Here is a 115343-nt window from a genome sequence, read left to right on the forward strand (position 1 = left end):
CAGAGTAAGAGGAACCGGTGTACATCATACAGTAATCATTCAGGAAGAAAAAGAACGCTGTACCTGTGAGTGGTTCAGTAAATATCAGGGGGAAAGAGGTCCCTGTAAACATGTATTGGCAGTGAAAAAACTGGTTAATGTTTAAATACTGCTGATGCTCATCTTATCATTTTGTTGAGCAGCACAAAGGCGCAACATCTTGCGCCACTGTGTTGTAGTAGTGTCTTATTAATTACCAGTCTGCTTCATCCATTCCTCATAGCTCAGTACTCCCAGTTCCGGTCTGCCTTCACCCTCCAGAATAGAAATAAATTCAAGCTGATTTCCATCTGGATCATTAAAATAAATAGCCAATGCAGGCATCCATGCAAATACCATAGGCTCTACAGTTCCGTTTTTTAGAAAATTGTAAGGTTTTAAATCCTTTTTTTCAAGAAATTCTACAGAATAATTCAAAATATCTTCTTTACTGCTGGAAAAAGCAAAATGTCTGGTCTGAAGATTCTCCTTTTGCTCCCAAAGCCCCAACATAAATTGTTTTCCTTCTCCCGCCCATAGAAAAGCAATAGGTCTGGTTTCATCTTTGTGAGCCAGTTTTAATCCTAATACTTCCGTGTAAAACTGTATTGCATTTTCCAGATTGCTCACCTGAATATGAGTCTCGTATATTCCTTTAATCATAGCTTAATTTTAATAAAACAAAGCTAGAAAACTCTTATCTGAAAATTCCGCATAGACGATTTCTTTAATTAAAATGAATGATAGAAGGATTTTATAATGATGAATTATAAATGATGAATGAAGAATTCAATTTTATTCCTACAGCATCTGTGTATTCTGTGTTATAATAATTTCAATATAGTACACAATAGAGTTGGTCTTAGCCCGCCTTTCAAATATAGCACCTTTCAGTCGGCTTTAACCAAAACTTAAAATCTGCGAGAATCAGATTAAAAATAAAAAAATCAAAGAAAAATTTTCTGCGCAAAAAGATTGCGTAATACTGTTTTTACTTTGCATCAGAAATCAGAAAGGAAGTATCAATCCTTCCCATGTTTAACAATAAAAACAGTAACCATGAAATTTAATTTTTTAAAAAAAGAAAATAAAGTAGTACAGAACTACGAAGGTACAAAAGCATATGCCATGACACCTGCAGAAGAACTGTATAGTGCTGTTGTTACAACAGGACTGTCAGATGCCAACTACGAAAAAGGAAATGACAGATTAGGAAGAATCCAGTCTCTGATCAAAAAAAATGATCCCGAATTTGTGGCGAAGCTGGCCGTATATGCAAGAAAAGATATGTATCTGAGATCTATCCCATTGGTTTTGACAACTGAATTGGCAAAGCAGACTTCAGGTACAGACCTTGTAAGCAAAACAGTAGACGGAGTCATTCAGAGAGCAGATGAAATTACAGAATTGCTGGCTTACTATCAGTTTGCCAATAAAAGAACAGATACCAAGAAACTGAATAAACTGTCCAAACAGATTCAGAAAGGTCTGGTAAAATCATTCAATAAGTTTGATGAATACCAGTTCGCAAAATATAACAGAAAAGCAGAAGTAACCCTGAAAGATGCATTATTTCTGGTTCACCCGAAAGCTAAAGATGAAAATCAGCAGGCAGTTTTCAATAAAATTGCTAACAATACACTGCAAACTCCTTATACGTGGGAAGTGGAGCTTTCAGTTTTGGGTCAGACAAAATTTGCAAATGATGCAGAAAGAAAACTGACTTTCAAAAATAAATGGGAAGAATTAATTTTCAGCAACAAACTGGGCTATATGGCAACCATGAGAAACCTGAGGAATATTCTGGAAGCTAATGTATCGTCTGATGCGATGAACAAAGTGTGCAGATACCTTTCCGATGAAAGAGCCGTAACCAATTCAAAACAGCTCCCATTCCGATTCCTGGCGGCTTACAGAGAATTAAAAAACTTTGATTCTCCTTATCTGTCCTCCGTACTGGAAGCTCTGGAAAATGCTGTTTTGGTAAGTGCCAGAAACATCAAAGGTTTTGGTTTTGAGACATCAGTGGTGATCGCTGCCGACGTGTCAGGTTCTATGCAGAAAGCAGTTTCCAGCAAAAGTAAAATTTTGCTGTATGATATCGGTTTGCTGATGTCTATGATCCTCCAGTCACAGTGTAAAAACGTGGTAACGGGTATCTTCGGTGACCGTTGGCTAAGAGTTCCAATGCCGAAAAATGGTATTTTAAGGAATGTAGATGCCTTCTACAAACGTGAAGGTGAAGTAGGATATTCCACCAACGGTTATCTGGTGATGGAAGACCTAATCAAAAGAAAAGAGCAGGTGGATAAAGTAATGCTTTTCACTGATACCCAGATGTGGGATAGCACAGGAAACAGAAACTCTTTCGAAGACGTGTGGAAAAAGTACAAAGCCATCGCGCCTCATGCAAAGCTGTATATTTTTGACCTTGCAGGTTATGGTACACAGCCGCTTGATATCAGGAAGGATGATGTACATCTTATTGCAGGTTGGTCAGACAAAATTTTCGATGTACTGAACGCGTTGGAAGACAAAAAGTCTGCAGTAAAAATGATTCAGAAAGTAGTGCTGTAACAGGCACTGCTTTTAAAAATAAAACCTATGGAAATGCGACATAGGAAACGGAGGCGTTAAGAAAATAAGCTATGCGAACGTTAAGAAAATTCTATTGTTTGAAGCGCGACACAGAAATTGAAACGAAGAAGTTACATTACATTCGCGCAAGTTTTAGAATTTTTAGAGAGTGTTGGTTATTTTTAGCCAAAGTTTCCAGGTATTGAACTTTTGGTTCTTTTGCTTCAAGGCAAAACGAACAAATATTTACATGAAAAATAAAAGTATGGGAAATTTAATGCATAAAATTAAGCAGGATCTTAAAGATGGCAGAAAGAAAAAAGCATGCGACAGATTAAGAAATATGATTAATCAGTTTCCTAATGACCTTTCCCTAAGAAGAAGATTAGGACAGATTTATTTTGAAGCAGGATTTCTTGATGAAGCAGGTAAATTTTGGATTCTTTCTAAACCAGAGAATAATAAAATGGAAAATGCAGTAGAGATTTACAGAAAGTCTTTAAGCAATTCAGGAAATGCCATTTTAAAAGATATTGTTTTCAGAGGAGATAAAAAACTGCTTGATGAATATGCATTGAAAGTAATCACTGAACTTGAACAACATAGTCTTAAAATCACAAAACAGATTCCTGTTTTCAAAGTCAAAACAAGAGAGAAAGGGAGTTATTCAGAAAACAAAACAGATTTTTTAAGTAAAATAGGAATCTTTTTATTGATCGGATTCATTATTTTACTTCCGATTTTAGGGGTTTTTAAACTTTTTGAAATTATTTCATCATTATTTTCTCAATAAAAATCAACTACGTAAATAGATTGCGTACTCACAATATAATTTTGCAGTGTTAATAATACTGGTGCCGTTAGAAAGACCTCCTTCGATTCCAAACTGACAGAGTCTTTCACCAGATTGCCCGGTAGCTAACCAATGCCGTTAATAAGAGTTTCATCGTCAACTTCCAATTGAACATCAACTACTCTTATCATTCATTGCTTGGTTTTTAATAAAAAAACTGCGTAAGTAGAATTCGCAGTAAGAATATAATTTTGTAGAAAGAAAACTAATAACTATGAATAATTATAAACTAGATCTAAAAGAAGCAGTGTATTGAGGTTAATACTCAATACTTATGAAAAAAGCTAAAACGTTAAGACAGAAATTCGGATTTAATGAATATGGATTAATTGACTTTCCAAAGAAAGTTTCAGGCGTACAGATCTCAAGATTGATGTACGGAAATGATATGGGTTGTTCATATTGTTTTCCACATGGTTTTGAAGTGGTGAATGCAAGGTATACAAAGTTCCAGCGAAACTGGAAGAAATACAGAAAAACCCAATGGAAAAATTAAAATCAGGTGTCGTTTTGGAATCATACTTCGAGTCCCCCGTCAGATGCAGGTTCAATTCCTGCCATTCCTGTTGTAAACGGAATGTAGCTCAAATGGCAGAGTAGATGGTATAGAAAAGATTCAGCCGCTTTTACCCTGATGCTATAAAAGAGTGCCGTAGAGAAGGCTTACTTCGGTATAATATTGGTTCGACTCCATAACAGATCATGAAAATGATCTTGTAAAAGTCTTTTCGAATCTTGCCTCTTTTATTTAAATCACATCAATGAAAAAATAATAATAAAAGGTTGAAATTTCCACCAATGATAACTATGGAAATGTGACATAGGAAACGGAGGCGTTAAGAAAATAAGCAACAAGAACGTTAAGAAAATCCTACTGTTTGAAGCGCAAGACAGAAAGTGAAACTAAAAAGTAACATTAGATTCGCGCAAGTTTTAGAATTTTTAGAGAGTGTAGGTTATTTTTAGCCAAAGTTTCCAGGTCTTGAATTTTTGGTTCTTTTGCTTCAAGGCAAAACGAACAAATAGGTAAATAAAAATTATACTACCTAAATAGAATGCGCAATAAGAATATAATTTTGTAGAAAGAAAACTAATAACTATAAATAATTAAAATCAAGTGTCGTCTTAGAATCATACTTCGAGATTGAGTAAACATTGGGTCGCAGGTTCGAATCCTGCCTTCTCCCTCGAAAAGGAGAGGTAGCTCAGCTGGTAGAGCAAATGCACGGAAGATTCTGAAAAATATTACCTTGATTTGTAAAAGAGTGCCGTAGAAAAGACCTACTTCGGTTTAATTTGGTTCGACTCCAGAAGATCATGAAAGTGATCTTGTACAAGTCTTTTCGAATCTTGCCTCTTTTTTATTTTAAAAACAAACAAGTGCCGTAGAAAAATGTTACTTCGCTCATCACGACGGGGTCACGGGTTCGAATCCCGTCTCTTCCACAATAAAAAACACAGTCTAAATATGAAGAGTAGCTCAGCTGGTTAGAGCACGACTGCATTATTCACCTGTTGCCTTGTTTTTTAAATATATAAGAAGCCGGAAGTGGGACGTTGAAAGATATCTTTGTATATAATTTTCTATAAAGTCAGATGATTTTTTCAGACTTTACCCCTTTCTTCTGCCCACTTCCAGCTTCTTTATATTACTATTTTGAAGTGTCGTTAGGAAAAAATTCATCGTAACACAACTATGGGAGGAATAGCGAAGCCGATCACTCCGGCAAGGTTATCCGGTTCGACTCCGGCAAACGTTTAGCCCGGTTTTTTCCTTATTATTACCTTAAAAAAATGCCGGTAGATTACTTACCGGCATTTTTCATTGTATTTTCAAGCTCTTCTTCAAACATTCCTTTCCATTTTGAAAGCGTCGTTCGGCTTATTTTATATTTTCGTGACATATAACTTGTAGAATGACCATGTTTTTTTTGATACTGAAGCAGTTTTAGCATAGTCTGTTTGTCATAGGTTTTGAGTTTTTGATTTTCTCTGGATTGCTTGAACAGTTTTTCGTTGAATTTAAGAACATCTTCGCTCGTATGAAGCTTTTCAAGAAGGTCTTTAACTTTTGGATCTTTAAGCTTTTCGGGATATTCCATCCTCAGCATATCCTGGTAAATTTTTTTGTAATTAGGGCGCATTTTTATCTGTTTATCCGTTTGCATTATCACTCTTCTGAAGCCATCTGTGGAGAGTGCTTTTCGGAATAGAATATTCTTTAATGACTTCACTTTGCGTCATTTCACCGGAAAGAATTCTTTTCATTATAAAATCTTTAATTTCTTGTGTATAAATATTTTTCCTGAAATAAGGTGTTTTTTCGGACTTCTGCTGGTTTTTGTTAACTGCCGACGGAGGTGCGTATAAAATCAAATGCGAGCTGTAAAGTCTGAAAAAATCATATTCCAGCAATTTGCTCCATCTTAAAAGAAGATCCGTATCCATTGATCTGCTGTCATACATCATTTCGACAGCCTCTTCATCTTTGCTTAAAAATTTACATATCCTCTCTACTGTAATTTCATTTTCATCAACTCTTTCCTTAATAAATTTCCCAATATGGATTTCTTTATATAACATTTTTACTAAATATTGTTCTTTTGTTTAAACTTATATATAAAAAAACGAGAATAGGTGATATATATTATCTTACTTGGCAGGGAATAATTCACAAAAATTTGAAATTGATAAAGAATAGAAATTATGATTAAGAATATTAAAATAGCTTTCATAAGACGATGAATCTTATAAAATAGATTTGAATTTTGCCAAATATCTTAAAAACAGGTGGGTAGGGATCACCTTAATGTACTTGGATTATATTCTTTATTTTCAATGGTCTTCTCTTCTTCTCTTTCAAACTTCTTTTCCTGCCATTTGTGTGAAATAATATATAACCTATTAAGGTTTTATACAATTCTATGAGTTAAAGCTGCGATAGATTGATAAACAGCTTTTTACTCGTTGAATTTTTAATTAGTACCAAATAATTGCTTATTCGCTTTCAAATGTAGACAAAAATAAGAAGTAAAAACAATCATAAATATAAAAATTATACCTTATGTGTTTATTTTAATTAAAATTAACATATTATAAGAACTGATGTGTGAATTATTCAAATTAACAGATGGGTTCATGAAAAAATGATAAAAAGAAAAAATTGTATACCATCCTGACAGTCCATACCTTTGTCAATGAATGAAAAATACTATAAGATTATTCGATTTTTCGAAAAAAATCAATTATAAAAATGAACTGCTGGCTGGCTTTACGGTAGCGATGACAATGATTCCCGAATCTCTTTCATTTGCTATTCTGGCCGGTCTTTCTCCGCTTATCGGTCTTTATGCAGCTTTTATGATGGGACTTGTAACAGCTGTTTTGGGAGGTCGTCCGGGAATGGTTTCTGGTGGAGCAGGAGCAACGATTGTTGTGTTGATTGCTCTTATTCAATCCCATGGGATTGAATATCTTTTTGCCACTGTAGCACTTGCCGGAATCCTTCAGATGATGGTAGGTATTTTTAAACTGGGCAAATTTGTAAGACTGATTCCGCAACCCGTTATGTACGGATTCCTGAACGGGTTGGCTATTATTATATTCATGGCCCAGGTAGAGCAGTTTAAAATAACAGATAGTAGTGGTGCGGTAAATTGGCTGCAGGGAATGCCTTTATACATTATGGCTGGCTTAACAGCTCTTACAATTGCCATTGTTTATTTTTTTCCAAAAATCACAAAAGTTGTTCCTGCCTCTCTTGTGGCTATTATCATTGTCTTTGCTGTGGTTCTCGGATTTAATATTCCAACAAAAACGGTAGCAGATATCGCCCATATCAGTGGAAATCTTCCGAGTTTCCATATCCCACAGATTCCTTTTTCTCTGGAAACGTTACAGATTATTTTTCCTTATGCCTTAATTATGGCTGGAGTAGGTCTTATAGAATCTCTTCTGACATTATCTATGGTGGATGAAATTACAAATACAAAAGGAAGTGCCAATAAAGAATCCGTAGCTCAGGGATTGGCTAATATTACCAATGGCTTCTTTGGCGGAATGGGAGGTTGTGCAATGGTAGCACAAACGCTGGTGAATCTCAACGCTGGTTCCAGAGCCAGATTATCCGGGATTATTGCATCATTGTTAATTTTAATTATTATTCTGTGTGGAGCACCTGTAATAGAGAAAATTCCCATGGCGGCTCTGGTGGGAGTTATGATGATGGTTGCGATCAGTACCTTCCAGTGGGTATCCATCAGGATTGTGAATAAAATGCCGAAATCTGATATTTTTGTTGGAATAACTGTAGCTCTGATCACTGTGGTTTTACACAATCTGGCTTTGGCGGTTTTGATTGGTGTGATCATTTCAGCATTGGTTTTTGCCTGGGATAATGCTAAACGAATCAGAGCAAGAAAATATGTAGATGAAAATGGGGTGAAGTACTATGAAATATATGGACCTTTGTTTTTTGGTTCAGTAATAGCGTTTACGGATAAATTTGATCCTGTGAATGATCCGGATCAGGTGGTTATTGATTTTAAAGAAAGCCGTATTGTAGATATGAGTGCTATTGATGCGCTGGACAAATTATCCAAACGTTATAAACAATATCACAAAACCTTGCATCTGCGCCATCTCAGCGAAGACTGCAGAAAAATACTTAAAAATGCAGAGGCTGTAGTGGAAGTTAATATTCAGGATGATCCTACATATAAGGTGATGCCGGAAAAATAGGAGAGGAGTCAATGAGTGAATTTTGCTTCGCAAGTGAAAAGTGAATTTTTTCAGAATAGAAAAATTGAAAGCACATCGAATTAACAATTGATCATTCACAATTTCATAGTCAATAAGTGAATTTTGCTTCGCAAGTGAATGGTGAATTTTTATAGTAAAAAAAAATTGAAAGCACATCGAATTGACAATTGATCATTCACAATTTCATAGTCAATAAGTGAATTTTGCTTCGCAAGTGAATGGTGAATTTTTATAGTAAAAAAAATTGACAAGCGCAGCGGATTGACGATTGACTATTCACAATTTCATAGTCAATGAGTGAATTTTGCTTCGCAAGTGAATGGTGAATTTTTATAGTAAAAAAAATTGACAAGCGCATCGAATTGACAATTGACCATTCACAAACAAGACAAGGACTGTAAGAAAAAATCTACAGTCCTTGCTTGTTTAGGTTATTAATGTGTTTGCAATAAAATCAGGCACTAAAGCATAGTGTGATAATTTCATGCTGATAGAAGCTCTTCCGCTTGTCAGCGTTCTCAGGTCAGAAATATATCCGAAAGTTGAAGCTAACGGAACTTCCGCTGCAAAAATCTTTCTTCCTGATTTTTCGTCAATAGAAGTGATAATCCCTCTTCTTCTGTTGATATCCGCAGTGACAGCTCCCGTGTACTCCTCAATACTTTGGATTTCTACCTGCATAACAGGTTCCATCAATTTAGGATGACATCCTTTTGCCGCTGCTTTGAATCCTTCTCTTGCTGCAATTTCGAAATCAAATGCTGCAGAATCCTGAGCGTGGAAAGAACCATCCAGAAGAGTCACCTTCATGTTTTCCAGAGGATATCCTTTTAATGGGCCATGTTCCATAGCTTCTCTGAAACCTTTTTCAACAGAAGGAATAAATTCAGTCGGAATAACTCCACCTTTGATCATATTGATAAATTCCAATCTATTGTCATTTCCCGGGCCAATCTCAAACGTGATATCAGCGAACTGGCCGCTTCCGCCGTTTTGTTTGGAAAGCTTTTCTCGGTGAACTTTGGTTTCCGTTAAGATCTCACGATAAGAAACTTTAGGTTTCCCCTGATTGATTTCAATACCATGATTCAGACGGATTTTTTCCAATGTAACCTCCAAATGAAGTTCTCCCAAGCCGCTTAATAAAGTCTCTCCGGTCTGCGGATCTCTTTCAACCACCAAAGAAGGATCTTCTTCCTGTATTTTGGCCAATACCAAACCGAAAGATTTCTCATCACCATTCGTTTTCGGCTCGATAGCAACTCTGATCACAGGAGTCGGAATTGTAATGGCTTCCAGTAATATCGGCTTTTCTAGAGAAGATAGAGAATCACCGGTCTTGGCATCTTTTATTCCTGTTAAAGCAACAATATCTCCTGCTTTAGCTTCGTTCATTGATAATGTTTTATCAGACTGCATCTGTAAAACTCTCGAAATCCTGAAGCTTTCACCCGTTCTTACATTCACTATCGTATCTCCGGATTTGATTTTTCCGGAATACACACGAAGCATAGCCAGTCTTCCCATATGTTTATCAATCACCACTTTGAAAACGAGTCCTGAAAAAACTGCTTTCTCATTTCTTTCCAATATTACCGTTTCATCTGTATGTGGATCTCTTCCCTGCAGGTCAGCAAGCTGATCTGGAGCAGGCAGATAAGTAACCACAGCATCAAGAAGAGGCTGGATTCCCTTATTTTTAAAGGCTGAGCCACAAAGAACAGGAACAGCTGATCCGGAGCTGCAGACCCTTTTTATCGCTTCTGAGAGTATTTCAACAGTTACTGTTTGTTCGGTATCCATAAAAATTTCAAAGAACATCTCATCATTCTCTGCAAGAGTTTCCATTAATTTAACTCTGTATTCATGGGCTTCTGTCATAGAAGCAGCAGGAATTTCCTTTTCCATAATGGTTTCTCCATTTTCATCTGTCCAGTATAAGGCTTTCATTTTAATAAGATCAATAACGCCTTCAAAATCGTTTTCAGCTCCAATCGGAATCTGAATGGCCAATGGAACAGAATTCAGCTTGGTTTTTATTTCATTAAGAACAGCAAAGAAGTCTGCACCCATTCTGTCCATTTTATTGATGAAACAGATTTTGGATGTTCCATGTTTTTCAGCCTGGAACCAAACGTTTTCAGTCTGTGGCTGAACTCCTGAAGAAGCACAGAAAACTGCGACAACGCTGTCAAGAACTCTTAGAGAACGTTCCACTTCCACTGCGAAATCAATGTGTCCAGGCGTATCAATAATGTTGATGTTATAAACTTTATCGTCTTTTTTCCATTGGGTAGAAACTGCAGCGGATGAAATGGTAATTCCTCTGTTTCTTTCCTGTATGTCTTTATCCATGGTGGTATTTCCGTCATCTACATTGCCGATTTTGTGAATAAGTCCTGTGTAATACAGAAGTCTTTCGGATAAAGTAGTTTTTCCTGCATCTACGTGTGCTATAATCCCTATATTTCGTGTGTTGTATTTCATTTTTTTTAATTTAAATTGTTGATTTTTAGATCTGTGTTCGGAAAAGGTTCTGAAAAAAATAAGCACAAAATACACTCCGGTCTTATAAAGCCGGTAAAACATTTTCGTATTTCGTATCAAAGGAAAATTTTCAGAGATCTTAACAAACAGCAGAAGTTGTTTGAATTGTTAAAGTCTGAAATCAGGGCAGCAAAAAAGACCTATCCGAATAGACAGGTCTTCAATATATTTTTGGGTATAAAAGATCTATAGAACTATTCAGATAAATATTCAGTGCTGCCAAAGAACACAGCTCTGACAGGATTGCTTAACGTTATAATATTTATCATTTTTGTTGACATTGTTGATTTTTAATCGGTTGCGAAATTATAATTTTTTTTTGATTTCCAAAGAATTTTTGAAAATATTTTTTTTAAACGCTTCATCAATCATCTTCTGTGAACCTTTCAAAACCTTGGATTTTCATAAAAATATCTTAAAACAGAACTTGAACGTAATGCTTTTATGATAAATATTTTATCTTTGGGAAGAATAGTATTGTAAACACTTTTTGATGATTAAAAAATTTTAAATCTTTTTCAAGAAGCTAAATAAAAACTTTTAACTTAAAACCTATTGAAAACAGATATCGACATCCATAACCACTGTCATTTTTCCTTTGATCTGTGGCTCACTTTAATCAAATCTCATCCTGAATTTAAAGCAAAAAGAGTTGAGCTGTTCTCCTTATTTTTTAACGTAGATAAGCCGATAGATGAGGTTGCGAAAACCGTAAAATATTACGATGATCTTTGTAATACCATCAATGAGGTGACAGGGGGGAATATTGATACTTTTGAAATTTATCTGATGATTTTGGGGGCTTTGGATGTAGACGTAAAACTTATTAATAAGGAAAAACTTAATGAGTTTTATAACAAAAGTGAAGAATTGTTTCTGGAATATAAGCCAGTTGTAATTTTTGAAAATATTCATGATTTTTTTGAGGATATTAAAAATCAGGGAAAGACCATAAATATTCTAAGCAACACTGGATTTATCAAAGGGAAAACAATGCGGAAATTCCTGATTCATGAAAACCTGGATCAGTACATAGATTTCCATATCTATTCTGATGAAATCAACTGTTCCAAACCTAACCCGCTTATTTTTCAGGAAGTGAAGAATAAGATCAAAGATCAGGATTTGCCCATGCACCAGATTCTGCATATCGGAGACAATCCGGTGGCAGATTATCAGGGAGCAAAGAACTTTGGTTTCAGTGCCCATTTACTTAAACACTAAAAATAAACATGAACAAAAGATACAGCTTACACCACATTCATTCGGCAGATGAGTTTACGTTCTCACCTGCAGAATACAGCTTTTTCAAGTATGGCGATAAGTCGTATGCTGAAAAATTCGCAAGAGAATTATTCGACGGATTTATTTCCGAAAATGAAGAACTTTTAAGTACAGATAAAGAGATTGTAGTGCTTCCAAGCCCCTATATGGCGATTCCTACTGCATCCAACTTTTTATGTTTTTACTTTAAAAAACACCTGGATTTTTATCTGTTTCAAAAAGGAAAAAAGTCAAGTATTTTGTCTAAAATCAACAGAAACCATACATACATCACAGATTACGGGAATCTCAATTTTGAAGACCGCAAAAATCTGATCGCCAATGACACTTATTATATCGATAAGGACTTTTTGAGAGGAAAACTTTGTATTTTTATAGACGATATAAAAATCACGGGAAGTCATGAATATACTGTCAACAGAATCCTGAATGAATATAACGTGGAGGCTGACTTTATGTTCCTGTATTATGCAGAACTGGTGAATTTTGACCTTGACCCGAAAATTGAAAACTTTTTCAACTACTATGCTGTAAAAAATGTAAATCATGTTGCAGAAGTGATGAATAAAGAAAGTTTTCAGTTCAATACAAGGATTGTCAAATATATTTTAGGCCTAGATTCAAGTAATTTTGATTATCTTACGTCTCAAGTAAAAAAGGAACAGATGGACCTGCTTTTGGAGCTGGCGATCAGTAACAATTATCATTTAATAAAAGAATACGAAAATAACATCAATACTTTAACACAAACGGAATTATATTATGGCTATTAACTTACAAAAAGGACAAAGAGAAAACATTAACGCACCTAAATTTACTGTAGGTTTAGGATGGGATATCAATAATACTTCTACAGGAACCGCTTTCGACCTTGATGCGTCTTTGTTCTTGCTTGGGGACGACAAAAAATTAGTTTCAGATAATCACTTTATTTTCTATAACAATCTTGAGTCTCCGGACAAATCTGTAATCCACACGGGTGATAACCTTACAGGAGAAGGATCGGGTGACGATGAGCAGATCAAAATTGATCTTACTAAAATTGACAGCGCTATCAAAGAAATTACAGTAGTAGTAACAATTCACGAAGCAGATTCAAGAAAACAAAACTTTGGACAGGTAAGAAATTCTTTCATCAGAATTTTTAATTCAGATACGAATGAAGAGATCTTAAAATACGAATTAGACGAAGATTTCTCAATCGAAACCGCTGTAGAATTCGGAAGAATCTACAACAGAAACGGAGAATGGAAATTTGAGGCTGTAGGTGCAGGACAGAGAGACGGCCTTGAGAAATTTGTATCAATTTATCAGAAGTAATCATGGACAATCAGGAAAATCAACCCATAGATCCGCTGGGATCAATAGAACCCCTTAAAACTTTTGAGCCGACTCCAATGGCTCCTCCTACTCCAGCTCAGCCCGCTCAGAATGCGACGCCGGCTGTTCTTGTGGATAGAGAGGGAAATGTAAATCTGACACAGCTGCAGTCAGAAGAACGTCAGAAATATGAAGTTCTTGCGAACTCTATTGACGAGACCAATCCTGGTTCAATCGTTAATTTCGGGGCAGAGCTTCAGAAAACATTAACCAACCAGAGTGACAGCTTCTTAGGAAATGTAAGAAGATCAAACTCAGGAGAAGTTGGCGGGCTTATCAATGACCTTTTGGTAGAGCTTAACTATGTAGATGTTGAAGAACTTAACGGAAATAAAGTGAAAAGTTTCCTGAGCAAATTGCCATTTATGAAAAAGGTAATGACTCAGGTGGAAAATCTTTTTGCAAAATACGATAAGATCATCAATAATATCGAGCAGATTTCTTATAAAGTAAATGCAGGAATTATCACCTCTACAAAAGATAACGCTGTACTTCAGACTATTTTTGAAAGCAATGTGAATTCTATCAAGCAGATTGAAGAGCTTGTCATTGCAGGTAATATAAGAATGGAAAGAGCGGCAGGCGAGCTTGCTCAGATGGAAGCGAATCCGCAGATTTATCAGGATTATCAGATTGCAGATAAAAGAGATTTCATTGCAAGGCTAGACAGGAGAATGGCTGATCTTAAAGTGGTGCGTGTGATTATGATGCAGTCACTTCCTCAGATCAGACTGGTACAGAACAACAATGTTTCTATTGCTGAAAAAGCACAGACGATTCTTACCACTACACTTCCGGTTTGGAAAAACCAGCTTTCCCTTGCGGTAGCGATGTACAGACAGCAGCAGAATATTGAAATACAGCAAAAAGTATCTTCTACTACAGAAGAGATTTTAAGAAAGAATGCGGAACGTCTTGGCCAGAATTCTGTGAATGTTGCCAGAGCCAACGAGCAGACTATCGTATCAGTGGAAACATTGAGAGAAACAACGTCAATGCTGATCAATACATTGAATGAAGTGAAACAAATCCAGAAACAGGGAGCTGACAACAGAAGAAAACTGGATCAGGATCTTCAGACATTGGAGCATGAACTTAAAGCAAATGTCAGAGGTTAATTTATAGGATACTAAGGTGGGGGATGATGCAGCAACCATATTGTCGCAGAGCAAAAGAAGATTAACAAAGCTTAAGCTTCTCGCTAATTTTTTTGAACATATTGACATCATATCAATTTACATCAAAACGGATATTATTCACAATCTGTTCCAGGAAAATACTGCTTTAGATTATAATAAACTGGAACTTTTCCACCTGCAGTATACCGACAGCCTTATAGAACTTCTCACTAAAATTAAAAAGCAGAAGGAAAATGACATGCTGGCGGTCATCAATGAAATTAACATCAACAGTAAATATATTTCAGGTTTTGAAGAAAGAAGGGTAGACAGTTTTGAAACCGACAGGAAAATGTACAGCGGTGTCTTTTCCCAGCACTTGAAAACAGTGTATAAAGACTTAACGGAAGATCGTTTTACAGCCAATTGGGAAAATGTACTGTACTTTCATAAAAAATATGCCCAGGAATTTTACAGATCGGAGGCAGATGAAACACTGCTGAAAACTGATTCTTTTCCTTCCTATCAGTATAAAGAATATTCCATTGAAAGGAAACTGTTGGGAAGGCTTAATATACAGGGGTTTAAAGTCCGTTTCGTATGTGGTTACCTTATCGGAACCCACGATTATGAACTTTTTAAAATCTTTCAGTCTGATGATTATTTTATTTTCAGTGTAGACGAAAAGAAATTGTATCTTTTCGACAAAGAACTGGATAAGCTGGATATTTCCGAGAATCAGTCTAATCAGAGCTCCATTATTGATCAGCTGAGAAGTAAAAATGAGCAGCTGGAACATAGTATGAACGAAAGAAAGCGTACTTTGCCAGCTGAAGTGGAAGGCGTTCTGAAAGATTATATTAAAAACCTGGAAAATATGGATATTATGAGTAAAATCTTTGACTTCGACGAAGAAACGAATATTCTGCGGGCAATGCTTAATTTGAATTTGAATAATAACTAGAACGAAATTTGAAAAGCAAAGAAGATTACCTTTTTTGCAAAAAAGTAAATAACAACTAAACATAGAAAGATGGCTATCAACTTACAAAAAGGTCAGAGAATTAACCTTAAAAAAGAAAATGGAGCTGAGCTTTCCCAGGCTTGTGTAGGAATCAACTGGGGAGCAATCGAAAAGAAAGGATTTTTCGGAACAAAGAAAGAAGCAGTAGACTTGGACGGAAGCTGTATTTTATATGATTCAAACAAAAACGTTACAGAAGTAATCTATTTCGGAAATCTTAAATCAAGAAACGGATCTGTAAGACACAGTGGAGACGACCTTACCGGTGACGTGAATGGAGATGACGGATTGGATAACGAAGTAATCACGGTAGACTTCAGCCAATTGGAACCAAATGTGGAGCATGTGGCAATGGTTTTGAACAGCTACAGAGGCCAGGATTTCGGCACTATTCCTTTTGCTTCTATCCGTATTTATGAAGGATCACCTACCAATGTAAGAGAGGTTTTTGCAAAATATGATATTGCGAATGACGCATCTTTCAGCGGACATGTTGCCATGGTAATGGGTGTTTTCTATAAGAGAAACGGAGAATGGAAATTCAATGCTATCGGAGATCCTACAGCGGATAAAAAGTTGGAGCAGACAATCCAGACGGTACAGATGAATTATCTATAATCAATTGACAATCAAAATATAAATAAAATAGCAATATTTGTACTCTGTGCATCTATTGCTTTTATCATATAATAACATAACTCAAGTGGAACATCAAAGTATTTTAGAACTGCACCCTGGTCTGGTGTGGGGATTTGCAGTAACAGTCGTTATCATGCTGCTCCTGGACTTAGGGGTATTTAATAAAAAAAGTCATGAAGTCTCTTCCAAAGAAGCTACCATCTGGTCTATTGTATGGATCTCGCTTTCTATGGTTTTTTCGGGAGTGGTCTATTGGGTATTCAATACCGACGGAAGCCCTGAAAGCCATGCTTTGGCAGTAGAGAAATTTACACAGTATCAGGCTGCCTATTGGATTGAAAAAGCCTTGTCTGTAGATAACTTATTTGTATTTATTCTGGTTTTCGGGTTCTTTAAAGTTCCGAAATTTCTTCACCATAAAGTTCTTTTCTGGGGAATTATCGGAGCGCTGATCTTCAGAGCTATATTCATCTTTGCAGGAGTAGGATTAATCAATCTGACGTATCTTCCTGAAATGAATATCTTCGGTGAAGCAGTGAAAATCAACGTTGTCATGACCTTATTCGGATTATTCCTTGTGTATGCAGGGATCAAATCATGGGGTGACGGTGATGATGACGATGATGAAGATTACAGCAATACGGCAGGAGCAAAACTGATCAAGAGTTTCTGGAAAGTTTCAGACAATTACGATGGAGATAAGTTCTTCACCATCCAGAACGGAATCAAAATGGCAACTCCTCTTTTAGTAGTAGTGGGTGTTATCGAGTTTACGGACGTTCTTTTTGCAGTAGATTCCATTCCGGCAATCTTTGCGATTTCAAATGACCCTTTTATCCTTTATACATCAAATATCTTTGCAATTTTAGGATTAAGATCATTATACTTCCTGTTAGCGAACTTTATTCATATGTTCAGCAAACTTCCATACGGATTGGCTATTATCCTGTCCTTCATTGGAGTTAAAATGCTTATTGCCCCATGGATTCATATTCCGTCTCCGGTTTCATTGGGAATCGTAGGAGGAGTATTGGTAATCTCTGTTCTTTTATCCATCATCTTCCCTGAAAAAGAAGAAGAGAAGAAGGAAGAATTGGACGAAAAATAATCGCACTTAAAATAATATAAAAGCCTCCGGAATGTATTTCTGGAGGCTGTTTTGTTTATCAAGCTTTTGTTTATCAAACATCTCAAGCCAACCTTCAAAGAAATATTTTCAAAAATAAAACAGACAGACCGGTCTGTATATTGTTTTTTTTCATACCTTTGTTCCAGAAAAGAAAAGCATATGAAATCTCCAAGAGAAAGAATTGTAGAAAAGACCTTTGAATTGTTTGCAAAACAAGGGTATAATTCTACCGGAATTAATCAGATTATTTCCGAAGCTGAAGTTGCCAAGGCAAGCTTTTATCAGCATTTTAAATCCAAAGAAGATCTGTGTGTAGAATTTCTGAAGGTGAGACATGAGTATTGGTTCAATGAACTCAATCAATTTATAGCAAAAGGAAATGGCTTACAGTCTAAAATCATCAGTGCTTTTGATTTTCTGGTGTATATGAATGAAAAGGAAAACTTCAGAGGTTGCAGCTTTCTGAATATTCTGTCGGAAATCCCCATGGATAATACTAAAATACTGAGCGTTATTCAGTCTCATAAAGTAGATCTTAGAAACTTTTTTTTAGAATTGCTGAATGATGATGAACTTTCCGATCATATCTACATGCTTTTTGAAAGCAGTATCATAGAAAGCCAGCTTTTCAAATCCAATGAATTAATTGAAAAATCAAAAAAGATAGTCAGCAATTTAATACAATGAGTTATGGAACAGAAACATCCGCTTCCGCCTTTCACTCTTGAAACGGCACTGGAAAAAATTCAATTGGCAGAAGATGCCTGGAACAGTCAGGATCCTGAAAAGGTTTCCAAAGCATATACCATCGATAGCGAATGGAGAAACAGAGATACCTTTGTGAATGGGAGAGAAGAGATTGTACTATTTCTTCAGAATAAGTGGGAAAGAGAACTTCATTATAAACTTAAAAAGGAATACTGGGCGCATACCGACAATCGTATTGCCGTTCGTTTTGAATATGAATATCAGACCAAAGAGGGAAACTGGTTCAGGGCATACGGAAACGAAAACTGGGAATTCGATGAAAACGGGCTTATGGCAAAAAGATATGCCAGTATCAATGATCTGGCGATCAAAGAAGAAGAACGAAAGTTTAAATAAGATGTAAAGACTGTTGTCACAACAGTCTTTTATTTTTTAGTTGGATCAATCTTTTTCACATCACATGCAAAAATTCATCATTCATAACTCATCAGTCATCATTATTTTAACTGTTTTTCCCATGCAGTAACTTATTAATTTTCCTTCTGGTCTGCAAAGAAACTTTATAAGCTTCATCACGCAGTTTCTGTATTTTTCCTACAGGCTGAAAAAATATTTTACTCTCAAAAGGATTGAATGATAACAGCTCATTTGTACAGTTCCGATCATCCAGCAAAGAGCCTTTATTTATTACAACCTCACCGATTTTGATAAAAGGAGAGTTTTTCCACTCCACATTCAGTTTGTTGACAGGCTGGTCTTTCAGGTCATAACATATCTGTATCAGGACATCTGCAGTAAAGTTGTGTGTCTGCAGATAGTTTTTTAAAGAATCCTTGACCTTTTGTTTTTTTCCAATGTTCTTATCCACAGATTGAGGAGACAGTTTTATTTTGATGATATGATCTCCAAGCCGGTAAGCTCCTATAGAATGATAGTCGAAGGAAAGAATAAAATCATTTCTTTTACGAAGAAGTTGAATCATATTACGAACCATATCAGCTGTTAGCAGGGAAGGAGTCATTTTAATCATCTGAAGCAGCAGGGTAAACAAACTGCTCCATTTTTTGGTGTAAAATCTGTTGACCGCCGTAAACAGTTTCAAAAAAATTGAAACAGAATTTATAGGAAACAGGGGAAAATTCACCAATGGATAATTGGCAAGAAGCCCACCGTTTTCATTCTTGATCTGCACTGCAAAGCCGTAGGCAGGAATATCCTTTCTTGTATTCTTAATTTTCAGCTGAGCATTGGAAAACCGTATAGTAAGATCAAATTTTTCCTTATCAAAAAAAGGCTGCAGTGATTCCGGAATATCAGATTCTATCCTGAATGTACCTTTTGCTGCCGCATACGTTTTGGCATGGGCATTTCTGGTAGCATAATTGACATCGCTGATGGAAGAGGATTGTTCAACAAAATCTGCTATTGTTTTTTTATTGATTTCCAGAAGCTTTTTTTCCTCTTCATTCAGTTCATCAAACTTCTTATTATATTTTAGTGGATTTGGCATTTAGTTTTTAAAATCCAATTATAACGCCAAGTTTCGAAATCTGTGTTAAATAAGTATTACAATTATTTGAATTTTGTGGAAAAGATCTTTGAAAATCAAAAATGTAAGACTATATGATTAATGATTATTGAAAAATAATCTTTTTAACTTGTTGATTATTAGTGTTTATTTATTTTTAATGAGAATGAATTAAAGTCACTTTGTTTGAGAGGAAAATTCTTCAGGCTTTTAAACTTCGCTTATCGTGCTCCCATCTTCCAAACCCAAAAAGCCTTATCTTTGTAAAAAATTATAATATGGGAGTAGCAGATATGTTATTTAAACGTAAAAAAGAATTAGCAGAAAAGAACCTGAAAGATGGTAAAGAATATATGGAAGAGTATGGTAAAAGAGAAAGCGTTGTGCAGTTACCAAGCGGCTTGCAATATGAAATCATTACAGAAGGCGACGGCCCGAAACCAGGACCCAAATCTACTGTAAAATGCCACTATCACGGAACTACTATTTCCGGGAAAGTATTTGACAGTTCTGTAAAAAGAGGTACACCTGCATCTTTCCCTTTGAACAGAGTGATTTCAGGATGGACGGAAGCTCTTCAGTTGATGCCTGTCGGAAGTAAGTGGAGATTGATTATTCCTCCGCACTTAGCATACGGAGATCAGGAGATCAGCAAGGAAATAGGACCAAACAGTACTCTTGTTTTTGAGGTTGAATTACTGGATATTAAATAATCCTTCTTAAAAATAGATTAAAAATTTACCTGATTTCAGGTAAATTTTTTTATTTGTACTATATTCGTATAGGAGAATTGTGAAAATGGAGAAATTTATTTTGCAATATACCTGATAACACAAAAAATCACTGAATGAAAAAACTTTTTTACCTATTGATTGTTTTCGGGCTTCTTACTTCCTGTGTTTCCAGGAAGAATCAGGCTATTCAGCAGAATATTCTTACCCTGAAAGACAGCTACTGTAAAGCGCCGTTCAAATATAACTACAGCAATAAACTTCCGTCTTATAATTCAGATTCTATACTGGCAGCCAATAAAGAATTAAAAGAGGTCTTTTCTGACCAGAGTATCCTCATCTTAAACGCACTGGATAATTTAGATGAGGTTCATCAGATTATTGATCTTAAAAAAGATTCATCCCTTGCTTCCCAGATTAAAGTCTTACAGTTGAAGACAAAAATAAACAGCAAAATAACGATTGCTCTTACGGAACTGGATGCAGTAGCCGCAGAGTTCGACTGTGAAGGAGAAAGAGTAGCCCAGATTGGAAATTATGTGGATAACTTAAATTCATCAAGAAATAATAAGCTTATTTTATATTCAATTGTTGCAGGAGCAGCAGCTTCCATAGCAGGAGGAATTGTACATGATCAAGGCTGGAGTAATGCCATCGATATAGGCGGAGGGATTCTGGGAGCAGGTTTTGGACTGGCAACCCTTAATCCAAAAGGGAAAAAGGTAGAGTTTATCCACCAGAGAAACCTTTTGAGAGATATCTGGAAAGAAAAATTAGAGTCTCCGAATTTCCCCCCTTTTATCTGGTATATGTACACAGAGAAAAAGTTTTCCAACAGAGAAGAACACTCCATTATCGGAAATATGAAATTAAGATGGCTTCATTACCAGTTTGATGACAATAAAGAAACAGCAGATAAGTCTGTAATCTTCAGTGATGGAGGTTTTTACAGAGCAGACGATCTTCATAACCGCGCTGCCATGCTCAATCAGATGCAGTCGGCCACACGTACCATTAATCAAAATATCAATTATTTGTTGCTGGATCTGGATAAATTAATTCTTTAAGAAAAAATTAACTGTAATAAATTTTGTTACATTTAAAAAATGTGTATCTTTGCAAAGTAATTACAATGAACAATACAAGATTTGCTACGGCAGTACATATAATGACACTATTGGCGAAAAGCCCTCAGGAGTGGCTTACATCTGACTGGATGGCCGGTAGTATCAATGTGAATCCGGTGATTATCCGAAAGGAGATCAGCGTATTGAGAGAGGCAGGTCTGATTATCAGCAGACAAGGAAAAGAAGGAGGAAGTCAGCTTGCAAAAAATGCTGAAATGATCACAATTTCCGAGATCTATAAAGCAGTAAAAAATACAGAAGTATTAGGCAAAAAAAATCAGAATCCCAATCCCGCATGCAGTGTTGGAAAGGAGATCAACAATCATTTAAATACATTATTTGAAGAAACAGATCAATTGGTGGTAAACTTTTTAGGAGACAAGTCATTACAGGAATTCACTGACCAGTTCGAATAAAAAAATTTCATCTTAAATGTAACAAAATTTATTACAGTTTAATTAAAAAAATAAAACATTATGAAAAAAGTAGCAGTAATCGGTGCAACAGGATTTGTAGGAGCACACGTAGTATCAGAATTAGCAGAAAGAGGATATGCGGTGGAAGCATTGGTAAGAGATGCATCAAAAGTGAAAACACAGGAAAATGTAACTGCAAAAAGTGTTGATGTAAACAATGTAAGCGAACTGGCTGAAGCATTGAAAGGAAGTGATGCAGTAATCAGTACATTCAATGCAGGATGGACCAACCCTAACCTTTACAACGATTTTTTAAACGGTTCTGAGAACATTGAAAAAGCTGTAGAACAGTCGGGAGTAAAAAGACTGATTGTAGTAGGTGGAGCAGGAAGCCTTTACACACCCGATAACGTACAAATTGTAGATACTCCTGATTTCCCTGAAGCTTACAAACCTGGTGCTACGGCAGCAAGAGATTATCTAAACAAAATCAAGGAAAATAATACGTTGGATTGGACATTCTTCAGCCCTGCTATAGAAATGAACCAGGCGAATGTAGGAGAAAGAACAGGAAAATACAGGACTTCACTGGAAACTCCGGTATTTGATGAAAACGGAAGAAGCCGTCTGTCTGTAGAAGACGTAGCCGTAGTTTTAGTAGACGAATTAGAGCAGAACAATCACATCCGTGAACGTTTCACAGCAGCTTACTAATCGATAAAAGAACAGAAATGATACAAAAAAAATTATGGTCGTTATTAGCATTGTTGGGATTCATCAGCATATTTGCAGGGAATCTCAAAGTGAAAGTTTATAATCCGGGAATCAAAGCTATTTTTCCCATTACTTCTACCATTATTTACGGAGATAAAGATGCGATACTGGTAGATGCTCAGTTTCAGAAACAATATGCGGAACAGCTGGTAAAAGAAATAAAAGCAACAGGAAAGAACCTGAAAACCGTTTTTATTTCTCACAGCGATCCTGATTTCTATTTTGGATTGGATGTGATTAAAAAAGCTTTTCCTAATGCTAAAATTATCTCAACGGCACAGACTGCTTACCTTATATCAGCTTCAAAAGATGATAAAATGGGAGTGTGGAAACCACAGCTGAAGGCAGGTGCCCCATCAGAAATTATAATTCCTGAAGCAGTTACTTCAATTCCTGATCTTGAAGGAAACAAAATTGAAATCAGACAAAATCCTGAAGATCCTGCACATAGCTTTCTTTGGATTCCGTCCATCAAAACCATTGCAGGCGGAATTTCAGTTTCTGTTGGCTCACATCTCTGGATGGCAGATACACAGAATGTCAAAGCCGTTGATCAATGGATAGGGCAGATTGATGCTATGAAAGGTTTGAAACCGGAAAAAGTTATTCCTTCTCATTTTGCAGAGCTTTCCACATCACCACAATCTCTTGATTTTGTGAAAAACTATCTGGAAAATTATAAACAGGCAGTTACTGAAAACAAAACTACATCCGCAATTGTAGATTTCATGGTAAAAAAATACCCTGATCTGCCAGGAAAAGAAGAATTGGAAATGGGAGTAAAGGTTTATCTTAAAGAAATGGACTGGGATCTTAAATCACCCTATCCGGCAATAGGACAAAAAGTGGAAGTGAACTTTGGAGAAGTTAAATTCGTTCTTGATTTTAAAGATAATAAAACCATGACATTCACAGGAACAGCCGGAAGTTCAAAAAACAGTACAGATACTGTAGAATATACTGCCGTAGAAGTAGCAAAAAATGTTTTTATGGTCTACTGGCATGAGCCGCACCTTGGTTTCAATGTAACCCATATTCAGGATTATAATAAAAATATCATCTACTCGAATATTGCAGGTCCCGACGGTACATTTACCCACCCGAAAGGAACGCTTAAAATTTTAAAATAAAAAGACAGCAGCATTGGCAGCTGTCTTTTTTGTATCATAATAGTTAACAATAAAATATCATTAAAGCTCATCAAATCAGCTTGCTGATTCTAACTTTGCCTCCTTAGCCTCAAAAGAAAGCAAATTAAAAACTTTGAATTAAAATAATCTCTCGCAGATTTTATAGATTTTGAAGATCTATGATCATGAGAATTATATTAGTGATTCGTTCTATTCGTGGAACTATTCGTGTTCTTCGTGTTTAAAAAAGGTCTTTAAATGAATACTCTATTTTGTAAAACTAAAAAACTGCCTCATGAGGGACAGTTTTCTTTTATAGATTCATAAACAATTTCGGGTTAATCGGAGTATTGTTTTTGTGTACTTCATAATGAAGATGAGGTCCTGTAGAACGCCCGGAATTTCCGGATTTTGCAATGACCTGACCAACTTTTACTTTATCATTTACTTTTGCAATAAGCTGAGATAAATGTCCATATAAAGTAGCCAGCCCGTTTCCGTGAGAAACAATTACACAGTTTCCATAGCCTCCTTTTTGTCCGGAAAAAATGATTGTTCCGGCAGCAGCAGCTCTTACATCAGAACCATAGGCAACAGCAATGTCCAGTCCTTTATGGAACTGCATCTGATCAGCTTCAGCAGGTGGATTGTTTTTTTCAGCGACAGCAGTTTTAGTTGCAGGCGTTCCGGAAGCAGCTTTTGTTGTGGTTGCAGGAGCAGAAGTTGCAGCTACAGGAGCCGTTTTTGGGGTTACCATTACTTTTACTTCTCTCTTATTTCCATAGCTGTCTGTAAGTTCTATAATTTTCTCAACAGGTTCAGCTTTTACTTCAGGCTTAGCTGCTGCCACTACTGTTGGTTTTGTCTCTGTTGCTGCACTTGATCTTACCGAAGCAAAAACAGTTTTGAAAGGAATAGGATTTTTTCTTATCCCGAAATTAGAGGAAATATAGCCATCTGTAGGCATTCCTAAGGGAACCTGCATCAGTTTTTTCTGAAGATCCATCAGATATTGGCTGTATCGGTTAGCCTGTTTGGAAAGATAAATAGAGTTTGAAATACTGTCCTGGTTGAGCATCATTAGTTTTTCATTAGTGATGTCTTTGGACTTCAGGAAGGAGTTGAGCTGAGCAACGGTTTGATCTACAAGAGTAAGATCACTTTTCATTTTTAAATAATCTACACTGTCTTTTTCAGTGTTTATTTTTACAAGGTTTACTTCGTAGGTTTTGTCATCTCTTTCAGAAAAGAGTTTGGCAATGAATACACCTTGTGCAAAAACTACTAGTAAAAGTCCTCCCAGGAGAATGTTTACGTTCTTCTTGCTGTTTAGAAATTTTTTCATATTTCTTCTCTTAGTAAGTTAAAACGGTTTTGAAGTTGCAAATTTAATTAAAAATAAGCTTTGTGAGTTATTTTTAATTAAAATTCAGTTTTTTCTGTATTTAACGGCTAATTAGCTATTTAATTGTGTTGTAGTGTTAATTTTTTCAGAAAATGGTTTTTATCATAGTTTCAAAGCCTGCGTTACGTCTTTGTTTTAATATCTTTGCAGTTCACATTCCAATTATGGCTAAAAAGAAAATTATTTCAGAATCTTCGAATCCAAAAAAGAATAAAAAGGATATTTCTGTAGGAGTTGTAGGAAGCGGAAGTTTTGCAACCGCTATTGTAAAAATGCTTGTTGAAAACTGCAAAGTAGTACACTGGTGTGTAAGAAATGAATTTGTAAAAGGAGCTATTGAGCTTCGTGGACATAACCCAACTTATCTTACGGCTGCCCATTTTAATCTTAAAAGTTTAAAACTGACAACAGATATTAACGAACTGGTTACTGCCTGTGATGTTATTGTTCTGGCAACACCGTCTATCTATCTGTCTGATACGTTGGATAAAATGACCTGTGAATATTCAGATAAGATCTTTATTTCAGCAATTAAAGGAATTATTCCTAAAGTAAATGACGTGGTAGCACACTATCTGCGTGATGAATTTAAAATTGGTTTCAGAAATCAGGCCGTTATTGCAGGGCCATGTCATGCTGAAGAGGTGGCTATGGAAAGACTTTCTTATCTTACTATTGCGGCCGTAGAAGATGAGACTGCTGAAAAACTTGAAGGAATCTTCAGTTCAGATTTTATTAAAGTTCATACAAGCAAAGATATTTTAGGAAATGAATACAGCGCCATTCTTAAAAATATTTTTGCCATCGGAGCGGGAATAGCAAGTGGATTGGGTTATGGTGATAACTTTACAGCAGTCTTTGTTTCCAATGCTATCCGTGAAATGGAAACATTTCTGGAAGCGATTTATGAGGCACCAAGAGACGTGAATGAAAGTGCATATCTGGGTGACCTTTTGGTAACGGCATATTCACTTTTCTCAAGAAACAGAAACCTTGGAAACCTTATTGGGAAAGGATATACCGTAAAATCTGCCATTCAGTCTATGAACATGGTAGCAGAAGGATATTACGCTGCAGATTCCATTTATAAAACGGCAAAACAGAAAAATCTTAAACTTCCGATTATTGATACCGTATATGCTATTTTGTATGAAGGTAAAAATGCTGAAAAGCAGTTTAAAAAATTGACCGCAAAATTGAATTAAAAAAACAGGACTTTAAAAATTAAAGTCCTGTTAAACATAAATAATGAAACTTAAGCATTTTTCATGCTTAAGTTTTTTTATAGACTCATCTTGGTAATGACAAGTGATAATGATGATCTTACATTAAGATTACTGGCGGTAAAACCGTTTCCTGTATCAAATTCGAACTTCTGACGGATCGTTGTTGGAGAAGCCAGTGTTAAAAAATAACTTCCCTGGAAAAATGTAAATGAGCTTGATAACTGGCACATTCTGTTGGTTTCCGTAATGGTTGCACTGGTAGCGGAATTAATCAGATAAGAACGGGTACAGGTAAAATTTTGAGAAAGATACTGGGTGTTAGCCGTTCCGTTATTATTATTCGCATTGCTGGAATCCACAGAATACCGTACAATATATGTTCCGGCAGGCAGGGTAATCGTGGAATTATCCGCGCCTAGTGAAGCTCCTGTAATTTTATTCGAAGTAACCGCAAAGTTCCCTAATGTATTATTCGTGCTTCCGGTAGGAATAAGTACTCCCGGACTGATAAGCAAAGACATGATCTGAGGTTCTGAACCGGAAACTATAATACGTTGCCATTGATTTCTTACCCAAACATAATATCCTTTCGGAAAAGTAGATGCTCCTCCGCTATTGTAAATAATAAGCCCGTCTGCAGGATTCGCAATGGGAGTGGAGGTACTGTTCAGAACAAGCAGATCATATTGTGGAAGAAGAACTCCTTTATTAGAAGAACTAATGTCCAGAACACTGCTCGCATTAGGTACGTTTGTGTTAATACCAACTTGTGCATTTGAGAAAATGCTTAACAGTATCATACCGATTATGTAAATAGATGTTTTCATTGTGCTATAAATTATTGATTAAGTGCTGATCTTTGAATATCAACTTTAGCATTCGTGATGATGATTTCTCCGTTATTAGGCGTTGTTCCTCCGGATCCGTTCTGGTAAGTTCCTCCCGTATCATGAGCAATGGCTGGAACTAAAAGAATAGGAGCTGCTGAAGTAGTCACAAAAGAGAAACTCATATTCAGAGTATGGGTCTTATTACTGGCAATTGATTGTGCATTGATACTAATTGTTTTACCATATTGATTTCCTGTGGACGGATCAATAAGTTTTACAAGATACTGATGCAGATGAACAGAAGTTCCTCCTATTCCGGCAGTCGTACTTTCAAGAGCTGTTCTGATGTTAAGACATACATTCACCAGATAACCGCTGTTTCCGGGAAGTGTGATAATTCCTGTAGAAGTATTGTATAAAGCTCCGATATCATTAGATACAACAGTAAATGCGGCATCATTGAAATTTTTGTATGTACCGTTGGCAAGACCTCCAAGTATTGAATAATCAGAGGTGCGTTGAAGCATCATATAACTTACCAGGTTATACGTATCAGAAAGCTGAGTCCACATATTGCTTTTCCAGATATAAAGACCGGGGCTAATGGAGTTCCCTTTATTATAAACAACCAGTCCTTCTGCCGGATTATTTACCGGAGAGGTATTATTCAAAACATCTATAATATCTACTCTTGGCAGAAGTACTCCTTTATTGGTGGTCTGTGAAACTTCCAGCACAGCTGAGCTGTTTACTGAGGTTTTCCCAATAGCAACCTGTGCATATATGGTATGAGCTATAATCAATAATAGCAGGATATAACTTTTTTTCATATGTTGATTGTTTTTTTATAGCTGAGATATTTTAATATAAGAGCCAGTAGGAATTACATTCACAAGATCGTAGAATGTACTGTTCTGCATTCTTCCAAGATTGAGTCTTAATCCTCCTATAATATTGGCGTTCACATTAGCCGGAACAGTGTAATAATAGGACCAGGTGGCAAGATGATTGGTGTTGACTTTAGAAACAATAGGAACTTCTTTCCTTGTAGCACCTCCTCCGGTAAAGGTATTCGTTGTATTATTATAGGTATCGTTGATGAAATCTATAAAATATCCCATCAGATAATAAGTACTCCCGGAAAGTGGAGCAGTTCCTCCCTGTCCGGATGGACTTTCCTGAGGTGAATTTAAATTCAGGTTAACCTCTACCAGATATTTTCCCTGTGGAAGAATCAGAGAATATCCTCCGGAAGTGTTCGGAAGAACTTTAAATCCACTGATATTTGATACCCCTGAAACGGCAGGATTATTAACTATAAGCTGAGTGCTGGCACCTGCTATCGCATTGTCAAGAGCCGATAGTGATCCGGTAAAATCAAGATAGGCAACCTTGGGAGTGTTTTGTGCATCAATTGTGCTTTGCCATGAATTGGTCGTGCTATTAAAAAAATGAAGAGCTTTGTTGTTACTATTAGTTCCTCCATTGAATCCAATAAGTCCATTGGCAGGCGAGACAACAGGACTTGTCGTACTGGTTAGGTTAGCAATATTCAGGTTGGGGAATAATACTCCTTTATTACCTCCGGAAACAGTTACTGTAGGAGCTGTAGTATAGCCACTACCTCCGTTGTTAATCGTTATACCTGTTAGCTGACCGTTGGAAATGACTGCTGTAGCACGGGCTTTTGAACCTCCATTCACCACAGATCCTCCTCCATAAAAATTAATTGTTGGTACCGAAGTATAGCCGCTTCCTCCGTTGCTGATGGTAATCCCGATAACAGCACCTCCCGAAATGGTGGCTGTAGCTGTAGCTGGGGTTCCACTGAAGTTCTCAATGTGCAGAATAGCACTGGGGTCCGGTGTGGACGTGTTGATTCCTACACTTCCGCTCTGGGCAAATCCCATTGTAGCGAACAATGTACTCGCGAAGTTAATAATTCTCATCTTTAGTATGTTTATGAAATAATTTTAATTAAATACTTGTTGGAATAGGTATTAAATCAATTGAAAGGTACGTAAAAAAAACAGTTATTCGATGTGGTATGTATATAATTGTATCTATAAAATTATATATTTATCAATAAAAAGTGATATTTTATAATTTTAGTATAATTATTTATCACTTGTTGTTGATAAAATAAAATAGTGTAAATAGTTATGATTGCGGTATTTAATATGATGAACTTAAATAAACTTAAATTTTTTAAAATTTTTACTCTTGAATTATTCATTAATTAGTTACCATTCAGTGAAATAAAAAAATAAAAAATTAATATTTTTATAAAGAAATATTTTACATTATCAATCATTTCAATGGTACTTTATTGAAATTTTCCATGGTTTTTTGTTGTGTACTCAATAAGTGTTTTGAACAAAAAAATAACGTGTTAAAATCGTTCCGGTTTTTAAAACTTTTCCCGAAATTTGAAGTAAAATTTTAAAATTATGTCACAATCGCTTACAAGCAGAACACCGAAACCTAAATACGACGTTGTACTGATAGGCGGCGGAATCATGAGCGCCACTTTAGCAACGCTGCTTCATGAATTTGATCCAAATCTTGAAATCGCTATCTTCGAAAGACTCGGAAGGTTTGCCAAAGAAAGTACAGCTGCATGGAACAACGCCGGAACAGGACATTCCGCTTTTTGTGAGCTAAATTATACTCCTGAAAAACCAGACGGATCTATTGATATTTCCAAGGCAGAAAGCATTGCAGAGCAGTTTGAAATTTCAAAACAATTCTGGTCTTATCTGATTACCAAAGGATATATCCGTGAGCCTAAAGAATTTATCAATTCCTGTGCACACATGAGTCTGGTATTCGGAGAAAAAGATGCTGAATACCTTAAAAAACGCCACGATAAAATGGCAGAATCTGTCCTTTTTTCAGGAATGGAATTTTCTACAGATCATGAAAAGCTTAAAGAATGGATTCCTTTGGTGATGAGCAAAAGAAATCAGTCTGAAGTAATGGCTGCAACGAAGATGGATATGGGAACAGATGTGAACTTCGGAACATTGACGAGAAAAATGGGAAGACATCTTCTGGAAGATTCCAATGTTGAGGTTTTCTTATACCACGAAGTAAAAGATATCAGCCCTAGAGAAAACGGGACATGGGAAATGAAAGTGAAAGACAGAATCCATAGCCATAAACAGGAAGTGGTAGCAGATTTTGTATTTATCGGTGCGGGAGGATACGCGCTTCCGTTACTGGACAGCTCAGATATTAAAGAAAGTGAAGGATACGGAGGTTTCCCGGTTTCCGGCCAATGGCTGGTCAGTCATAATCAGGAGCTGGTAGAAAAACACCATGCTAAAGTATATACTCAGGCTACGGTAGATGCTCCGCCAATGTCTGTTCCACACCTTGATCTTAGAATCATCGATGGGAAAAAAGCCCTTCTTTTTGGACCCTTTGCAGGATTTTCAACTAAATTCTTAAGAGAAGGAAGCTATCTGGACCTTCCTGAAAGTGTTAATACCAAAAACTTAAAATCACTTTTCGGAGCATGGTGGCACAACATTCCATTAACGAAATATCTGATCCAGCAGGTTGCCATGACGAAGTCTCAGAGAATGCAGCATTTGAGAGAATTTATAAAAGATGCCAAAGAAGAAGACTGGGAACTGAAAGTAGCAGGACAGAGAGTTCAGATCATCAAAAAAGATGAAAAAGAAGGAGGTAAGCTGGAGTTCGGAACCGAAGTTGTGGTGAACAAGTCTGGAACCATTGCTTCTTTATTGGGAGCTTCACCAGGTGCATCCACAGCAGTATATGCCATGCTGAACGTGCTGGAAAAATGCTTCCCTGAAAAACTGCATGGAGAATGGAAAGGAAAGCTGCTTGAAATGGTTCCTTCTTACGGACAAAAACTAGCTGAAAACCCTGAGCTGACCCATGAAGTACGAAATTACACCAAAGAAAAATTAGAATTAGAATATTAACATCAATAATGAGCAATAAGTAATAATCGCTATTACTCATTGCTCATTACTTATTACTCATAAAAAGGTGGAAGAAGTAATTGTAAAACCAGTCATTGCAAAGGAAATCCTGGAATCTCTTCAGGCAAAAACAGAAGAGGAGAGGCAGGTTATTGTACACTGTTGTTTTCCGGCGTCACCGTTTCTGGGAAACCTGATCAGGATCTGGCATTCGACCTATCTTTTTGACAACCAGTCTGAGCATAGAAGCAAAATGATTCATGCGGAAAATATTTCAATTTCGCCCTATTGGACACCAGTTCCCTTTATGAAAGACTTTTGGTTTACCCTTATATTTTCAGGTCTCCCGAAAGACTGCAAAAGTTTTGATCTGAAAGAAGTTATTCCTGAGGAAGGAGGATTCTTTGTAGAATCAATCAAGAGAAATTCTTCTGACGTATATCGTGTAAAAATATCAGAATCTTATTAATATGAAAGTAAGGGAAGAAAAGCTGGAACAGATTATTCACTGGGCTGAAAACAATCCTGATATCCGTGCTGTTCTCCTGACCAGTTCATTGGTAAATCCTTATGCTCCGGTAGATGATTTCAGTGATCTAGATGTAGAACTTGTTTTTGGTAACAGAGCATCTTATGAATCCGGAAATGAGTGGATCAGACTCTTTGGTGAACCTATTTCCATGATTGAAGAAGACGATCGTGTTTTTGACGGAAGGCATGCTATGAAAATGGTGTTGTACAAAGACCATGTGAAAGCTGATTTTAAGCTGTATCAGGTAGGAGAGTTTATTGAAGAAATTAAAGAAGAAAATCTTCCTGAAGACTGGGATGTAGGGTATAAAGTTTTAATAGATAAAGATGACCTGACTAAGAATCTGAAACCACCAACGTATCAGTCAATCATGATTCAGAAGCCAAAGGAAAAAGAATTTCAGCAGCTGATGAATGATTTTTGGTGGGATACAACCTATGTTGCAAAGTGCCTGAAGCGTGGAGATATATTTTATGCCAAATTTATGTCTGAAAACATTCTCCGCACAGATTATCTCGTCCCTTTGATTGAGTGGCATATTGCCGGAAATCATGAGTGGAATAATATCACAACCAATAAACACGGAAGGCTTTTCAAAAAATACCTGTCCGCTGATCTATGGAATAAAGTGGAAAAAACTTTCTCAGGAAGTAATATTGAAGAAAACTGGAATGCATTGTTTGCCTATGCAGATCTGGTTCATGAGTTGGGAACTTCACTGGCTGAAAAGCTTCATTTTATCTATCCGTCAAAGCTGGAAGATGATATTCGGAACTATCTTAAGAATGTGAAGACAATGTCTTAATTTCAGGCAAATTCATTCTGTTTAATAAGGTTTTCAATACAATATTCTGCAATAGCCGTAATAGTTACAAACGGATTCACACCAATGGTTCCCGGAATTAAAGATCCGTCCAGGACATAGAGATTTTCATGATCTTTGAGTTTTCCATATTCGTTGGTTGCTTCCCCTAAAACACACCCGCCAAGCGGATGATAGCAAATATCTGCTCCAAAACCATTATCGAAAAGAAGATGACTTCTGGTACCGCCATTGGCTTTATTCATTTTCCGGATAAAATATTGGGCATTTTCTTTCATTTTAACAGTATTGCTTTCGTTCCAATTCAATCTAAGAGACTGGCTGGCTTTATTGTATGTGACCTCACCTTTTTTCTCAACTCTGTTGATAAGCAGATACAAAGCGGTAGCGACATCCATTCCCATAGGCAAAGGAGCAATTTCTGTGAAAAACGGATGTTCAGGATCATCCCAGTTATCAATTCCTCCCACAGGGATAGTAGATTGCTTAGCTCCGGTGCCACCAGACAAAGGCTTCACCCAGTTTCGCCCCGTCATAAAATTTCCGTTATTTCCCCAGTTTTTACCAATCTTTTCATGGATGGGAAATCCGTTCTCTGCATGAGATTGTAACAGAAGTTGTAAAGTGCCCATTGTTCCTGCAGAAAGAATCAGTTTTTTACAGGTAAAGACTTTGTTAGTAAGCAAAGCACCTGAAGTATCAATCTGCTGGACATTCAATGTATAGCTTTTGTCATCATTCAAGTGAATGGTCTGGACACGATGAAGATCAAGGATTTCCAGATTTCCGGTTTCAAGGGCTTTTCTGAGATAGGTTTTATCTAAACTGTTTTTCCCGTGATTGTTTCCATAAATCACTTCAGTATTAAGAGCTGAACGGGGAACTTCATTCCGGAATTCTTTTTCCATGTATTTAAAGTCATACACATTGGGAACCCTTATTGTTTTAAAACCAGCTTTATGGGCTTCTTCTTCACCTACCCGGGTGAATTTATAATAAGGACAGTCTTTCAGAAACTGTTCGTCAATAACATTTACTTTTAGTTCTTCCTGTACCAGAGGAAAATAATGATTATAAAATTTTTCAGCATCAAGATCAGGAAAAACCTCTTTGAAATAGCTTTCTTTGGGAGTAACAGCCATTCCGCCGTTCACCAGAGAACCTCCGCCAACCCCTCTTCCTGCCCAGATTTTAATATGATCAAAATCCAGACGGTCCAATGTTCCGGTAAAAGGAGTTAGCGAAAAGATATTCATAAAAGGAGCAATGCTTTTGTTTTTCAGCCATGCAGAACTTTTTCCGGGTTTCAAAAGATTAGAAAATGGAATTCCTGCTTTTTCCCAGTTAAGACCCATCTCCAGCAGTACTACTTTTTTTCCGGCTTCACACAGGCGAAGGGCAGATACAGCACCTCCATATCCACTGCCAATAATAACAATCGGAACATCATGGTATTCCTGTATCTGATTGTTTCTTCTTTCCGAAGCATGAAATAATTCAGATTGAAGAAAATAAAATCCCGATATTGCCAGAGCACTGGTCTTAATGAAGCTTTTTCTGTCCATGAGCATTCTTTTTCAAAAAGTATGCTAGAGGTGAAGGTGCTTATTTTATTTATCACAGATTATATTTTTTATTACAATTTTAACTTTTGTTGGAATGAAAATTCATAGCTTTACTTATAATTTTTAAATTCATGAAAAAATATATCATACTCTTTCTACTGCTTCCACTATGGGGCTTTTCTCAAAAAAAGATGTCAAAGGAAGAGAAAGAGGTCCAGAAATTTCAGAAAGAACTGAATGCGGAATACCTTAACCCAAAAGAGACTCCGTTAAGAGGTGATAATTTTAAAAATTTTAAAAAACATCCTTTCTTTCCTTTTGATGCTAAATACAGAGTTACTGCACAATTTGTAAAATCAGAAGATACAAAACCCTTTGATCTTCCTACATCTTCAGGAAAAACCAAGTCTTATCAGGAATATGGAAAAGCAACATTTACGCTGGATGGGAAACCTTATACCGTTACTTTATACCAAAGTCTGGACTTGATCAAACAGGAAAAATATAAAGACTATCTTTTCCTTCCGTTCCGTGATGCTACCAATGAAAAGGAAACCTACGGAGGAGGGAAATATATGGATCTTAAAATCCCGAAAGGAAATACCATTGTACTTGATTTTAATCAATCCTATCATCCTTTCTGTGCTTACAACGCTTATGATTACAATTGTCCTATTGTTCCGGAGGAAAATAAACTTCCAATAGAAATCCGTGCAGGGGTAATGTATGAAGATATTTACCATCACTAATACTATGATACATTTAGATTTCTTTAAACCGGAAGACCTTTCCGGAGTCAGTTATACTTTGGATGAAAATCAGATGAGGTTTACAGCGACTGCTCAGCAGGCCTTACAAAGCATCAGCGAACGGAATGATGATAACGCATTTCCAGTGACGATATTTCAAAATGATCTGCCTGTAGGTTTTTTTGTCCTTGATTTTGGAAAAGATAAATTAGATCTTACGGATAATGAGAATTCAGTTTTACTGCGTTCACTATCTGTGAATCCTCAACTGCAGGGAAAGGGAATTGGAAAAGTTGCTATGCAGGAAGTAGGTACTTTTGTCCAAAATCATTTCAAGACCTGCGATGAGATTGTACTGGCTGTCAACCAGAAAAATGAATCTGCTTACCATATTTATCTTCAGGCAGGATATATTTACGACGGTAAGACCAGAATTGGAAGAAGCGGACCTCAATACCTGATGTACAAAAAACTTTAATAAAATTTTAAAATCATAATTTTTTATCTGCTGATATCTTTCCATAACTTTGAGTAACATCAAATTACAAAACATGGAAATATCACTTCAAAATCAGGTGGCTGTAGTCACAGGAGCTTCCAGTGGAATCGGTTCAGGAATTGCAAAATCATTGGCGGCAGCAGGAGCAACAGTCATTGTTAATCATTCTTCGGAAAGATCTACAGAAGAAGCTAAAGCTGTTTTAAAAGAAATAACGGATGCCGGCGGTAAAGGAATAACCTACCAGTGTGATGTTTCCAAAGAGGATCAGGTTATCAGGATGTTTCAGGATGTTGTTTCTGAATTCCAAACGGTAGATATTCTGGTCAATAATGCAGGCATTCAAAAGGATTCAAAATTCACTGAAATGACTTTGGATCAATGGAATGCGGTCATAGGAGTCAACCTGACCGGACAATTTCTTTGTGCCAGAGAAGCTATTAAAGAATTTCTAAGAAGAGGAATCGATACTTCCCGCTCTGTTGCCTGTGGGAAAATTATTCATATCAGTTCAGTCCATGAGATTATTCCGTGGGCTGGTCATGCTAATTATGCTTCCAGTAAAGGGGCTGTAAGAATGCTGATGCAAACCCTTGCTCAAGAATATGGTGCCAACAAGATCCGTGTCAATTCCATTTGTCCCGGGGCTATTCAGACCCCTATTAATAAGAATGCGTGGGATACTCCGGAAGCCCTTAATTCTCTTCTGAACCTTATTCCTTATAACAGAATCGGACAACCGCAGGATATCGGAAACTTAGCTGCGTTCCTTGTCAGTGACCTTGCAGATTATATCACAGGAACAAGCATTTTCGTGGATGGTGGAATGACTACGTTTGAGAGTTTTTCTACCGGAGGATAAAGGAATTCGAAGTTCAAAGTTTAATGTTCAAGGTTTAAAGTTTTTGAGGTTGTTTTTAGAACTTGAAACGGAATTAAATATTACTCACTACTCATAATTATCGTTTATGTCGGAAAAACAGAGAATTTCAGATATTTCATGGAAAAAATGGGGGCCTTATGTCAGTAACCGTGAATGGGGACTTGTTCGTGAGGACTACAGTGAAAACGGAGATGCATGGAATTATACCAATCATGAAACTGCAGAAGCCAAAACTTACCGTTGGGGTGAGGAAGGAATATGTGGCATCTGTGATGATCTCCAGAAGCTTGTATTTTCTTTAGGATTCTGGAATAAGAAAGATAAAATGGTCAAAGAACGATTCTTTGGTCTCACCAATGGTCAGGGAAATCACGGTGAAGATGTGAAAGAATATTTTTACTATCTGGATTCCACACCTACCCATTCTTACATGAAAATGCTGTATAAATATCCTCAAAATGCTTTTCCTTATGAACAGCTTGTAAAAATAAATGCGGAAAGGGGAAAGGAGGAAGCTGAATATGAGTTGATTGATACAGGGATTTTTGATCACAATGAATACTTTGACATTTTTATTGAATATGCAAAAGAAAGTCAGAATGATATTCTTGTAAAACTAACAATATTCAATAAATCTGAAAAAGAAGCGTCTCTCGTAATTCTTCCGACTATTTGGTTCAGAAATACCTGGAACTGGGGATATGATGATTATAAACCACAATTGTCTGCTGAAGATGCAGACCATATTAAAGTCAATCATCAGGATATCGAGGTTAAAAATGTATATGCAAAACAATCTTTAAAAACATTATTTTGTAATAACGAAACCAATAATGAAAGGCTTTACCAGTCTTCTAATGAGTCAAAATACTGTAAAGACGGGATCAATAATTTTGTGATGACGGGAAATTCCCAGTCTGTGAATCCCAAAAATGCAGGAACCAAAGCTTCTTTCTTTATTGATGAAGATTTTAAAGCGGGAGAATCAAAAATATTTGAATTCAGGCTTTCAGATAAAGATATAAGAGAACCTTTTAAAGATTTCGATATTCTTTTTAAACAAAGAGAAAAAGAAGCCGACGAGTTTTATGCAGAAATTCAGAAAGGAATTGCTTCGGAAGATGAAAAACTGGTTCAGAGACAGGCTTTTGCAGGAATGCTTTGGAATAAAATGTTTTACCATTACAATGTAGAAAAATGGCTGAAAGGTGATCCTTCCGAAATGCCTCCACCAAAGTCCCGCGAAACGATAAGAAACTACGACTGGAAGCATCTGAACAATGAGCATATCATTTCAATGCCTGATAAATGGGAATATCCATGGTATGCAACATGGGATCTGGCATTTCATACTATCAGCTTCTCCCTGATAGATCCGGATTTTGCAAAACATCAGCTGAAACTTTTCCTGTTTGAATGGTATATGCATCCCAACGGACAGCTGCCTGCATACGAATGGAACTTAAGTGATGTGAATCCACCTGTACATGCCTGGGCGGTTTTCAGAGTATTTAAAATTGATGAATATTTAAAAGATAAACCCGATCTGGAATTTCTGGAAAGCGCTTTCCAGAAGTTATTGATGAATTTTACCTGGTGGGTTAATAAAAAAGACCTTAATGGCAATAATATCTTTGAAGGAGGATTTCTGGGACTTGATAATATTGGGGTTTTTGACCGGAATTCTGTTTTGCCCAACGGAGAACAGCTGGAGCAGTCCGATGGAACGAGCTGGATGGCTATGTTTGCCCTCAATATGATGAGAATTGCGCTGGAACTGGCTCTTTACAATAAGGTGTATGAAGAGATGGCTATGAAATTCTTTGAACATTTCCTGTCGATTGCCCATTCACTGGATAATATGGGTGATGAGAAATTCAGTCTTTGGGATGAACAGGATGAATTTTTCTATGATGCAATTACTTCCAGCGACGGAACTCAGATGTATCTGAAGCTAAGGACTATTGTTGGATTAATTCCAATGTTTGCCGTTGAGGTTATCGATGATGAAATGATTGAAAACCTTCCCAATTTCAAGAAAAGAATGAAATGGGTACTGGATAATAAACCTGAACTGGCTTCTCTGGTTTCAAGATGGGAAGTGAAAGGACAGGATTCCAAACACCTTTTATCTCTGCTTCGGGGACATCGTTTGAAAAGACTGTTAAACCGAATGTTGAATCCTGAGGAATTTCTCAGTGATTACGGAGTAAGAGCTTTATCCAAAGAATATGAAAGCAATCCTTACACATTAACATTGAATGATACGAATTACAGCGTAAAGTATACCCCTGCTGAAAGTGATAGCGGCCTTTTTGGAGGAAACAGCAACTGGCGCGGTCCCGTATGGTTTCCTATCAATTTCCTTATTATTGACAGTCTTCAGCGTTTTTTCTTCTATTACAGCCCGGATTTTTTAGTAGAATATCCTACAGGAAGCGGTAATTATTCTAGCCTGGATCAGATTGCAGATGCCTTAAACAAGAGACTTGCCAAGATATTTTTAATGGATGAAAATGGGAAACGCCCGGTTCATGGACAGTATGAAAGGTTTCAAACCGATCCTGATTTTAAAGATTATATTTTGTTCTATGAATATTTTCACGGAGACAACGGCCGTGGAGTAGGAGCTTCCCATCAGACTGGCTGGACAGGACTTATTGCTAAGATCCTTCAACCTAGATTTTCCAAAAAAGAAATGGCAGAATCCGAAACAGAAATGCCGGAAGATATTGGAAAAACAACAGGGAAGGAATAATATTATTTATTCAAATATCTGCTGTATGATTTCCAAAGAGGCTGGAGTTTTGAAATCCGTGATGTGGTAATGATAGTATACTAAAAGACTGTCAAGGAAATCTTTTCTCAAGGAGGAATGGATTTTTGTGGCATAAAAATCTTCTGCACAAAGAGCTTCTTTCCATAGCATTGAAATTTCTTCATTGAAGAGCTGGTGACTTATTCCCAGTGAAAAAGTTCCGGTTTCCGGATCTAAAAACCTGCCTTCGCTCAATAAGGGTGCAACACCTTGAATTTTTAAAAAAGCCAGCAAAAACAGAAGATGCGCCTGATAATTTTTATTAGTCAGCTCGCGGATTAAATGATCAATACAGGAATAGATAGGAATATTTTTATTCTCATGTTTAAGAATATGACTCAGAAAATCTGAGATAAAGAAAATAACGGTATTGACTTTTATGTCTGTATAAATGTCATTGTTTTTTACCAGTTCAAACTTTGAAACAGACGGGATTCCGTTGCCACGTGATGGATTTACAGAAAAATTGAGCTGGCTCAACGGTTGAAGCAAGGCTTTCTTTTTATTCTTTTTGGAATAAATTCCCTTTATAAAATAGCTCTGAAAACCTTCTTCTTCTGTAAAACAATGCAATACAGCATCATTTTCTCCATATTTGATAAATGAAAGTAAAAAACCGTTTTGTGAATTCATTAATTAACCACTCCTATTTTAGCGGTAGCTTTATCAGATCCGTCTTCATTCGTCATCAGGACAAAATAAATCCCTGAAGCTACTCTTGTTCCTTTCTGATTATTGAGATCCCATTCATAATATCCACCTCTTGCGACTGCAGAGTGAACTACATTACCTGCAGCATCTACAATTCTTATATTGGTTTTTTCTGCAAGACCTTTAATGGTTACTTTTCCTTTGAAATTAGAATAAACAACAGGGTTTGGATATACTACCACATCACCGAAATTGGAAGTTACGTCTGCAACATCTCCCTGATACGTTACAATACCATTATATGTTACAAAATATACCTTACCTGTTTTTTTATCAACTTTTATATCGGTAACACTATTCGTAGGAAGAGGGGAATTTTCTTTTGTAAAATGCTTTATAGTTCTCTGACCGTCGGCGGAGAGGTAATAAACACCACCACCATCAACAGATACCCACTTATAGTCACCTGCATCTACTGCAATCTGAAGAATTGCGGATTCTCTGAAAAGCTCTTCCCCCAAACCATTCTGCTCTATAACTATAGGCTCTACTTTTGGCTGGGCGCTTTTTATTTCTGTTGCTGCGTTAGACATAATTCTTAGTCCTCCATCTGTACCGATCCAGGCATCTCCAGACTTATCAAATGCTACCGATAAAATACCTCCTGAACTGTTAAATCCATTAGCCGTTCCCAGAATATAATCATTGTCATCAGAAAGATTAGTGGCATTTTTATAGTCATATACCCAGAAATTGTTAGATCTTGGCAGCGGAGTCCAAAGCATGTTTTCATGGTAAATAGTCTTTTGTATTCCATCACTGGCAAGAACTATTTTCTTGATAAGAAAATCATCAGCTGCTTTATCATAGATTCCTATAGAAGGGTTTCCATCATTGAATCCAAAAGAAACAAAAAGATTGTTTTGTGGGTCTACAGCAAAACCTACCGGACGTCTGAGGTAAGGCTGTGCTCCCAGATTATAATATTTTACCAGTTCAAAATCTTTGCTTGTCGCATTATATTTCATCTTATACACCCCGTTATCCAGCATAGTATAATTGGTGAATAGTACTTCATTACTGTTATAAGGGCTTATAATAGCATCCAATACGTTGATGAAGATGGGGCGATTGGGATTACTTTTATTGAAAAATGAAGGATAAATCCACTCTGTACCATTGAAATAATAAAATCCTGGTTCTTGTGGCTGAATAAACGGATGGTTGTAGTTATTGGCTCTGGCACCAGAGGAAACCAGAAGCTGGTTGTTATCAAAAAGATTGATGTTATAAGCAAAATTGAAGTAAGGTCCGGAAGGTTTAAAAGTATTGTTACCTTCATCCTTAATTCCCGATAATACCGTTCCTCCTAAAATCTTTCCGCCAGCTGTTAATGCAGTATTACATTCTTCACCAAGACTTACCGCATTTTGCGATACTCCATTGATTCCGTAAGTATATACTCTGTTATCTGTAACGACAATACTATTGGAGGTAATAACAAGATCCCTGATTTTTTCAAAAGTAGTAGGAAGTTGTGTCGGGGTACCGTTGTTATAAATATAAGCTGTTGTAGCTGTTGAGTAAACCAATTCTGATTCTGAATCTATATGTTTGAATGCTCCTGGGGCTTCCGTTGTCCAGGTAGAATATACGGGAAACGTAGTATTCATTTGATGGCTTTTCAATCCTGTATCCGTTACAGAATATACTTTATTCCCGAATATAGTAGCTTCATTACTTGCCTGATAAACGCCACCTGAAAGGAAAAATGCAGAATCACCAAACTCTTTATTCTGAAGGTTGAATATGGAAACTCCATACCCAACAGAAATGACAGCTTGATTTCCGGTTATCGAAATGTGGTTAATCTTTTTATCTCCATTATATCCTGTAGCAATAGGAATATCAACAATATATTTGATCTCCTGTGGTGTGATAACATCCATAGATCCGTTTTCATAACCGATAAGCCCTGTTTTAGTCTGCGGATTGTAATCGAAAGCAGTAATTCCGATGTTGTGCAGGCCATTGGCTTTGGATAACTTCGTAATTTCTCCTGTTGATATTGTATAATAGAATATTCCGTTTTGAGTGGCTGCAATGATTTTTCCATTGTCTTCTTTCATGGCTAAGACATTATTGTAGGAAAACAGATCTGCCCACTTTTTGGATGAAATAACCTGAGCTTTTGTCAGCTGCAGGGATGCTAAAATACCAAGAGAAATTATAGAGAGTTTTTTCATATTATGCGGTTATGCTGCTATCTATCACCTGATTGTTCCAGGAAATATGCTGTACGTTTTTGTTTGTATCAAAATAAAAATCTATTCTACCTAAAAGAAGACCTGCCCATCCCACCTGATTAACAAGGACATTTTTGCCCTGTCTGTTGGTAAAGGTCTGAGGTTCCGGTAAGAATGTATGAGTATGGCCTCCTAAAATAATATCAATATTTTCTGTATTAGCCGCTAAAATTTTATCACTTATTTTATCAGGTTCATCTTTGTAATCATAGCCGATGTGCGAAAGACAAATCACAAGATCACATTTCTTCTCTTTCTTCAGGAAATTTGAATAATGCTGTGCTACATCAATGGGGTTGGAGTAAACGGTTTCTCCGTACTGTTTTTTGCCTACAAGGCCATCCAGCTGGATTCCCACTCCGAAAATTCCTACTTTGATGCCATTCTTATTGAATATCTGGTAGGGAGAAGTTTTCCCGTCAAGAACAGTGTTTGTAAAATCATAATTGGAACAAATAAAAGGAAACTTCGCATTAGGAAGTACTTTTAAAAATCCATCAAGTCCATTATCGAAATCATGATTTCCCATGGTAGAGGCGTCATATTTCATCATAGACATTAATTTGAACTCCAGTTCTCCTCCGAAGAAATTAAAATAAGGAGTTCCCTGGAAAATATCTCCGGAATCAAGAAGAAGAACATTACTTTCCTGACTTCTGATCTGTTGGATTAAGCTTGCCCTCCTTGCAAAACCTCCCTGATTGGGATTTTTTGTATAGCTTGCATCAAAAGGCTCTATTCTGCTATGTTGGTCATTGGTATGTAGAATAGTCAGTTTATTTGCAGATTTTAAATTAAGAATTTTTAATTCCTCCGCCATCATCATATTGGGAGCCAAAGCCATTGCTAAAGATCCGCCTCCTATTGCTTTTAAAAAACTTTTTCTATCCATTATTACTTCCCGATAAAATTTAAACGAACATCCGAATTGACCACCACTTCAGGTGATTTTTTAAAATAATCGATAAATAAATCTCTCATTTTAATTCCTGTTGCAATGGATTCTCCTTTAGCAAAGAATTTCATATTGTCTCCTCCCAATGCAAGATAGTCTGAAGTCGCAATATAATAATCTTTAGCAGGATCTACTGTATTACCATTGATTAAGGCTTTGGTTACCTGTCCGTTTTTTGTTTCAATGTATAAATGAGAAACAGGATTGTTGACCTGCGTTTTTGCATAATACTCAAAAAGCCCCTGTAAATCTGCTCCCTTCATTTTCACAATCACTACTTCATTTTCGAAAGGCATTACTTCAAATACATTTTTAAGTAAAATATCTCCTTTTCCGATAGTGGTTCGGATTCCTCCGATATTGATCAGTGCAGCATCTACATTTTGCTTAAGATGAGTTTTGATCCACTCATTACCTCCTTCAAACGTATAGTCAGCTAAAAGATTACCCAGATTGCTGTTATCGCCCTGTTTGGTAAGATCCACATTGGTGTGTGAGATCTTCTGGTTCATTTCTTTATCCAGTTTCTGCTTATACGGTTCGATAAATTTTACAAACTCCTCATCATTCTTTAGCTCATTATTAATAGAAATATTTTTCTGGGTCTTTACATTCACAAGCTGCGGCACAGAAGCCGTTTTGCATGCAGTAAGCGACACCAGAGCAATTCCTAATAACAAGAATTTATTTTTCATAATCTCTTTTAGTATATGCAAATATAACTATATGTATAATAAAACATTATTATTTATTACAAATTCTTACTGTAAATTATTAAATTTGGCAAAAATAATTCTAACAGATGAGCATTTTAAAAGGAGTAGGTGTTGCATTGGTAACGCCCTTTAATGAAGATTTATCCGTTGACTTCGACAGTTTAACAAAACTGGTGGAGTACAATATCGAAAACGGAACCAATTATTTAGTTGTATTGGGAACAACGGCAGAAGCCGCAACGCTTTCTGCAGAGGAAAAGAAACAGGTAATTGAGCACATCATTAAGGTGAATAATAAACGTCTTCCTTTAGTTTTGGGAATTGGCGGCAACGATACTCTTGAGGTCAAGAAACAGATTGAAGAAGCAGATCTTTCTGCGTTTGAAGCCGTACTTTCAGTATCTCCATATTATAATAAACCGAACCAGGAAGGTCTTTATCAACATTATAAAGCTTTAGCTTCCACAGGAAAAAATATTATTATTTATAACGTTCCGTCAAGAACAGGGCAAAATGTAGAAGCAGAGACTACGCTTCGTCTTGCAAAGGAATTTCCTAACTTATTCCTGATTAAGGAGGCTTCTCCTAACATTCTTCAGTATTTTGATATTCTGAGAAAGAAACCTGAAGGATTTTCTTTAGTTTCTGGAGATGATGAATATACATTACCTGTAACATTAGCTGGTGGAGATGGTGTAATTTCCGTAATCGGACAGGCGTATCCTAAAGAGTTTTCAACAATGGTACAGCTGGCTTTTGAGGGTAAAGTAAAAGAAGCTTATGAAATTCATAACAAACTGGTAGATATTACCCGTTTGATTTTTGCTGAAGGTAATCCTTGTGGTATTAAAGTAATCCTGACCGAAAAAGGAATCATCAAAAATTATCTGAGACTTCCTTTGGTAAAGGCTTCAGAAGGTCTTCATGCAAAAATTAAAGCTGAAATGGCTACAATTTAATAATGAACCGGCAAAATGAATTTTAATTATGTTAAAACTCATGAGTCATCATTGAACAATATAAAGGGTGAAAAGCTTAGGCTTTTCACTTTTTTTAATCATCATAATACAACCAATCATGAAATTACAACAGGCAACAGCTGCAGACATCCCGTTGATTCAGGATCTTGCAAGACGATCATGGGAAAATGCCTATGCAGACATTCTTTCTAAAGAACAAATGGAGTTTATGCTCGCAGAAATGTATTCTGAAAATGAAATTTTACACCATTTTCAAAATCCGTATTATCATTATTATCTTATTCAGGATGAAAATAATAATACTTTTGAAGGCTTTATCGGATATGAGCACAACTATGCAGAGAAAACCACCAAACTGCACAGAATTTATCTGGTTCCTGAGAGTAAAGGAAAAGGATTTGGGAAAGGAGCACTTCAGTTTCTGAATGAGAAAGTTTCTGAAAACGGAAACAACAGAATTATCCTGAATGTCAATAAATACAATTCAGCCAGAAACTTCTACGAATCTCAGGGATATAAAGTGTATGACGAAGGTGTTTTTGATATTGGTAACGGTTTTGTGATGGATGATTTTCTTATGGAATATCTAATTCACAAATAAATGACTTAAAATTTTGTAACTTTATCCTGTAATTCTATAACAAGTGATTTCTTTTTTTGATTCATCTTTGCTTCAGAACCAAATCACTTATACAATACATTCATATGCTTGGTTTTGAGCTGAAAAGCTTTTTATCAGTATATTTTTTTCATCCTTAGTGTTTAAATTCCTGTATTCTAAAATACAGGAGTTTTTTCGTATATATGGTAAAATATTAAAAATATACACCTATTTCACATTTACTTGAAATAAATTATTATATTTACTAAATAATATTGGCTTATATATACTAGGATGAAAATGTATGTTAAATTTGATTTCAATGCTCTTTGTAAAAAGGTATTGGACGAGAAACTTAAAGAACACGGGCTGAAGTACAGATTACTGAACTTCGGTGAAGTGGAATTCTATGAGCCCCTTACACAAGAACAGCACAATCTTTTTAAGAAAAATCTTGAAGATTATGGTATCGAGATCATAGAAAGCCAAAAAAGTGCACTGGTACAGAAAATAAAAGATGCTATTGTAGAACTCGTGTTTTCGGATGAAATTATACCGGTAAAAGCCTCCATCTATATTTCTGAGAAGCTGAATCACAGCTATGGTTATCTTTCCAATCTTTTTTCAGAAGTTGCTTTTACCTCTATTGAGAATTTTATTATTCTGCAAAAGATTGAGCATGCAAAAGCCCTGATCATAAGAAACAAACAAAGCCTTACAGAAATTGCCCATAAGCTGAACTATTCCAGTGTGGCGCATTTAAGCACCCAGTTCAAAAATACAACAGGAATCACTCCATCCCAGTTTCAAAAAATTATTGGCAAACGAAGAAGAGTACAAAGCACTGTAATAACCCATAAAATGCAGTATGAATAAAGAATTTCTGAACGTAATAGTAGCAGATAACGATGAAAACACTTTGATTTTTTTTAAAAATATTCTGAAGGAGTTGAAGATCTCTATAAAAGTTCAATGTTTCAGTAATGGGAACAGCCTGATGGAATACCTGAATAATGATGATGCTGTAGTTCCGGAACTTGTTTTTATAAATTATATGATTCCCGGAAAAGAGAGTATGGAATGCCTGGAAGATATTGGTTCGAATTCAAAATTCAACAATATGGTGACGGCCATTTTTTCTGACCCTATTCCGGAAAATGAAGTAGAAGATATTTTTGTGAAAGGTGCGCATATTTTTATGAAAAAACCTGACTGTTTTGAGAAGCTCAGAAAGGTACTTACGGAAGTTATTACCATCAACTGGCAGTATCACACTTCGGGTTTGAATAAAGATAATTTAATTCTGAAAGTATGATGAATAAAGGATTTATTAATTTAATATTAATAATTTAAAAATCGTATTTATTGCATACTATTCACAAATAGGTGAAAATTTTATAACTAATCATTAAAATAATATAAAAGGCATCTGAATTAATATACGGACATTTGTAAAAGTAAACTCAGACACAAATTTATTATATAGTACAAGATGCAGATGAATGAGAAGTAATTGTTTCTAAAAATAAAAAAATTATATAAATCACGATGTTAGTTAAACAAAATGGATTATACTAATTTTCCAATTATAAAGCACAGAAGATCTTTAAACAAAACGGTACAATCATGAAAACTCAATAAGTAGTTGGAGATATTTTTATTCGTTTCATTCCCTCATCTCCACCGAAACACAGTTAGTTTTTATAATAAGCAAGTTGGAAAAAATAATTCATTTTGTTTTTTATAATTTATTTTAATAGTTATGGTTTTAGCTCATTATTATATTGTTATATAAATATTTTCACACCACATCACAAAATATTAAGCCTGAACTATTAAAATAAATTTTTTTTGGACATACCAAAAGTAATTTCTTCTAAATAACAGTTTTATAAGGGGGCCGCAGGAAGTTTTTTTCTGCGGTTTTTTTATGATATTTTGCTCCACTTATTTTTTCCTTTGTAGTATCTGATATAATAATTTTTGATGATCAGATTGTCGGATCTTAATAGCATTGGATCAGCTTCCAGTATTCTTTCTACCGTATTTTTTGTTGTTTTGATGATCGCAGAATCATTAATGAGATCCAGTCTCTTAAAATCTACCACACCACTTTGCTGGGTTCCCAGTATATCTCCGGGACCGCGAAGCTGCATATCTACCTCAGAAATTTTAAAACCATCATTGGTTTCAGTCATTGTTTTAATACGTGTTCGGCTTTCTTTTGATAATTTATCGGAAGTCATCAGGATACAGTAACTTTGTTCAGCACCTCTTCCTACACGTCCTCTGAGCTGGTGAAGCTGTGATAGTCCGAACCTTTCAGAACTTTCAATCACCATTACCGAAGCATTCGGAACGTTTACCCCAACTTCAATTACTGTGGTTGCAACCATTATTTCAGCTTTTCCTGAAGCAAAATAAGCCATGGCAGCATCTTTTTCATCCGGTTTCATTTTCCCATGAAGCATTGTCACATTGTATTCGGAGAAAAAATCCATCACATGCTCCAAACCTTCCATAAGGTTTTTATAATCCAGTGTTTCTGATTCTTCGATGAGAGGATATACGAAATAAACCTGTCTTCCTTTTTTTATTTCATCTTTACAAAAGTTATAGACATACAATCTGTCTTTTTCCCGGCGGTGCGCTGTGATAATAGGTTTTCTCCCCACTGGCATCTCGTCAATCACGGAAACATCCAAATCAGAATAAAAACTCATGGCCAGAGTTCTTGGAATTGGTGTGGCGGTCATCACCAGAATGTGTGGCGGAATCTTGTTTTTAGCCCACAGTTTAGCCCTTTGAGCAACCCCGAATCTATGCTGCTCATCAATAATGGCTAATCCCAGATTTTTAAATTTAACCTTATCTTCTAAAACGGCATGAGTTCCTACCAAAATAGAAAGTGTACCACTTTCCAGTTCTTCATGGATAATTCTTCTTTCTGCTGCTTTGGTAGAGCCTGTGAGAAGGCGGATATTGATTCCTGTTTTTTCCAACAGTTCTTTAATACCATTGTAATGCTGTTGGGCCAGAATTTCAGTAGGAGCCATCAGGCAGCTTTGAAACCCATTGTCCATTGCGATAAGCATGGTAAGAAGGGCAACCATTGTTTTTCCTGATCCTACATCTCCCTGTAAAAGCCTGTTCATCTGAATCGGCCTTTTCATGTCCATTCTTATTTCCTTTAAAACCCTTTTCTGTGCATTGGTAAGCTCAAAAGGAAGATGGTTTTCATAAAAATCATTGAAGTGATCTCCAATAACCGGGAAAGGATTACCCTGGGATTGTGTTTTATGATGAAGTTTCTTTAAGCCATATCCTAACTGAAAGAAAAACGATTCTTCAAATTTCAGTCTGTAATCTGCTTTATCAAAATGCTCCTGATCTTTTGGAAAATGTACATTCAGAAAAGCATGCTGCCTGGACATGAATTTAAAGGTTTTCATCAGATATTCCGGAAAATTTTCTTCAATAAGACTGGGAATCTCTCTGCAGATATTTCTTAAAGCATTCTGGAAAAATCGTTGATTTAATCCTCTTTTGGTTAGTTTTTCAGAACTTGGATAAATAGGTTTAAGGCGGGTGTCACCCTCTTTTTTTTCTTCCGCTTCAATTTCCGGATGCGGCATAGAAAACTGGCGGTTGAAAACATTAATCTTTCCGAAGATATAAACTTCCCTGTTGATGGGAAGCTGTTCTTTCAACCACTTGGAATATTGAAACCAAACCAGATCTATACTACCTGTTTCATCATTGAACTTTGCAGATAATCGCTTGGTTTTACCGGTCTGAATTTCCTGTACCTGAGTAATTCTTCCCTTCAGCTGTATTTCCTGACTGGTCTCTTCTCTAAGCTGAGAAACAGTATAGATTTTACTTTTGTCCAGATAACGGATAGGGTAGAAATTCAACATATCTTCCACAGTAGATAAGCCCAACACACTTTTGATGAGTTTAGCTCTTTCCGCACCTATTCCTTTTACATATTCTATGGAGGTTTCGAGATTCATTTTCAGGTTTCAGGATACTGTTTTTCGAATTTTTTGATCCTTATTTCGGATGATAAAAAATAAAGGTTCGAATTTCGGTAAAATAAAAAAGACTTCCAAAAAATTGGAAGCCTCTATAGTGAATTTTTAGCATTGAAACACAAAATCCTGTTTCAAAGTTCTGAATTAATCTTTTATTTTAGATTTGAATTTTTTCTGGTAATCCTCCCATTGTTCTCTGGTTTTAATCTTTTTAAACAAATCTTTGGAGATCAGTTCCAGATAAGGTTCCAGTTCTTTGGCAGACAATTCTCCCTGAAGAATGGTGATGGGATCGCCATGCTCGTCCAGAAATACCGTACTTGGAACAGCCCCTACATTCATATACTGGGTAAACTCATGAAGAGAATTTTTTCCCTTTTTATGTTCAAAATTAGGATTTGAAAAGGTTCTTCCAAAGATTTCAATGCTCTTTTTTTCTTCTGCATTAAACTTTACAGGATAATAATTCTCATTTAATATCTGAGCCAGTACAGGGTGGCCGTATGTTTTTTTATCCATGATTTTACACGGACCACACCAGTCTGCGTAGAAATCAATTAATATTTTTTTGGGACTTTCCTTTTGGGCTTTTAAAGCTTCTTCAATGGTCATCCACTTTACTTGGGCAAAACTAAAATTTAATAAAAATAAGAGTGTTATGCTTAAAATTTTCTTCATATTGTGATATTTGGATAAAAATAAGCATAATTACTTATTTTTTATTTTACATCTTGCATTAATTTTTTCACGTACGGAGATATCAAAATTAATACCACTCCGGCAATTACCGCATATAATCCTAATTGTTTATATCCATCGGTATAAGTGATCAATTCATCATAGTTGGTAGAACCTTCTTTGGCTGTGGCAAGACTGGCCCCAATAATTCCTGCAACATACTGCCCATACGCTGATGCAAGAAACCACATTCCCATCATCATTCCCTGAAGATTCTTGGTAGAAAGCTTGGTCATGATGGATAAACCGATAGGAGAAAGGCATAATTCCCCAAGGGTAATGATAAGCAATGCCAGTGTGAAGAAGTTCAGTGAAGTGATTCCCTGAAGGTCTGCGAAGAGGCGCGTTGCAAATAAAACATAATATCCTAATCCTAAGAAAATAAATCCTAATCCGAATTTGATAATCGTGTTGGGTTCAATTTTTCTTTTGTTCAGCCAGATCCATAGAAGTCCGATCAATGGGGCAAGGAAAATAATGAAGAAAGCTCCTCCTGAGTTATTCACTCCATTTGGGTCTAATCCAAAAAGATCTTTATTCAAATTTTTAGCTGCGAAAATACTTAAAGAACCTCCGCTTTGCTCATAGATTCCCCAGAAGATAATGGAGAATATAATGAAAACCAAAGCTGCCCAAAGTTTTTTGCGTTCAGAAGCTGTTACTTTAGACATTTCATAGAACAGATAGATTAAAGTTAAAGGCCCGATGGTCCACATAAAATAATCTGTATACTCTGTCTTGGCTACCATGGTCATGATGATGGGTACAAAAACCAATGACAAAACATATACTCCGTATTCTTTCCATTTTGGAATTGGAGCTGTTTTTACCTCTGCTAAAGGATGTCCCGGCTGTAAACCGATAGTCCCTAATGTTCTTTGTGTAAATACAAAATTGATCAAGCTTACTACCATTACTATTGAAGCAAGACCAAAAGCAATATGCCACCTCATTTCTTCTGCAATAATGTTGCTTAAGAATTCTCCTTTACCAATGGCAATACATAAATAACCGCCTAGCAATGCTCCAAGGTTAATTCCTGCGTAGAAAAGTGAGAAACCTGCATCTGCTCTTGAATCATTAGGCTTGTAAAGTTGTCCCACCATAGATGAAATATTTGGTTTGAAGAAACCTGTTCCTACCACGGTGAATGCTATTCCTAAGAAAAAGAATTTGTGGGGATCGGTAGCAAGAATTAAACTTCCTACGATCATCAGCAAACCGCCCCAGAACAAGGATTTTCGGAATCCTAAAATTTTATCAGCAAAAAGACCTCCCACAAAGGTAAAGGCATAAACAAAAGCCTGGGTGGCACCATATTGAAGGTTGGCTTCTTTTTCATGGAAATTAAGCTGTGAGATCATAAAGAAAACCAGCATTCCACGCATTCCGTAGAAACAGAAACGTTCCCACATTTCAGAGAAAAACAGGCTCCAGATTTGTCTGGGATACTTTCCTTTGAAATTTTGTATTTCATCTAAAGTTAAGCTCATAATGATATATGATTAAGTTCTAATTAAGGGTTTTTATCTTTCTGATCCAGTTCAAAACGGATTCTGTCCTGGTCAATAATTTGTTTTAATTCTTCTTCTTTTGGGAGGTACAGCAGGTATTTGCTGGCAAATAAATTATTTTTATCATTCAAAACGGAGTATTTTACAATGGTCTCATCTTTTTCTGAACATAATAAAATTCCGATGGTCGGATTATCTCCTTCACTGCGTTTCAGATCATCATACATTCTTACATACATATCAATCTGTCCAATATCCTGATGAGAGAGTTCTCCGGTTTTCAAGTCAATGATGACAAAGCATTTTAAGATGTAATTATAGAAGACAAGGTCGATATAAAAATCCGATGTATCTGTTGAAATATGTTGTTGTCTGGCTACAAAAGCGAATCCTTTCCCAAATTCAAGCAAAAACTTTTGAATATGGTCAATAATGGCTGTTTCAATTTCTTTTTCAGAAAATTGTTCATCAGCTTTTAATCCAAGAAACTCAAAAATATAAGGATCTTTTAAAACACTGTGAATAGTTTCCGGAGAAGATTTTTTATGTTCCAAAACCCTTTCGTAAGCAAGCGAATTGATTTGTCTTTTAAGATCTCTGTAATTCCAGTTATTTTGAACGGATTCATTGAGATAGTAATTCATTTTATCAGCATTGTCAAGCCTTATCAGTAATCTGTAATGGGTCCAGCTCAATTCGTGACGCAATGCGTCACATATTGGAAATGCATGATAAAAAGAGCGCATGTTTCTTAAGTTACTTTCATCAAATCCTTTTCCAAATTCTAAGGTAAGTTTCTGAGAAAGTTTTTTCAGCGTATATTTTCCGTATTCTGCCCGTTCTTTTCCCTGTTGTTCATCTTCAACAATCAATTTTCCAATCTGCCAGTAAGTGAGCAGTAGAGTAGAATTCGCTATACGAAACACTTTTTCGCGCGATTGTCTAATGATTTCCTTTACGGATTGGAATAAAGAATCTTCGGAAATTTCCATCATACGAAAATAAAAAAAACCTCTGACTTGGCAGAGGTTTTATGATATTTTGTTGATACATTAGTTTACACCATGCATCATTTTCTTTAAGATAGGTGAAATTAATCCTAAAATTACAGAAGCAATCCCACAAAGTACTACGAATACCATGAAGAATTCAAATAAGTTATGGATTTCGAATCCTACAAAAGTAGGGTTGTGTAATGGTAACTGAGCTTTATCAAAAGCAACTACCTGATCCGCTGTCAGGGTTACTTTTTTATCTAAAACATCCTGCAGATTAATACCCATTTCTTCAGCTTTCTTGAATTTATCACCTGTTGCAGGGATAAGTGCTCCCAATGAACCGGCTAATGCATAACCAGCAGCGTTAGAAATAAAGAAAACACCATATAGTAATGAAGCAAATCTTTTCGGAGCCAGTTTACCAACCAATGATAAACCGATTGGAGAAAGACAAAGCTCACCACATGTCTGGATGAAGTATAGTAACATTAACCATTTGATGGCCAATAAACCTGAGTTTCCAAGATCTTTTACATTGTGTGCAATGATGAAATAAGAAAGAGCAATCAAAGCTAATCCCATTGCCTGTTTGAACGGAGATACCGGTTCTTTTCCTTTAGCTCTTAATTTATCCCAGATTAAACTGAAAGGAACTGCCAGAATAACAACGAAGATTCCGTTGAAGATCTGAACCATTGAAGGCGGCATATTCCATCCTAAAATATTTCTGTCTGTTTGGTTATCTGCAATAAATGTTAATGAAGATCCAGCCTGCTCGAATGCTGCCCAGAAGAAAATAATAAAGAATGATACGATATAGATTACCCAGATTCTCTGTCTTTCAACCTTATTTTCAGCAGAAGACATAATTAAGAAGGCAAGAGAAATACCAGCTGAATAAATGAATGGATAAATGATTCCTTTAATCAATTGCCCCATTTCTACAGAATTGAATCCAAACTCACCTACAAGAAGATATCTGAAAAGGAAGAATAAAACTACAAATATTCCACCAGTGATTCCTAAAGCCTGGCCAGAGAATTTAGCAGTCTGCGTTTCTCCTTCTTCAAAGTCAGCACTTGTATTATTTTTTGGTAATCCTCCGATAGGTCTTCCTTCCGGGGTTACTACATATTTGTTTTTAAGAATAAAGAATGTTACCGTTCCGATAACCATTGCGATAGAAGCTGCCAGGAATCCCCATTTGAAAGCGAAGATATCTCTTACTCCTGTTGCTGCATCTTTTACGTCTCCTACGTATGGACAGATGAACTGACCAAGGAAAGCCCCGATGTTGATCCCCATGTAGAAAATAGTGAAGGCAGAATCCAGTTTAGACTTTTCCTGTTTTGGATAAAGGCTTCCCACCATTGAAGAAATATTCGGTTTGAAGAATCCGTTACCAAAAATGATCACGAATAATGCCAGCCACATGATAAGTTTGGCACTACCAATATCCGCTGAAAAAGTTGAGGCACTGATGAATAATAAGAACTGGCCAATAGCCATTAACGATCCACCAATGATGATCGCATATCTGTTTCCGATATATTTATCAGCAATAAATCCTCCCAAAAGAGGTGTTAAATAACATAAAGCTAGAAATCCACCATAGATGATCGCTGCATCAGCTTCTTTTATTAATAAGGAATTTACCATGAAGAGCGTCAAAAGAGCTCTCATTCCATAAAAGTTGAAACGCTCCCACATTTCTGTTCCGAAAAGAACCCATAATCCTTTAGGATGCCTGGAATTCTTATTCTCTACAAATTCATCCGGTTTCGGACTCAATGCTTCAATATTATCCATTTCTATTGTTAATTTTTGTTAAGACTGACAAATATAGTTTATTTTGGGTTTTTGGCAAGGTTTTAATTTTATTTTTAAATAAAAAAGCTGCGGGACTCTTCCGCAGCTTACTTTTCTTTATAATATTAAGGATTTTAATGCCCTTTTTCTGTCATAATTCTATTTAGCCTTTTTAACATAGAAAGACCTAAAAGTGTAGCAAATATTAACAAAGCGAAGTTTACAAGGAAATAATTCGTCTTGTTTTCATAGTTATACCATGTACTTGCCAGGATTCCGGAAAGCTTATTTCCCACAGAGTTGGCCAGGAAAAACCCTCCCATCATCAATGCTGTAATCCTTGCAGGAGAAAGTTTGGAAACAAAGGAAAGTCCCATTGGAGACAAACATAGTTCCCCGATGGTAATGACTCCGTAGCTGGCAACAAGCCATAACGGAGATACTTTTACTGATCCGTTGTCTCCGGCCATCACTGCTAGAACCATTACAAGACAAGAAAGTCCGGAAATAAATAATCCTAAAACAATCTTGGTAGGAGTTAAAGGTTCTTTTCCTTTTCTTCTTAATAATGCCCAGAATCCTACAATAACCGGGGTTAAAGCAATAACCCAGAATGGATTAATAGATTGGAATAATTCTGTATTGTATAAATATACTTTGTTTTCAGGGTTTTTCTCAAGTGCTGCACGTTGTTCAGGGGATATGTTCTTAAAATAAACATCTTTCCCCATTTCCTTTTTAGTCTCCCCATTATCATCTTTTTGAGAACGGAACTGATTGTCATAAACCGGAACTTCTTTATCTTCATAGTTTTTCCCTTCCACCATATAAATTCCCTCCAATGGCTTTTCAAGAGAAGCAGGAACACTTCTGTCCGTGTAATAATTAGCCCATCTTGTCAATGCTGTACCGTTTTGTTTGAAAACCGCCCAGAAGAACATACTGATCAGGAATACAGAAAGTAATGCTCCGATAGAGGCTTTTTCATCAGGTTTAGCTTTAAAGTAAAGTGATGCATAGAAATAAATAACCGGTACACATGCAAAAATAAAGGCATCTGTACTGTCACTTCCGAAAATATTATCAGGAATAAACCAACCTATTGCTCCGGCAACGATAGCAGGAACAAATACTTTGATCAGAATCTCTGAAAGTTTTGTATCACCTTCCTGTACAGGTTTCATCTGTGCAGCATGAATGTAATGCTTTCTTCCGATGGTAAAAATAACCATTCCGATAAGCATTCCTACACCTGCAGTGATGAAAGCTTCACCCCAACCGAATTTATTACGCATGAAAGCGGCAATAATATTACAGATAAATGCCCCGATATTGATTCCCATATAGAAAATATTATACCCGGAGTCTTTATTCGCTTTATAAGGTTCTTCTGAATAAAGGTTTCCTAATAATGTTGAAATAGTAGGTTTAAAGAAACCGTTTCCGATAATAATTAAAGCCAGAGAGGCATAAAACAGGGGTAAGTCTTTAAAAACTCCCATACCTATATATCCTGCAGCCATTAAAAAACCTCCAAGATAAATAGATTTAATATACCCTAACACTCTGTCTGCCAGGAATCCTCCAATAAAGGGAGTCAGATAAGTTAAGGCAATATAAGTTCCGAAAATGTCATCAGCAGTTTTATCCGGAAGTCCAAGTCCGCCTTTCATGCCCGTAGGCTCAATAACATATAGAACAAAGATTCCAAGAATCAGGTAATACCCGAAACGCTCCCACATTTCTGTAAAGAAGAGATAGGGTAGCCCTTTAGGATGTTTAGTCTTCATATAATCAATTTTCAAATTTCCCAAAAATAGCTTTTTAATTTTAATTGATAAAATAAATAATAGCTACGTAAATGATTAATGAAATAAATAAGAAAAATGAATGTGCAGACAGGTTTTCTTTATTTAAAAACTTGTACATATTTCACAAATTAAAATACAATGAATAAACATAAAATATGCATATGTATTTCCTTTGTGAGTGATATTTGTTTTCTATTTTCGCCTATGTCAATAGTGACACGTAATTAAAAAAACATTTATTATGAAAAAATTAAAAAAAATTTCGAGAGAAAAATTAAAAAGTGTCCAAGGAGGCGTAAAAGATTTTTGTCAGCCGGGAGCAGGTGACATCTGTGCACAATGGGGTCTGGAGTGTGGTTTTCATTATACAGTCCAAAACGGACAAGTAGTTGACTCGCTAACGCATAACGCTTGTATGTAAACTTAAAAAGTATTTTATATGAGATGTAGTAATGCATCTCATATTATTTCAGTGTTTTAATATTTTCATTGAGTTTGTTGAATAAGATCTTAATATTTACTATGAAAAGACTATTTTTTATTATGCTTTTTCTTTCAAATATTTTATCAGCGCAACTTGTTACGTTTGTTTATGAAAGTAAGCATAAGCCTAATCCAGATAAAGAAATTTTTGAAACTGGGAATTATTATCTTGATGTAATTGGAGGACAGTCTGCTTTCCGGTCAGAAAAAGAAAGATATGCTGATTCATTAATGTTGAAAAATGGATATTGGGAAGGCGGACCAAAAACCTCGTTTAATCAGCTTTATATTATCAAGAACCTAATAAATAAGAGTATCATCAAAAGCATAACAACTCTATCAATGCATGATTTGTATAACATTTCCATAAATGATAAGCTGAATTGGGAGATTCTGCCTGAAAGAATGAAAATTGGAGGTATGGAATGTCAGAAAGCTATAGTAAAGTATGGTGAAAGAAACTGGATAGCATGGTTTAGTCAAAGCATACCCTTACTGGAAGGACCTTATATATTTAATGGATTGCCAGGATTAATCATAAAGATTTCCGATGATAAAAATGATTATGATTTTAGTTTGATAAAGACTATAAATGTTGATAAAAATAAAACATTTTATTTGAGAAAGGGAAAGGAAATAAGCTGGGAAACCTATGAAAAGATACAACAAGATTATTATTCAGATCCGTTTGCAGAAATCAAGGCGAGAAATATAAAATATAAAGTAACTGATGAAAAAGGAAATCCGGTAGAAATGAATTTAAAACAGATGACAGAAAGTATTCAAAAACAAATAAAAGAAAACAATAATCCTATAGAACTCAATCATAAAGTCAATTATAATTAAACAGGTTTTAAATGTTTTAAAAACTACTTCAAAATAGAAATGCACTCAATTGAGTGCATTTCTATTTCATTACTTGATTTATTATAAATTATTAAGGATAAAATCTGTCATCTTCTGATACAATTGTGGTCTCGTCTGCCCTCCATAGATTCCGTGGTTTTTATCAGGATAAGCCATGAAATCAAACTGTTTTTTGTTTTGAATCAAAGCTTCAGAGAACTCCATAGAATTCTGGAAATGAACGTTGTCATCAGCCGTTCCGTGGATCAACAAAAATTTCCCCTTCAGCAGATTAGCATATTCCGTAGGAGAATTTTTATCATATCCATCCGGGTTTTCCTGAGGTGTTCTCATAAATCTTTCTGTGTATACAGAGTCGTAATATCTCCAGTTGGTTACCGGTGCTACAGCAATTCCCACTTTGAAGACATCAGCTCCTTTAGTCATTGCCAAACTTGTCATATAACCACCGAAGCTCCATCCGAACATTCCGATTCTGCTTTTATCAATATAAGATTGGCTTCCGAACCACTTGGCTGCTGTGATCTGATCTTCAATCTCATATTTTCCTAAATTCATATAGGTTACTTTCTTATATTTTGCTCCTTTATAGCCTGTTCCACGGCCGTCTACACAAGCAACAATATATCCTTTTTGTACAAGGTGATTGAACCACATGGCGTTTCCGTTGTCCCATGAGTTGGCAACCTGCTGAGATCCAGGTCCGGAATACTGGAACATAAATAAAGGATATTTTTTGTTCGGATCAAAGTTTTTAGGCTTCATGATCCAGGCATTCATCTGATCACCTACAGCGTTTGGAATCGTAATGAATTCTTTTTCAACAAAATTATCAGCTTTTAGTTTCTGTAACTGGTCATTGTTGTTTTGAAGTTCTTTTACCGCTTTTCCGTTACCGTCTTTTAAAACATAGGTATAAGGTTTAGATGCTGTAGAAGATGTTTCAATGAAATAATTATAGTTTTTACTGAAGTTTGCAGAGTTGTTTCCTTCTGCATTAGAGATCAGCTGAGTCTTTCCGTTGTCAATATTTACTTTGGAAATCACCTTATTAATGCTTCCTTTTTCAGTTGTCTGAACGTAAATTTCTTTAGATTTTGGATTAAAACCATAATAATCAGTTACCTCCCAGTTTCCTTTTGTGATCTGTTTTTTCAACTTACCATCTTTGTCATACCAGTACAGGTGACGGTTTCCGTCTCTCTCAGAAGCCCAAAGGAAGGAATCATCTTCAAGGAATTCAAGAGTAGGACTGTCTGTATCAATCCATTTATCATCCGTTTCAGTAAATAACTTCTGAACTGCTCCTGTTTTGGTATTTACCTTTAAGATATCCGAAGCGTTTTGTATCCTTTCAGACGTAATTAAAACAATTTCGTCCGGTTTTGCAGTCTGGAATACATTCGGAATATAATAGTTTTTGAAAGAACCTAAGTTCAGCTGCATTGTTTTTCCGTTATCAAGACGGTATAGCTGTGCTGAAACTACAGAGTTTTTCTCACCTGCTTTTGGATATTTATAACGCATTTCAGCCGGATAAAGGTTTTTTCCATAAATGGGAATATAGATTTCCGGAACCTGGCTTTCATCAGACTTCACAAATACGATAGCATCAGAATTTTTTGTCCACTCATATTGTCTTGCATGCCCGAATTCTTCTTCATATACCCAGTCTGCCAAACCATTCAGGACAGAGTTCTTTTTACCATCCGTAGTAATCTGTGTGATTTTTCCGGAGCTAAGATCTTGATAGAAAAGATTATTGTCAGCAATAAAGGCCACTTTTGTAGCATCCGGTGAAAATGTAGGCTCCTGAACCGGTTTTCCTTCATTAAGGCTGATTACTTTCCCGGATTTTAAATCTTTTACATCAAATTTCCCCAGAAAAGAATGTCTGTAAATAGGCTGGCTTCCTGTCTGTAAAAGGATTTTAGATTCATCATCAGAAAAAATATAGCTTTCAAACCTTCCATCCACAAGATTTCCTTCCTTCTGTGAAGTTTTGTAAGAATATTTTGCAATTCCCGAAGGTTCAATTACAAGATAGTTTTCTCCGTTTTTCATAGAAGAGATTCCTGCAATCCCTTTTCCACGGTAATATCCTGAATATATTTTATCTAAAGTAATTTCCTGTGCTGAGACATTTTGAAATACAGCAGCAACAGTAAGAGTTAAAAGGAGTTTTTTCATTTTCAATTTTAATGATTCCAAATTTAATAATTCTTACTTACATAACCATATAAAATAAAAATCGCGACCTGATGTCATTTTTTCTTACTCTTTCAGGAAAATGTTTTTTAGTTTCGAATCTGAAGTAATTGAAAATATTCATTAATGAAATTTCTTTAAAAAGGCAATTTGGCAAAAAAATTGAATATATAACAAGTATAAATCAAATGAAATAATAATTATGGAAACGAATGCATACAACCAGAAACTGAACCGTTATGTATTGAACGATCAGATTGTTTATACAGGTTTTTCCAGTTTTAAAGACGCTGAAGAATGTGCCCATAAAAAAGGAGGAACATTGGTGGAAGTCGTTTTTAGAGACGGAAATGATAATCCCGAAATTACTGATGAGGCGGGGTTGATAGAGAAAAAAATTCATTACTATGTGTATGCAGGCGATGAGTATAAATTTATCCATTCCTCAGATCCGGGATTTAGAAAATATGCAGATGAACTGCAGAAAATAAAAGCAAAACTGCAACAGTCTCCACCGGATGAAAGGTATTTAGCCAATTTTGAGATTGAAAATGCGGAAGACCCGATTATTGTGATCAAAAATGATCATTTTGAATCGGTAACATCGAGAGAGCGTTCAAAATATTTGAAACATGCGTGTGTCTATGAATTAGGGGTATCCCTGCCAAAATCTTAAAAAAAATCTGATCATGAGCAAGACTAAATATTCAGAAAAAGCTCAGGACAAAGTAGGAAAGGTAATGCACGAATTCAAGGAAGGAAAATTAAAGTCTTCTTCCGGAAAGAAAGTAACAAGCAGAAAGCAAGCCGTAGCCATTGGTATTTCTGAAGCGCGGGAAAAAGGTATGAAAGTACCATCGAAAAAGAAAAATAAGTAATTCATAAAATCCAGAAAGAAAAACTTTCTGGATTTTTTTTATCTCATATCCTATATTTTATCTGTTTCGAACAATAAATAGGCAAAAGAAGTAATGAGAAAATTAGCTGGTTTTGTTTTTTTATGCAATTTTTCCTGTATTTTGATGTTGTTTATTTTGTTTTAAATACTTGTAAATGTGAGTTTTGTGTTATTGATGTATATATGCTGTAGTTCACTTTGCTAGAGTTTGTAGTTTTTTGTTGCAAATTCGCATCACATTCATAACTCATTATCTTATTTCGATTCAAAACACAAATGATGAAAAAGAATTCTTAATGTTTTGTGGATGTTTAAAGTTTTTCTTTTTTCAATATTTAATCAATAACAGCCTTGGGGATTTTTTCTTTACTATTACGGTGCAACTCACATTCTTACAAGGCTGGTTTTTAAAACTAATTGATATGTTCAGAGTTTCAACTTTAAAATCAGTTTATATTCTTCTATTGATTTTATCATTTAATATAATTGCAGGACAATCACAAAAAAAGTCTAAGCCCAATGTAATTTTTATTGTCGTTGATGACCTGAGGCCGGAACTGGGAGTTTACGGTAATTCAACCATTAAAACACCCAATATAGATAAGCTGGCAAGAAGAGGTACAACTTTTACAAATGCATATTGTCAGGTAGCAGTTTGTGCCCCTTCCAGAGCCAGTGCCTTAACGGGTTTACGGCCGGATTCCACTAAGGTATGGGTGCTGGGAGAAGAATTTCGTAAAATACATCCTGATGTGGTAACGATTCCCCAGCAATTTGAAAAATTCAATTATCATACAGTATCTATCGGAAAGATTTTTCATAATCATATGCCTGATTCTATCTCTTTTCGTGAACCGGATCTCCGTCCTGAAGGATATGCCGTTAAAAATATGATAGACAGAGATCCGGAATCTTTTTATTTCAGTGGTGAACTTAAAGCTGAGCTTGCTGCCAAAAGATTGGAAAGATTAGCCAAAGATCCTAAAAGATATGGGAATGGCTGGGCATACGGACGTTCTGTAGAAGTTGCAGACTGTCCTGATGATTCGCTGTATGACGGAGCTCAGACATCACTTGCTATTCAGACCATCAACCGTATTAAAAATAAAAAGAAACCCTTCTTCCTTGCATTGGGGTATTTCAGGCCGCATTTACCTTTTGTAGCTCCCAAAAAGTACTGGGATCTTTATGATCCTATGCAAATACCTATGGCGGATAACAATTTTATTCCGTTCAACGCACCAAGTATGGCTATGTATAACCAAAGAGAGATGACTGCTTGCTATGATCTGGAATACGTAAAACATCCTGCCTACTTCCGGATGCCTGAAAAGGAAGCCAGAATGCTCAAACATGGGTATTATGCTTCTGTAAGCTATGTTGATGCCTGTATTGGGCGGCTTGTAGATGAGCTGGAAAAACAAAAACTAATGGACAATACCATTATTGTATTATGGGGCGACCATGGCTGGAAACTGGGTGAGCATAACGCCTGGGGCAAGCAGACTAATTATTTAAATGATACCCGTGTTCCTCTTATTGTATATGCACCTGGAATGAAAAATCCGGGAAGTAAAAACAATGAACTGGTAGAGATGGTAGATCTTTATCCTACCCTCTGTGATCTCGCAGGAATAGAAACACCTGCTTATCTGCAAGGCATAAGTTTTAAAAAGCTTCTGAATGAAAATAGTGTCGAATGGAAAGGAGCAGTATTCAGTCAGTTCTTACGCCCTGCCGGAGAAGGAATAGATCTTAATAAAAAAAATTACATGGGATATTCAATGGTGACCAAAAGCTATCATCTGATAGAATGGTACTATTGGGATAAAGTAACCCAAAAACCGGTGGAACTTGTGGCACGGGAACTTTATAATCTTACCTCAGATCCGAAGGAGAATTTCAATATAGCAGTTTATCCCGAAAATAAAGACATTCTGGAAAAGCTTTCTGAACAACGTAAAAAAGGATGGAAAGAAGTGAAAAATAAGCTGATAACAAATAAGTCTTATCAATAAAAGAAAATTATACCTCATGAAGAATTTCAACTTTTTAAAAATAGTATTCATTATATTGATTTGTAATTGCATGGCGGTGAGAGGTGTAAGCTTTAATAAAGATAATCCCAAACCTAAAAAAAGTGTAAGATCCGCTATCAAGCAAACAAGACCCAATATCCTGTTTATTCCTATTGATGATTTAAGACCTGAAATGGGCTGCTATGGAAATACAGTTATAAAAACTCCTAATATGGACAAACTTGCAGCAAGAGGAGTTGTTTTTAATAGAGCCTATTGCCAGCAGGCTGTATGCAACCCCTCACGGGCAAGCCTTCTGACAGGTCTAAGACCAGATTCCGTTCGTGTATGGGATCTTCAGACAGATTTCAGGAAAAATCTGCCGGATATAGTAACCCTTCCGCAGATCTTTAAAAATAATGGTTATTATACAGTAGGAATTGGAAAAACCTTTCATAACACTTTACCTGATGATAAATCCTGGAATGAAGAACTTCATGTAAATGGATACCCTTTTGATCCGGACGCAGTGTATCAGCTGGAGAAAAACAAGATGATTCAGAAAGAAAAGGAGCTTGCTCTGCAGAAAATGGGAAAAGCCAAGCCGGATGTTTATGGATTTATCTATACAAAGTCCAATTCCGTTGAAATGGCAGATGTTGATGATGATGCTTATTATGATGGAGCACAAACGACTATGGCCATTCAAAAGCTGAAAGAATTAAAAAGAAAAGATAAGCCTTTCTTTTTTTCAGTAGGTTATTATCGTCCGCATTTGCCATTTAATGCGCCTAAAAAATACTGGGATCTGTATAACAGAAATGATATACCTCTTGCGAAAAATCAATTCATACCTGAAAATGCTCCGGAATTTGCCGTACATGGTGATGCTGAACTGAGAGGGTATACGGACAGATCAGACCTGCCTTTACCATCGGAAAAGCCATATGATTTGGAAAAGCAAAAGGAAATTCTCCATGCTTACTATGCCTCTGTCTCTTATACAGATGCTCAGATAGGCAGGCTTTTAAAAGCCTTGGATGAATTAGGACTGAGTGAAAATACCATTATTGTATTGTGGGGAGACCATGGCTGGAAACTTGGAGAGCATAACAGTTGGTGTAAACAGAGCAATTACGAGATTGATACCAGAGTGCCGCTTATTATCAGCGGGGCAGGAGTAAAGGCAAAAGGAAAATCAAGCAATGCACTTACAGAGTTTGTTGATATTTATCCTACTTTATGTGATATGAGCGGAATAAAAATTCCCGATTATCTTCAGGGAATCAGTATGAAACCTTTGCTTTCGGATCCTGAACGTAATTGGAAAGCAGCAGCCTACAGCCAGTTTTTATTAGGCAGATTCGGAGTAAAAACGAGAGGTGTGCAAAATGTAGAAAGAATGGGATATGCGATCCGTACCGACCGGTACCGATATGTAGAATGGTTCGAATGGAATAAAGAAACGGAAAAGCCCGGAGACTATCTGGCCAGAGAACTTTATGATCATAAAAATGATCCTGATGAAAATATAAATATTGCTGAAGAAGTTTCTTCTAAAAAATTAGTCAATCAGCTTTCACTTCAGTTGAAAAAAGGATGGAGATACAGTAAACCGAAATCATAAAAAACTGTAAATATTCAGATAAAGATGATGTTTTCCATAAAGATGATAATTTGTACAGGAGTATTAAGTTTGGTATGTTCCTGTAGTAAAAATAAAGCCGTAGAACCTGTGGGAAATAAACCCGGGCATACCTGCATGACTATTCCGAAGAGATTAGGGACAACAGATTCTTCTCATATCAGTTTTAATGGAAAAACTTCTCTGGAAGCAATGGTGCTAATCCCTGGAGGAGAGTTTGATATGGGAGGCGATAACAGTCAGGCTGATCCAGATGAATACCCTAAACATAGAGTGAAGGTTTCTCCGTTTTATATGGATATAACAGAAGTGACGAATGCACAGTTCAATAAATTTGTAAATGCTACAGGCTATATCACAACGGCAGAACGTAAACCCGATTGGGACGAATTAAAGAAAAACCTTCCTAAGGGTACTCCGAAACCTCCGGATAGTATATTGGTAGCTGCTTCATTAGTATTTAAACCTACCAGCAGACCTGTGCATCTGAATGATTACAACCAATGGTGGAAATGGGTAAAAGGTGCTAGCTGGAAACATCCTGAGGGACCGGGAAGCAATATTGAAGGAAAAGACAACTATCCTGTAGTACATATAAGCTGGGATGATGCACAGGCTTATTGTAAATGGTCTGGTAAACGTTTGCCCACAGAAGCAGAATGGGAATTTGCAGCACGGGGCGGATTAAAAAATAATATATATCCATGGGGAAATGAACCCGTCAATGAAGGAACTCCTAAAGCAAACAGCTGGGAAGGAAAGTTTCCGTACCTCAATGAAAAGAAAGACGGTTATAGTACCCTTGCCCCTGTACAATCATTTAAAGCCAATGGATATGGATTGTATGATATGGCGGGAAATGTTTGGGAATGGTGCAGCGATTTATATAATTATGATTACTATAAAAAACTGGAAGGCACAATGGCTCTAAACCCGAAGGGTGCTGACAAGTCTTATGACCCTCAGGAACCTTATAGTGTAAAGCGCAGCCTTCGTGGAGGAAGCTTTTTATGCAATGATAGCTATTGCAGTGGATACAGGGTGGCCCGGCGTATGAAAAGCAGCCCTGATACAAGTCTTGAACATACCGGATTCAGGTGTGTTCAAGACATTACTCATTAATTCTATTTTTGATTATTATAGAGGATCCGGTAGTATTCATCCGCCATCCTGTCGCTGTTGAAATGATCTTTCACATCATTCATGGCATTATGCTGAATTTTTCTCCATTCATCAGGGCGATCATAATACGTGGGAAGAATTTCGTTTTCAAGGATTTCATATAATGTATTTAAATCATAATTATCCTGTTCATAAATGCTCATATTCTGATAATCTGCTTTAGGAACAACGAAAGAATTTTCTCCGTGTTTGGCAAATTCCGGAATCCAGCCGTCGTCTGTGGATAAATTGACAGAGCCGTTCATAGCAGCCGTCATACCAGAAGTTCCGGAAGCTTCCCTTGGAACTCTTGGGTTATTAAGCCATACATCAGAACCTTGTTTTAAAGACTTACTTAAAGAAAGCTCGTAGCCTGTGAGAACAGCTATATTTTTATGATTTTTACTTTCTTCCACCAGTGTATTGAAGGTGGAAATAGCAGAGTAGTCCATTGGGTAAGGTTTTCCTGCCCAGATGATCTGTACCGGATATTTGGGATGGTTCAGAAGTCTGTAGAATCTCTCCTTATCATGCAAAAGAAGCTCTGCTCTTTTGTAGCCTGCAAATCTTCTTGCCCATACAATCGTAAAGATATTAGGATTAAATAAATTTCCTGTTTGATCGGCAACAATACTGAACAGTTTTTTCTTTAAATATTTCTTACGGAAATCGAAAGCAGTGGCATCATTTTCATCTTTTGCATTGTATAAAGGTTTATCAGACCAATATTTAAATTCCTGAGCATTAGTAATAGAAGTGATTTCACAGATTCCCGGATATTTATTCCACATGGCTCTGGAAACGACTCCATGAAGCTGTGAAACGCCATTGGCCATTCTTGCCATTCTTAATGCACAGAGAGAGTGATTGAAACGGTCATCATCAGATCCTTCAATCTTTTTCACTTCTTCCATGCTGTATCCCGAAAAATAGGACATGTCATAACATAATCTAAAGCTGTGCTTTTCATTACCAGCTTCTTCAGGAGTATGAGTGGTGAAAACCAGTTTTTCTTTAACTTTATCAAGGTCTCCGTTATATTTTCTCAGAAGATAAAAGGCTGCCGGAAGTCCATGAGCTTCATTAAGATGGTAAACCTCTCTCTCAATGTTCATTTCATCCAGTAGCTTGGCTCCTCCTTTCCCCAATAAAATATATTGAGCAAGTTTTGTAGATTCATTCGCATCATACAGCTTGTGACAGATTGTTTTGGAAACATGATCATTTTCCGGAACATCCGTAGAAAGGAAAAACATGGGTGCCGTATTGAAAATTTCAGGATCAAGGTACCAAACTTTTACCCAAACCGGAGCACTATGGATTTCAATTTGGAATTTTATTCCGGTGTCTTCAAGAAAACTGTACATCTTTCTCGTCCATACAGGTTGTAAAGTCTGATCGTGGTTTCTTGCCTGGTCATAATAACCAAATTTCCATAGGATACCGATTCCAATAAGATCCTGCTTAAGATTATAAGCACTTCTCATGTGAGATCCTGCCAGAAAGCCAAGTCCACCTGAATATATTTTCAGTACCTGCTCAAGAGCAAATTCCATTGAGAAATAAACGGCTTTTTTTGAATATTGAGGATTAATCGTGTAAGGTATTCTGAAATTCCTGAAATCCATAAATGTGGGTTTGTGTTTAAAAAGGCAAAGGTATTAATTATGAAAATAAACTTTACATTAATTAATCGATAAATTAATAAAAAAACTAAGTATTGAATTGTTTTTTTACTTACCTTTAAGAGGGTAAATTTTTGATTATCAAAAACTTTTAATGATGAAAGCCATTGGCTGCATGTGTTCTTTAATTAAATAAAAAAATCACACATGAAAAAGACGTTTTCTGAAGAAGATCTGATAAAGAATCTTAGCTTATACTACCTTAATCGGCATTTGAAAAAAAAGCCAATGGAAAAGTATCACCGGACCATAGATGAATCTCCGCTGCATGACCGTGAAAAATACAGAAAGAAATCCGAGATTCTGCTTCTCAATTCTTTTATGCATCATTTTCCCGAAGTGAAATTTGAAAACCTTACCTGCGAGAGTCCAGACTTTATCGCCAAATTAAACGACAAAAAAATCGGAATAGAACTGACTGAAGTGATCAATCATCTGGAAATGAAAAAAGTAGAAAGTACTTTGAATAAAATGTTCCGTCAGGCAGAAATATTATTAGAACAGGAAGACACTACGAAATATCGTGGTGTTTATTTTTTAGAATTCCACCCGGAAACCAAATTTGATAATCTGGAAATACAACAGGAAAATATCATCAGCATTTATAAGAGCATCAAAAAAAATAAAGGAGTGGGATGTGTAAAAAGTGTAAGAAAATCTTTCCATCGCAGAAATGTATTCATAACCCATGAATACAGCATGAATCTGTTTGATGAACTATGCTCTGAAAAGATTCTGGAACTCATCGAAAAAAAGAACGAAAAATTCCCATATTATGACACCTCGGTAGATGAATGCTGGCTGGTCATTGTTTCCGATATGAATTCTATTGCTTCACGATATACCTTCATTCAGGATAAAGAACATTTAAGAGAAGTAAAAAGTCCTTTCCATAAAATATTTCACCTGGAAAATCTCTGTGGAAATATTACAAGTATAAAATAAATATTATGTATTTGATTATTTGTTGTATAATTTGATATAATGTAGATTATTTTGAATTATTTAATGTTTTAATTTGTAATAGTTTAAAATTGTTTAGATTTTATTGTTTTTAATTAAAATAAAGTTATATTTGATGTGCATTGATTATCAATGCAATGTATAACTGCTATAACCATAAAAACATTCAATCTATGAGAAAACTTTTACTTTTTATACTTCTATGTCTCTCTCATACTTTCTATGCTCAGGCCGATTGTGCTACCGCTCTTTCCGTTTGCGGAAATTCAAATATCACGTATAGCCCTACTGGGTATGGTAATATAAAAGAATTGGTTAACTCAGGAAGCTGCATAGACTTTACAGGGGAGCACAATTCAATCTGGTATAAAATTACAATTGCTACAGGAGGAACGCTTACCTTCGATCTGGTTCCTAATAATCCGGATGCTGATTACGACTGGGCAATTTTTGGCCCCAATGTAAACTGTGGAAGTCTGGGATCACCTATTCGTTGTAATGCGGCAACCGTTATTGGGCCTGGTCCTGCAACAGGATTAAATATGACAAGTACGCTTTTAAGTGCTGCAGGAGGTTCTTTAACTCCTTATTGCAGATATCTTGATGTTTTGCCGGGACAGACTTATTATTTATTTATCGATAACTGGGTGAGCAGCACCAGTTCTACTACAGCACCGTTTTCTTTAACGTGGGGAGGAACTGCCACACTGGCTTCACCATTTACCGATCCAAATATTCAGACTCAGCCATTTATTCCTCCGGGGATTCCGGCGGCAAATCCTGCAGACCCAAGAGAGGTTGTAATATGCTCTGCTACAGCTTTGTTTGATTTTTCTACCTTATCCTCCGGAATTCTCAACGGAAATCAAAATTTTGGGGTAAGTTATCATCTGAGTCAGAATGATGCCTTAACAGGGAATAATCCTATTACAGCTCCTATTACAGTCAATACAACAACTGTCTATTATTACAGTATCAATTATACCGATCCGGCCAATGCATCTAATCCGCTTAATAAATGTAAACAGGTTGGAACATTTAAATTTAAAAATGGTTCTATTACAGCCAAAAATGCGATTTTGACCCAATGTAACAATAATAATGCAGGGACTGCTTTATTTGACTTAACCACAGCGGACGTTATTGGAAACCCAAATGTTACTAAGAAATACTATCCTACAATGGCGGATCTCAATGCCGGAACCAATGAGATTACCACCCCAATGGCATTTGTTTCTGCAGAAGGAATTATCTATGTAAAGGTAATCTCAGAATTTGGTTGTACTGCAGTCGCACAGATTACTTTGAAATTTTATCCGGTAGTGGTTGTGAATGAAACAACCCTGAGATCATGTTTCATCGAAGCCAGCCCAGCCACCGCTTCTTTCAATCTTGTCAATGCTTCAGTAACCGGGCAGACCAATCCGACAAAAAAATATTATCCTTCATTGACAGATGCTGTTAATCAGACCAATGAAATCCTGAATCCCAATAATTACATTGCACCCAATGGTTTTGTATACATAAGGGTTTCTAATGCTCAGGGTTGTTATAATGTCGCTAAAGTTACTTTGATCGTTATTCCGCCTGTCTATTCTGATAAACTTAAAGATGTGACTATTTGTGCAGAAGACCAGACTACGCTGGATGCAGGACCCGGATTTAAAAGTTACGAGTGGAGTACAGGAGCTACTACACAAACGATTAAAGCAGGAATAGGAGTATATTGGGTAAAACTTAAAACAGGAGAATGTGTTACCACACAAACTGTAAAAGTACTTCCTTCCGAGCAGCCGGTTGTTTCCGGGATTGATATTTCGAACAACACAATCACAGTATCCGTAATAGGTGGAACTCCTGCCTATAAATATTCAATTGATAATATCATCTGGCAGGATTCCAATGTTTTCAATAACCTTTCCAGAGGAGATCATAAAATATATGTAAAAGATGCTTATGACTGTGATCCGATAGAAATAGGAATTGTTGTCCCTAATCTGATCAATGTGATTACCCCTAATGCAGATGGAATAAATGATGTGATTGATTATTCAGCCTTAGCGAACAAACAAAACCTGATCATGAATGTCTTTGACCGCTATGGAAATAAAATCTTCCAGGCAGACAAATCCAATGGCTATAAATGGGATGGTACCCAGGGAGGAAGAAGAGTCCCTACAGGAACATACTGGTATTCTATCACATGGAATGAAAATGATAAAAAGAATACGGCCATAAAATATACAGGCTGGGTTCTGGTGAAAAACAGAGAATAATAATAAAACAGATAGAAAAAACCACTTCAATTGAGGTGGTTTTTAGTTTTAAAAGTTATTAAATTAGGAAATAGAATAGAAAGAATGAAAGACCTGTTTGTAAAACGCTTTGAATACTATAAATCTCTTGGTGATAAAACCTTTGAACAGTTAACAGATGAGCAGATGTTCTGGCAGTATAATGAAGAAAGTAATTCTATTGCAATTATTGTAAAACATCTTGCAGGAAATATGCTTTCAAGATGGACCAATTTCCTGACTGAAGATGGTGAGAAATCCTGGCGTAACCGTGATGGAGAATTTGTCAATACTTTTACCACTAAACAACAGGTTCTTGATTTTTGGGAAAAGGGCTGGAAATGTTTTTTTGATGCTCTTGATAAAATAAACGAGGAGAATCTCTATTCCACAACGTACATCAGAGGAGAAGCACATCCGGTTATTGATGCCGTTCTTCGTCAATTGGCTCACTATCCTTACCACATTGGACAGATTGTTTATATTGCGAAAATGATAAAGAATGAAGATTGGAATACGCTTTCAATTGCCAGAAACCGATCTCAACAGTTTAATACAGAAATGAAAACCAAATTTTCAAATCAGGATCCGGATACCAATTCATCGCCTGTCTGCCTTCAAAACAGCCCCGAGGTAAGAGACGAATATAAACAATAGATTGAATCAATCTTGGATTCTTATTAAAATTACTATCTTTGCACCCATAAAATTCAGGAGTAACAAATGTCTACTTTTCACAGAACTGCCGCGTTTCATACACTTGGCTGCAAATTAAACTTTGCAGAAACATCTACTATTGCCCGTCAATTAACAGATGCAGGTTATGATAAGGTAAGCTTTGATGAAAAAGCGAATGTGTATGTTATCAATACATGTTCCGTGACAGAAAATGCTGACCGTGAATGTAAACTTCACGTGAAAAGAGCAATGAAAGCCAATCCGGAAGGACTGGTGGTAATTGTTGGATGCTATGCACAGCTAAAGCCTGAAGAAATTTCACAGATTGAAGGAGTGGACCTGGTTTTAGGAGCAAAAGAAAAATTCAATATTCTGAGCTACCTGGATGATTTGGAGAAATCTGAGAGTGAAGGCGTAGTGCATTCATGTGAAATTGAAGAAACCGATTTCTTTATCGGAAGTTATTCTATTGGGGACAGAACCAGAGCTTTCCTGAAAGTACAGGACGGCTGTGATTACAAATGTACTTACTGTACCATTCCATTAGCCAGAGGAATTTCACGTTCTGATACCATCGAAAATGTTCTTAGAAATGCTACGGAGATCGCTGCGAAAGATATCAAAGAAATTGTTCTTACAGGGGTGAATATAGGTGATTATGGTAAAGGAGAATTTGGAAATAAAAAACACGAACATACCTTTCTTGATCTTATTTCAGAACTGGATAAGGTAGAAGGAATAGAAAGAATCCGTATCTCTTCGATCGAACCTAATCTTTTGAAAGATGAAAGTATTGAACTGGTTTCTAAAAGCAAAAGCTTTGTTCCGCATTTTCATATTCCGTTACAATCCGGAAGCGATGATCTTCTAAAAAAGATGAAACGTCGTTACCTGACCAAGCTTTATCATGACAGAGTGAACAAGATCCGCGAGGTTATGCCTCATGCGGCTATCGGCGTGGATGTTATTGTAGGATTCCCGGGAGAAACAGAAGAAAGATTTATGGAAACTTATAATTTCCTTAATGAGCTTCCTATCACTTACCTTCATGTATTTACCTATTCTGAAAGAGAAAATACGGAAGCTGCAGCAATGGAAGGAGTAGTTCCTGTTGCGGAAAGAAAAAAACGTAATAAAATGCTGAGAATTCTTTCTGAAAAGAAGAAAATGGCATTTTATCAGACACAACTTGGAAAAACGCTTCCTGTTCTTTGGGAGCACGAAAATAAAGACGGGAAAATGTTTGGCTTCACAGAAAACTATGTGAGAGTCCAGAAAGACTTTGATCCTGCATCCATCAATCAAATTGAATTTCTAAATTTAGAAAAAATACTGTCAGATGGCACGGTTTCTGTGCAATCTTCTTACCAAAATTTTTTAGCAAAAGCATAGGCTCTTTGCAAAAATTCTACTAAATTTATTTTTAAACTTTTAAATACTACATTCATGAGAGATAAGTTTTTATCTTGGGGAATTGTATTAGTAGCTGCTACATGGATTATAGCAATACTGATCAGAGCGCATTATTGGATACCTACGCTGTTATCCGCAATTTATGCATTGGGTGTTTACAATGCTTACCAATCGAAACATGCTATTTTGAGGAACTTTCCTGTATTGGGATACTTCAGGTATTTTTTCGAAAGTATTTCACCCGAAATGCAGCAATACTTTATTGAAAGGGAAACAGATGGGAAGCCATTTCCAAGAAACCAGCGTTCTGCAGTATACAGACGTGCAAAAAACTTAAGTGATACGGTAGCTTTTGGTACGCAGCTGGAAGTAAATCACAGAAAGTATGAAGGGATCAAGCATTCTATTTATGCAAAATCACCATCAGAAGAACTTCCGAGAGTATGGGTTGGAGGAGAACAATGTACACAGCCTTATCATGCTTCTTTATTTAACATCTCAGCAATGAGTTTCGGGGCCTTGAGTGACAGAGCACAGATTTCACTGAACAGAGGAGCCAAAAAAGGAAACTTTTACCATAATACAGGAGAAGGAGGAATTTCACCTTATCACCTGGAAGGAGGAGATCTTTGCTGGCAAATCGGAACAGGGTATTTCGGATGTCGCGACGAGGAAGGGAAATTCAACCCTGAATTATTTACAAAATATTCCACGCTTCCTAATGTTAAAATGATTGAAATCAAATTATCGCAGGGAGCAAAACCGGGACACGGAGGAGTTCTTCCGGGAGTAAAAAATACACCGGAAATTGCAGCGATTCGTCACGTAACACCGGGAATGACTGTTATTTCACCACCATCCCATAGCGCTTTTTCTGATGCTGCCGGATTGCTGAGGTTTGTACAGCAGTTAAGAGAACTTTCAGGAGGAAAGCCAATTGGTTTTAAACTTTGTATCGGTGATACCAAAGAATTTGAAGATATCTGTGTGCAGATGAATGTATTGAAAATTTATCCTGATTTCATTACTATAGACGGAGCAGAAGGAGGAACAGGAGCTGCGCCACCAGAATTCTCTGATGGAGTAGGAATGCCATTGGAGCCTGCTTTGATATTTGTGAACAGAACGCTTAATAACTATAACCTGAGAAGTAAATTAAGAGTGATTGCCAGTGGTAAAGTTCTTACCAGTCTTGATATTCTGAGAGCAGTCGCAATGGGTGCAGACATGTGTAACAATGCCAGAGGATTTATGTTCTCCCTAGGATGTATTCAAGCATTGAGATGTAACTCTAATAACTGTCCTACAGGAGTAGCAACCCAGGATAAAATGCTTATTAAAGGACTTGATGTGACGGATAAAGCTGAAAGAGTATATCACTTCCACAAAAATACACTCCATACCTGTAATGAATTAATTGCTGCTGCAGGAAGAAGCTCTTATGAAGAAGTAGATGCCACCATGTTTATGAGAGGTGATGAGTTTGATCACCTTGCAGACCTTTATTTCCCTGATATCTTAGGAAATGTAAAACAGAAAGCAAGACCGTAATTACAGTTTACATCATAAAAAAACACCGTTTGAATAACGGTGTTTTTTTATATAATTATTTTTTATTTTATTGCTGTTGTTCCTGTGTTTGTTTGTCATCACTTGGTCTGTCCTCTCTTCCATAAATCTGAAAGTTGAATACAAAAGATTTATTTCTATAAGAAGTATTTAAATACGGATAATGAGGATTTCTTGCAAAAGCAGCTCTGGAAGGAACGATGATTACTCCTTGTAAGTTATAAGGTGTTTCACCGGTAAGATTATCAAATGCTTTGAATTTCTGTAAAGCTTCTCTAAATCCTGGAATTTGATAATATTTTGCTTTTTTTGCAGCATCCGGGGTAGTAACAGTGCTCAATATTGATTTCTTTACATAATAATACATTGGGTCAATAACAGGTACACCCGTTCCGTCAATGGTATTTAAAAAGGCGGCTTTTGCTTGAAACGTAGTGTTTCCATCAGAATTAACGGCCAGATACGAGTATCCTCTTCCCATAATTTTGATAATATCATCATCCTTGATGGTTTGATTAGGTGTAGGATTAACAGGCTGAGCACCGCTTCTCATTATATAGATTGTTCCTGAAGGAAGCGTTACAGGCGAAAGCTCAGATAATTTTTTTTCATTATCATCTGACGTGTCCGTAGAGCTGAAAGCTTTTATATTTCCCTGCGCATCCAGATAATTCTCATCCATGAATTTCTTAATTGCCTGATCATCATAGGTGTTTTGCGTAGCAATATCTTCCGGTTCTACATAGGGTGATGTGTCATCATCTTTCTTACAAGCAGAAAAACACAAAGATCCTGCAAGGATATATAAAAATATTTTTTTCATTTCAAAAAACTTTAATTACTTTACAAATAATATAACGGCAAAAGTATAAAAAATTATGAGAATAGATAAATTTTTATGGAGCATTCGTTTTTATAAGACGAGAAGTATTGCAGCAGAGGAGATTAAAAAGAATAGGGTTTCTATAGGAACGTCTGCCGTAAAGTCATCTAAAGAGGTAAAAGAAGGAGATACTATTAAAATCCGTAAGAATCAGATTGATTATAAAATAAAGGTAATTCAGATTCCTAAAAGCAGAATTGGGGCCAAGCTGGTTCCTCTTCATATTCAGGATGTGACAGATAAAGAGCAGTACGAACTGTTGAAGCTCCGTAAAATGTCACAAGACTATTACAGAAACAAAGGAGAGGGAAGACCTACCAAAAAAGACAGAAGAGAAATGGATGAATATGTAGGCAATGATATCGACTCCGATTTTACAGACTGGGATGATTTCTTCGGAGAGACCGGCGGTGAAGATGAGGATGAAGATTAATATAAAAATAGAAAAGCTCTAGAGATAGAGCTTTTCTATTATTTCGTTGACAATGTCTTCCGGTTCTCTGGAATCTGTCCCTACAGTGAATTGTGCTTTGCTGTAAAATTGATTTCTTTCAAATAAATGCTTGGCAATGAATTCCGGCAGGTCTTCATCAGATATATTGGCAATTAATGGCCTTTTTTCTTTCTGTTTTGAAAGTCTTTCCACCAATGTCCCAACTCCTGTTCTTAAAAAAATACTCTTGGAGTTATGATTAATAATCTCCATATTATTATAATATACAGGAGTTCCTCCACCAAGGCTTAAGACAACATTTTCTTCAGAAGCCAATATCTCTTCAAGCGCCTCTCTTTCCAGTTTTCTAAAGTAAATTTCTCCCTTTTTCTCGAAAATTTCAGGGATAGTTAATTTATTTCTTCTGGAAATCTCTTTATCAAGATCAATTAATTTAAAATCTATTTTTTCGCTTAATATTTTGGAAATGTGAGATTTGCCACTTCCCATGTATCCGATCAATGAAATTACCATGAAATTTTTTTTAACAAATTTGCGAAAAAGTTTTGAGATAAAGAAAAAAGTCATATCTTTGCACCACTTAAAACAAGGGACATTACTTAAATGAAAACTTGTTGCATAAGTGGCCGACTCGGTAGCTCAGCTGGTAGAGCAATACACTTTTAATGTATGGGTCCTGGGTTCGAATCCCAGCCGGGTCACTAGCAATAAAAGTTACTGAATTTGTAATTTTATTGCCTGCGTGGTGAAATTGGTAGACACGCCATCTTGAGGGGGTGGTTTCCTAAGGATGTGCTGGTTCGAGTCCAGTCGCAGGCACTGCAAAGAAAATTTTATAATTAATATTGAAATTTATTTCATTTTAATTGTGGCCGACTCGGTAGCTCAGCTGGTAGAGCAATACACTTTTAATGTATGGGTCCTGGGTTCGAATCCCAGCCGGGTCACAAGTTTACTGAAAAGTAAATTTTTTTCATATTAATATTTTGTGATTTGGTGTTTCAAAGGCTTCCTTCAGGAGGCCTTTGATTTTTGTATGAACTCAAGTCTAAACTTCATCTCGTTTTGTTTTTTTGTATTTAATAATAATCCCCAGCTGAAATAGCCAGGGATAATATATTTTAATAGATAAAGATTAATCCAGATGTATGTTGTCAATTAATCTTACTCCATCTACTACAACTACGATGAAGGCTCTGAAATTTCTGTCTTTATAGAAAAAATCTGTCTCCTGTAATGTATTTTCATCAGCAATCAGAAAGTATTCAAGCTTCATACCCTTCTGATCATCAAAAATATCAGCTACTCTTTCCTTGATTTCCGGGATACTGACAGTTCTGAACCAGTCGTTTACTTTTTTTAAAGTCTCATAAATTACTTTAGAAGCTTCTTTTCGGTCTTCATGAAGTCTCTGGTTTCTTGAGCTCAGTGCCAGTCCGTTTTCTGCCCTGTAAATAGGAACTCCGGTTATTTTAACGGGAAGATGTTTTTTCTCCACCATTTTTTTAATAATAGCAAGCTGCTGAAAATCTTTTTCACCAAAATAAGCATTATCAGGCTGTACCTGTCTGAAAAGCTCTTCTACAACAGTTCCTACTCCGTTGAAATGTCCCGGTCTGGATTTGCCTTCCATTTCATTTTCCAGTCCGTCAAAATCATACGACTGGCTTTCAGCTTTTTCAGGGTAAATATCTGCTACCTCTGGGATGTAGACAGCGTCTACAAGGCCTGAATTCTGAAGAATAAGGATATCTCTGTTAACATCTCTTGGGTATTTTTCAAGATCCTCAGGATTGTTGAACTGAGTTGGATTTACAAAAATTGAAGAAATGACAAGATCATTTTCTTTTCTTGCCTCTTCATACAGAGAAAGATGGCCATTGTGCAGGGCACCCATAGTAGGGGCAAAGCCAATTCTTTTTCCCATTTCTTTCTGTCTTTCAATGAAATCCTGAAGGACTTTTCTGTTTTTTAGAACTTCCATAGTTTATTTTAATACTATTTCAAAAATACTAAAAATATCGCATAATAATATGTACTTTTAATAATTTGAAAAAGGGAATTTTCGTAAAAAAATGTTAATTAAAATAATGTTGGATGTTTTTTTGTAATTTTGCACATTAAAGCATTTTTACAAAAATTAGATAGAAAGTTTATGCCGAATCAAAAAATACTGTACATTACTACAGAGATGTATCCATATCAGGAAGATACAAATATGGCTGCAGTGGTAAACAAAATGGCACTTAAGATGCACCAAGAAGGCAATGATGTAAGAGTTTTTATGCCAAGATTTGGACAAATAAGTGAGAGAAAGTTCCAGCTTCATGAAGTAATCCGTCTTTCAGGGATGAATATTATTATTAATGATCTGGACCAGCCTCTAATCATTAAAGTAGCGTCTCTTCCGGGGGAAAGACTTCAGGTTTACTTTATTGACAATGAAGAATACTTCAAAAGAAAACAATATTATTTCGACGATGAAGGAAACCCTTTCGAAGATAATGATGAAAGAGCTATTTTCTTTGCCAGAGGAGTTATTGAAACCATTAAGAAACTAAACTGGGTGCCGGACGTTATCCATTTAAATGGATGGATGTCTTCTTTTGTTCCAATTTATCTTAAAACTTACTACGAATCCGATACTTATTTCAAAGACGCAAAAATTGTACTTTCTCTTTACAATGAGAAAGATGCTGACCTGGACAAAAAGATCGATGAAAAGTTACAGTTTGATAATATTTCGGGATTAAAAGCGTTAGATAACCCAACTATTAAAAGTTTTGTTATCGAAAGTATGAACTATGTAGATGCCGTTGTAAAAGGTGACGAGTTTCTGGATGAAGACCTGGATAAGGCTTTCAATGAAACAGCAACCCAGAAATCGGAATATCTGGACGTAGATTCTATAAATCAACTTTATTAAAAACACATTTTTAATGACTCATAATCTTAAAAAGACCTTCGCCATGCTTCTATTGGCGATATTTGGAAGTGCATTCCTTTATAATTGTGAACCGGATCCGGATTCTCTTGGTGAGCAGCTGTTTAATGGTGATGCAGCACAGGGCAATGAAATTGCATACCCTGTTATTGCATACAATTATGATAACAACGATTCAATCAGAAGTGATGCTTCAAGACTAATCAGTGGGTTGAGTGAATCAGGTGTTACTACAAATGTTGCTGTTCTTGGAGCCTTTACTGAATCCCAGTTTGGAATGCAAAGAGCATCTTATGTTACCCAGCTGAGAATGCCAACGGATAATTTTGACTTCAATGGCGCAAATCCAAAAGTAGATTCAGTAGTCCTTGTAGTAAGACCTCCTGCAAATACAGCTTCGAATACTTACTTCTTTGAAGGTGATTCATTAAGAACAAATACATATACAAAAACAGATTTCCCAGTAGACGGAGTAGCTACGGAAGTTTCCATTGAGAAAAAAACTTATCCTGTTCGTAAATATGGTAAAATAGGGGGGGCTTCAAAATCAATGAAAATCAATGTACACGAAGTAACTACGTTCTTAGATGCAAATAATGATGCTCTAAAACGTTCCAATGCATCAATAAGTACTGGTGAGCTGTTAGGTTCAGGAGTATTTGATGGGAACGTGAGTTCTTTATCTATTACAAAAAAATCTGATAATTCAATTGTATTCTCAGGAAACTTAGGATTCAGAATGAAGTTAAGTAATACAAATTTTTTCCAGACTCATATTCTTGATAAAAAAGGAAAACCTGAACTTCAGGATGCTGCTAACTTTATCAGATATTTTAAAGGAATAAAAATTTCTGTGGACGAAACGGATAGATATCTGTATCAGTTCTCTCCTAATGACTTGCAGGTTATCATGTATTATAAATATGATAAGACAGACAACGGAACAACCACAAGACCACAAACAACACTTAATTTCAACCTAGGAAGTGCTAATGCTCATATCGGATTGTATGAGTATAACAGATCTGGATCACCTGCTGCAGCTGCACTGGCTGCAAGTAACCCTAATGAAGGAGATGAAAGACTTTTTGTTCAGGGAATGGGAGGCCCTTCTGTGGTAGTGAAAATTAAGGATGAGACCATCACAAAACTTAAGGAGATCTATAATAAAGATAAGGCAGGTATTGTAAGTGCTAAGATCAGAGTATATCTGGATCCTGCAACATGGAAAAATACAGGTTCTACTGAAGATCGTAAGTTTACACTTTTAAACAATACATTAAATGCGGGTAAAATTGATTACTCAAAGTTAACATTCACTTCAGATCTTACAAACGGACTAGGTTTATATTATTATAAAGAGAATCCTGGTTATTATGATTTTGTAGTTACAAAAACAGTCAAGGATATTGTTGAGGGAAAAACAGAAACAGTAGGAGATGCTACACAGCCGATTGTTAATAAACCATTAATTATCAATGCAGGAGCATTTGCAGCAAGTACTACAGGAACTCTTTTGGGAGTTCGTAACACAACAAGAGCATTTGATATGAACAGAATTATTCTGACAGGAGTAGATAAAACAAATACGAATCCGAAGAGAATCCAGCTAATGGTGACTTATGGAACGAAAAAATAGAACACGATAACAAACAACACTAGACAAAATAAAATATGTGCGGAATAGTAGGATATACAGGTTTTCAAGACGCTTATGAAATTGTAATTAATGGTCTTAGAAGATTGGAATATAGAGGGTATGACAGTGCCGGAATTGTTTTAGAAGGACCAGATAACAAGCTGGAAGTAGAAAAAACAAAAGGTAAAGTTGAGGATTTGGTGAATATTTCAAAAGAACTAAAAGGAACGTCTAAAATTGGAATGGGACACACCCGTTGGGCTACCCATGGAGTTCCAAGTGACAGAAATTCCCACCCGCACTTGTCAAACAACGGAAAAATTGCAATTGTACATAATGGTATTATTGAAAACTATGATACCATTAAAACAATGCTTACTGAGAAAGGCTTTACTTTTAAATCAGAAACAGATACTGAAGTACTGGTAAACCTTATCCAATATTTTATGGATCTTAATCCGGATATCGACTTCCCAACCGCAGTGAGATATGCATTGAATGAAGTATATGGTGCTTATGCAATCACTGTACTTCATGAAGATTATCCTGGAGTATTGGTTGTAGGAAGATTAGGATCTCCTTTAGCAATCGGAATCGGAGATAAAGAATATTTTATTGCATCTGATGCTTCTCCTTTCGTAGAATTTACAAAAGAAGCTATATATCTTGAAGAAGGACATATGGCAACAATCTCTCTGGAAAATGGAGTAGATATCAGAACGATCAATGAAAACTCTAAGATTGAGCCTGAAATCCAGGAACTTAAATTGAGTCTTGAGCAAATAGAGAAAGGTGGATATGAGCACTTCATGCTTAAAGAAATCTTTGAACAGCCTAAATCTGTACACGATACCATGAGAGGTAGGCTTCTTGTGGATGAGGGAGTCATAAAAATGGCCGGAATCTGGGATCATGTTGAAAAATTCAAAAATGCTAACAGAATTATCATCATTGCTTGTGGTACTTCATGGCATGCAGGGCTTATCGGAGAATATCTGATAGAAGAATATGCAAGAATCCCTGTGGAAGTAGAATATGCATCAGAGTTCAGATACAGAAACCCGATCATTACAGATAAAGATGTAGTGATTGCCATTTCTCAATCTGGAGAAACAGCGGATACCATGGCTGCTTTAAAACTAGCAAAAGAAAAAGGTGCATTTATATATGGTATATGTAATGTTGTGGATTCTTCCATTGCAAGAATTACAGATGCTGGTTCGTATACCCATGCCGGTCCTGAAATCGGGGTTGCTTCTACCAAAGCATTTACGGCTCAGCTTACCATTCTTACTTTAATTGCATTTAAATTAGGAAAACACAACGGAAACTTAGGAAACGCTGAATTTATGAGCTTAATTGCTGAGCTTGATGCTATTCCTAAGAAAATTGAAGAAGTGTTGAATACTACTCATGAGCTTACGCAGAATATTGCAAAAGACTTTGTGAAGGCTACCAATTTCCTTTACTTAGGAAGAGGATACAATTATCCTGCAGCCTTAGAAGGAGCCTTAAAATTAAAAGAAATTTCTTATATCCATGCAGAAGGATACCCTGCTGCAGAAATGAAGCACGGTCCGATTGCCCTGATCGACGAAAATATGCCAATTGTAATTATAGCACCTAGAAAAGGCCACTATGATAAAATTGTAAGTAATGTTCAGGAAATTAAAGCGAGAAAAGGAAAAATTATCGCTGTAGTTAATAAAGGAGACCGTCAGGTGAGTGAAATGGCAGATTATGTTATCGAAATCCCTGAAACTTCAGAATGTTTCTCTCCAATCGTTGCTTCCGTACCTCTGCAGCTGCTTGCTTATTATATTGCAGTATATAGAGGAGCCAACGTAGATCAACCGAGAAACCTTGCAAAATCTGTTACCGTGGAATAAAAAGTTGTTGTAAATAAAATAAATTTAGATTTCTTCCGTTATTTCAAAAAAAATCTTAAAAGTTTCTTAAAAAAATTATATATTTACGGCTTAATTATAAAAATTAACATGAAAAGGATATTTCTTTTATTATTGTCTGCGTCGGTAGCATCGGTATCTTGTTCAGGTGGTGGCAGCTCTTCTGTAGGGAAGCCAGGAACAAAAGGAGAATTGATACCAAGAGAAAAAACTAAATCATTTGTTGCGGAAAGACCATACGGAATGGTTGCAATTCCTGCAGGTTCATTTGTTGCTGGTTTAGCAGACCAGGATCCAACAAATACTCCTGAAAAAGCAGCATTGAAGACAGTTACTGTTTCTTCTTTCTTCATGGATGAAGCAGAAACTACCAACTCGGAGTACAGAGTATTTATCAATTATGTAAGAGATTCTATCGCGAGAACTTTACTTGCTGAAGCTGCCGGAGAAGGTGGTGATGAAGGCGGACGTAAAGGAGCAGCAATAGGAGATTATGCATATCTTGCTAAAAAAGAAGAAAATTTAACACCTTATCAAGAATATATGGAAGGCCAGGGTGGCCGGGAAGACGGAAGCTATGATGCCAGTAAAAGATTAGATTGGAAAATTCCTTTACACTGGAGCACATCAAAATATCCGGATGTAGAATACGCAGAAGTTTTGGAATCTATGTATCTGCCTTCTTCTTCAAGAATCGGAAACGAAAGAATCTTAGATGTAAGCAAGCTGAAATATACTTACCGTTGGGGAGATATGGACGCTGCAGTTGCAGATAACGAAAGAGGAGCTAACTACCTGAAAAGCGAAAGTATCGCGATCTATCCTGATACTACAGTTTGGGTAAAAGATTTCCACTTTGCTTACAATGAGCCATTGTTTGAACAGTATTTCTGGCACAAGGCTTACAAAGACTATCCTGTTGTTGGGGTTACCTGGGACCAGGCAAGGGCTTATTGTAACTTCAGATCTAAATTGAAAACAGATTACAACGAAAGTTTAAAAAGAAAAAAACAAAGACCATTAGAGTTCCGTCTTCCAACAGAAACTGAATGGGAATATGCTGCAAGAGGTGGTATGCAAAATGCTACTTACCCTTGGGGTGGTCCATATTTAATGGACGACAGAGGTTGCTATCTGGCTAACTTTAAGCCGAAAAGAGGTAACTATATGGAAGACGAGAAAAAAGGTACTTATACATATACAGCTCCAGTTAAGAAATTTAAGAAAAATGGGTTTGGGTTATTTGATATGGCTGGAAACGTTTCTGAATGGACACTATCTTCATTTAACAATTCTTCTTCAGGATTCTCTTCTACATTAAATCCTTCTACTAAAGATAAAAAGGATACGAAGAAATCTGTAAGAGGTGGTTCTTGGAAAGATATAGGTTATGCACTAATGACAGGTGCTAGAGATTGGGAAAGAAAAGATTCCGCAAGAAGCTATATCGGATTCAGAACTGTACAGGATATTCCTGAAGCAGCTGTTAAACCAAGAAGAGTTAACAGAAATTAATCAGACAATTTTTCAATAACAATTTTATTTAACATTAAAAAAACTAACTCAATATGTTTAAGACTAAAGATGCTTGGATGAATTTCTTTTATTCATTCGGTGCTGCAATTGTAATTCTTGGAGCTTGGCTTAAAATTACTCACATTACCTTGGGACCTATTAACGGTAACATTGCTCTTACCGTTGGACTTATCACTGAGGCGATTATCTTTATCATCTTTGCATTTGACCCTCCAAAAACTGAAGAGTCTTATGCTTGGGAAAATGTTTATCCTGAGTTATTAGATAAACATGCTAATCCAAATCCTTTACACTCTAATGTAACAACTAAAAATACAGGAGCTCAATTTGCTGAATTAGAAAATTCTCTTTCTAACAAATTGGATAAAATGCTTGAAGATGCCAGATTAGACGTTCAATTATTTGAAAGATTAAGAACAGGAATTGATAAATTCTCAAACTCTGTTGATCAGATCAATCAAACTGTAGACGTATCTGCTTCTACTCATAAATATAACGACCAATTAAATAAAGCAGCTCAGCACATGGAAAGCATGAATGCTCTTTATGCAATGCAGCTTGAAAGCGGTAAGAGACAATCTGAATTTGCTAACAAGTATGTTGCAGATATGCAGAAATCTGCAGAGCAATCTGAGAAATTCAACCAAGAGCTACAAGGTTTAACATCTAATCTTAATAACTTAAATAGAGTTTATGGTGGTATGCTAACTGCTATGAAGTCTTAATTCCTAACCATTTCTAAATTTAACTACTTAATCAAAAAACAAAGAAAAGAGAATGGCACAAGGAAAACAGACCCCTCGTCAGAAGATGATCAACCTAATGTATTTGGTGTTCATCGCGATGATGGCCCTAAATATTGATGCAGAAATCATCAGATCATACTATGACTCTACCAGAGCATTGAATGAAACCAGAACTTTAACAGAAAAAAAGAACGAGAAGATTTTTGAAAGAACGTTGGAAGCTAAAGCCCAGCAAGTTCCGGATACCTATGCACAGCCTTGGGCTCAGTACAAAGTATTGAAAACCAAAATTGATGCATTGGTGAAATCTGCTCAGGATATTAAAGATTTGTTGAAAAAACAATCTGAGTTTCACGACAAAGATCCTCAAACAGGAAAAGATATTGATGTAAGTGAAAACTTCGCTGCATTGAACAATAATGAAGCAACTACTGAATATTTCTTCAAAGAAGGAGATGAAAATACTCCATCTAAGAATGCATTAGACCTGAAAGCTAAAATTGATGACGTAAGAAACTACATCAATGCTACCTTCGGAAACAATGCTCAGTTGCAGGATTTAGTCGCAAGAGCTAACAAGTCTCTTATTGCAGAGTATCCGAAAGGAACGTCTCCAAATGAAAAGACTTGGTTCCAGAATAAATTTTATCATCAGCCGCTAATTGCTGCAATATCTAACCTGGAGATTATCCAAAATGATGCCAGAAACGTTCAGTCTGATGCATTGGCATTATTACTTCAGGAAAAAGTAGATGCGAGTATTAAGTTCTCAAGCTACGAGCCTATCGTTTCAGGTCCGATTGATATTCAGGCAGGAAAACAGGCTGAAGTAAAAGTAATGCTAGGTACTTATTCTAACAGCAATAAGATCAGTATTTCTGGAGTAAGTAAAGTAGAAAATGGTAAAGGTTCTATCGCAATTTCAGGTTCTGGAATTGGTGAACATAAATTGGGAGGTACTATTACGTTAACGGATGCTTCTGGTAAACCACAATCTTTCCCTTGGACTCATACTTATAATGTAATTGCAGGACCAAGAGAAGTAAAACTTGAAAAAGGTTTATTACTTGCTGCAGACAAAATGAATGTAATGTACAGAGGGCTTGAGAACCCTGTTTCAGGATCAATCTTAGGTGCTGACAATTCTAAACTTTCATTATCTGCTCCGGGTGCATCTGTAAGAAGTACAGGTCCAGGTAAATGGAGTGTGAAACCAACTTCAGGTAATGTTGTTAAATTAACATTATCAGGAATTGATCCTTATGGAAAATCAGTATCTCAGGTATTTGAATACAGAATTAAGAACGTTCCGCCTCCAAGAGGAGAAATGAGAGGACAGAATGTATTGTCTATGCCGGCAACTTCTATTCCTAACCAGTCTGTTCAGGCAGCAATTCCTGACTTTGATTTCCCTGTTTCATTTACAGTAACTCAGTTTATGGTGAGAGTACCGGGTAGAGCAGCGCTTCTTGTTCATGGTAACTCTCTGGATGAAGCAGCAGGTTTAGTGAAGAATCTGAGAACAGGAGATGTGGTTTCTATCTTTGATATTAAAGCAACAGCTCAAGGTCTTGACGGTCAGATTATTAAAAACATTACTCCTATAATCATTAATGTTCAATAGGACTAAAATTGTAATTTATTATGAAAAAATATATTAGCACCCTTTTAGTATTAGTTTCGGGATTTGCTTTTTCCCAGACTATTCTGAACGCATCTTCTCCGGAAGAGTTCAGACAGATGAGAGCAGAAAACAAACAGAAAGTTGGTGATACTATTGTAGATAAAACAGTAAAACCTCTTGAATATGGTTTTGTTGAAGACAAAGATATCCTTAAGAGTATGTTTGTGTGGGAGATCATTGATATGAATGATAAGATCAACCAACCATTCTACTACGATAATCCGGATGGTCTTCTTGCTACCCCTACAAGATCTCTATACCAACTATTATTGGATGCTGCCTTGAGCGGTAAGATTGAGCAGGTATATGACGATGAAAACTTTACTGTAAAACTTTCTCCGGAAGGAATTCAGAAGAGATTGGAAAAAGTAATCATCAATGATGCTGCTATTGATATCTTAAACTCTGGAAGACAGCTTACAGAAGCAGAAAAGAAACAGTATACTGATGTATTTAAGACGACTACTGATAAAGTAAAAGTTCTTAAAATCATGGGTATGTGGTTTATTGATAAGAGAGACGGACAAATGAAATACAGACCTCTTGGTATTGCTGCAATGGGACCAGATCCTGCAGTGCAGGGAGTTATTGGTCCGGATGGTAAGCCTATTGCAAGTAATGATGAGCTTATTGATCTTTTCTGGATCTACTACCCAAGTGCTCGTGATATCTTAGCAAACAATTTTGTTTTCAATAGAAAAAATTCATCTGCTGACTTATCTTTCGATGATGTTATCAATGCAAGAAGATTCTCTTCTATCATTTATAAATCTTCGGCTGGTTTAGGAGACGGTACTATTAAGGATTATATTCCTAAAAATGCCGATGAACAACTGGAAGAAAGCGATAGAATCAAAGCGCAGATTCTTGAAATGGAAAATGATATGTGGAATTACTAGATTTCACTTGATATTTATAGAAAACCTGAGTATTTTTACTCAGGTTTTTTTATTATGAGAAATGTAGATTATATTATTGTAGGAGACGGATATGCAGGGCTTTTCTTAGCTCATCAGCTGATCAAAAATAACAAGTCTTTTGTGATCTTTACGGAAGGAAGAAAAAGCGCTTCTCAGGTTTCAGCAGGAATTATCAATCCTGTTGTTCTAAAGAAGTTTACCACATTCTGGAAAGCACAGGAGCAAATAGATTTTCTTAAAGAGAGTCTTAAAGAAATAGAATCATATACCGGAGAAAATTATTTGATCAATGCTCCCATTCACAGAATTTTCCATGATGAAAATGAACAGAATTTATGGTTGAAAAAATCAGCAAATGAAGAATTATCAAATTTTCTTGATCAGAATTTTGATCGTTTAAATGTAGTAAAAAACGACTTTCTTACCGGAAAGGTGAATCAGTCTGCAAGACTCAACGTTAATGGATTTTTCAGTGGTTTATTTAATTATTTTGAAAAAAATGATCATCTGGTAAAAGAAAAATTCGATTATTCAAAATTGAATCCATTTGAATCGGTATATAAAGATTTTACTTTCAAAAATATGATCTTCTGTGAAGGGATGGGGGTGAAGGATAATCCGTATTTTTCAGAGATTACAGTAAACCCGAACAAAGGTCACCACATAAAAGTGAAACTTTCTCAACCGATTCCGGAAAATATAACCATTAAAAAGAAACACTTCTTATTTCCAACCGGGAACGAATTATATTTTTATGGAGGAACTTATGACAGAGAGCAGCTTCACCATCATATTGACGAATCAGCAGTTGCCCAACTGGTGAAAGGACTTTCAGAATTTTACCCTTATGATTTTGAAGTAGAAGAAGTGCATTTTGGATTCCGCCCGACCGTAAAAGACAGAAGACCTATCATCGGAAGACATGATACCTTCAGTAATCTTTATGTTTTTAATGGACTTGGAGCCCGTGGGATTCTTAATGGGTGCTATTTTTCAAGAGATCTGTTCCGTTTTATGGAAGAAGATATTCCATTGCATGAAGAAGTTTCGTGGAAGAGATTTCAATAGTGTATCTTAGAATTGGTATTCAAAGTGAAAATTTATGAATGAAAATATATTAGGTTTAGTGGCCGGAGTTCTCACTTCCGTTTCAATGATTCCACAACTTATAAAGGTAATCAGAGAAAAGAATGTAGAAGATATTTCTTTACTCATGCTCCTGGTTCTGATTTCAGGACTCTCTTTATGGGTCTGGTATGGCTTTGAAAAGGACGAACTCCCTATTATTATATCAAATGCATTTGCGGTTCTGGTGAATATCAGCCTTTTGATCTGCTACATAAAGTACAACAACAAAAAATAGAAATGTCAATAAAAAAATACACCTCATCATGATGAGGCGTATTTTATTTTTATTTAAGTGAGATTCAATTACTGAAGAACAAATTTAGCTAAAGGAGCCATCCTTGCTTTGTTTAAAGTAAGCGTATTTCCATTTACAGAGTAATTGTCTGCTGCAAGAATTGCTTTGGTAAATTGATTTTCAATATCAAGATCCTCACAAGCCATCATCGTAGACATTCCCTGATTGAACTTAATTCTCATTATCTCAGGTTTGATCTCAAAAGTTCCTCCCAAACCATTACATCCGGCATGTCCCTGATATCTCATACCATCCATTTCAAGTTTAAAATAAGGATTGTTTTTAGGATTCTTCAGTTCAATCGGCTTCCCGTTAAGTTCTGTAAGTTTCCATGTTTTTCCTGTAATATCAGTAGTTGCTTTTTGAGCATTTTGTGTTTTACATGAAACAACTAAAAATGTTGCGATAACAAGTGCCGATACATAATAATATAAACTTTTCATAATGTTTATTTTTTTTAATTTGAATTGCTAATCCCTATGCTAATACGATGCCATTTTTGCAGGACCAGACTCTTTTTTTGCCTGTTTAAGATGAAACAGGACCATATCAACATTCTTTTTCAGGAAAGTGATATTCCCTTTAATATCAGAATATTGATATTCTTCATTGGAGGCAGTATATTCAGGTAAAGCATCACTTTTTTTAAGGTCAAAAGTTTTGCCGTTTAAATGTATTGTTGCTGTATTTTTGGTGTTATTGATGGTAACTTCTATTTTTTCTCCATAGCTGTCAACATACACATTTTTTGAAATGTCATCTGTATTTTCTGGAGTAACAGCAGTAATGATTTCAGCTTCTTTTCCGGGATGTTTACACGCTGTTAGGGAAATAATGGTCAATCCGAAAAGGACTGGTAATAATAATTTTTTCATAGTGATAAGTGATTTTAAAGTGTTTCATGAATTATGATGTTAATGCTATATAAATTTACAAATATTTTTAATAAATATATGTTAATTTTTCATAAACTAACAGAAAGTTAAAGTTTTACATGATTTAACTCACTGTGTTTGGAAACAAAATTCACAAAACGGAAACTAATAATTATTGTCGAAAGTAATGGTAACTGTTGTTAATTCAGGGTTTTTAACGAATTTGTTTTCAGTAGTATAATGTTGATTTTTTTCATTTTTCATTTGTTGTGTTAATTTTCGGCAAAAATAATTCAAAAAGAAAAGAGTAACAATAAGTTAATGTTAATAATTATAATTCATGATAAAGTTTAGGTTTGACTAATTAAATTTTCAAAGTAGAGTACTATGCCACCTAAAATGTTCAAAAATGCAACAACTTTAAAATTAAAATTTCCTTAAATGCAAAAAAATGGCTTGATATTTGAGAATTGAAACTTGCACAGATGAGATGTCAGGATTGCTCGAATTACGCTTGAATAAACGAAATATTTAATATTTATCATTTTTTTATATTCAGTTATTTTAAAGAAGAGTTAAATTTTGTTAATCCATGATGATAATATCATAATCTGGGTGTACATTTGCAACTTCAAAATGAGAAACTTCGTAGTATATTTTTTAACCGGTCTTTTTCTACTCTTTGTAGTAGAAAGCAGACTTGATGTTAAAACGCTCCGAAACGACTATAACGGTCATGTTTCTCATCATATGCCCAAAAGAGCCAACCGACTGAATCAGACTTTTGAAAAACTCTCCGTTCAGCAGATGGCAGATAATGTAGACAATTCCACTATAGAACTTACCGAAAATGATTTCGAACTGTCTGATGTATGGCACGCTATTGTTGTTTTTGCAGGAGTTTTCAGTCTTGTCTATATTTTTGGACTAAAAAGCTATAAACTATCAAAACCGGATATTCATGGCTTTGTTCTTGGTTTAGCCAACAAAAGATTTATTCTTATCCGCTCCATTAGAATCTAAAATTTCTCCGTTCCGATTATTTTCTGCCTGATGACGGGCGGAAATACCTTGCGTTGTGTATGCCGGTAATCATCACACCGTACCCCTTTTATTACCGTTTTTTATTTCTATCAAAACATTAACGATTATATAAACTCTAGAATTATGATAAAAAGAGTTGCTTCGGGAATTGCACTGAGTGCCCTTTTGTTGGCGGTTGGCTGCAATAAGAAAAAAGAAGAAAAAGAAGAAGTTACCGTCTATCCGGTGACGTCCCCTGTGGTCATGGATACCGTAATCAACAAAGAATACGTAGCCCAGATTCAATCTGTAAAAAACATTGAAGTGAGAGCTCAGGAAAAAGGTTTCCTGGAAAAAATCTTTGTAGATGAAGGACAGTACGTACAGGCAGGACAAACATTGTTCCGTATTATGCCTAAATTGTATCAGGCAGAATTATTAAAAGCAAAAGCAGAAGTAGAGCAAGCTTCTATTGAGCTTAAAAACGCAAGTACACTGGCAGGAAACAACATCGTTTCTAAAAATGAAAGAGCGATGGCAAAAGCTAAATTGGACGCTGCCAATGCAGAAATGAAACTGGCTCAGATCCATTTGTCTTTTACTGATATCAAAGCTCCGTTTTCAGGGATTATTAACAGAATTCCACTGAAATTGGGAAGCCTTGTAGATGAAGGCGATTTGTTGACTTCGTTATCAGATAACACAAGTATCTACACCTATTTCAACGTTTCAGAACCTGAATATCTCAGCTATCAGACTCATGCTGCAGACAGAGGAAGCAATCAGGTTTCTTTGATTACAGCCAATGGAGAAATGTATACACAAAAAGGAGAAATCCAGACGATTGAAGGAGAATTCGATAACGAAACAGGAAATATTGCTTTCCGTGCGAAATTCCCTAATCCGGACAAACTTCTGAGAAACGGAGAAACCGGAAAAGTGCAGATGTCAATGCCTGTTCACAATGCATTGATCATTCCACAGAAAGCAACCTATGAAATTCAGGATCAGAAATATGTATTTGTCATTGATAAAAATGGAGTAGCAAAATCCAGAAATATTAAAGTAGCCTATGAACTTCAGGATTTGTATGTGGTAGGATCAGGAATTTCAAAAGGAGATCAGATTCTTCTGGAAGGAGTTCAGAAAGTAAAGGATGATCAAAAGGTGAAAACAAAATTCCAGGATCCTAAGAAAGTTCTTCAATCATTGAAATTAAAAGCAGAGTAGTGGTCTCTAAAATGAAGCAGTATGTTTAAGAAATTCATTCGCAGACCAGTTCTGTCTATAGTAATCTCATTGATTATTGTATTTATGGGAATACTGTCATTGGTAAAACTTCCGGTGACACAGTTCCCATCCATCTCTCCGCCTAAAGTAAATATCACCGCAGAATATCCGGGAGCTAACAACGAACTGTTGATTAAATCCGTAGTAATCCCCTTAGAAAGAGGATTAAATGGAGTTCCCGGTATGAAATATATGACTTCGGATGCCGGAAATGACGGGGAAGCTTCCATTCAGATTGTATTTGATCTGGGAACGGATCCCAATGTAGCTGCAGTAAACGTGCAGAACCGTGTATCTTCAGTAGTTAATAAACTTCCGCCTTTGGTAGTGCGTGAAGGGGTAAAGATCACACGTGAAGAACCCAACATGTTGATGTATATTAACCTGTACAGTGATGATTCTAAAGCTGACCAGAAATTCCTTTTCAACTATGCAGATATCAATGTAATGTCTGAATTGAGAAGGGTAAGTGGTGTAGGTTTTGCCGATATCCTGGGAACCCGTGAATATGCAATGCGTATCTGGCTTAAGCCGGACAGGTTAACAGCTTATAATATTTCAGCAGATGAAGTAATGGAATCTCTGAATGAGCAGAGTTTGGAAGCTTCCCCTGGGAAAACAGGTGAAAGTTCAGGAAAACGCTCTCAGTCTTTCGAGTACGTATTAAAATATCCTGGTCGTTTCAATAATGAAAAAGATTACGGAAACATTATTTTAAAAGCAAAACCGAACGGAGAATCTGTAAGACTGAAAGATGTTGCCGATATTGAGTTTGGAAGTTCCATGTATGATATTTATTCCACATTGAACGGAAAACCTTCAGCTGCGATCACCGTAAAACAATCCTATGGATCCAATGCAAGTGACGTTATCAAAAATGTGAAAGCATTGATGAAAGATCTTGAAAAAAATAATTTCCCTAAGGGAATGCATTATGACATCAGTTATGACGTTTCAAGATTCCTGGACGCATCCATGGAAAAAGTAATTCACACTCTATTTGAAGCTTTCGTTTTGGTTGCTATCGTGGTATTCTTATTCCTTGGAGACTGGCGTTCAACCTTGATTCCTGCATTAGCCGTTCCGGTTTCATTGGTAGGAACATTTGCAGTGATGTCAGCCTTTGGAATTACCCTGAATATGATTTCCCTCTTTGCTTTAGTAATGGCGATCGGGGTTGTGGTAGATGACGCGATTGTAGTTATTGAAGCCGTTCACGCCAAGATGGAAGAGAAACATCTTTCTCCATTGAAGGCTACCGAGGAAGCAATGCATGAGATCAGTGGGGCAATTATCGCAATTACACTGGTAATGGCATCGGTGTTCATTCCGATTGCATTTATGTCCGGACCGGTTGGGGTATTCTACCGTCAGTTCTCTATTACAATGGCCTCATCCATTATTTTATCAGGGGTAGTGGCACTTACGCTGACACCAGCATTATGTGCTCTGATCTTAAGAAATAATCATGGAAAAGCGAAGAAGAAAACTCCCATTACTATTTTCCTTGATAAATTCAACAACCTGTTCACGAAAGGAGCTGGCAGATATGAGAAGCTACTGAATAAAACAGTGACAAAAAAGACAATAACATTGCCGTTACTATTAGCATTCTGTGCCTGTACATTCTTCCTGAGTAACTCTTTACCATCAGGATTTATACCGGCTGAAGATCAGGGGATGATCTATGCCATTATTCAGACACCTCCGGGATCTACATTGGAAAGAACAAACCAGATTGCCAGAGAACTTTTAAGAGAATCTGAAGACATTGATGGAGTACAATCCGTTTCTTCTCTCGCGGGTTATGAGATTTTAACGGAAGGTACCGGGTCAAACTCAGGAACCTGTCTGATCAACCTTAAAAGTTGGGAAGAGCGTAAAGAATCTGCTGCCGAAATCATTGAAAAGCTCGAAGAAAAGGCCAAAAATATTCCGGGAGCCAATATTGAATTCTTCCAGCCGCCTTCCGTTCCCGGATATGGAGCTGCAGGAGGTTTTGAACTTCGTTTGCTGGATAAAGCAGGAAGTGGAGATTATCATAAAATGGAACAGGTAAGTAATGACTTTGTGAAGGAGCTTAAAAAACGTCCGGAACTTGGTTCGGCATTTACATTCTATTCTGCGAGTTTCCCGCAATATATGCTTAGGATAGATAATGATCTTGCGGAGCAAAAAGGAGTAACCATTGAAAAAGCAATGGATAACCTATCTACATTGATTGGTTCCAACTATGAAACGAGTTTCATCCGTTTTGACAGACCCTATAAGGTAATTGTTCAGGCGGGACCTCAATACCGTGCCTTACCAACTGACCTGCTGAAACTGTATGTTAAAAATGATAAAGATCAGATGGTTCCCTACTCAGACTTTATGAGATTGGAAAAAGTATACGGATTATCAGAGATTACCAGACATAATATGTATAACTCTGCAGAGGTGAGCGGAACTCCGGCACCTGGATATAGTAGTGGACAGGCGATCAAAGCCATTCAGGAAGTTGCGGATAAAACACTTCCAAGAGGTTTTGGTATAGACTGGGCGGGTATTTCCAAAGATGAAGTAAGCCGTGGTAATGAAGCCGTATTTATCTTCCTGGTATGTTTAGGATTTGTTTACCTGATTCTTTCCGCACAGTATGAAAGTTTCATCCTCCCGTTACCGGTTATTTTATCCCTTCCGGTGGGTATTTTCGGAGCATTTTTATGCTTAAAATTATTAGGATTGGAAAACAATATCTATGCACAGGTGGCCATGGTCATGCTTATCGGACTTCTGGGTAAAAATGCCGTGTTGATTGTAGAATTTGCCGTTCAGAAAAAGGCAGAAGAAGGAATACCTGTGGCCAAAGCGGCTATTGAAGGAGCGGCTATCCGTTTCCGTCCGATCTTAATGACCTCATTTGCGTTCATTGCCGGATTGATTCCATTGGTAATTGCAACGGGGCCGGGAGCAGTTGGTAACAGAACGATTGGTACTGCAGCGGCAGGAGGAATGTTGATCGGGACTATTTTCGGATTGATGATTATCCCCGGACTGTATTATATCTTCGGAACCATTGCTGATAAGTCACGATTGGCCAGATATGAAGAAGAAAATCCTTTAACAGAACAAACTGAACCTTATGAACATGATGGAAAATTCGAAGACTAAAAATATAATCACAGCCATTGCCTTATCGCTTGTACTCGCAAGCTGTAAGGCTCCGATGGCAACTGTTATAAAAGATGAGGTAAAAGAAAATATTCCTCAGAACTTTAATCAGGAAGAACAGCAGGATGCTAACAACAATAGCGGAACAACTCCGTGGAGACAGTTCTTTACAGATCCTAACCTTGTAACGCTGATTGAAACGGCTTTAAAAAATAATCAGGAGCTTCTGATCACACTTCAGGAGATTGAAATTGCTAAAAGTGGTGTTTTAGCTAAAAAAGGAAGATTGACTCCAACGGTTTCTGCAGGAATAGGAGCGGGATTGAAAAAATCCGGCCGTTATACGAGTGAAGGAGCAGGGGATGCTACTACAGAAATAGAACCCGGAAAAGAAATGCCGGATCCACTGGGAAATTTTGAAGCAGGATTAAATGCAAGCTGGGAAATTGACATCTGGAAAAAACTCAGAACGGAGAAAGAATCTGCAGTAGCTCATTACCTTTCTACAGTGGAAGGGAAAAACTTTGTTTTGTCGAATCTTATTGAAGAAGTTGCGGATAATTATTATGAGTTATTAGCACTTGATAATCAATTGGATATTATACAGCAGTATATCAAGCTTCAGCAGAGAGCATTGGAAATTTCCAAAATTCAGAAAGAAGCCGCTGCAGCAACGGAGCTTGCTGTGAAGAAATTTGAGGCAGAGTTGGCGAAATCCAAAGCTTCAGAATATACAATCCGTCAGCAGATCACAGAGAAGGAAAACGAAATTAATGCTTTACTGGGAAGATATCCACAACCGATTGTGAGAACAAAGGAAAACTTTATGTCTACCATTCCTCCCACAGTGTATACCGGAATCCCATCTCAGTTATTAGCCAACCGTCCTGATATCAAGCAGGCAGAGCTGGAATTGAAAGCATCAAAACTGGATGTGGAAGCTGCAAGAAAAGAATTTTATCCTTCTTTGGAAATTTCTGCAACCTTAGGACTGGAAGCTTTCAAACCATCCTATCTTGTTAAATTACCAGAATCAATAGCTTACAATCTTGTGGGTGAGCTGGCTGGACCACTCATTAATAAGAGTGCGATAAAAGCTAATTTTCAGACGGCAGATGCAAAACAGGTTCAGGCATTATACGAATATGATAAAACCATTTTGAATGCTTATCTGGACGTTGCCAATTTAATGTCAAAGGTTAAAAATATTGACCAGTATTATCAGTTGAAGTCCCAGGAAACCAAAGCCCTGGATCAGTCTATTGATATTGCTAATCAGTTGTTCCGTAATTCAAGAGCAGATTATCTTGAAGTTCTTTTGAATCAGAGAGATGCATTGGATGCTAAAATGGAGCTTATCGAAGCAAAACAGAAACAGCTCAGTACTGTAGTCGACATCTATAAAAGTTTAGGTGGAGGCTGGAAATAAAACATCATAATTCTATCAATAAACAGTTAATGTTTTTTGGAAGGGTCAATTCTTTTGAGTTGGCCCTTTTTATTTTTAATACGACAGGTTCTGTCGCCGTGAGTAGATATTTTTGCATCATAATGATACAAATTGCAATACAATATATAGAAAATCTAACTATTAATAGCATGATTTATAGTAGGTTGAAGTATATCAATTTTTGTGTCTTAAAAAGTACTAAATTCGCTGCGTTTTAATAAACTAATTACTAACTCAAAAAATGACAACACGAGAATGAGAAAACTTTATCTCAGTGCATTCACTTTATGCACGATCCTGGGCATATCTGCCCAGGAAGTGATGTGGCAGAAAGATATCCAATCCTCTACCCAGGATTTTCTAAGCCAGGTCACCACAACCATTGATCAGCAGTATTTGATCACAGGAAGTTCTATTCAAAGCAATAAGCAACAGGCTTCAGGCAGTAAGCAGAATAACGGTTACGATTTTCATTTGGTAAAACTCAATCAACAGGGTCAGGAAGTCTGGGAGAAATATTTCTCAGGACAGAACCATGACTATTTATCTGCAACAGTTACTACTCAGGATGGAGGTTTTTTACTAGCCGGAACATCTTATTCCGGAAAAGGATTGGATAAAAAAGAGGATTCCAAAGGCGGCTCAGATATCTGGCTGATCAGAATCAATGAATTTGGAGATGAATTATGGCAGAAAACGTTGGGAAGTTCTTCCGATGAAGAAGCCAGAGCGGTTATCCAGACTACTGATTTAGGATTTTTTGTTGCAGGAAACGTACAGAATTCAGTAAAAGGCTATGGCTCTAAAGATGTCTGGATTACCAGACTCGATAAAAGCGGAAAAGAACTCTCCCAATTAATCGTAGGTGGAAAAGGCTTGGATGAAGTGGAAAAGATGATTCCAACGAGAGATGGAGGAGCGTTACTGGGGATTTATTCAAGGAGTGGAGTTGTTAAAACAAATAATCAGCAATCAGCAATTAGTACCAATACCCCCTCTGATAGATCTGCAACCTCAAAGCAGAGCGACAATTTCGGTGAAGGCGACTACTGGATCGTAAAATTGGATAAAAACGGAAAAGTAGAATGGGAAAAGAACTTCGGAGGCAAAGGAGATGATCATTTGAGAACCCTAGCACTAACCTCTACAGGTTTTATCATTGGTGGAGAATCAAGATCAGAAAGATCAGGAAACAAAACCGTAGGCATTGAAGAAGGAACAGACCTATGGCTGATTGCTCTCAATGAAAGAGGAGAAGAGCAGTGGCAGAAATCCTACAATTTCAAAAACAGAGATATTCTAATGGGAATGAGTGTTCTTCATTCTGCTGACGATAAATCTTCTAAAGGAATTTTATTAGGAGGTTACACCCAGGCTGAAGGAAGAATTCAAACTGATGATGAAACCTTTTGGATGCTGTATTTAGATCAAAATGGCAATGAGCAGTGGAGAAAACACGTAAAAGGAGAATCCAGACAAAAAGAAGAAAGACTTTCTGATTTAAAACTCAACAGAGACGGTTCCATTATTCTTGCCGGAACCAGTGCAGAAGAGCTGGGTAAAGAAAACTGGAAAATTGTAAAGCTGGGAGACAAACAGGTAGACCAGTTGATTGAAAAATACGACATCAAGATCTATCCAAATCCAGTATCTGACTACGCTTATGTAGAAATAGGATTCAACGACTTTAAAGAAGCAGATATTCTGTTATATGATATGAGCGGAAGACAGCTCCAAAGTATAAAAACTAAAAACAGAGTGACTAAGATCAATACCCAGGCTTTGGTTCAGGGAGCTTATCTGCTGACGATAAAAACTGATACCAACAAAACGGCGAATGCCAAATTAATTAAGAAATAAAATGATGAAAAGAATATTTGTAATAGTGTTGTTGTCTATTTTTTCATTTGGATACTCACAGTCCGGAATTGGAATTAATGCGCAGCAGAGTAAAGAAGTCTTATCTTTTCCAACCTCCCCTGATGCCTACAGCTTTGATAAAGTAGGAAAGCTTCCTATGGATCTATTTAACGGGAAAGCTAATATAACTATTCCCATTTATGATATTCAATTAGGAGATATGGTTTTCCCCATTAAGCTTTCTTATAATACAGGAGGAATTAAACAGAATGAGATTTCAAGCTCAGTAGGATTAGGATGGTCATTATCCATACCCAATACCATTTCAAAGAATATTATGGGAAAAGATGATGATTTTTTTCCAATCTATTTTAAAGATTACAATACAGCTTATCAATATTCATCTATTGATCCTTGGAATGATAATGCCAAAAAAGAGGTCTTGGGCTTTCTTTATGATGGGATGTATGATGTGCAGCCCGATCTGTTTTCGTATAACCTCCCTACCGTAAATGGCAGTTTTATAATAAATAATAACAAAGGTTTTCCGATTCCTCATGAAGATGTTTTGATTGAAAGACTGCCTGATAATGGTAGTTTCACCATAACAGATTCAAAAGGTAACAAATTCTGGCTGTCGGGGAAAAATTCAGTGATGACTAAACGATCTCAAACGGTTCCTCAATTGGCTGTCAATTCTTTTTTAATGGACAGTTTGCGTACATCGAGAAATCAGGGGATACAAATTGAGTATCAAAAAAAGCTAAACTATTCTGAAGAAAGTAAATTTGAAAGTAGAATTCTGACTTCCCAAAATGCTCCCGTGGGCTATACTCCTTTTCCTCCGATTCAAACATCTCCGCCACCGAGAATTGACATCAATACGAACTTTGAAAAATTAATTACAAAAATTACATTTCCTGAAGGGCAAATTGAGTTCAAATATTCAGGAGATGACAATTTAATGACCGTAGGTAATGAAATGTATAGAAAAGATATCAATTCATCTGCCGGCACTGCGTTGAAAAGAATTGTTGTCAAAGACAAATCAGGAAAAATAATAAAAGATTTTTTGCTGAATCATTCTTATTTTGAATCAAGCTCTGTTGATAAAACCTATGAAGATTACAGGCTTAAACTTATAGGCTTAAAAGATAATCTTCAAAATAAGAGTTATGCATTTTCTTATAATGAAACAAGCCCTCTTCCTGCAAGAAATTCTAATAATGATGATTACTGGGGATATTTTAATAATACATTTTACAGCAAGTCAAACACCAGTATCCCGGATCAGATTTTTTCTAGTAATATCGGGGCGAGCCAAAGCACAATAATCGGAGGCAGAAATAGAAATACGAATCCTACTTATGCCCAACTAGGAGTTTTAACAGCTATCAAATATCCTACCGGTGCTTCTAAAAAGCTTTATTATGAAAGCAATACCATTGAAACAACCCAATATTCCACCATTGAAGCGTATGAAAATTATATGAGTGTGGGTAATAATCAGGACCCGGGTACTTTTGTGAAACCTATTCGTGATACCCTGGTTACAGTTCCGCAATCTGTTTTTATGAATAAGTCTAATGCAAGATTTAAAATCACTTTTGGAAATGGCTGTATGAATAATAATGATGACATTGCCCAGATCCATGAAAACAGATGCCAGGGCAGCATAAATATGTCAGGACAGGTATATACTTCTAACGGAAAAAGCTTTACTGCAGAATTTAGTGCTACAACAAGCCCCATTCAATTACGTTTGCAGCGTATAGGAGACTGTGGCTGTGATTTTTCATTTGACATCAAATATAACAAACAAATTGCAACCAATTTAATTTCAAATGTTGGTGGGCTCAGAATAACAAAAGTAGAAGATGTAGATGCCAGTAATACGTCTAATATCTATAACTACAGCTATGAAAGGGTTGATCCGATTACAGGAGTTTCTAAAGGTTCAGGAAAGCTTAAACGTCCGTTTCAATTTGTTAAACCTTTTTATAGAGTAGCTCATCCAAGCCCAGAACATGCAGCATCATCAGATTATATTCAGAGAGATTATATGGTTCAAAATACAGGAAGCGCTTATAACTCTTATAGCATGTCCAATATAGTCACCTATTCTACGGTAAAAGAGTATAATGATCTTGGAGAAACTATTTATGAATTTGCAGATGGAAATGCCGGGACAAGCTCTGTTTATGCAGACAAGACAGGACCATATGATGATTGGAGATATGGACTCCCGTTAAAAACGACGTATAAGAAAGGAGCTAATACTCTAAAAGAAGAAATATTTAAATATGAAATCAACCCATTGAAAAATAAGCTATCAGGATATAATCCCGTTACCAATGAAGAGATTGCTTTTGGGCTTGATCTGGATATTGTACCTTACAATGTAGAGAATTTTAACGTACCTCCATTATCCTCTTATCAGGTCAATATGAGTGCTGTAGAAATTTACGGAGGAAAGATAGAACGTAAAATATCAAAGGTAATAGATCATTTTGAGGGAGATAAAAAGGTTGAAAATCAAACCGTATATACTTATTCAGATACGGATATTAATAAACCTGTCAATTTAAAGAGTACATTATCTACATTTTCATCCGGGGAAAATGTTGTGACAGACTATCAGTATGCGCATGAAAAAGGCATTCAGAAACTTATTAATGCTAATATCATTGATACTCCTATAGAGACACAGGTTACAAAAAAACAAAATGCCAATGATGCTGTAGGTAAAGTACTGTCAAGAACGGAAACCAAATATGACAATCCACTGAACTTACTTCCAAGCTCAGCAGTGTCGTATGATCTTCAGAATAATCCTACTACCGAGGTTATTTATGATCAATATGATTCTAAAGGAAATCTTAAGCAATACACCACAAAAGATGGTATTTCAACAGTCATTATCTGGGGTTACAACCAAACCCAGCCTATTGCCAAAATAGAAGGAGCCAAATTAACAGACATCCAGCAGTCTTTAATTGATTCTATTGTTAATGCTTCCAATACAGACGCTTTAGCTGGTCCCAACAATGATGAAACATCTTTCTTGTCAGCATTGAATACCTTCAGAGCTAATACGGCCTTATCCGCTTATCAGATCACAACATATACGTATGATCCATTAGTAGGAGTAAGAAGCATCACGCCACCATCCGGAATCAGGGAAAGCTATGTGTATGATTCCGCAAACAGGCTTCAGAAAGTGATCGATGTGAATGGCAAAGTGCTGAAAGAAATGAAATACAATTATAAAAACTAAAACTGATGAAAAAACTCATACTACCGATAGGAGCCTTGCTCTTATCCAACTTAACCTACGCCCAGCTTTCCCCGATTTCAAGCAATGAAAACTATATTCAGTCCAAAACGTATCTCGATTATAACGGAACTTCTCCAACCAAATCCTCAGAAACCGTTCAGTATTTTGACGGGCTGGGAAGACCCAAGCAGATTGTTAATGTAAAAGAATCACCTTTGGGAAGAGACGTTGTCACCCACATTGAATATGACGCGTTCGGGAGACAGGTGAAAGACTATCTTCCTATTCCTCAACTTTCCACAAGCAATGGGAACTATTATTCAGGACCTTTGGGTGTTTATCCTACCACCTACGGAAATGAAAAGATCTATTCTGAAAAAAAATTGGAAAACTCACCTCTGGACAGGATTCAACAGCAGATTCAGGTAGGTAATGATTGGAGCACTAAACCTGTTAAATTCGAGTATGATGCTAACGGATTTAATGAAGTCTATCAGTTTACCACGACCACAAGCTGGGTAGATGGGGCTACTAAAAGTGTACTGAGCTTATCGCCTGCTACAGTGTATGCCCCTAACCAGCTTTATAAAAACTCTGTCAAAGATGAGGATGAGAATGAAACCATAGAATTTAAAAATGGTAAAGGTCAGGTTGTATTGGTAAGGAAAGTAAAGAGTTCTTCGGAACATATTGATACTTATTATGTGTACAATGAATATGACCAGCTGGCATTTGTCATTCCTCCTATGGCTGTTCATAAGCCTATTACGGATGACCTTCTCAATACCTTATGCTATCAGTACCGTTATGACGGAAAGGGCAGATTGGTAGAAAAAAAGCTTCCCGGAAAAGGATGGGAATTTATGGTGTATGATAAAGCTGACAGGCTGATGCTTAGCCAGGATGCTAATATGGGAGGATCTGGAAAATGGTTGATGACCAAGTATGATCAGTGGGGAAGGATTGTCTATACAGGCATATTCAGTTCTAATGACAGTAGGGCTACATTACAGAATCAGATCAAGGATTTGGTTATTTATGATGCGCGCCATTCTACAGGTATTGTAAGAAATGGAATGAATATTTATTATACAGCTGTCTATTTTACCCCTGAAAGTATTTTGTCTGTTAATTATTACGACTCCTATCCTGCCTACAGTTTTAATCCTGCATTTCCTTCAACAATTCAGGGAGAACCTGTATTGACTGAAATTCCTGCAGTTGACGGAAGAAGTACGAAAGGACTGCCTGTAATGAGTTTTGTGAAAAACATTGAGGATGACAACTGGACAAAGAATTACACCTATTATGATACGAAGGGAAGAGCTATCGGAGGTCACTCTATCAACCATTTGGGAGGTTATACCCATACAGAATCCAAATTGGATTTTGCAGGAGTTACGAAACAGAATGTAACAAAACATAAAAGACTTAACACGGATACTGAAAGAGTGATTACCGAAATGTTTGATTATGACAGCCAAAACAGGTTACTGGTACACAAACATCAGGTAGACAGTAATCCGGTAGAGATTTTAACTCAGAATAAGTACAATGAAATTTCTCAGCTTGAATCTAAGAAAGTAGGTGGAACATCTCTATCATCACCATTACAATCGATAGATTATAAATATAATATCCGTGGCTGGCTGACCCAGATTAATGATCCTGCCAACTTAGGAAGTGATCTGTTTGGGTATAAGATCAATTATAATAAAGTGGAAGGGCTGGAAATTCCCAATGCAGACTACCCGAATCAAAAAGTAAAACCAAAATATAACGGAAATATTGCTGAAGTATCGTGGAAAACCCTAACAGAAGATAATGAACCGTTAAAAAGATATGGCTACGCATATGATAGTATAAACAGACTCACAGGTGGTTTTTATCAGAAGGATACAAATCCCTATGCAAAAGAATACAATGAGCTTCTGGCCTATGACGTGAATGGAAATATCCTGAATCTGGTAAGAACTGAAGGATTGCTTCCAGGAGCAAACACCACTTTAATGATTGATAATTTAAAGTATGATTATGTAGGAAATAAGTTAGTGAAAGTTACAGACCAGCAGCAAAATCCATCTGGTTATCCTTCCCTTACAGTTCCTAATCCTATTGAGTATGATAATGGTAATCTCAGCGGGAATGGAAACATGACCAAACATTTGGATAAAGGAATTTCCTCTATTGAATATAATTATTTAAATTTACCAGATAAGATTACCCAAAACTCAAAATTGACAAGCTATCTTTACAGAGCAGACGGGGTAAAAGTAAAGAAGCTTTTTGGGGATCTGGAAACCCATTATCTGGATGGCTTCCAGTATAAATCTACATTTTTAAGAGAATCATGGGATGGAGAAGGTACTTTCATTCCTGATCCCAATGAGATTCCAGAATTGAAATTGAGGAACATTCCTACTTCTGAAGGATATTATGATGCGCTTCTCAACAAGTATGTCTATAATTTTACAGATCATCTGGGAAATGTAAGATTAAGTTATACCGATACAAATGGAGATGGTATTATCCAGCCAAGGAGATATAATACATCAACATGTTCGCCTAAATTTGGTTGCCTTGGAGAATGGAAACCGGGAGAAATTGTAGAAGTCAATAATTATTATCCTTTTGGATTACTGCATAATTATACTGCGACTACCCAGAATGCTTATCAATACAAGTACAATGGCAAGGAGCTACAGGAGACTGGGATGTATGATTATGGAGCGAGATTCTATATGCCTGACTTAGGTAGATGGGGCGTGGTGGATCCAAAAGCAGAATTAATGCGTCGCTGGTCTCCGTACAATTATACGTTTGATAATCCAATCCGTTTTGTAGATCCAGATGGAAGAGCTCCTGAATGGATTAGAGGAACTGATGGCAAGAAAGTTACTTACAAACAAAATGCCGATGGGACATTAACTTGGAGTAAAAATGCAAGTGCAGATACTAAAAAAGTCGGAAATGCCTTAGCAAGAACTAATGAAGGATTAGCGAAATTAAAAGATGCCGTGAATGCTAAACACGAAGTAAGCTTTTCAGTTGATACTAAGAAAACGGATTCAAAGAGAATGGGAGGTACTACACCTGAATACAAACTTAATGAGAAAACGGGAGAATATGATTTGACTAAAATGAAGATAGTTATCTATGAAGGAACTATAAAAACTGTATCTAAGAGGATTAGTGAGACTAAAAATGAATTAGTTTGGGATGCTCAAGCGTTAGAATATGGAAAGTTGCATGATAAGAATGATGTAAGTGGTATGATTTCTGCAACAGCTGCTCATGAAATAACACATGCAACAGATCCTAAAAATATTATAGATGGTAGATATAATGCTAATAATGAGGGCAAGAAAGGTTATAAAGAACGAGATATTGAATCTGTTCCAGAAAGATCTGAAGATAAAGTTTTAAAAGAATTAAATAAATAATAGAATGAAATTTATATTAGTGTTTTTTTTGTTTACTTCTTTATTTTATTCACAAAATAAATATAAAGACATTTCAAATAAAAGGATTGAAATATCAAAATTTGTCTTTGATGAAGTTTTAGATCAAAATACATTTAATAGTTCCATAGTAACTAAAATTATTTTCAAAAATCATAATCTTACTATCTATTCTATTAAAACATATTCGCCACATGCTTTACTTAATATTAGTATTTTTTATAGAAATAAAATGAAACTATTTTGTATTGAAAAAGAAGAAAATGTTGAAGAAGTTTTATCATTCTTAAAGAAAAATAATATATCTGAAGATACTTTACAAAAAGTAAATGACGAAATACGAAAGATTCCTTTATATAAGGAAGATTAATCTCCCACGCTGGAGCGAGTGTATAGCTCGTGTCGACAGATACAAATAAACCCATCGCAATTGCGGTGGGTTTTATGTTTTATAAAGCAGCTACATTTTTATTAAAGAAGTCTTTAAATTTTTTTGTAGTGAGCATTTTATCTACCATTTTAAAAATCATTGAGCGATCTTCCTCGTCAAGCTGATTAATTAAATGCAGCTTCTCAAAATCTGGTTTATCCTCGATGGTTACTTCTTCAGGAATTACCCCACGCTCCCGCACGAATCCTTTCGTGTGGCAGGTAAGAATAAAAGCCACTGCAAAAACAGTGGCTTTTACTTTTTATTCTAGAGAAACTGTTATATTTACAGCATAGATCATCTGGGAAATGTAAGATTAAGTTATACCGATACAAATGGAGATGGTATTATCCAGCCAAGGAGATATAATACATCAACATGTTCGCCTAAATTTGGTTGCCTTGGAGAATGGAAACCGGGGGAAATTGTAGAAGTGAATAACTATTATCCTTTCGGGATGATGCATAATTATACCGCCACCACTCAGAATGCCTACCAGTACAAATACAATGGTAAAGAGCTTCAGGAAAGCGGAATGTATGATTATGGAGCAAGAATGTATATACCGGACCTTGGAAGATGGGGAGTAATCGATCCGCTGGCAGAAACATCCAGAGGATGGAGTACCTATGCCTATGCTTATAATAATCCTGTGATGTTTATAGACCCGGATGTAATGCAGAATGTGTCTGCATTACATTGGAAATTTGATAGGAACAGTACTATTCTTGGAAACAGTTGGTTTGATGATTCTTACGTGAGTTCAGGCTTTGGTAATAATTTCAAAACCATGTGGAACGGAGGGGATCATGGTGGTTCGGGAAGTAGACCCTTCGTACAGACACAGGCGTTTGCAGATCTGATGGATGCATTTTATAATGGGGGAACTGGCGGATTGGTTAATCAGAATGGTACTTTGAAATGGTGGACAGATTATGAGGATTCTGATCCAAATGTCACTGAAGTGGGATAATTTAACATGCTGAAATTAAGGCGTGAAAATTTTCCTTCAAATAAAGAAATAACTCCTTGGCAATTAGGTGTAGAGTGGCTTTCAGGAACAGGTCCAAGACACCGAGATTTTACTAATGGAGACTTAATGACAGAAATGTTAAGACAACATAGTCATGTACAAGCCACTAGGGATATTATCCTATCTAAAATGGCTTTAAGTCAAAGTAGTTTATAGGGGTCAAATTCTTATAAGCTAGGTGGTATAAAAGGAGTTGGGCTTTATCTTCAAGATTATTCAACGTTATTAACAGGCGGTTAACAGGGAATTTAGCAGTAACATATTTAGGATCTTATAACTTAGAATACACGGCAGCAGCATATAATAAGAGTGTAGTTGTTTCATTTCATGTTGAAAATTCTTCTACAATGCAATCTGCGTCCCGCTCTCCTGTGCTTGGCTATCTTCCAATTTGGCAACAGACAGCGGGGAAACTTATTAATGAAAAATTTAAAACAGGTTGGGGGTCTAAAACTACTCAATCATTTCACTGGACAGAAGTATTATATCTAAAATGAAAACAAAATTAAAATATTTATTAATTACACTATTAACAATTATGTTATATAGTTGTGGTGAAACTAAGCCAAAACAATCAGATTTTATAGGAACTTGGAAGTCATCTGATAATGCATATATCAAATTAAATAAAAATGGAACTTGTATTTTGAAAGGGGTCGATCATTATAAAATCAGTAGTTTTCCAAAAAATAAAAATAGAGAATTAAATGCTGAAGGAACTTGGCAGTTTACAGAAAATGTAGAAAGTGGTATTCTTGATAATATAGACAATGGAATTACTATGAAATATAATCTACCCGAGGGAACAAAAGGGGAAATTTTATTTTATATCTCAGGGCAAGGTATCAATGGAAATAACCCACCATGGAATATTTTTATATGGGAAGGTGATCCTGATGAAATGCTAAAATACGAGTTTGAAAAAAATAATTAAATACATAAGCAACAAACTGCAAGCTAGTGTTAGCGTTCATATCAGGTGTTTCAGATGTGTTGGTAAAAAGACCACCTTGGAAATGCAAGGGTAACCTTTGCCAAAAACAGCGCAGGCGTTCCTGAAATTATCGATACCAACAATTATTATCCTTTTGGGCTGAACCATATCTCAGGGGCTTTCAGTACTTCTAACTTTGGAATTTTCTACAGTTATAAATACAATGGTAAAGAGCTTCAGGAAAGCGGAATGTATGATTATGGGGCAAGAATGTATATGCCGGACCTAGGAAGGTGGGGTGTAATAGATCCGCTGGCAGAAAAATCTAGAAGATGGAGTACTTATACCTATGCCTATGACAATCCTGTGATGTTCATAGATCCTGATGGAAGAGAAAATGTGTCTGCATTGCATTGGAAATTTGAACAGAACAGTACTATTCTTGGTAATAGCTGGTTTGATGACTCTTATGTAAGTTCAGGTTTTGAAGGTAATTTTAAAAGCATGTGGAATGGTGGAGATCATGGAGGATCAGGAGGTTCTTATCTACAATCACAAATGTTTAAGGATGCAATGGCTTATCTTTCTGAACCGGAACCTGAGTATTTCAAAGGTACTGATTTTTCGCAATTTGAAGGAGGAAATAAGGATGGTGATCCACCTGCATTTTGGTACTTTGACAAAAAAGGTGAAGAATTGATGAATCACTGGCTTGGAGGATCAGGAAAAAGTTTAAATTTCTCATATGATAAAGGTTGGAGTGATTATATGAAAGGTAATAAAATTTTACTAGAAAGGTTACAAAGAATAGCGCGTGCAAGAAGTTATTCTATGAATTCTGAGGGGAAGACTAAATATTCTGAAACTTCGGGAAATTTTCATTTTGAAATTGATAATGGATATAACACTGGATATAAAATGTTGCATGGAACCAACTATTTAAGTTATGTAGCGAACGGAAAATATGATAAATCAAGTGATTCATATATTTTTAAATTTAATTTGAAATGGACAGATCAAATCAACCATAATAGTACTTACATGGCAGATAAAATTTTTAACTATATCACTAATAAAGTTGGTCATCCTAAAGATTATTGGATAACAATTCAGTGGACTCAAACAATTATAATAAAAAATAAAGAATGGGAAAGATTACATTAATTATAGCATTATTTCTACTTGTTAGTTGTGATAAGAATTCTAATTTTACAAGGGATAGTAATGATAAAAAGTCGGGTGTGTTTGTTAAAAGAAATACATTTATAAATTCTCCTGGATTATATTATTTTAAAGATGTTGATATAGTAGTAAAAGAATTTAAAGAAGGTACAATTGTCTATGGTCTTTTTGATCTTCACAGTAAATTATTATACCAGAGAAATATTAATAATTCAATAAGTAATCACATGAAGTGGACTATTTATGTTGATGATAAAGGTGAAATATGGTTCTATAATGCTGATTATCAAGAAACCAATGTATTTATCGGAGATGGTAAAAAAGGAATTTTTATTAAAGATAAAAATAAGCTTCCTCCAATTCCTGTAGAACTTTCTAAATTTATAAAAGATTAAGGTATGTCTCAAATATGTTGATGTATTTTATTAATCGACATCGACGAAAAAAGTTTTAAATAAATTAATTAAAAACAGATGGTCAAATAAATCATCTGTTTTTATTTTATGTTAACAAATTTTTTCAAGATAATAAGTATTACCACCCACTTGGGAAATATATGCCTCAGCTATTTTAAAAATGCCGGCGGCAGCGCAGAAGCTCTTGAAGAAAACAATTATTATCCTTTTGGATTAAAGCATTTGGGATATAATAATGTAGGTGGCAACCCATCTTACAATTATCAATACAACGGTAAGGAATTATAAAAGGAAACCGGATGGAATGACTATGGTGCCAGAATGTATATGCCGGACCTTGGAAGATGGGAGGTAATAGATCCGCTGGCAGAAACATCCAGAGGATGGAGTACCTATGCCTATGCTTATAATAATCCTGTGATGTTTATTGATCCGGATGGAAGAGAAAATGTGTCTGCATTGCATTGGAAATTTGAACAGAACAGTACTATCCTTGGAAATAGTTGGTTTGATGACTCTTATGTAAGTTCAGGTTTTGAAGGTAATTTTAAAAGCATGTGGAATGGTGGAGATCATGGAGGATCAGGAGGTTCTTTTCTACAATCACAAATGTTTAAGGATGCAATGGATTATCTCGCTCAGAACCAATTTTTTCAAGAAAAAGATTTTACAGATTTTATGGACCCTCCAGGAAATGGCTTAAGCAGATTTAGACAAAGAACAGCAAATTGGGTTCAGAGAAATATTAGAGGTCCTTTATCTGGTTGGTTTGATACCCATACAAGAAATGCTTTTGTTTTGGATGCAGAAGGACAGGCAAGAATGGATGACCTCAGAGGTCAAATGACAGGTTATATGAGAAGTAATGTAGGAGGAGGAGGTATTAGATGGGGGGCAGAACATGGGTTGATAGGCTCTGGAATGGGAACAGGACATGTTGGAAAATTTATTGGACCTAAAGAAGCAATGAGAAAAAGGATAGCAGATTTTGCTGAGAAAGCTAATTTTTATAGCGGTGGACCATCGAGCTTGGCCAAAAATTCTGAAGAAATAATTGAGGGGTATTATCAACAGATGAAAGCTGGAAAATTTAATAAGCCAGGAGGAGGATTTATAACTCTTGATGGAAAACAGTTTTAACAGAAGGAAATCATAGTATGAATGCAGCAATTAGATATGCTATTGAAACAGGAGATATAAAAAATATAAAAATAATTCTTAAGGGGGGGTGATAAGACAAAAGTTGATTGAGAAATTACAATATACCAATTAGTAAATTAAACACTAAATAATTGAATATGAGCTTAACAGTAATAGATATAGACAGTGATTATCAAAGCTTAATTGATAATAAAGATTTTACTGCCGTTAATTTTCCTATTGAAAATGCAGTTAAAATTTATGGTAATAATTATGATAAATTAAAAGATAAGGAAAAACTAAAAGATGAAATTGAAAATATAATAGGCTTTAAAGATGATCATTTAAATTCATGCGAAGCAATAGAAAATTTTCTAGTATTTACTTATTATTTATTAAAAAAAAATGAAAAACTGGTTGTGTTTACAGCAGGATTATCATATGACTCTATTGACTATTATATTAAAATAATGGAAATTATTCTGTCTAGATTGGATAATCGTACATTATATATTGTTAAAAACTTTATTGATATTAATGAATCTCAATTAACAGATCTCTATATACACATTAATAAAATCGAAAAAGAGGTGATACTTGATTTCATGAAAAACTGGTTAATCGGATTTAAACCTAAAGATGAATTTTTTAGATATCCTCAATATTTGGGAAAAATAGAGTTTGAAACTGATGATTATTTTGAAATGTTTTCATTTATTTTATCAGAGCCCAAGAGGGAATATGATTTCTATTTTGTAAATAAAAAAAATTCTCATTATCCTAAAGGAATGATTCTTATTAACAATGATTCTATGTATTTAGGAATTGGAGTAAATTCAATAAATGAAAAATATTTAAGTGATAAGCTATCTGAAGCGTATCAGCAAGCTCCCATTATTTGTAATGGCACTTTACCTTATTAATAGATATCCCCGCTCCCGCACGAATCCTTTCGTGTGGCAGGTAAGAATAAAAGCCACTGCAAAAACAGTGGCATTTAATTTCTATTCTAGAGAAACCGTTATATTTACTAGTATAGAAATCATCTGGGAAATAAAAGGATAAGTTTTGCAAAAAACAATGAAGGAGCTCTTGAAGTGACATACACCAACAACTACTATCTGTTTGGTTTAAACCATATTGAAGGGATGCTAAATACTTCTAATTTTGGAAGGTATTATAGTTATAAATACAATGGTAAAGAGCTTCAGGAAAGCGGAATGTATGATTATGGAGCAAGAATGTATATGCCGGACCTTGGAAGATGGGGAGTAATCGATCCGCTGGCAGAAACATCCAGAAGATGGAGTACCTATGCCTATGCCTATAATAATCCTGTGATGTTTATTGATCTGGATGGAAGACAGAATGTGTTTGCATTACATTGGAAATTTGATCAGAACAGTACTATTCTTGGAAATAGCTGGTTTTCAATAGTTTCTTTTTGTTCAAGTAAAGAGATCTTTTTTTGGTTCCAGTCGTCGCCCAGATCAAGTGCCAATGCTTCCTGCTTTATTCCCAGCATTTCTCTGAAACGCTTTATATTTCTTCCCTGATGTATTTTGTGGTCCATTCTTTAATCAATTTGTGAAGACTCAAAGATAATACATTCTGTAAAGTAAAGGTTAAAAAATATCCGGTAAAATATTCCGGCCATATGTAGTAAAGTGTCGGGAACTGGTTTATAAACTGTCTCCAGCAGTTTCAGAAGTGTTTTCAGTCACTCCAGTAAATGTCTGCAGTCGCTTATTAATTTGCTATAATCATTTCGTAAACTGTCTCCAACCACTTAAGAAATGCCTTCAGATACTATTGTAAGTATCTCCGGACACTTTATCAAATAGGTATCAATACTTTACAACCGTCTCAACTGTTTTCATAAGTCCCTATAGCCTTTTATTCAAGTAGCTGGAGACCGTTATGGAACCCCCTTCAGCCCCTTCGGAACAGCCTGTAACCCCTTCCTTAAAAGCCTCCAGACCGTTCTATAAGTGCCTGTCACCCCTTATTCAAGCAGCCGGAGACCGTTATGGAACACCCTTTAGCCCCTTAGATAACTGGATCTACCCCCTTACCCAAGGGGGGAGAGGGGGTTGGTGAAGGGGGTAATCACTATATTTTCAATAAATGGATGTAAGGATTGGAAACAGGGCATACGGTAATATTTAAATTTCCTAACTTTGTAGTTCTCAATAACAATCAAAACAAAACGATGTCAATCACCAACGAAGATCAGATGCTCGGAATGCAAAAAGTAAGTGAAGCTGTTGCCTATACGCTGAAGAAGATGATGGATTACGCCGAACCCGGCATGACCACCAAAGATCTGGACGAATATGGAGCCAGAATACTGGAAAGTTTCGGAGCAAAATCAGCACCTTACCTTACATATGGATTTCCAGGATGGACGTGTATCAGCGTGGATAATGAATTCTGCCATGGGATTCCAACAGATCAGAGGATTTTGAAAGAAGGCGATCTGATCAATATTGATGTTTCTGCAGAATTGGAAGGATATTGGGCAGATAACGGAGGTTCTTTTGTGATTGGAGAAGATATTCACGGACATCAAAAATTGGTGGAAGCTTCCAAAGACATTTTAAGAAAAGCTATAGACAATATCAAAGGCGGTGTCAAAATAGCAGACATAGGGCATTTAATGGAAACAGAAGCCAAAAAAAGAGGTCTTAAAGTTATTAAGAATCTTGCAGGCCATGGAGTAGGGAGAAGCTTACACGAACAGCCTGACGAATTGCTGAACTACAGAAACCGCTATGATTCCAGACGTTTCAAGAAAAACTCTGTGGTGGCTATTGAAACATTTATTTCCACCGATTCCAATATCGCTGTAGAATTAAAAGACGGCTGGACCATGGTAGGCAATAAAGGCGGTTATATGGCCCAGCACGAACATACCATCGTAATCACAGATGGAAAACCTATCATTTTAACCGAAATGAACGAAATCCTGAATTAAAAGAACCGCACCGGTGCGAAAATCATCATCATCATTTTTAAGAAAAAAGAATGTTATTGGAATTCCCTGCTGAAAATCTTTGATCTTCTTGCACCTTAAATATACATCAGCAGTAAAAACTTTGTGCCTTTGCGTTAAAAACAAACTAACAGCGTTACTATAATCACCAAGCTCCCTCCAATTAACTTGTTGATTGCAGCTCTGTTCCCTTATATTTAGTTGTAAGAATAGAAAGCTGTGCGTTACAATAAAAAAACGCTTCGTTATCTATACTCCGAAAAATCTGCAGTAATATTCCATTGATGAAAAAGCCAGACTTTATATTGTTGGGCATAAAATACTTTGTTATATTTATAGAATAAAATCACTTCACAAACTATCCGCTATGAAAAAAATTCTTTTAATCCTTTTGGGAATCGTTGTCATTCTGGCTGCTGTCGTATTGATCAAAACCTACACCTATCCGTTTAAAAAAAATAATATCGGGGCAGGCGAGGGCTGGAAACCCATAAAAAATGATTCTGCAGTGATGAGACTTTCAGGAGGAATAAAAGTACCCACCGTTTCTACAGGAAGTTTGGGTGAATTTGATTATGCACCGTTTGAAAAGTTCAAAACCTATTTAAAAACATCTTATCCGTTAGTCTATCAGAATACAGAAAATGTTGAGGTCAACCAATATGGACTGGTGTTCAGACTTAAAGGAAGCAATTCTTCGCTGGAGCCTATTTTATTCCTTTCCCATATGGACGTAGTTCCTCCCGGAGATGCTGATATAAAGAATAATGATCCAAATGTATTCCGTCCGGATGATAAACCTTTAGAACCCGTTTCAAAAGTCGCAGAAGATTGGGAATTTGCCCCTTTTTCAGGAGCTGTTGCCAACGGAAGAATCTACGGAAGAGGTGCCATAGATATGAAGGGAATGCTTTTTTCCTTGATGGAATCCATGAATTCTATGATTAAAAACAAACAGATTCCACAGCGTGATATTTATCTGGCTTTCGGTTTTGATGAAGAAGTAGGCGGAAAGAAAGGAGCGATTCAGATTGCCGATTATTTTAAGAAAAAGGGATTGAAGTTCGATGCGGTCTATGACGAAGGGGGATTGATTATGAGAAAAGGAAATGTAGCCGGAATTGATACAGACGTTGCCGTAGTAGGATGTGCTGAAAAAGGTTTTCTTTCTGCAAAAATCAAAGTAAAAGGGCTGGGCGGACATTCTTCTATGCCTCCTATGGAAAGCGCAATCGGAAAAGCTGCTGTTATCATGCAGCGTCTGGAAGATCACCAGATGAAACCTGTTATTACCCCTTTAATCAAAGAATTTTTTACGAATATCGGAGGTGAAATGCCTTTTACCACAAGAATGGCACTGGCGAATCAATGGCTTTTAAAACCGGTACTGATTTCCCAGCTTACCAAAAATAATACAACCAATGCTTTGGTTAGAACTACAACAGCTTTAACGATGATGAAAGGAAGTGATGGAACTAACGTCCTTTCTCCAGAAGTGGAATTTGTGGTTAATTTCAGATTACTTCCCGGAAATTCGGTGAAAGATGTAAGAGATCATATTGCTAAATCGACTGAAGGTTTTGATGTTGAGGTAGAAGAAATTGATAATACAAGAGAAGCTTCTGCTATTTCCCCAACCAATACAAGAGCTTTTAAAATGATAGAAGCCGGAGTGAAAGAAATTCATCCAGGAGCCATTGTTACCCCTTATCTTACTATGGCTGGAACCGATGCCGGTAAATATGAAATTGTAAGCAAAAACGTCTACAGGTTCATGCCGATTAAGATTAACAGTGCCGAGCAGCAGAGTATTCACAGTACCAATGAATATCTTAGTATTGAAAACTATCTGAAAATGATCCACTACTTTGAGTACATTATGAAGAATTATGATAAATAAGTGTCAATGGTGAATGGTCAATTCGCTGCGCTTGTGAATTTTATAAGCTCGTATATAATTAAACGTGGTGTTCGCAAAGTTTTTATAATATTTACTTTTTTTTCGACCGCAGAGGCGTTTCACTCAGCAATGTACACACTAAGGTCTTTGGCTGAACGGAGTGCCTTTGCGAACTGATGAATTCTGTTTATCAATAAACCTTGCGAACTTTAGCATTAATTATGATTGACGATTGACTTTGCGAAGCAAAAATTGACCATTGACAAAAATCTTTTTACAAAAAATATATTACGTCAAGTTTTGTCGCATTACGGATATAGCTTTGTCATATCAAAATTACAGAGCTATGGAATTGCCATTTTACTTAAACTTTAACGACTTTGAAAGTAATTATTACGATAACCTTGAAAAATGGTTTGAAGAATATCATAATACCAGTGAAACAGATTATCTGAAAGCGCTTGCAGAGCTTTATCGCCCCTATGTGTATTATAACTTTGCAGATGACATGCTAAAGCCCGATGCTTCCATTGAAGTGAAAGACTGTTTTTTCCCCTATCATGAAAAAATAGGAATCTCTTTCTGTATTGATAGTGAAAACGGAATTTCCCCATCCAGCGGAATGAATCAGGTATTTGAATTTAAAAATATCTCCATGATGGAGTATGCCCAGCATATTCTGGATAAGATCAATAAGTTTTGTTCAAAAAATGCGCATGCTCTTGATGGAAGTAAAAATATTCAGGACTATATTAATAAT

99 protein-coding genes, 3 tRNA genes and 2 pseudogenes (2 of these 104 only partly in view) are annotated in these 115343 nt (G+C 36.2%); 75 read left to right on the plus strand and 29 right to left on the minus strand.

Going from position 1 to position 115343, the window contains the following annotated elements:
* On the plus strand, positions 1-145 hold the final stretch of the coding sequence (locus PZ898_RS19700) for an SWIM zinc finger family protein (protein ID WP_277694018.1). 1199 nt of this gene lie to the left of the window's left edge; the window shows 145 of its 1344 coding nt (coding positions 1200-1344); its start codon lies off the left edge, out of view; its stop codon occupies positions 143-145.
* Positions 146-228: 83 nt separating this feature from the next.
* On the opposite strand, the gene PZ898_RS19705 is transcribed toward PZ898_RS19700, so the two are convergent.
* Positions 229-681, minus strand: coding sequence for a VOC family protein (locus PZ898_RS19705; RefSeq protein ID WP_202843579.1), 453 nt, complete (start codon positions 679-681; stop codon positions 229-231).
* A gap of 396 nt (positions 682-1077) precedes the next feature.
* Here PZ898_RS19705 and PZ898_RS19710 point away from each other — a divergent pair, with 396 nt between their 5' ends.
* From PZ898_RS19710 to PZ898_RS19720, 3 genes are all read left to right on the plus strand, one after another.
* The gene (locus PZ898_RS19710) at positions 1078-2595 is read left to right on the plus strand and encodes a TROVE domain-containing protein (protein WP_277694019.1); all 1518 of its coding nucleotides are present in this window, start codon (positions 1078-1080) and stop codon (positions 2593-2595) included.
* 250 nt (positions 2596-2845) lie between these two features.
* On the plus strand, positions 2846-3388 hold the full coding sequence (locus PZ898_RS19715; protein WP_062675531.1) for a DUF6584 family protein: 543 nt from the start codon (positions 2846-2848) through the stop codon (positions 3386-3388).
* A 334-nt stretch (positions 3389-3722) separates the two neighbouring features.
* Entirely contained in the window at positions 3723-3944 is a 222-nt protein-coding gene (locus tag PZ898_RS19720; protein WP_062675530.1) for a hypothetical protein, read from the plus strand.
* A 1309-nt stretch (positions 3945-5253) separates the two neighbouring features.
* Here the strand turns inward: PZ898_RS19720 and PZ898_RS19725 are convergent.
* Positions 5254-5592: a helix-turn-helix domain-containing protein gene (locus tag PZ898_RS19725; RefSeq protein WP_123278997.1), complete on the minus strand. Its 339-nt coding sequence runs from the start codon at positions 5590-5592 to the stop codon at positions 5254-5256.
* A 10-nt stretch (positions 5593-5602) separates the two neighbouring features.
* Entirely contained in the window at positions 5603-6031 is a 429-nt protein-coding gene (locus PZ898_RS19730) for a hypothetical protein (protein ID WP_062675529.1), read from the minus strand.
* A gap of 618 nt (positions 6032-6649) precedes the next feature.
* Here PZ898_RS19730 and PZ898_RS19735 point away from each other — a divergent pair.
* A complete protein-coding gene (locus PZ898_RS19735; protein ID WP_277694020.1) occupies positions 6650-8188 on the plus strand; it encodes a SulP family inorganic anion transporter in 1539 nt (512 codons plus the stop codon).
* Between the two features lie 447 nt (positions 8189-8635).
* On the opposite strand, the gene fusA is transcribed toward PZ898_RS19735, so the two are convergent.
* On the minus strand, positions 8636-10696 hold the full coding sequence (gene fusA / locus PZ898_RS19740; RefSeq protein ID WP_277694021.1) for an elongation factor G: 2061 nt from the start codon (positions 10694-10696) through the stop codon (positions 8636-8638).
* A 615-nt stretch (positions 10697-11311) separates the two neighbouring features.
* Here fusA and PZ898_RS19745 point away from each other — a divergent pair.
* The 9 genes from PZ898_RS19745 to PZ898_RS19785 all read left to right on the plus strand — a co-directional run bounded on the left by PZ898_RS19745 (position 11312) and on the right by PZ898_RS19785 (position 18434).
* On the plus strand, positions 11312-11980 hold the full coding sequence (locus PZ898_RS19745; RefSeq protein ID WP_277694022.1) for an HAD-IA family hydrolase: 669 nt from the start codon (positions 11312-11314) through the stop codon (positions 11978-11980).
* An 8-nt stretch (positions 11981-11988) separates the two neighbouring features.
* The gene (locus PZ898_RS19750) at positions 11989-12813 is read left to right on the plus strand and encodes a phosphoribosyltransferase family protein (protein WP_277694023.1); all 825 of its coding nucleotides are present in this window, start codon (positions 11989-11991) and stop codon (positions 12811-12813) included.
* Complete coding sequence (locus PZ898_RS19755) at positions 12803-13360, plus strand: TerD family protein (protein WP_062675525.1); 558 nt, start codon at positions 12803-12805, stop codon at positions 13358-13360. The genes PZ898_RS19750 and PZ898_RS19755 overlap by 11 nt, the downstream gene beginning before the upstream one ends.
* Before the next feature lie 2 nt (positions 13361-13362).
* Entirely contained in the window at positions 13363-14538 is a 1176-nt protein-coding gene (locus PZ898_RS19760; RefSeq protein ID WP_277694024.1) for a toxic anion resistance protein, read from the plus strand.
* 16 nt (positions 14539-14554) lie between these two features.
* Positions 14555-15502 (plus strand): hypothetical protein, encoded by a 948-nt coding sequence (locus tag PZ898_RS19765; protein WP_277694025.1) that lies wholly within the window; start codon positions 14555-14557, stop codon positions 15500-15502.
* A gap of 69 nt (positions 15503-15571) precedes the next feature.
* Positions 15572-16180 (plus strand): TerD family protein, encoded by a 609-nt coding sequence (locus PZ898_RS19770; RefSeq protein ID WP_047428248.1) that lies wholly within the window; start codon positions 15572-15574, stop codon positions 16178-16180.
* A gap of 154 nt (positions 16181-16334) precedes the next feature.
* Complete coding sequence (locus tag PZ898_RS19775; RefSeq protein ID WP_238590660.1) at positions 16335-17309, plus strand: TerC/Alx family metal homeostasis membrane protein; 975 nt, start codon at positions 16335-16337, stop codon at positions 17307-17309.
* A 180-nt stretch (positions 17310-17489) separates the two neighbouring features.
* The gene (locus PZ898_RS19780) at positions 17490-18017 is read left to right on the plus strand and encodes a TetR/AcrR family transcriptional regulator (protein WP_277694026.1); all 528 of its coding nucleotides are present in this window, start codon (positions 17490-17492) and stop codon (positions 18015-18017) included.
* A gap of 3 nt (positions 18018-18020) precedes the next feature.
* Positions 18021-18434: a nuclear transport factor 2 family protein gene (locus tag PZ898_RS19785; protein WP_062675521.1), complete on the plus strand. Its 414-nt coding sequence runs from the start codon at positions 18021-18023 to the stop codon at positions 18432-18434.
* Between the two features lie 106 nt (positions 18435-18540).
* Here PZ898_RS19785 and PZ898_RS19790 read toward each other — a convergent pair whose 3' ends face one another.
* Positions 18541-19548 (minus strand): catalase, encoded by a 1008-nt coding sequence (locus tag PZ898_RS19790; RefSeq protein WP_277694027.1) that lies wholly within the window; start codon positions 19546-19548, stop codon positions 18541-18543.
* A gap of 296 nt (positions 19549-19844) precedes the next feature.
* On the opposite strand from PZ898_RS19790, the gene PZ898_RS19795 reads away from it, so the two are divergent.
* The 5 genes from PZ898_RS19795 to PZ898_RS19815 all read left to right on the plus strand — a co-directional run bounded on the left by PZ898_RS19795 (position 19845) and on the right by PZ898_RS19815 (position 23744).
* A complete protein-coding gene (locus PZ898_RS19795; protein WP_052198510.1) occupies positions 19845-20279 on the plus strand; it encodes an FKBP-type peptidyl-prolyl cis-trans isomerase in 435 nt (144 codons plus the stop codon).
* Between the two features lie 134 nt (positions 20280-20413).
* Complete coding sequence (locus PZ898_RS19800) at positions 20414-21364, plus strand: hypothetical protein (RefSeq protein WP_277694028.1); 951 nt, start codon at positions 20414-20416, stop codon at positions 21362-21364.
* A gap of 65 nt (positions 21365-21429) precedes the next feature.
* Positions 21430-21840, plus strand: a complete 411-nt coding sequence (locus PZ898_RS19805; protein WP_076596660.1) for an Rrf2 family transcriptional regulator — start codon at positions 21430-21432, stop codon at positions 21838-21840.
* A 60-nt stretch (positions 21841-21900) separates the two neighbouring features.
* Positions 21901-22554: an NAD(P)H-binding protein gene (locus PZ898_RS19810; RefSeq protein ID WP_120233422.1), complete on the plus strand. Its 654-nt coding sequence runs from the start codon at positions 21901-21903 to the stop codon at positions 22552-22554.
* 17 nt (positions 22555-22571) lie between these two features.
* Positions 22572-23744, plus strand: coding sequence for an MBL fold metallo-hydrolase (locus tag PZ898_RS19815; RefSeq protein WP_277694029.1), 1173 nt, complete (start codon positions 22572-22574; stop codon positions 23742-23744).
* Between the two features lie 313 nt (positions 23745-24057).
* On the opposite strand, the gene PZ898_RS19820 is transcribed toward PZ898_RS19815, so the two are convergent.
* Positions 24058-25089 carry a M23 family metallopeptidase gene (locus tag PZ898_RS19820; protein ID WP_277694030.1) on the minus strand — a complete coding sequence of 344 codons (1032 nt, stop codon included), beginning with the start codon at positions 25087-25089 and terminating at the stop codon, positions 24058-24060.
* Positions 25090-25313: 224 nt separating this feature from the next.
* Here PZ898_RS19820 and PZ898_RS19825 point away from each other — a divergent pair, with 224 nt between their 5' ends.
* Positions 25314-26354: an NAD(P)H-dependent glycerol-3-phosphate dehydrogenase gene (locus PZ898_RS19825; RefSeq protein ID WP_062675514.1), complete on the plus strand. Its 1041-nt coding sequence runs from the start codon at positions 25314-25316 to the stop codon at positions 26352-26354.
* Between the two features lie 77 nt (positions 26355-26431).
* Here PZ898_RS19825 and PZ898_RS19830 read toward each other — a convergent pair whose 3' ends face one another.
* Genes PZ898_RS19830 through PZ898_RS19840 form a run of 3 tightly spaced genes read right to left on the minus strand, consistent with a single transcriptional unit; the run spans position 26432 to position 29154 of the window.
* Positions 26432-27175 carry a hypothetical protein gene (locus tag PZ898_RS19830; RefSeq protein ID WP_123278917.1) on the minus strand — a complete coding sequence of 248 codons (744 nt, stop codon included), beginning with the start codon at positions 27173-27175 and terminating at the stop codon, positions 26432-26434.
* Between the two features lie 38 nt (positions 27176-27213).
* The gene (locus tag PZ898_RS19835) at positions 27214-28035 is read right to left on the minus strand and encodes a hypothetical protein (RefSeq protein ID WP_123278916.1); all 822 of its coding nucleotides are present in this window, start codon (positions 28033-28035) and stop codon (positions 27214-27216) included.
* A 15-nt stretch (positions 28036-28050) separates the two neighbouring features.
* On the minus strand, positions 28051-29154 hold the full coding sequence (locus PZ898_RS19840) for a hypothetical protein (protein ID WP_131797539.1): 1104 nt from the start codon (positions 29152-29154) through the stop codon (positions 28051-28053).
* Between the two features lie 501 nt (positions 29155-29655).
* On the opposite strand from PZ898_RS19840, the gene mqo reads away from it, so the two are divergent.
* The 3 genes from mqo to PZ898_RS19855 all read left to right on the plus strand — a co-directional run bounded on the left by mqo (position 29656) and on the right by PZ898_RS19855 (position 32498).
* A complete protein-coding gene (mqo, locus tag PZ898_RS19845) occupies positions 29656-31161 on the plus strand; it encodes a malate dehydrogenase (quinone) (RefSeq protein WP_277694031.1) in 1506 nt (501 codons plus the stop codon).
* A 67-nt stretch (positions 31162-31228) separates the two neighbouring features.
* The gene (locus PZ898_RS19850; RefSeq protein ID WP_034693615.1) at positions 31229-31630 is read left to right on the plus strand and encodes a hypothetical protein; all 402 of its coding nucleotides are present in this window, start codon (positions 31229-31231) and stop codon (positions 31628-31630) included.
* A gap of 1 nt (position 31631) precedes the next feature.
* On the plus strand, positions 31632-32498 hold the full coding sequence (locus PZ898_RS19855) for an AadS family aminoglycoside 6-adenylyltransferase (protein ID WP_277694032.1): 867 nt from the start codon (positions 31632-31634) through the stop codon (positions 32496-32498).
* Positions 32499-32500: 2 nt separating this feature from the next.
* On the opposite strand, the gene PZ898_RS19860 is transcribed toward PZ898_RS19855, so the two are convergent.
* Positions 32501-34081 (minus strand): GMC family oxidoreductase N-terminal domain-containing protein, encoded by a 1581-nt coding sequence (locus tag PZ898_RS19860; protein WP_277694033.1) that lies wholly within the window; start codon positions 34079-34081, stop codon positions 32501-32503.
* Between the two features lie 131 nt (positions 34082-34212).
* On the opposite strand from PZ898_RS19860, the gene PZ898_RS19865 reads away from it, so the two are divergent.
* The 4 genes from PZ898_RS19865 to PZ898_RS19880 all read left to right on the plus strand — a co-directional run bounded on the left by PZ898_RS19865 (position 34213) and on the right by PZ898_RS19880 (position 38970).
* Complete coding sequence (locus PZ898_RS19865) at positions 34213-34830, plus strand: DUF1684 domain-containing protein (RefSeq protein WP_120233428.1); 618 nt, start codon at positions 34213-34215, stop codon at positions 34828-34830.
* A gap of 4 nt (positions 34831-34834) precedes the next feature.
* A complete protein-coding gene (locus PZ898_RS19870; RefSeq protein ID WP_228432395.1) occupies positions 34835-35308 on the plus strand; it encodes a GNAT family N-acetyltransferase in 474 nt (157 codons plus the stop codon).
* A gap of 73 nt (positions 35309-35381) precedes the next feature.
* Positions 35382-36191, plus strand: a complete 810-nt coding sequence (locus tag PZ898_RS19875; RefSeq protein ID WP_277694034.1) for a glucose 1-dehydrogenase — start codon at positions 35382-35384, stop codon at positions 36189-36191.
* Positions 36192-36297: 106 nt separating this feature from the next.
* Positions 36298-38970, plus strand: coding sequence for a glucosidase (locus tag PZ898_RS19880; protein ID WP_277694035.1), 2673 nt, complete (start codon positions 36298-36300; stop codon positions 38968-38970).
* A gap of 6 nt (positions 38971-38976) precedes the next feature.
* Here the strand turns inward: PZ898_RS19880 and recO are convergent, their stop codons facing one another.
* Genes recO through PZ898_RS19900 form a run of 4 tightly spaced genes read right to left on the minus strand, consistent with a single transcriptional unit; the run spans position 38977 to position 43637 of the window.
* Positions 38977-39663 (minus strand): DNA repair protein RecO, encoded by a 687-nt coding sequence (recO, locus tag PZ898_RS19885; RefSeq protein ID WP_277694036.1) that lies wholly within the window; start codon positions 39661-39663, stop codon positions 38977-38979.
* A complete protein-coding gene (locus PZ898_RS19890) occupies positions 39663-41927 on the minus strand; it encodes a hypothetical protein (RefSeq protein ID WP_277694037.1) in 2265 nt (754 codons plus the stop codon). Before PZ898_RS19890 ends, recO begins: the two co-directional genes overlap by 1 nt.
* A gap of 1 nt (position 41928) precedes the next feature.
* Positions 41929-42879: a metallophosphatase gene (locus tag PZ898_RS19895; protein ID WP_062675502.1), complete on the minus strand. Its 951-nt coding sequence runs from the start codon at positions 42877-42879 to the stop codon at positions 41929-41931.
* Between the two features lie 2 nt (positions 42880-42881).
* The gene (locus PZ898_RS19900; RefSeq protein ID WP_062675501.1) at positions 42882-43637 is read right to left on the minus strand and encodes a 5'-nucleotidase C-terminal domain-containing protein; all 756 of its coding nucleotides are present in this window, start codon (positions 43635-43637) and stop codon (positions 42882-42884) included.
* Between the two features lie 107 nt (positions 43638-43744).
* Between PZ898_RS19900 and dapA the strand changes: the two genes are divergently transcribed.
* The 4 genes from dapA to PZ898_RS19920 all read left to right on the plus strand — a co-directional run bounded on the left by dapA (position 43745) and on the right by PZ898_RS19920 (position 46554).
* A complete protein-coding gene (gene dapA / locus PZ898_RS19905; RefSeq protein WP_120233434.1) occupies positions 43745-44617 on the plus strand; it encodes a 4-hydroxy-tetrahydrodipicolinate synthase in 873 nt (290 codons plus the stop codon).
* Between the two features lie 118 nt (positions 44618-44735).
* Entirely contained in the window at positions 44736-45239 is a 504-nt protein-coding gene (locus PZ898_RS19910) for a GNAT family N-acetyltransferase (RefSeq protein ID WP_216445337.1), read from the plus strand.
* A gap of 294 nt (positions 45240-45533) precedes the next feature.
* Complete coding sequence (locus tag PZ898_RS19915) at positions 45534-46115, plus strand: helix-turn-helix transcriptional regulator (protein WP_277694038.1); 582 nt, start codon at positions 45534-45536, stop codon at positions 46113-46115.
* Positions 46108-46554, plus strand: a complete 447-nt coding sequence (locus PZ898_RS19920) for a response regulator (protein ID WP_123278907.1) — start codon at positions 46108-46110, stop codon at positions 46552-46554. Before PZ898_RS19915 ends, PZ898_RS19920 begins: the two co-directional genes overlap by 8 nt.
* A gap of 613 nt (positions 46555-47167) precedes the next feature.
* On the opposite strand, the gene recG is transcribed toward PZ898_RS19920, so the two are convergent.
* The 6 genes from recG to PZ898_RS19950 all read right to left on the minus strand — a co-directional run bounded on the left by recG (position 47168) and on the right by PZ898_RS19950 (position 56125).
* Complete coding sequence (recG, locus tag PZ898_RS19925) at positions 47168-49255, minus strand: ATP-dependent DNA helicase RecG (protein ID WP_277694039.1); 2088 nt, start codon at positions 49253-49255, stop codon at positions 47168-47170.
* 165 nt (positions 49256-49420) lie between these two features.
* Positions 49421-49954 carry a thioredoxin family protein gene (locus tag PZ898_RS19930; protein WP_277694040.1) on the minus strand — a complete coding sequence of 178 codons (534 nt, stop codon included), beginning with the start codon at positions 49952-49954 and terminating at the stop codon, positions 49421-49423.
* A 41-nt stretch (positions 49955-49995) separates the two neighbouring features.
* On the minus strand, positions 49996-51507 hold the full coding sequence (locus PZ898_RS19935) for a peptide MFS transporter (protein ID WP_062675494.1): 1512 nt from the start codon (positions 51505-51507) through the stop codon (positions 49996-49998).
* 23 nt (positions 51508-51530) lie between these two features.
* Entirely contained in the window at positions 51531-52454 is a 924-nt protein-coding gene (locus tag PZ898_RS19940) for a PDDEXK nuclease domain-containing protein (protein WP_347176646.1), read from the minus strand.
* Positions 52455-52580: 126 nt separating this feature from the next.
* On the minus strand, positions 52581-54335 hold the full coding sequence (locus tag PZ898_RS19945) for a peptide MFS transporter (protein WP_277694041.1): 1755 nt from the start codon (positions 54333-54335) through the stop codon (positions 52581-52583).
* Positions 54336-54469: 134 nt separating this feature from the next.
* Positions 54470-56125, minus strand: coding sequence for a peptide MFS transporter (locus PZ898_RS19950; RefSeq protein ID WP_277694042.1), 1656 nt, complete (start codon positions 56123-56125; stop codon positions 54470-54472).
* Between the two features lie 262 nt (positions 56126-56387).
* Between PZ898_RS19950 and PZ898_RS19955 the strand changes: the two genes are divergently transcribed.
* Both PZ898_RS19955 and PZ898_RS19960 read left to right on the plus strand, forming a co-directional pair.
* Entirely contained in the window at positions 56388-56567 is a 180-nt protein-coding gene (locus PZ898_RS19955) for a hypothetical protein (RefSeq protein WP_062675490.1), read from the plus strand.
* Positions 56568-56668: 101 nt separating this feature from the next.
* Positions 56669-57475, plus strand: coding sequence for a GLPGLI family protein (locus PZ898_RS19960; protein WP_062675489.1), 807 nt, complete (start codon positions 56669-56671; stop codon positions 57473-57475).
* A gap of 81 nt (positions 57476-57556) precedes the next feature.
* On the opposite strand, the gene PZ898_RS19965 is transcribed toward PZ898_RS19960, so the two are convergent.
* Positions 57557-59686 carry a S9 family peptidase gene (locus tag PZ898_RS19965; RefSeq protein WP_277694043.1) on the minus strand — a complete coding sequence of 710 codons (2130 nt, stop codon included), beginning with the start codon at positions 59684-59686 and terminating at the stop codon, positions 57557-57559.
* Positions 59687-59906: 220 nt separating this feature from the next.
* Between PZ898_RS19965 and PZ898_RS19970 the strand changes: the two genes are divergently transcribed.
* The 5 genes from PZ898_RS19970 (at position 59907) to PZ898_RS19990 (ending at position 65387) form a co-directional block, all read left to right on the plus strand.
* On the plus strand, positions 59907-60380 hold the full coding sequence (locus PZ898_RS19970) for a hypothetical protein (RefSeq protein ID WP_062675487.1): 474 nt from the start codon (positions 59907-59909) through the stop codon (positions 60378-60380).
* Between the two features lie 13 nt (positions 60381-60393).
* The gene (locus PZ898_RS19975) at positions 60394-60582 is read left to right on the plus strand and encodes a DUF6496 domain-containing protein (RefSeq protein WP_062675486.1); all 189 of its coding nucleotides are present in this window, start codon (positions 60394-60396) and stop codon (positions 60580-60582) included.
* 442 nt (positions 60583-61024) lie between these two features.
* Positions 61025-62620 (plus strand): sulfatase, encoded by a 1596-nt coding sequence (locus PZ898_RS19980; RefSeq protein WP_277694044.1) that lies wholly within the window; start codon positions 61025-61027, stop codon positions 62618-62620.
* A gap of 16 nt (positions 62621-62636) precedes the next feature.
* Entirely contained in the window at positions 62637-64247 is a 1611-nt protein-coding gene (locus PZ898_RS19985) for a sulfatase (protein ID WP_277694045.1), read from the plus strand.
* A gap of 42 nt (positions 64248-64289) precedes the next feature.
* Positions 64290-65387 carry a formylglycine-generating enzyme family protein gene (locus tag PZ898_RS19990; protein ID WP_228432392.1) on the plus strand — a complete coding sequence of 366 codons (1098 nt, stop codon included), beginning with the start codon at positions 64290-64292 and terminating at the stop codon, positions 65385-65387.
* Positions 65388-65389: 2 nt separating this feature from the next.
* On the opposite strand, the gene glgP is transcribed toward PZ898_RS19990, so the two are convergent.
* Positions 65390-67054 carry an alpha-glucan family phosphorylase gene (gene glgP, locus PZ898_RS19995; RefSeq protein ID WP_062675482.1) on the minus strand — a complete coding sequence of 555 codons (1665 nt, stop codon included), beginning with the start codon at positions 67052-67054 and terminating at the stop codon, positions 65390-65392.
* A 204-nt stretch (positions 67055-67258) separates the two neighbouring features.
* Between glgP and PZ898_RS20000 the strand changes: the two genes are divergently transcribed.
* The 5 genes from PZ898_RS20000 (at position 67259) to PZ898_RS20020 (ending at position 74010) form a co-directional block, all read left to right on the plus strand.
* The gene (locus PZ898_RS20000) at positions 67259-68056 is read left to right on the plus strand and encodes a hypothetical protein (RefSeq protein ID WP_062675481.1); all 798 of its coding nucleotides are present in this window, start codon (positions 67259-67261) and stop codon (positions 68054-68056) included.
* A gap of 191 nt (positions 68057-68247) precedes the next feature.
* Complete coding sequence (locus PZ898_RS20005) at positions 68248-70350, plus strand: T9SS type B sorting domain-containing protein (RefSeq protein WP_277694046.1); 2103 nt, start codon at positions 68248-68250, stop codon at positions 70348-70350.
* 84 nt (positions 70351-70434) lie between these two features.
* On the plus strand, positions 70435-71025 hold the full coding sequence (locus tag PZ898_RS20010) for a DUF1572 family protein (protein WP_062675480.1): 591 nt from the start codon (positions 70435-70437) through the stop codon (positions 71023-71025).
* A gap of 66 nt (positions 71026-71091) precedes the next feature.
* Positions 71092-72438, plus strand: a complete 1347-nt coding sequence (mtaB, locus tag PZ898_RS20015) for a tRNA (N(6)-L-threonylcarbamoyladenosine(37)-C(2))-methylthiotransferase MtaB (protein ID WP_120233447.1) — start codon at positions 71092-71094, stop codon at positions 72436-72438.
* Between the two features lie 54 nt (positions 72439-72492).
* Positions 72493-74010, plus strand: a complete 1518-nt coding sequence (locus tag PZ898_RS20020) for an FMN-binding glutamate synthase family protein (protein WP_216445326.1) — start codon at positions 72493-72495, stop codon at positions 74008-74010.
* A gap of 67 nt (positions 74011-74077) precedes the next feature.
* On the opposite strand, the gene PZ898_RS20025 is transcribed toward PZ898_RS20020, so the two are convergent.
* Positions 74078-74851 carry a hypothetical protein gene (locus PZ898_RS20025; RefSeq protein ID WP_062675477.1) on the minus strand — a complete coding sequence of 258 codons (774 nt, stop codon included), beginning with the start codon at positions 74849-74851 and terminating at the stop codon, positions 74078-74080.
* 55 nt (positions 74852-74906) lie between these two features.
* Between PZ898_RS20025 and PZ898_RS20030 the strand changes: the two genes are divergently transcribed.
* Complete coding sequence (locus tag PZ898_RS20030; protein WP_062675476.1) at positions 74907-75344, plus strand: RNA-binding S4 domain-containing protein; 438 nt, start codon at positions 74907-74909, stop codon at positions 75342-75344.
* 18 nt (positions 75345-75362) lie between these two features.
* On the opposite strand, the gene PZ898_RS20035 is transcribed toward PZ898_RS20030, so the two are convergent.
* A complete protein-coding gene (locus tag PZ898_RS20035) occupies positions 75363-75878 on the minus strand; it encodes a shikimate kinase (protein ID WP_034693808.1) in 516 nt (171 codons plus the stop codon).
* A gap of 115 nt (positions 75879-75993) precedes the next feature.
* Between PZ898_RS20035 and PZ898_RS20040 the strand changes: the two genes are divergently transcribed.
* The 3 genes from PZ898_RS20040 to PZ898_RS20050 all read left to right on the plus strand — a co-directional run bounded on the left by PZ898_RS20040 (position 75994) and on the right by PZ898_RS20050 (position 76312).
* Positions 75994-76066 (plus strand) — tRNA-Lys (locus PZ898_RS20040).
* 35 nt (positions 76067-76101) lie between these two features.
* A tRNA-Leu gene (locus PZ898_RS20045) sits at positions 76102-76184 on the plus strand.
* 55 nt (positions 76185-76239) lie between these two features.
* Positions 76240-76312 (plus strand) — tRNA-Lys (locus tag PZ898_RS20050).
* A 188-nt stretch (positions 76313-76500) separates the two neighbouring features.
* Here PZ898_RS20050 and panC read toward each other — a convergent pair.
* Positions 76501-77349 (minus strand): pantoate--beta-alanine ligase, encoded by an 849-nt coding sequence (panC, locus tag PZ898_RS20055; RefSeq protein WP_062675475.1) that lies wholly within the window; start codon positions 77347-77349, stop codon positions 76501-76503.
* Between the two features lie 171 nt (positions 77350-77520).
* On the opposite strand from panC, the gene PZ898_RS20060 reads away from it, so the two are divergent.
* The 9 genes from PZ898_RS20060 to PZ898_RS20100 all read left to right on the plus strand — a co-directional run bounded on the left by PZ898_RS20060 (position 77521) and on the right by PZ898_RS20100 (position 88104).
* The gene (locus tag PZ898_RS20060; RefSeq protein WP_034693703.1) at positions 77521-78291 is read left to right on the plus strand and encodes a glycogen/starch synthase; all 771 of its coding nucleotides are present in this window, start codon (positions 77521-77523) and stop codon (positions 78289-78291) included.
* 13 nt (positions 78292-78304) lie between these two features.
* The gene (locus tag PZ898_RS20065; RefSeq protein ID WP_277694047.1) at positions 78305-79948 is read left to right on the plus strand and encodes a DUF4270 family protein; all 1644 of its coding nucleotides are present in this window, start codon (positions 78305-78307) and stop codon (positions 79946-79948) included.
* A gap of 35 nt (positions 79949-79983) precedes the next feature.
* A complete protein-coding gene (gene glmS, locus PZ898_RS20070) occupies positions 79984-81837 on the plus strand; it encodes a glutamine--fructose-6-phosphate transaminase (isomerizing) (RefSeq protein ID WP_062675473.1) in 1854 nt (617 codons plus the stop codon).
* Positions 81838-81945: 108 nt separating this feature from the next.
* The gene (gene gldK / locus PZ898_RS20075) at positions 81946-83370 is read left to right on the plus strand and encodes a gliding motility lipoprotein GldK (RefSeq protein ID WP_062675472.1); all 1425 of its coding nucleotides are present in this window, start codon (positions 81946-81948) and stop codon (positions 83368-83370) included.
* Positions 83371-83423: 53 nt separating this feature from the next.
* The gene (gene gldL, locus PZ898_RS20080; protein WP_062675471.1) at positions 83424-84116 is read left to right on the plus strand and encodes a gliding motility protein GldL; all 693 of its coding nucleotides are present in this window, start codon (positions 83424-83426) and stop codon (positions 84114-84116) included.
* Positions 84117-84168: 52 nt separating this feature from the next.
* On the plus strand, positions 84169-85761 hold the full coding sequence (locus tag PZ898_RS20085) for a GldM family protein (RefSeq protein WP_062675470.1): 1593 nt from the start codon (positions 84169-84171) through the stop codon (positions 85759-85761).
* 20 nt (positions 85762-85781) lie between these two features.
* Positions 85782-86720 carry a gliding motility protein GldN gene (gldN, locus tag PZ898_RS20090; protein ID WP_062675469.1) on the plus strand — a complete coding sequence of 313 codons (939 nt, stop codon included), beginning with the start codon at positions 85782-85784 and terminating at the stop codon, positions 86718-86720.
* Between the two features lie 54 nt (positions 86721-86774).
* Positions 86775-87809, plus strand: coding sequence for an FAD-dependent oxidoreductase (locus PZ898_RS20095; protein ID WP_120233453.1), 1035 nt, complete (start codon positions 86775-86777; stop codon positions 87807-87809).
* A gap of 34 nt (positions 87810-87843) precedes the next feature.
* Complete coding sequence (locus tag PZ898_RS20100; RefSeq protein WP_062675467.1) at positions 87844-88104, plus strand: SemiSWEET transporter; 261 nt, start codon at positions 87844-87846, stop codon at positions 88102-88104.
* Positions 88105-88172: 68 nt separating this feature from the next.
* Here PZ898_RS20100 and PZ898_RS20105 read toward each other — a convergent pair whose 3' ends face one another.
* Complete coding sequence (locus PZ898_RS20105; RefSeq protein WP_062675466.1) at positions 88173-88607, minus strand: META domain-containing protein; 435 nt, start codon at positions 88605-88607, stop codon at positions 88173-88175.
* Positions 88608-88646: 39 nt separating this feature from the next.
* Positions 88647-89039, minus strand: coding sequence for a multicopper oxidase domain-containing protein (locus PZ898_RS20110; RefSeq protein WP_062675465.1), 393 nt, complete (start codon positions 89037-89039; stop codon positions 88647-88649).
* A 636-nt stretch (positions 89040-89675) separates the two neighbouring features.
* On the opposite strand from PZ898_RS20110, the gene PZ898_RS20115 reads away from it, so the two are divergent.
* The 8 genes from PZ898_RS20115 to PZ898_RS20150 all read left to right on the plus strand — a co-directional run bounded on the left by PZ898_RS20115 (position 89676) and on the right by PZ898_RS20150 (position 104923).
* Positions 89676-90062, plus strand: coding sequence for a hypothetical protein (locus PZ898_RS20115; RefSeq protein WP_277694048.1), 387 nt, complete (start codon positions 89676-89678; stop codon positions 90060-90062).
* Positions 90063-90206: 144 nt separating this feature from the next.
* Positions 90207-91292: an efflux RND transporter periplasmic adaptor subunit gene (locus PZ898_RS20120; RefSeq protein ID WP_202967949.1), complete on the plus strand. Its 1086-nt coding sequence runs from the start codon at positions 90207-90209 to the stop codon at positions 91290-91292.
* 21 nt (positions 91293-91313) lie between these two features.
* Positions 91314-94505, plus strand: a complete 3192-nt coding sequence (locus PZ898_RS20125; protein ID WP_277694049.1) for an efflux RND transporter permease subunit — start codon at positions 91314-91316, stop codon at positions 94503-94505.
* Entirely contained in the window at positions 94477-95934 is a 1458-nt protein-coding gene (locus PZ898_RS20130) for an efflux transporter outer membrane subunit (RefSeq protein ID WP_123278890.1), read from the plus strand. Before PZ898_RS20125 ends, PZ898_RS20130 begins: the two co-directional genes overlap by 29 nt.
* 276 nt (positions 95935-96210) lie before the next feature.
* On the plus strand, positions 96211-97815 hold the full coding sequence (locus PZ898_RS20135) for a T9SS type A sorting domain-containing protein (protein ID WP_277694050.1): 1605 nt from the start codon (positions 96211-96213) through the stop codon (positions 97813-97815).
* Between the two features lies 1 nt (position 97816).
* Positions 97817-101092 carry a hypothetical protein gene (locus tag PZ898_RS20140; protein ID WP_277694051.1) on the plus strand — a complete coding sequence of 1092 codons (3276 nt, stop codon included), beginning with the start codon at positions 97817-97819 and terminating at the stop codon, positions 101090-101092.
* Between the two features lie 5 nt (positions 101093-101097).
* The gene (locus PZ898_RS20145) at positions 101098-104535 is read left to right on the plus strand and encodes a DUF6443 domain-containing protein (RefSeq protein WP_277694052.1); all 3438 of its coding nucleotides are present in this window, start codon (positions 101098-101100) and stop codon (positions 104533-104535) included.
* Positions 104536-104539: 4 nt separating this feature from the next.
* Positions 104540-104923, plus strand: coding sequence for a hypothetical protein (locus PZ898_RS20150; protein WP_277694053.1), 384 nt, complete (start codon positions 104540-104542; stop codon positions 104921-104923).
* 79 nt (positions 104924-105002) lie between these two features.
* Here the strand turns inward: PZ898_RS20150 and PZ898_RS20155 are convergent, their stop codons facing one another.
* Positions 105003-105221: a hypothetical protein gene (locus PZ898_RS20155; RefSeq protein ID WP_277694054.1), complete on the minus strand. Its 219-nt coding sequence runs from the start codon at positions 105219-105221 to the stop codon at positions 105003-105005.
* Between the two features lie 195 nt (positions 105222-105416).
* Here PZ898_RS20155 and PZ898_RS24355 point away from each other — a divergent pair, with 195 nt between their 5' ends.
* The 8 genes and pseudogenes from PZ898_RS24355 to PZ898_RS20190 form a co-directional block, all read left to right on the plus strand.
* Positions 105417-105956 carry an RHS repeat-associated core domain-containing protein gene (locus PZ898_RS24355; protein WP_347176647.1) on the plus strand — a complete coding sequence of 180 codons (540 nt, stop codon included), beginning with the start codon at positions 105417-105419 and terminating at the stop codon, positions 105954-105956.
* Between the two features lie 553 nt (positions 105957-106509).
* Complete coding sequence (locus PZ898_RS20165; protein ID WP_216445308.1) at positions 106510-106950, plus strand: hypothetical protein; 441 nt, start codon at positions 106510-106512, stop codon at positions 106948-106950.
* A 201-nt stretch (positions 106951-107151) separates the two neighbouring features.
* Positions 107152-108114, plus strand: coding sequence for an RHS repeat-associated core domain-containing protein (locus PZ898_RS24360; protein ID WP_347176660.1), 963 nt, complete (start codon positions 107152-107154; stop codon positions 108112-108114).
* A complete protein-coding gene (locus PZ898_RS20175) occupies positions 108096-108527 on the plus strand; it encodes a hypothetical protein (RefSeq protein ID WP_277694055.1) in 432 nt (143 codons plus the stop codon). The genes PZ898_RS24360 and PZ898_RS20175 overlap by 19 nt, the downstream gene beginning before the upstream one ends.
* Positions 108528-108677: 150 nt before the next feature.
* Complete coding sequence (locus PZ898_RS24365; protein WP_347176648.1) at positions 108678-108836, plus strand: hypothetical protein; 159 nt, start codon at positions 108678-108680, stop codon at positions 108834-108836.
* Between the two features lie 39 nt (positions 108837-108875).
* The gene (locus tag PZ898_RS24370) at positions 108876-109688 is read left to right on the plus strand and encodes an RHS repeat-associated core domain-containing protein (protein ID WP_347176649.1); all 813 of its coding nucleotides are present in this window, start codon (positions 108876-108878) and stop codon (positions 109686-109688) included.
* Between the two features lie 158 nt (positions 109689-109846).
* Positions 109847-110611 carry a hypothetical protein gene (locus PZ898_RS20185; protein ID WP_216445307.1) on the plus strand — a complete coding sequence of 255 codons (765 nt, stop codon included), beginning with the start codon at positions 109847-109849 and terminating at the stop codon, positions 110609-110611.
* A 225-nt stretch (positions 110612-110836) separates the two neighbouring features.
* A pseudogene (locus tag PZ898_RS20190) lies at positions 110837-110989 on the plus strand (RHS repeat-associated core domain-containing protein); the annotation flags it as partial.
* A gap of 119 nt (positions 110990-111108) precedes the next feature.
* On the opposite strand, the pseudogene PZ898_RS20195 reads toward PZ898_RS20190, so the two are convergent.
* Positions 111109-111261, minus strand: a pseudogene (locus tag PZ898_RS20195) (XRE family transcriptional regulator); the annotation flags it as partial.
* A gap of 639 nt (positions 111262-111900) precedes the next feature.
* Between PZ898_RS20195 and map the strand changes: the two are divergent.
* The 3 genes from map to PZ898_RS20210 form a co-directional block, all read left to right on the plus strand.
* Positions 111901-112665, plus strand: coding sequence for a type I methionyl aminopeptidase (gene map / locus PZ898_RS20200; protein ID WP_277694056.1), 765 nt, complete (start codon positions 111901-111903; stop codon positions 112663-112665).
* Positions 112666-113050: 385 nt separating this feature from the next.
* A complete protein-coding gene (locus PZ898_RS20205) occupies positions 113051-114583 on the plus strand; it encodes a M20/M25/M40 family metallo-hydrolase (protein WP_277694057.1) in 1533 nt (510 codons plus the stop codon).
* Positions 114584-114929: 346 nt separating this feature from the next.
* On the plus strand, positions 114930-115343 hold the 5' portion of the coding sequence (locus tag PZ898_RS20210; RefSeq protein WP_216445304.1) for a hypothetical protein. 282 nt of this gene lie beyond the right edge of the window; only the first 414 of its 696 coding nucleotides appear in the window; it begins with the start codon at positions 114930-114932; its stop codon lies off the right edge, out of view.

This window comes from Chryseobacterium sp. WX, from assembly GCF_029542485.1.
GTDB classification, from domain to species: Bacteria; Bacteroidota; Bacteroidia; order Flavobacteriales; family Weeksellaceae; genus Chryseobacterium; species Chryseobacterium cucumeris.

What these genes read in the sequence shown, in the direction of transcription:
- PZ898_RS19705 (WP_202843579.1), bottom strand. Translation starts at nt 681, where the DNA reads ATGATTAAAGGAATATACGAGACTCATATTCAGGTGAGCAATCTGGAA.
- PZ898_RS19710 (WP_277694019.1), top strand. Translation starts at nt 1,078, where the DNA reads ATGAAATTTAATTTTTTAAAAAAAGAAAATAAAGTAGTACAGAACTAC.
- PZ898_RS19715 (WP_062675531.1), top strand. Translation starts at nt 2,846, where the DNA reads ATGAAAAATAAAAGTATGGGAAATTTAATGCATAAAATTAAGCAGGAT.
- PZ898_RS19720 (WP_062675530.1), top strand. Translation starts at nt 3,723, where the DNA reads ATGAAAAAAGCTAAAACGTTAAGACAGAAATTCGGATTTAATGAATAT.
- PZ898_RS19725 (WP_123278997.1), bottom strand. Translation starts at nt 5,592, where the DNA reads ATGCGCCCTAATTACAAAAAAATTTACCAGGATATGCTGAGGATGGAA.
- PZ898_RS19730 (WP_062675529.1), bottom strand. Translation starts at nt 6,031, where the DNA reads ATGTTATATAAAGAAATCCATATTGGGAAATTTATTAAGGAAAGAGTT.
- PZ898_RS19735 (WP_277694020.1), top strand. Translation starts at nt 6,650, where the DNA reads ATGAAAAATACTATAAGATTATTCGATTTTTCGAAAAAAATCAATTAT.
- fusA (WP_277694021.1), bottom strand. Translation starts at nt 10,696, where the DNA reads ATGAAATACAACACACGAAATATAGGGATTATAGCACACGTAGATGCA.
- PZ898_RS19750 (WP_277694023.1), top strand. Translation starts at nt 11,989, where the DNA reads ATGAACAAAAGATACAGCTTACACCACATTCATTCGGCAGATGAGTTT.
- PZ898_RS19755 (WP_062675525.1), top strand. Translation starts at nt 12,803, where the DNA reads ATGGCTATTAACTTACAAAAAGGACAAAGAGAAAACATTAACGCACCT.
- PZ898_RS19760 (WP_277694024.1), top strand. Translation starts at nt 13,363, where the DNA reads ATGGACAATCAGGAAAATCAACCCATAGATCCGCTGGGATCAATAGAA.
- PZ898_RS19770 (WP_047428248.1), top strand. Translation starts at nt 15,572, where the DNA reads ATGGCTATCAACTTACAAAAAGGTCAGAGAATTAACCTTAAAAAAGAA.
- PZ898_RS19775 (WP_238590660.1), top strand. Translation starts at nt 16,335, where the DNA reads ATGCTGCTCCTGGACTTAGGGGTATTTAATAAAAAAAGTCATGAAGTC.
- PZ898_RS19780 (WP_277694026.1), top strand. Translation starts at nt 17,490, where the DNA reads ATGAAATCTCCAAGAGAAAGAATTGTAGAAAAGACCTTTGAATTGTTT.
- PZ898_RS19785 (WP_062675521.1), top strand. Translation starts at nt 18,021, where the DNA reads ATGGAACAGAAACATCCGCTTCCGCCTTTCACTCTTGAAACGGCACTG.
- PZ898_RS19790 (WP_277694027.1), bottom strand. Translation starts at nt 19,548, where the DNA reads ATGCCAAATCCACTAAAATATAATAAGAAGTTTGATGAACTGAATGAA.
- PZ898_RS19795 (WP_052198510.1), top strand. Translation starts at nt 19,845, where the DNA reads ATGGGAGTAGCAGATATGTTATTTAAACGTAAAAAAGAATTAGCAGAA.
- PZ898_RS19800 (WP_277694028.1), top strand. Translation starts at nt 20,414, where the DNA reads ATGAAAAAACTTTTTTACCTATTGATTGTTTTCGGGCTTCTTACTTCC.
- PZ898_RS19805 (WP_076596660.1), top strand. Translation starts at nt 21,430, where the DNA reads ATGAACAATACAAGATTTGCTACGGCAGTACATATAATGACACTATTG.
- PZ898_RS19810 (WP_120233422.1), top strand. Translation starts at nt 21,901, where the DNA reads ATGAAAAAAGTAGCAGTAATCGGTGCAACAGGATTTGTAGGAGCACAC.
- PZ898_RS19815 (WP_277694029.1), top strand. Translation starts at nt 22,572, where the DNA reads ATGATACAAAAAAAATTATGGTCGTTATTAGCATTGTTGGGATTCATC.
- PZ898_RS19820 (WP_277694030.1), bottom strand. Translation starts at nt 25,089, where the DNA reads ATGAAAAAATTTCTAAACAGCAAGAAGAACGTAAACATTCTCCTGGGA.
- PZ898_RS19825 (WP_062675514.1), top strand. Translation starts at nt 25,314, where the DNA reads ATGGCTAAAAAGAAAATTATTTCAGAATCTTCGAATCCAAAAAAGAAT.
- PZ898_RS19830 (WP_123278917.1), bottom strand. Translation starts at nt 27,175, where the DNA reads ATGATACTGTTAAGCATTTTCTCAAATGCACAAGTTGGTATTAACACA.
- PZ898_RS19835 (WP_123278916.1), bottom strand. Translation starts at nt 28,035, where the DNA reads ATGAAAAAAAGTTATATCCTGCTATTATTGATTATAGCTCATACCATA.
- PZ898_RS19840 (WP_131797539.1), bottom strand. Translation starts at nt 29,154, where the DNA reads ATGAGAATTATTAACTTCGCGAGTACATTGTTCGCTACAATGGGATTT.
- mqo (WP_277694031.1), top strand. Translation starts at nt 29,656, where the DNA reads ATGTCACAATCGCTTACAAGCAGAACACCGAAACCTAAATACGACGTT.
- PZ898_RS19855 (WP_277694032.1), top strand. Translation starts at nt 31,632, where the DNA reads ATGAAAGTAAGGGAAGAAAAGCTGGAACAGATTATTCACTGGGCTGAA.
- PZ898_RS19860 (WP_277694033.1), bottom strand. Translation starts at nt 34,081, where the DNA reads ATGGACAGAAAAAGCTTCATTAAGACCAGTGCTCTGGCAATATCGGGA.
- PZ898_RS19865 (WP_120233428.1), top strand. Translation starts at nt 34,213, where the DNA reads ATGAAAAAATATATCATACTCTTTCTACTGCTTCCACTATGGGGCTTT.
- PZ898_RS19870 (WP_228432395.1), top strand. Translation starts at nt 34,835, where the DNA reads ATGATACATTTAGATTTCTTTAAACCGGAAGACCTTTCCGGAGTCAGT.
- PZ898_RS19875 (WP_277694034.1), top strand. Translation starts at nt 35,382, where the DNA reads ATGGAAATATCACTTCAAAATCAGGTGGCTGTAGTCACAGGAGCTTCC.
- PZ898_RS19880 (WP_277694035.1), top strand. Translation starts at nt 36,298, where the DNA reads ATGTCGGAAAAACAGAGAATTTCAGATATTTCATGGAAAAAATGGGGG.
- recO (WP_277694036.1), bottom strand. Translation starts at nt 39,663, where the DNA reads ATGAATTCACAAAACGGTTTTTTACTTTCATTTATCAAATATGGAGAA.
- PZ898_RS19890 (WP_277694037.1), bottom strand. Translation starts at nt 41,927, where the DNA reads ATGAAAAAACTCTCTATAATTTCTCTTGGTATTTTAGCATCCCTGCAG.
- PZ898_RS19895 (WP_062675502.1), bottom strand. Translation starts at nt 42,879, where the DNA reads ATGGATAGAAAAAGTTTTTTAAAAGCAATAGGAGGCGGATCTTTAGCA.
- PZ898_RS19900 (WP_062675501.1), bottom strand. Translation starts at nt 43,637, where the DNA reads ATGAAAAATAAATTCTTGTTATTAGGAATTGCTCTGGTGTCGCTTACT.
- dapA (WP_120233434.1), top strand. Translation starts at nt 43,745, where the DNA reads ATGAGCATTTTAAAAGGAGTAGGTGTTGCATTGGTAACGCCCTTTAAT.
- PZ898_RS19910 (WP_216445337.1), top strand. Translation starts at nt 44,736, where the DNA reads ATGAAATTACAACAGGCAACAGCTGCAGACATCCCGTTGATTCAGGAT.
- PZ898_RS19915 (WP_277694038.1), top strand. Translation starts at nt 45,534, where the DNA reads ATGAAAATGTATGTTAAATTTGATTTCAATGCTCTTTGTAAAAAGGTA.
- PZ898_RS19920 (WP_123278907.1), top strand. Translation starts at nt 46,108, where the DNA reads ATGAATAAAGAATTTCTGAACGTAATAGTAGCAGATAACGATGAAAAC.
- recG (WP_277694039.1), bottom strand. Translation starts at nt 49,255, where the DNA reads ATGAATCTCGAAACCTCCATAGAATATGTAAAAGGAATAGGTGCGGAA.
- PZ898_RS19930 (WP_277694040.1), bottom strand. Translation starts at nt 49,954, where the DNA reads ATGAAGAAAATTTTAAGCATAACACTCTTATTTTTATTAAATTTTAGT.
- PZ898_RS19935 (WP_062675494.1), bottom strand. Translation starts at nt 51,507, where the DNA reads ATGAGCTTAACTTTAGATGAAATACAAAATTTCAAAGGAAAGTATCCC.
- PZ898_RS19945 (WP_277694041.1), bottom strand. Translation starts at nt 54,335, where the DNA reads ATGGATAATATTGAAGCATTGAGTCCGAAACCGGATGAATTTGTAGAG.
- PZ898_RS19950 (WP_277694042.1), bottom strand. Translation starts at nt 56,125, where the DNA reads ATGAAGACTAAACATCCTAAAGGGCTACCCTATCTCTTCTTTACAGAA.
- PZ898_RS19955 (WP_062675490.1), top strand. Translation starts at nt 56,388, where the DNA reads ATGAAAAAATTAAAAAAAATTTCGAGAGAAAAATTAAAAAGTGTCCAA.
- PZ898_RS19960 (WP_062675489.1), top strand. Translation starts at nt 56,669, where the DNA reads ATGAAAAGACTATTTTTTATTATGCTTTTTCTTTCAAATATTTTATCA.
- PZ898_RS19965 (WP_277694043.1), bottom strand. Translation starts at nt 59,686, where the DNA reads ATGAAAAAACTCCTTTTAACTCTTACTGTTGCTGCTGTATTTCAAAAT.
- PZ898_RS19970 (WP_062675487.1), top strand. Translation starts at nt 59,907, where the DNA reads ATGGAAACGAATGCATACAACCAGAAACTGAACCGTTATGTATTGAAC.
- PZ898_RS19975 (WP_062675486.1), top strand. Translation starts at nt 60,394, where the DNA reads ATGAGCAAGACTAAATATTCAGAAAAAGCTCAGGACAAAGTAGGAAAG.
- PZ898_RS19980 (WP_277694044.1), top strand. Translation starts at nt 61,025, where the DNA reads ATGTTCAGAGTTTCAACTTTAAAATCAGTTTATATTCTTCTATTGATT.
- PZ898_RS19985 (WP_277694045.1), top strand. Translation starts at nt 62,637, where the DNA reads ATGAAGAATTTCAACTTTTTAAAAATAGTATTCATTATATTGATTTGT.
- PZ898_RS19990 (WP_228432392.1), top strand. Translation starts at nt 64,290, where the DNA reads ATGATAATTTGTACAGGAGTATTAAGTTTGGTATGTTCCTGTAGTAAA.
- glgP (WP_062675482.1), bottom strand. Translation starts at nt 67,054, where the DNA reads ATGGATTTCAGGAATTTCAGAATACCTTACACGATTAATCCTCAATAT.
- PZ898_RS20000 (WP_062675481.1), top strand. Translation starts at nt 67,259, where the DNA reads ATGAAAAAGACGTTTTCTGAAGAAGATCTGATAAAGAATCTTAGCTTA.
- PZ898_RS20005 (WP_277694046.1), top strand. Translation starts at nt 68,248, where the DNA reads ATGAGAAAACTTTTACTTTTTATACTTCTATGTCTCTCTCATACTTTC.
- PZ898_RS20010 (WP_062675480.1), top strand. Translation starts at nt 70,435, where the DNA reads ATGAAAGACCTGTTTGTAAAACGCTTTGAATACTATAAATCTCTTGGT.
- mtaB (WP_120233447.1), top strand. Translation starts at nt 71,092, where the DNA reads ATGTCTACTTTTCACAGAACTGCCGCGTTTCATACACTTGGCTGCAAA.
- PZ898_RS20020 (WP_216445326.1), top strand. Translation starts at nt 72,493, where the DNA reads ATGAGAGATAAGTTTTTATCTTGGGGAATTGTATTAGTAGCTGCTACA.
- PZ898_RS20025 (WP_062675477.1), bottom strand. Translation starts at nt 74,851, where the DNA reads ATGAAAAAAATATTTTTATATATCCTTGCAGGATCTTTGTGTTTTTCT.
- PZ898_RS20030 (WP_062675476.1), top strand. Translation starts at nt 74,907, where the DNA reads ATGAGAATAGATAAATTTTTATGGAGCATTCGTTTTTATAAGACGAGA.
- PZ898_RS20035 (WP_034693808.1), bottom strand. Translation starts at nt 75,878, where the DNA reads ATGGTAATTTCATTGATCGGATACATGGGAAGTGGCAAATCTCACATT.
- panC (WP_062675475.1), bottom strand. Translation starts at nt 77,349, where the DNA reads ATGGAAGTTCTAAAAAACAGAAAAGTCCTTCAGGATTTCATTGAAAGA.
- PZ898_RS20060 (WP_034693703.1), top strand. Translation starts at nt 77,521, where the DNA reads ATGCCGAATCAAAAAATACTGTACATTACTACAGAGATGTATCCATAT.
- PZ898_RS20065 (WP_277694047.1), top strand. Translation starts at nt 78,305, where the DNA reads ATGACTCATAATCTTAAAAAGACCTTCGCCATGCTTCTATTGGCGATA.
- glmS (WP_062675473.1), top strand. Translation starts at nt 79,984, where the DNA reads ATGTGCGGAATAGTAGGATATACAGGTTTTCAAGACGCTTATGAAATT.
- gldK (WP_062675472.1), top strand. Translation starts at nt 81,946, where the DNA reads ATGAAAAGGATATTTCTTTTATTATTGTCTGCGTCGGTAGCATCGGTA.
- gldL (WP_062675471.1), top strand. Translation starts at nt 83,424, where the DNA reads ATGTTTAAGACTAAAGATGCTTGGATGAATTTCTTTTATTCATTCGGT.
- PZ898_RS20085 (WP_062675470.1), top strand. Translation starts at nt 84,169, where the DNA reads ATGGCACAAGGAAAACAGACCCCTCGTCAGAAGATGATCAACCTAATG.
- gldN (WP_062675469.1), top strand. Translation starts at nt 85,782, where the DNA reads ATGAAAAAATATATTAGCACCCTTTTAGTATTAGTTTCGGGATTTGCT.
- PZ898_RS20095 (WP_120233453.1), top strand. Translation starts at nt 86,775, where the DNA reads ATGAGAAATGTAGATTATATTATTGTAGGAGACGGATATGCAGGGCTT.
- PZ898_RS20100 (WP_062675467.1), top strand. Translation starts at nt 87,844, where the DNA reads ATGAATGAAAATATATTAGGTTTAGTGGCCGGAGTTCTCACTTCCGTT.
- PZ898_RS20105 (WP_062675466.1), bottom strand. Translation starts at nt 88,607, where the DNA reads ATGAAAAGTTTATATTATTATGTATCGGCACTTGTTATCGCAACATTT.
- PZ898_RS20110 (WP_062675465.1), bottom strand. Translation starts at nt 89,039, where the DNA reads ATGAAAAAATTATTATTACCAGTCCTTTTCGGATTGACCATTATTTCC.
- PZ898_RS20115 (WP_277694048.1), top strand. Translation starts at nt 89,676, where the DNA reads ATGAGAAACTTCGTAGTATATTTTTTAACCGGTCTTTTTCTACTCTTT.
- PZ898_RS20120 (WP_202967949.1), top strand. Translation starts at nt 90,207, where the DNA reads ATGATAAAAAGAGTTGCTTCGGGAATTGCACTGAGTGCCCTTTTGTTG.
- PZ898_RS20125 (WP_277694049.1), top strand. Translation starts at nt 91,314, where the DNA reads ATGTTTAAGAAATTCATTCGCAGACCAGTTCTGTCTATAGTAATCTCA.
- PZ898_RS20130 (WP_123278890.1), top strand. Translation starts at nt 94,477, where the DNA reads ATGAACATGATGGAAAATTCGAAGACTAAAAATATAATCACAGCCATT.
- PZ898_RS20135 (WP_277694050.1), top strand. Translation starts at nt 96,211, where the DNA reads ATGAGAAAACTTTATCTCAGTGCATTCACTTTATGCACGATCCTGGGC.
- PZ898_RS20140 (WP_277694051.1), top strand. Translation starts at nt 97,817, where the DNA reads ATGATGAAAAGAATATTTGTAATAGTGTTGTTGTCTATTTTTTCATTT.
- PZ898_RS20145 (WP_277694052.1), top strand. Translation starts at nt 101,098, where the DNA reads ATGAAAAAACTCATACTACCGATAGGAGCCTTGCTCTTATCCAACTTA.
- PZ898_RS20150 (WP_277694053.1), top strand. Translation starts at nt 104,540, where the DNA reads ATGAAATTTATATTAGTGTTTTTTTTGTTTACTTCTTTATTTTATTCA.
- PZ898_RS20165 (WP_216445308.1), top strand. Translation starts at nt 106,510, where the DNA reads ATGAAAACAAAATTAAAATATTTATTAATTACACTATTAACAATTATG.
- PZ898_RS20175 (WP_277694055.1), top strand. Translation starts at nt 108,096, where the DNA reads ATGGGAAAGATTACATTAATTATAGCATTATTTCTACTTGTTAGTTGT.
- PZ898_RS24370 (WP_347176649.1), top strand. Translation starts at nt 108,876, where the DNA reads ATGCCGGACCTTGGAAGATGGGAGGTAATAGATCCGCTGGCAGAAACA.
- PZ898_RS20185 (WP_216445307.1), top strand. Translation starts at nt 109,847, where the DNA reads ATGAGCTTAACAGTAATAGATATAGACAGTGATTATCAAAGCTTAATT.
- map (WP_277694056.1), top strand. Translation starts at nt 111,901, where the DNA reads ATGTCAATCACCAACGAAGATCAGATGCTCGGAATGCAAAAAGTAAGT.
- PZ898_RS20205 (WP_277694057.1), top strand. Translation starts at nt 113,051, where the DNA reads ATGAAAAAAATTCTTTTAATCCTTTTGGGAATCGTTGTCATTCTGGCT.